Source organism: Moorella mulderi DSM 14980 (assembly GCF_001594015.1).
GTDB classification, from domain to species: Bacteria; Bacillota; DSM-521; order Neomoorellales; family Neomoorellaceae; genus Neomoorella; species Neomoorella mulderi.
In genome coordinates this window covers 57672-173014 of the sequence record NZ_LTBC01000004.1, presented here as the reverse complement: position 1 = coordinate 173014, position 115343 = coordinate 57672, and the positions used below count along the sequence as shown (strand labels likewise).

At 54.5% G+C, this 115343-nt stretch carries 108 protein-coding genes, 1 other RNA gene, 1 pseudogene, 1 CRISPR repeat array and 1 riboswitch (2 of these 112 cut by a window edge); of the genes and pseudogenes, 17 read left to right on the top strand and 93 right to left on the bottom strand.

Annotated features, from left to right (window positions below; genetic code table 11):
* The 27 genes from MOMUL_RS07895 to MOMUL_RS07775 all read right to left on the bottom strand — a co-directional run.
* Positions 1–444, bottom strand: partial view of a cobyrinic acid a,c-diamide synthase CobB gene (locus tag MOMUL_RS07895; protein ID WP_062283705.1) — the start only. 933 nt of this gene lie to the left of the window's left edge; only the first 444 of its 1377 coding nucleotides appear in the window; its start codon is at positions 442–444; its stop codon lies off the left edge, out of view.
* A 17-nt stretch (positions 445–461) separates the two neighbouring features.
* Positions 462–1535 (bottom strand): hypothetical protein, encoded by a 1074-nt coding sequence (locus MOMUL_RS07890; protein WP_062283701.1) that lies wholly within the window; start codon positions 1533–1535, stop codon positions 462–464.
* Between the two features lie 14 nt (positions 1536–1549).
* Positions 1550–2674, bottom strand: a complete 1125-nt coding sequence (locus MOMUL_RS07885) for a hypothetical protein (RefSeq protein ID WP_062283698.1) — start codon at positions 2672–2674, stop codon at positions 1550–1552.
* Positions 2675–2677: 3 nt separating this feature from the next.
* Positions 2678–2932, bottom strand: coding sequence for a TusE/DsrC/DsvC family sulfur relay protein (locus MOMUL_RS07880; RefSeq protein ID WP_054936478.1), 255 nt, complete (start codon positions 2930–2932; stop codon positions 2678–2680).
* Between the two features lie 72 nt (positions 2933–3004).
* The gene (locus tag MOMUL_RS07875) at positions 3005–3322 is read right to left on the bottom strand and encodes a TusE/DsrC/DsvC family sulfur relay protein (RefSeq protein WP_054936477.1); all 318 of its coding nucleotides are present in this window, start codon (positions 3320–3322) and stop codon (positions 3005–3007) included.
* Positions 3323–3441: 119 nt separating this feature from the next.
* Positions 3442–4818: a (Fe-S)-binding protein gene (locus tag MOMUL_RS07870; protein WP_062283695.1), complete on the bottom strand. Its 1377-nt coding sequence runs from the start codon at positions 4816–4818 to the stop codon at positions 3442–3444.
* Positions 4818–5480 (bottom strand): respiratory nitrate reductase subunit gamma, encoded by a 663-nt coding sequence (locus MOMUL_RS07865; RefSeq protein WP_062283693.1) that lies wholly within the window; start codon positions 5478–5480, stop codon positions 4818–4820. The genes MOMUL_RS07870 and MOMUL_RS07865 overlap by 1 nt, the downstream gene beginning before the upstream one ends.
* Before the next feature lie 225 nt (positions 5481–5705).
* Positions 5706–5843 carry a hypothetical protein gene (locus MOMUL_RS16915; RefSeq protein ID WP_169802183.1) on the bottom strand — a complete coding sequence of 46 codons (138 nt, stop codon included), beginning with the start codon at positions 5841–5843 and terminating at the stop codon, positions 5706–5708.
* A 17-nt stretch (positions 5844–5860) separates the two neighbouring features.
* Entirely contained in the window at positions 5861–7324 is a 1464-nt protein-coding gene (locus MOMUL_RS07860; RefSeq protein ID WP_062283690.1) for a YeiH family protein, read from the bottom strand.
* A gap of 421 nt (positions 7325–7745) precedes the next feature.
* Positions 7746–8396: a redox-sensing transcriptional repressor Rex gene (locus tag MOMUL_RS07855; RefSeq protein ID WP_054936473.1), complete on the bottom strand. Its 651-nt coding sequence runs from the start codon at positions 8394–8396 to the stop codon at positions 7746–7748.
* Positions 8397–8470: 74 nt separating this feature from the next.
* Positions 8471–9529 (bottom strand): endolytic transglycosylase MltG, encoded by a 1059-nt coding sequence (mltG, locus tag MOMUL_RS07850; RefSeq protein ID WP_062283689.1) that lies wholly within the window; start codon positions 9527–9529, stop codon positions 8471–8473.
* Between the two features lie 41 nt (positions 9530–9570).
* The gene (locus tag MOMUL_RS07845; protein WP_062283687.1) at positions 9571–10905 is read right to left on the bottom strand and encodes a VanW family protein; all 1335 of its coding nucleotides are present in this window, start codon (positions 10903–10905) and stop codon (positions 9571–9573) included.
* 112 nt (positions 10906–11017) lie between these two features.
* Complete coding sequence (locus tag MOMUL_RS07840) at positions 11018–11296, bottom strand: DUF1292 domain-containing protein (protein WP_062283685.1); 279 nt, start codon at positions 11294–11296, stop codon at positions 11018–11020.
* A gap of 30 nt (positions 11297–11326) precedes the next feature.
* The gene (gene ruvX, locus MOMUL_RS07835) at positions 11327–11749 is read right to left on the bottom strand and encodes a Holliday junction resolvase RuvX (RefSeq protein WP_062283683.1); all 423 of its coding nucleotides are present in this window, start codon (positions 11747–11749) and stop codon (positions 11327–11329) included.
* A gap of 1 nt (position 11750) precedes the next feature.
* Positions 11751–12698: an aldo/keto reductase gene (locus MOMUL_RS07830; RefSeq protein WP_062283682.1), complete on the bottom strand. Its 948-nt coding sequence runs from the start codon at positions 12696–12698 to the stop codon at positions 11751–11753.
* A gap of 20 nt (positions 12699–12718) precedes the next feature.
* Complete coding sequence (locus MOMUL_RS07825) at positions 12719–13015, bottom strand: hypothetical protein (protein WP_054936468.1); 297 nt, start codon at positions 13013–13015, stop codon at positions 12719–12721.
* Positions 13016–13032: 17 nt separating this feature from the next.
* Positions 13033–13284 carry an IreB family regulatory phosphoprotein gene (locus tag MOMUL_RS07820; protein WP_062283680.1) on the bottom strand — a complete coding sequence of 84 codons (252 nt, stop codon included), beginning with the start codon at positions 13282–13284 and terminating at the stop codon, positions 13033–13035.
* A gap of 35 nt (positions 13285–13319) precedes the next feature.
* The gene (alaS, locus tag MOMUL_RS07815) at positions 13320–15965 is read right to left on the bottom strand and encodes an alanine--tRNA ligase (RefSeq protein ID WP_062283678.1); all 2646 of its coding nucleotides are present in this window, start codon (positions 15963–15965) and stop codon (positions 13320–13322) included.
* Between the two features lie 107 nt (positions 15966–16072).
* Positions 16073–16951, bottom strand: coding sequence for a class I SAM-dependent methyltransferase (locus MOMUL_RS07810; protein ID WP_062283676.1), 879 nt, complete (start codon positions 16949–16951; stop codon positions 16073–16075).
* Between the two features lie 122 nt (positions 16952–17073).
* On the bottom strand, positions 17074–18279 hold the full coding sequence (locus MOMUL_RS07805) for a YgeY family selenium metabolism-linked hydrolase (RefSeq protein WP_062283674.1): 1206 nt from the start codon (positions 18277–18279) through the stop codon (positions 17074–17076).
* Positions 18280–18404: 125 nt separating this feature from the next.
* The gene (locus MOMUL_RS07800; protein ID WP_062283671.1) at positions 18405–19442 is read right to left on the bottom strand and encodes an AI-2E family transporter; all 1038 of its coding nucleotides are present in this window, start codon (positions 19440–19442) and stop codon (positions 18405–18407) included.
* A 210-nt stretch (positions 19443–19652) separates the two neighbouring features.
* Entirely contained in the window at positions 19653–19802 is a 150-nt protein-coding gene (locus MOMUL_RS16225) for a hypothetical protein (RefSeq protein ID WP_106007038.1), read from the bottom strand.
* 31 nt (positions 19803–19833) lie between these two features.
* On the bottom strand, positions 19834–20292 hold the full coding sequence (locus tag MOMUL_RS07795; protein ID WP_062283668.1) for a PRC-barrel domain-containing protein: 459 nt from the start codon (positions 20290–20292) through the stop codon (positions 19834–19836).
* 84 nt (positions 20293–20376) lie between these two features.
* Entirely contained in the window at positions 20377–21456 is a 1080-nt protein-coding gene (gene mnmA, locus MOMUL_RS07790) for a tRNA 2-thiouridine(34) synthase MnmA (RefSeq protein WP_062283831.1), read from the bottom strand.
* Between the two features lie 84 nt (positions 21457–21540).
* Positions 21541–21918 (bottom strand): Fe-S cluster assembly scaffold protein NifU, encoded by a 378-nt coding sequence (gene nifU / locus MOMUL_RS07785; protein ID WP_062283665.1) that lies wholly within the window; start codon positions 21916–21918, stop codon positions 21541–21543.
* Positions 21919–21950: 32 nt separating this feature from the next.
* Positions 21951–23117 (bottom strand): cysteine desulfurase NifS, encoded by a 1167-nt coding sequence (nifS, locus tag MOMUL_RS07780; protein WP_062283828.1) that lies wholly within the window; start codon positions 23115–23117, stop codon positions 21951–21953.
* Between the two features lie 21 nt (positions 23118–23138).
* Entirely contained in the window at positions 23139–23591 is a 453-nt protein-coding gene (locus tag MOMUL_RS07775) for an RrF2 family transcriptional regulator (protein WP_062283662.1), read from the bottom strand.
* Between the two features lie 300 nt (positions 23592–23891).
* Here MOMUL_RS07775 and MOMUL_RS07765 point away from each other — a divergent pair, with 300 nt between their 5' ends.
* Positions 23892–24416 carry a nitroreductase family protein gene (locus tag MOMUL_RS07765; protein WP_062283657.1) on the top strand — a complete coding sequence of 175 codons (525 nt, stop codon included), beginning with the start codon at positions 23892–23894 and terminating at the stop codon, positions 24414–24416.
* A gap of 121 nt (positions 24417–24537) precedes the next feature.
* Here the strand turns inward: MOMUL_RS07765 and MOMUL_RS07760 are convergent, their stop codons facing one another.
* Positions 24538–25371: an Mrp/NBP35 family ATP-binding protein gene (locus MOMUL_RS07760; RefSeq protein WP_062283654.1), complete on the bottom strand. Its 834-nt coding sequence runs from the start codon at positions 25369–25371 to the stop codon at positions 24538–24540.
* A 242-nt stretch (positions 25372–25613) separates the two neighbouring features.
* Between MOMUL_RS07760 and MOMUL_RS07755 the strand changes: the two genes are divergently transcribed.
* Positions 25614–26939 (top strand): AAA family ATPase, encoded by a 1326-nt coding sequence (locus tag MOMUL_RS07755; protein WP_062283651.1) that lies wholly within the window; start codon positions 25614–25616, stop codon positions 26937–26939.
* Between the two features lie 9 nt (positions 26940–26948).
* Here MOMUL_RS07755 and trxA read toward each other — a convergent pair whose 3' ends face one another.
* The 33 genes from trxA to MOMUL_RS07590 all read right to left on the bottom strand — a co-directional run bounded on the left by trxA (position 26949) and on the right by MOMUL_RS07590 (position 57794).
* Positions 26949–27278, bottom strand: a complete 330-nt coding sequence (trxA, locus tag MOMUL_RS07750) for a thioredoxin (RefSeq protein ID WP_062283647.1) — start codon at positions 27276–27278, stop codon at positions 26949–26951.
* A 28-nt stretch (positions 27279–27306) separates the two neighbouring features.
* Positions 27307–27600, bottom strand: coding sequence for a metal-sensitive transcriptional regulator (locus MOMUL_RS07745; protein WP_054936450.1), 294 nt, complete (start codon positions 27598–27600; stop codon positions 27307–27309).
* A 65-nt stretch (positions 27601–27665) separates the two neighbouring features.
* On the bottom strand, positions 27666–28397 hold the full coding sequence (locus tag MOMUL_RS07740; protein ID WP_236713043.1) for a tRNA threonylcarbamoyladenosine dehydratase: 732 nt from the start codon (positions 28395–28397) through the stop codon (positions 27666–27668).
* Between the two features lie 7 nt (positions 28398–28404).
* A non-coding RNA gene (ssrS, locus tag MOMUL_RS07735) (6S RNA) lies at positions 28405–28589 on the bottom strand.
* Positions 28590–28649: 60 nt separating this feature from the next.
* Complete coding sequence (gene aspS, locus MOMUL_RS07730; RefSeq protein ID WP_201786486.1) at positions 28650–30449, bottom strand: aspartate--tRNA ligase; 1800 nt, start codon at positions 30447–30449, stop codon at positions 28650–28652.
* Positions 30450–30751: 302 nt separating this feature from the next.
* Positions 30752–32026 carry a histidine--tRNA ligase gene (hisS, locus tag MOMUL_RS07725; protein ID WP_062283642.1) on the bottom strand — a complete coding sequence of 425 codons (1275 nt, stop codon included), beginning with the start codon at positions 32024–32026 and terminating at the stop codon, positions 30752–30754.
* Positions 32027–32038: 12 nt separating this feature from the next.
* On the bottom strand, positions 32039–32662 hold the full coding sequence (locus tag MOMUL_RS07720; RefSeq protein WP_062283640.1) for an MBL fold metallo-hydrolase: 624 nt from the start codon (positions 32660–32662) through the stop codon (positions 32039–32041).
* Positions 32663–32711: 49 nt separating this feature from the next.
* Positions 32712–33161 (bottom strand): D-aminoacyl-tRNA deacylase, encoded by a 450-nt coding sequence (gene dtd / locus MOMUL_RS07715; protein ID WP_062283824.1) that lies wholly within the window; start codon positions 33159–33161, stop codon positions 32712–32714.
* Positions 33162–33220: 59 nt separating this feature from the next.
* On the bottom strand, positions 33221–35377 hold the full coding sequence (locus tag MOMUL_RS07710) for a RelA/SpoT family protein (protein ID WP_062283638.1): 2157 nt from the start codon (positions 35375–35377) through the stop codon (positions 33221–33223).
* Positions 35378–35383: 6 nt separating this feature from the next.
* Entirely contained in the window at positions 35384–38140 is a 2757-nt protein-coding gene (gene recJ, locus MOMUL_RS07705; protein WP_062283636.1) for a single-stranded-DNA-specific exonuclease RecJ, read from the bottom strand.
* Positions 38137–38454 carry a LapA family protein gene (locus MOMUL_RS07700; RefSeq protein ID WP_054936444.1) on the bottom strand — a complete coding sequence of 106 codons (318 nt, stop codon included), beginning with the start codon at positions 38452–38454 and terminating at the stop codon, positions 38137–38139. The genes recJ and MOMUL_RS07700 overlap by 4 nt, the downstream gene beginning before the upstream one ends.
* A 40-nt stretch (positions 38455–38494) precedes the next feature.
* The gene (locus tag MOMUL_RS07695) at positions 38495–39421 is read right to left on the bottom strand and encodes a cation diffusion facilitator family transporter (protein WP_062283634.1); all 927 of its coding nucleotides are present in this window, start codon (positions 39419–39421) and stop codon (positions 38495–38497) included.
* A 123-nt stretch (positions 39422–39544) separates the two neighbouring features.
* Positions 39545–40033 (bottom strand): hypothetical protein, encoded by a 489-nt coding sequence (locus tag MOMUL_RS07690; protein WP_062283632.1) that lies wholly within the window; start codon positions 40031–40033, stop codon positions 39545–39547.
* Between the two features lie 276 nt (positions 40034–40309).
* Entirely contained in the window at positions 40310–41167 is an 858-nt protein-coding gene (locus MOMUL_RS07685; protein ID WP_062283630.1) for a glycine betaine ABC transporter substrate-binding protein, read from the bottom strand.
* A 79-nt stretch (positions 41168–41246) separates the two neighbouring features.
* Complete coding sequence (locus MOMUL_RS07680; protein WP_062283628.1) at positions 41247–41870, bottom strand: ABC transporter permease; 624 nt, start codon at positions 41868–41870, stop codon at positions 41247–41249.
* Positions 41871–41907: 37 nt separating this feature from the next.
* Entirely contained in the window at positions 41908–42558 is a 651-nt protein-coding gene (locus MOMUL_RS07675; RefSeq protein WP_062283627.1) for an ABC transporter permease, read from the bottom strand.
* The gene (locus MOMUL_RS07670; protein ID WP_062283624.1) at positions 42542–43672 is read right to left on the bottom strand and encodes a betaine/proline/choline family ABC transporter ATP-binding protein; all 1131 of its coding nucleotides are present in this window, start codon (positions 43670–43672) and stop codon (positions 42542–42544) included. The genes MOMUL_RS07675 and MOMUL_RS07670 overlap by 17 nt, the downstream gene beginning before the upstream one ends.
* Before the next feature lie 48 nt (positions 43673–43720).
* Complete coding sequence (locus MOMUL_RS07665) at positions 43721–44365, bottom strand: TrkA C-terminal domain-containing protein (protein ID WP_062283622.1); 645 nt, start codon at positions 44363–44365, stop codon at positions 43721–43723.
* Between the two features lie 311 nt (positions 44366–44676).
* Positions 44677–45612, bottom strand: coding sequence for a protein translocase subunit SecF (secF, locus tag MOMUL_RS07660; RefSeq protein WP_062283619.1), 936 nt, complete (start codon positions 45610–45612; stop codon positions 44677–44679).
* Complete coding sequence (gene secD, locus MOMUL_RS07655; RefSeq protein WP_064774359.1) at positions 45612–46898, bottom strand: protein translocase subunit SecD; 1287 nt, start codon at positions 46896–46898, stop codon at positions 45612–45614. Before secD ends, secF begins: the two co-directional genes overlap by 1 nt.
* A 109-nt stretch (positions 46899–47007) precedes the next feature.
* A complete protein-coding gene (locus MOMUL_RS07650) occupies positions 47008–47673 on the bottom strand; it encodes an HD domain-containing protein (RefSeq protein WP_084785541.1) in 666 nt (221 codons plus the stop codon).
* A gap of 6 nt (positions 47674–47679) precedes the next feature.
* Positions 47680–48057: a preprotein translocase subunit YajC gene (gene yajC, locus MOMUL_RS07645; protein ID WP_236713039.1), complete on the bottom strand. Its 378-nt coding sequence runs from the start codon at positions 48055–48057 to the stop codon at positions 47680–47682.
* Positions 48029–49150, bottom strand: coding sequence for a tRNA guanosine(34) transglycosylase Tgt (gene tgt, locus MOMUL_RS07640; protein ID WP_062283614.1), 1122 nt, complete (start codon positions 49148–49150; stop codon positions 48029–48031). The genes yajC and tgt overlap by 29 nt, the downstream gene beginning before the upstream one ends.
* A 313-nt stretch (positions 49151–49463) precedes the next feature.
* Positions 49464–50492, bottom strand: a complete 1029-nt coding sequence (queA, locus tag MOMUL_RS07635; RefSeq protein ID WP_062283611.1) for a tRNA preQ1(34) S-adenosylmethionine ribosyltransferase-isomerase QueA — start codon at positions 50490–50492, stop codon at positions 49464–49466.
* A gap of 24 nt (positions 50493–50516) precedes the next feature.
* Positions 50517–51968 carry a SpoIID/LytB domain-containing protein gene (locus tag MOMUL_RS07630; protein ID WP_062283608.1) on the bottom strand — a complete coding sequence of 484 codons (1452 nt, stop codon included), beginning with the start codon at positions 51966–51968 and terminating at the stop codon, positions 50517–50519.
* The gene (locus tag MOMUL_RS07625) at positions 51938–53095 is read right to left on the bottom strand and encodes an anti-sigma factor domain-containing protein (RefSeq protein ID WP_062283605.1); all 1158 of its coding nucleotides are present in this window, start codon (positions 53093–53095) and stop codon (positions 51938–51940) included. Before MOMUL_RS07625 ends, MOMUL_RS07630 begins: the two co-directional genes overlap by 31 nt.
* The gene (sigI, locus tag MOMUL_RS07620) at positions 53088–53810 is read right to left on the bottom strand and encodes an RNA polymerase sigma factor SigI (protein ID WP_106007168.1); all 723 of its coding nucleotides are present in this window, start codon (positions 53808–53810) and stop codon (positions 53088–53090) included. The genes MOMUL_RS07625 and sigI overlap by 8 nt, the downstream gene beginning before the upstream one ends.
* 58 nt (positions 53811–53868) lie before the next feature.
* Positions 53869–54093, bottom strand: a complete 225-nt coding sequence (locus MOMUL_RS07615) for a DUF2905 domain-containing protein (RefSeq protein ID WP_062283602.1) — start codon at positions 54091–54093, stop codon at positions 53869–53871.
* Positions 54094–54183: 90 nt separating this feature from the next.
* Positions 54184–55194, bottom strand: coding sequence for a Holliday junction branch migration DNA helicase RuvB (gene ruvB / locus MOMUL_RS07610; RefSeq protein WP_062283600.1), 1011 nt, complete (start codon positions 55192–55194; stop codon positions 54184–54186).
* The gene (gene ruvA, locus MOMUL_RS07605; protein ID WP_062283597.1) at positions 55191–55811 is read right to left on the bottom strand and encodes a Holliday junction branch migration protein RuvA; all 621 of its coding nucleotides are present in this window, start codon (positions 55809–55811) and stop codon (positions 55191–55193) included. Before ruvA ends, ruvB begins: the two co-directional genes overlap by 4 nt.
* Positions 55808–56314 (bottom strand): crossover junction endodeoxyribonuclease RuvC, encoded by a 507-nt coding sequence (gene ruvC / locus MOMUL_RS07600; RefSeq protein ID WP_062283596.1) that lies wholly within the window; start codon positions 56312–56314, stop codon positions 55808–55810. Before ruvC ends, ruvA begins: the two co-directional genes overlap by 4 nt.
* A 94-nt stretch (positions 56315–56408) precedes the next feature.
* Positions 56409–56966: a hypothetical protein gene (locus tag MOMUL_RS07595; RefSeq protein ID WP_062283593.1), complete on the bottom strand. Its 558-nt coding sequence runs from the start codon at positions 56964–56966 to the stop codon at positions 56409–56411.
* Positions 56967–57035: 69 nt separating this feature from the next.
* On the bottom strand, positions 57036–57794 hold the full coding sequence (locus MOMUL_RS07590; RefSeq protein WP_054935453.1) for a YebC/PmpR family DNA-binding transcriptional regulator: 759 nt from the start codon (positions 57792–57794) through the stop codon (positions 57036–57038).
* A 187-nt stretch (positions 57795–57981) separates the two neighbouring features.
* A riboswitch (cyclic di-AMP (ydaO/yuaA leader) is annotated at positions 57982–58112 on the top strand.
* A gap of 57 nt (positions 58113–58169) precedes the next feature.
* Between MOMUL_RS07590 and MOMUL_RS07585 the strand changes: the two genes are divergently transcribed.
* Positions 58170–58844, top strand: coding sequence for a CAP domain-containing protein (locus tag MOMUL_RS07585; RefSeq protein ID WP_062283592.1), 675 nt, complete (start codon positions 58170–58172; stop codon positions 58842–58844).
* A gap of 154 nt (positions 58845–58998) precedes the next feature.
* Here the strand turns inward: MOMUL_RS07585 and cysK are convergent, their stop codons facing one another.
* The 4 genes from cysK to yunB form a co-directional block, all read right to left on the bottom strand.
* The gene (cysK, locus tag MOMUL_RS07580) at positions 58999–59919 is read right to left on the bottom strand and encodes a cysteine synthase A (RefSeq protein WP_062283589.1); all 921 of its coding nucleotides are present in this window, start codon (positions 59917–59919) and stop codon (positions 58999–59001) included.
* Between the two features lie 134 nt (positions 59920–60053).
* Entirely contained in the window at positions 60054–60245 is a 192-nt protein-coding gene (locus MOMUL_RS07575; protein ID WP_062283587.1) for a CooT family nickel-binding protein, read from the bottom strand.
* 1 nt (position 60246) lies between these two features.
* Entirely contained in the window at positions 60247–60669 is a 423-nt protein-coding gene (locus tag MOMUL_RS07570) for a DUF3842 family protein (protein ID WP_062283820.1), read from the bottom strand.
* A gap of 170 nt (positions 60670–60839) precedes the next feature.
* A complete protein-coding gene (gene yunB / locus MOMUL_RS07565; RefSeq protein WP_062283584.1) occupies positions 60840–61505 on the bottom strand; it encodes a sporulation protein YunB in 666 nt (221 codons plus the stop codon).
* 271 nt (positions 61506–61776) lie between these two features.
* On the opposite strand from yunB, the gene MOMUL_RS07560 reads away from it, so the two are divergent.
* A complete protein-coding gene (locus tag MOMUL_RS07560; protein WP_084785539.1) occupies positions 61777–62823 on the top strand; it encodes a YeiH family protein in 1047 nt (348 codons plus the stop codon).
* A gap of 44 nt (positions 62824–62867) precedes the next feature.
* Positions 62868–63794, top strand: coding sequence for a selenium metabolism-associated LysR family transcriptional regulator (locus MOMUL_RS07555; RefSeq protein ID WP_236713037.1), 927 nt, complete (start codon positions 62868–62870; stop codon positions 63792–63794).
* A gap of 120 nt (positions 63795–63914) precedes the next feature.
* Here MOMUL_RS07555 and tyrS read toward each other — a convergent pair whose 3' ends face one another.
* Positions 63915–65144: a tyrosine--tRNA ligase gene (gene tyrS / locus MOMUL_RS07550; RefSeq protein ID WP_062283582.1), complete on the bottom strand. Its 1230-nt coding sequence runs from the start codon at positions 65142–65144 to the stop codon at positions 63915–63917.
* 180 nt (positions 65145–65324) lie between these two features.
* Between tyrS and MOMUL_RS07545 the strand changes: the two genes are divergently transcribed.
* A complete protein-coding gene (locus MOMUL_RS07545) occupies positions 65325–68051 on the top strand; it encodes a transglycosylase domain-containing protein (RefSeq protein ID WP_062283580.1) in 2727 nt (908 codons plus the stop codon).
* A 57-nt stretch (positions 68052–68108) separates the two neighbouring features.
* Here the strand turns inward: MOMUL_RS07545 and MOMUL_RS07540 are convergent, their stop codons facing one another.
* From MOMUL_RS07540 to MOMUL_RS07510, 7 genes are all read right to left on the bottom strand, one after another.
* Entirely contained in the window at positions 68109–70496 is a 2388-nt protein-coding gene (locus tag MOMUL_RS07540) for an endonuclease MutS2 (RefSeq protein WP_062283577.1), read from the bottom strand.
* Positions 70497–70554: 58 nt separating this feature from the next.
* Positions 70555–71025, bottom strand: coding sequence for a PIN domain-containing protein (locus MOMUL_RS07535; RefSeq protein ID WP_062283574.1), 471 nt, complete (start codon positions 71023–71025; stop codon positions 70555–70557).
* The gene (locus tag MOMUL_RS07530) at positions 71018–71266 is read right to left on the bottom strand and encodes a type II toxin-antitoxin system CcdA family antitoxin (protein ID WP_054935444.1); all 249 of its coding nucleotides are present in this window, start codon (positions 71264–71266) and stop codon (positions 71018–71020) included. Before MOMUL_RS07530 ends, MOMUL_RS07535 begins: the two co-directional genes overlap by 8 nt.
* 61 nt (positions 71267–71327) lie before the next feature.
* Positions 71328–73913 (bottom strand): U32 family peptidase, encoded by a 2586-nt coding sequence (locus MOMUL_RS07525; RefSeq protein WP_062283572.1) that lies wholly within the window; start codon positions 73911–73913, stop codon positions 71328–71330.
* A gap of 105 nt (positions 73914–74018) precedes the next feature.
* The gene (locus MOMUL_RS07520) at positions 74019–74204 is read right to left on the bottom strand and encodes a hypothetical protein (protein WP_062283569.1); all 186 of its coding nucleotides are present in this window, start codon (positions 74202–74204) and stop codon (positions 74019–74021) included.
* A 334-nt stretch (positions 74205–74538) separates the two neighbouring features.
* Positions 74539–76785 carry a sigma 54-interacting transcriptional regulator gene (locus MOMUL_RS07515; RefSeq protein WP_062283566.1) on the bottom strand — a complete coding sequence of 749 codons (2247 nt, stop codon included), beginning with the start codon at positions 76783–76785 and terminating at the stop codon, positions 74539–74541.
* Positions 76786–77002: 217 nt separating this feature from the next.
* Complete coding sequence (locus tag MOMUL_RS07510) at positions 77003–77209, bottom strand: helix-turn-helix transcriptional regulator (RefSeq protein ID WP_064774358.1); 207 nt, start codon at positions 77207–77209, stop codon at positions 77003–77005.
* Positions 77210–77427: 218 nt separating this feature from the next.
* Here MOMUL_RS07510 and MOMUL_RS07505 point away from each other — a divergent pair, with 218 nt between their 5' ends.
* On the top strand, positions 77428–77901 hold the full coding sequence (locus MOMUL_RS07505) for a helix-turn-helix domain-containing protein (protein WP_062283561.1): 474 nt from the start codon (positions 77428–77430) through the stop codon (positions 77899–77901).
* Positions 77902–77953: 52 nt separating this feature from the next.
* Here MOMUL_RS07505 and MOMUL_RS07500 read toward each other — a convergent pair whose 3' ends face one another.
* The 12 genes from MOMUL_RS07500 to MOMUL_RS17065 form a co-directional block, all read right to left on the bottom strand.
* Entirely contained in the window at positions 77954–78574 is a 621-nt protein-coding gene (locus MOMUL_RS07500; protein WP_062283558.1) for an SGNH/GDSL hydrolase family protein, read from the bottom strand.
* Complete coding sequence (locus MOMUL_RS07495) at positions 78555–78779, bottom strand: pepsin/retropepsin-like aspartic protease family protein (RefSeq protein ID WP_062283555.1); 225 nt, start codon at positions 78777–78779, stop codon at positions 78555–78557. Before MOMUL_RS07495 ends, MOMUL_RS07500 begins: the two co-directional genes overlap by 20 nt.
* A 99-nt stretch (positions 78780–78878) precedes the next feature.
* Positions 78879–80600 carry an NADH-dependent [FeFe] hydrogenase, group A6 gene (locus MOMUL_RS07490; RefSeq protein WP_062283553.1) on the bottom strand — a complete coding sequence of 574 codons (1722 nt, stop codon included), beginning with the start codon at positions 80598–80600 and terminating at the stop codon, positions 78879–78881.
* A gap of 23 nt (positions 80601–80623) precedes the next feature.
* Positions 80624–83659 carry an NADH-quinone oxidoreductase subunit NuoF gene (nuoF, locus tag MOMUL_RS07485; RefSeq protein ID WP_062283551.1) on the bottom strand — a complete coding sequence of 1012 codons (3036 nt, stop codon included), beginning with the start codon at positions 83657–83659 and terminating at the stop codon, positions 80624–80626.
* The gene (locus MOMUL_RS16220; RefSeq protein ID WP_062283810.1) at positions 83660–84028 is read right to left on the bottom strand and encodes a (2Fe-2S) ferredoxin domain-containing protein; all 369 of its coding nucleotides are present in this window, start codon (positions 84026–84028) and stop codon (positions 83660–83662) included.
* Positions 84028–84582 (bottom strand): ATP-binding protein, encoded by a 555-nt coding sequence (locus MOMUL_RS07475; RefSeq protein ID WP_062283548.1) that lies wholly within the window; start codon positions 84580–84582, stop codon positions 84028–84030. The genes MOMUL_RS16220 and MOMUL_RS07475 overlap by 1 nt, the downstream gene beginning before the upstream one ends.
* Before the next feature lie 6 nt (positions 84583–84588).
* Positions 84589–85062, bottom strand: a complete 474-nt coding sequence (locus MOMUL_RS07470) for an NADH-quinone oxidoreductase subunit NuoE family protein (protein ID WP_062283545.1) — start codon at positions 85060–85062, stop codon at positions 84589–84591.
* A gap of 80 nt (positions 85063–85142) precedes the next feature.
* Positions 85143–85895, bottom strand: coding sequence for a PHP domain-containing protein (locus MOMUL_RS07465; protein WP_062283544.1), 753 nt, complete (start codon positions 85893–85895; stop codon positions 85143–85145).
* 38 nt (positions 85896–85933) lie between these two features.
* Positions 85934–86284 (bottom strand): DRTGG domain-containing protein, encoded by a 351-nt coding sequence (locus MOMUL_RS07460; protein WP_062283541.1) that lies wholly within the window; start codon positions 86282–86284, stop codon positions 85934–85936.
* Positions 86208–87581: a [Fe-Fe] hydrogenase large subunit C-terminal domain-containing protein gene (locus tag MOMUL_RS07455; protein WP_064774357.1), complete on the bottom strand. Its 1374-nt coding sequence runs from the start codon at positions 87579–87581 to the stop codon at positions 86208–86210. The genes MOMUL_RS07460 and MOMUL_RS07455 overlap by 77 nt, the downstream gene beginning before the upstream one ends.
* Before the next feature lie 13 nt (positions 87582–87594).
* Positions 87595–88029 carry an ATP-binding protein gene (locus MOMUL_RS07450; protein WP_062283540.1) on the bottom strand — a complete coding sequence of 145 codons (435 nt, stop codon included), beginning with the start codon at positions 88027–88029 and terminating at the stop codon, positions 87595–87597.
* Positions 88026–88574, bottom strand: a complete 549-nt coding sequence (locus MOMUL_RS17065) for a hypothetical protein (RefSeq protein WP_064774356.1) — start codon at positions 88572–88574, stop codon at positions 88026–88028. Before MOMUL_RS17065 ends, MOMUL_RS07450 begins: the two co-directional genes overlap by 4 nt.
* Positions 88575–89045: 471 nt before the next feature.
* Here MOMUL_RS17065 and MOMUL_RS07440 point away from each other — a divergent pair, with 471 nt between their 5' ends.
* Both MOMUL_RS07440 and MOMUL_RS07435 read left to right on the top strand, forming a co-directional pair.
* The gene (locus tag MOMUL_RS07440; RefSeq protein WP_236713035.1) at positions 89046–89504 is read left to right on the top strand and encodes a MarR family winged helix-turn-helix transcriptional regulator; all 459 of its coding nucleotides are present in this window, start codon (positions 89046–89048) and stop codon (positions 89502–89504) included.
* Between the two features lie 84 nt (positions 89505–89588).
* Complete coding sequence (locus MOMUL_RS07435) at positions 89589–90842, top strand: MFS transporter (protein ID WP_062283538.1); 1254 nt, start codon at positions 89589–89591, stop codon at positions 90840–90842.
* Between the two features lie 504 nt (positions 90843–91346).
* Here MOMUL_RS07435 and MOMUL_RS07430 read toward each other — a convergent pair.
* Positions 91347–92603 (bottom strand): ISLre2 family transposase, encoded by a 1257-nt coding sequence (locus MOMUL_RS07430; RefSeq protein ID WP_428846033.1) that lies wholly within the window; start codon positions 92601–92603, stop codon positions 91347–91349.
* Positions 92604–92864: 261 nt separating this feature from the next.
* Positions 92865–93128 (bottom strand): DUF6431 domain-containing protein, encoded by a 264-nt coding sequence (locus MOMUL_RS07425; RefSeq protein WP_062283534.1) that lies wholly within the window; start codon positions 93126–93128, stop codon positions 92865–92867.
* 378 nt (positions 93129–93506) lie between these two features.
* Between MOMUL_RS07425 and MOMUL_RS07420 the strand changes: the two genes are divergently transcribed.
* The 8 genes and pseudogenes from MOMUL_RS07420 to tnpC all read left to right on the top strand — a co-directional run bounded on the left by MOMUL_RS07420 (position 93507) and on the right by tnpC (position 98987).
* Entirely contained in the window at positions 93507–94910 is a 1404-nt protein-coding gene (locus MOMUL_RS07420; protein ID WP_062283531.1) for an aspartate ammonia-lyase, read from the top strand.
* Positions 94911–95138: 228 nt separating this feature from the next.
* On the top strand, positions 95139–95543 hold the full coding sequence (locus MOMUL_RS15740) for a transposase (RefSeq protein WP_161484980.1): 405 nt from the start codon (positions 95139–95141) through the stop codon (positions 95541–95543).
* A 286-nt stretch (positions 95544–95829) separates the two neighbouring features.
* Positions 95830–95976 (top strand): annotated as a pseudogene (locus tag MOMUL_RS18000) (IS5 family transposase); the annotation flags it as partial.
* A gap of 128 nt (positions 95977–96104) precedes the next feature.
* On the top strand, positions 96105–96254 hold the full coding sequence (gene tnpA, locus MOMUL_RS17855; protein ID WP_407937685.1) for an IS66 family insertion sequence element accessory protein TnpA: 150 nt from the start codon (positions 96105–96107) through the stop codon (positions 96252–96254).
* A gap of 130 nt (positions 96255–96384) precedes the next feature.
* Positions 96385–96543: an IS66 family insertion sequence element accessory protein TnpB gene (gene tnpB / locus MOMUL_RS07405; RefSeq protein WP_084785536.1), complete on the top strand. Its 159-nt coding sequence runs from the start codon at positions 96385–96387 to the stop codon at positions 96541–96543.
* A gap of 85 nt (positions 96544–96628) precedes the next feature.
* A complete protein-coding gene (tnpA, locus tag MOMUL_RS07400) occupies positions 96629–96955 on the top strand; it encodes an IS66 family insertion sequence element accessory protein TnpA (RefSeq protein WP_062283525.1) in 327 nt (108 codons plus the stop codon).
* Positions 96949–97305: an IS66 family insertion sequence element accessory protein TnpB gene (tnpB, locus tag MOMUL_RS07395; RefSeq protein WP_062283522.1), complete on the top strand. Its 357-nt coding sequence runs from the start codon at positions 96949–96951 to the stop codon at positions 97303–97305. Before tnpA (MOMUL_RS07400) ends, tnpB (MOMUL_RS07395) begins: the two co-directional genes overlap by 7 nt.
* A gap of 110 nt (positions 97306–97415) precedes the next feature.
* Positions 97416–98987: an IS66 family transposase gene (gene tnpC / locus MOMUL_RS07390; protein ID WP_153018308.1), complete on the top strand. Its 1572-nt coding sequence runs from the start codon at positions 97416–97418 to the stop codon at positions 98985–98987.
* An 82-nt stretch (positions 98988–99069) separates the two neighbouring features.
* Positions 99070–109332: direct repeats of the CRISPR family, unit length 29 nt; unit sequence GTTCAAATTCCTCTATGGTAGATGGTCAC.
* A gap of 81 nt (positions 109333–109413) precedes the next feature.
* Here tnpC and cas2 read toward each other — a convergent pair.
* The 6 genes in view from cas2 to cas7i are tightly spaced (at most 16 nt apart) and all read right to left on the bottom strand, a layout consistent with a single transcriptional unit that may run on beyond the window.
* Positions 109414–109704 (bottom strand): CRISPR-associated endonuclease Cas2, encoded by a 291-nt coding sequence (cas2, locus tag MOMUL_RS07385; RefSeq protein WP_236713034.1) that lies wholly within the window; start codon positions 109702–109704, stop codon positions 109414–109416.
* On the bottom strand, positions 109698–110666 hold the full coding sequence (gene cas1b / locus MOMUL_RS07380) for a type I-B CRISPR-associated endonuclease Cas1b (RefSeq protein ID WP_062283802.1): 969 nt from the start codon (positions 110664–110666) through the stop codon (positions 109698–109700). Before cas1b ends, cas2 begins: the two co-directional genes overlap by 7 nt.
* A 16-nt stretch (positions 110667–110682) precedes the next feature.
* The gene (cas4, locus tag MOMUL_RS07375) at positions 110683–111216 is read right to left on the bottom strand and encodes a CRISPR-associated protein Cas4 (protein ID WP_062283517.1); all 534 of its coding nucleotides are present in this window, start codon (positions 111214–111216) and stop codon (positions 110683–110685) included.
* Positions 111206–113959 carry a CRISPR-associated helicase/endonuclease Cas3 gene (locus MOMUL_RS07370; RefSeq protein WP_062283514.1) on the bottom strand — a complete coding sequence of 918 codons (2754 nt, stop codon included), beginning with the start codon at positions 113957–113959 and terminating at the stop codon, positions 111206–111208. Before MOMUL_RS07370 ends, cas4 begins: the two co-directional genes overlap by 11 nt.
* Positions 113959–114843 carry a CRISPR-associated protein Cas5 gene (cas5, locus tag MOMUL_RS07365; RefSeq protein ID WP_062283512.1) on the bottom strand — a complete coding sequence of 295 codons (885 nt, stop codon included), beginning with the start codon at positions 114841–114843 and terminating at the stop codon, positions 113959–113961. Before cas5 ends, MOMUL_RS07370 begins: the two co-directional genes overlap by 1 nt.
* On the bottom strand, positions 114843–115343 hold the end of the coding sequence (cas7i, locus tag MOMUL_RS07360) for a type I-B CRISPR-associated protein Cas7/Cst2/DevR (RefSeq protein ID WP_062283509.1). It continues 636 nt past the right edge of the window; the window shows 501 of its 1137 coding nt (coding positions 637–1137); its start codon lies beyond the right edge, outside the window — the gene reads right to left on this strand; the stop codon is at positions 114843–114845. The genes cas5 and cas7i overlap by 1 nt, the downstream gene beginning before the upstream one ends.

Sequence of the window (115343 nt, the reverse complement as noted above, 5' to 3'; positions counted from 1 at the left end):
GTTTAAAATGACGCCGGCTATCCTTACCCGGGGATCAAAATTTTGAAAGCCCTGGACCATGGCTGCCGCGCTCCTGGTCATGCGAACGGCATCAATAACTAAAACCACCGGGCATTTAAGGGTACAGGCAATGGCCGCCGTGCTGTTGCTCCCCTCCAAATCCAGGCCGTCAAAGAGCCCCATGGCCCCTTCTATTAGCCCCAGGTCAGCACCCCGGCAGCCAGCGCTGAAATGTTGCTCCAATTTTTCCGGCGGGAGAAAATATAAATCCAGGTTGCGGCAGGGACGGCCAGCGGCCAGGGTCAACCAGCTGGGGTCGATGAAATCCGGCCCTTTCTTAAAGGGCTGGATTACCAGGCCCCTTTGCCGCAGGGCGACAATTAAGCCCAGGGTAATGGTTGTTTTACCAGAGCGCCCGTGGGGCGCGGCGATTACCAGGCGCAGCTTCCCTCCACCTCCCCCTAATAGCGAAAATGCAGGTCGCGGCGAATGCTTGTTTGGGGCAGCCGTTTATCCACCAGTTCCTCCACCGGGCTGGCACCGATTGTTTCTAAAAAATCGCTCCAGCCCGTACGTTCGATAAACCCGGCCAGCCTTTCACCGGGTTTTCCTGCCCTGCGCCAGTAGTTGATAATGACCTCGATGCGGTCAATGATGGCGCTATAGTCCAGGGGCCGGGCCGGTACCCGGGGAAAGACGATGGCCGCCATTTCGGGCCCCTTGCAGCTATTGCCGCCATGACCGCCTACGGCAATGGCCACGTAGCTCTTTTTCTTCAGGCTAATACCTTCAGGGGCCACCTGGACGCAGGAAGTGCAACGCACGCAACGATCGACATCAATGGTTACCATAGTTCCCTTCTCAGTTTGCCGGGGCCGGATGGCTCCCGTGGGACACCAGGATACCAGGAGGCCAATGTCGATATTGGCGGCCAGGAAGCTGGCCTCGTCCACCTCTGGTACGGAATCATATAGACCCAAAATACCAATATCGGCTTCCACACCGCCGCCGCACTGGTTGGGACAACCACCGATAGAAATCTTTAAAGGAGCCGGCAAATCCTGTTGTAAAAAGTCCCGGTAAAAGTAATCAGTTATCGCCTGGGCAATACTGGGTGCATCAACAGCGGCATTCTGGCAGTGGATAAAGGAGGTGCAGCATTTTATCTGGTGCAGGGACTTGCCTGTACCACCGGCCGGGAAACCGGCGGCTTGCAATTCGGCTAGAAATTTTTCCAGTTTTTCTGGCCTGACACCTACAAACTCGAAACCCTGGCGGCTCGTCCGGCGGCCGGTTAAAGCATACTCCCGGATCCAGCGAGCGAGATCCCGCAAGGTGCTGGCGCTCAAGAGCCCGTTGGGGGGCAACAGGATGCGTACCGTTAAAAGTTCGCTGCCATCCGCTGCCAGGTGGCGAAGGACGCCAGGTTGTACCACTTCATGCCATACCCAGCTGCCCTGGCGGGCCAGCAACTCAGCAGGTATTTCCCGGCGGTAGTCGGGCATAATGCCGGCCGGCAGGTCAGGTGCGCTCACCCCGGCCACCTCCTTTAAAATCCATTTCTTTTGGGACTTAAAAGGATCTGGGGCTCGACCTTCAGGCCCAGTTCCTTGAGCACCCAGAGGGGACCAACCCGGGCGATAAAGTCCCCCACCCGTTCTTTCTTCCTGGCATTATCAGCCCAGAGTTCCAGGAAGGCACCAAAGAGATCGCCGATGGCCGTATAATCATCATCCTTGACGGGGATAAAGGGCACTAGGACATAACCCACCATAGGACCCTGGGGGCCGCGGTGGCCATACTTACCCCCTGCCACCCAGGCCACGCCCCGCTCCCGTCCGGGACGGATGGCCGGGCAGAGGTTGATGCAGGCCATACAGTGCCAGCATTTGTTCGGCACTATGGCCAGGGTGGTACCTGTCCAGGTTAAAGCTCCGGCCGGGCAGGCCGCAATCAGCCCGGCCAGGTCACCGCCGGCCTCCTGCCAGGCAGCCAGGACTTCGTTATTTATTTGCGGCAAATCACGGTAAACGCCAATAAAGGAGTGGTCCTTTTGCATCATGGCCCGGATGCAATCATTGGGGCAACCGGCAACCCCACTTTTCACCTTCTGAGGGTAACCGGGATATTGCTGTTCATCTATAAAGCGCTGTCCCAGGTAGGTAGCCAGGGCCGGGGCATCGATCAGGGCCATATCACACCTGGCCGGGCCGCAGCAGGCTGTTAAGCAGCGCAGGTCATTGCCGGTAGAACCGATATCCAGGCCCGCGGCGTTTAATTCCCTGACCATGGGGACCATTTGCTCCCTTGTAGTATAGATTTCAATGGTACCACCACTGGTGAGGTGGATGAGGCCTTTACCATAGGTTTCGGCACAAGAAGCCAATTTTTCCAGGGTTACTGCCGATAGCCACCCCCCTGCCGGGGGCAGGATGCGCAAGTAGGCCGATTCCTCAATTATCTCTGGCCGGCAGCTGTTGCGTACCGCTACGCCGGAAGGTAATTCCGGTATACTAATATACCCCCCATGGCCGTAAGCAGTTTCCCCTGTCGCCAGGCCATGTTCATACATGGCCAGGGGATAACGACTATTGCTTAATTCCCGGACATGGCTGGGGGAACGTCCTTTCATAAGCTCGTGGCAGAGGGGGAACTCCTTGCTATCTCCGGGCAAAACTTAACACTCCTTTGGCATGGGCAGGCCAGTAATCTGGCTGATTTCGCCAATGGGATTACCCGGGAAAAGTTTATAAATCTGCTTTTTTTCCAGGCCACTCAGTTTAATCAGGTTACGCAAGGTACAGATGGTCCGGTGCTGGTCATAGTACTCATAGCTAATGGCTATTAATTTCCAGTGGTCTTCGTTTAAGATAATGCCCCTCTGCCTGGCCCTAGCAGTAATTTCTCTTTTTTTATCATCTGGTGGCAGCACCTTCTACCATCCTCCCCCGAATTGATATAAAGGCCAGCACTGGCGCGCTGGCCTCCCTTTTTATATTTTACTTTACACGCAACCGGTTGGCTTGGGCAAACCGGCGATCTTGCAGGCCCCTTTAGCCGGGCCGCTGGGAAAGAGATCGTAGATCTGCTTCAGGCTATAGCCTGTTTCCTTGCAGAGTTTGCGGATCATGGGGGCAATACCGAACTGCTGGTAATACTGGCGCAGGTAGTTAACTACCTTCCAGTGATCCTCGGTCAGTTCGGTTACCCCTTCGGTTTCGGCCAGGGCTTTGGCTACGGCCTCATTCCACTTGCTGGGGTCGGCGATGAAACCGTCCTCATCAACTTCAATTTCGATGCCACCAACATTAATTGCTGGCATGGCCAACACCTCCTGCTATATTTTATTATACCTGTACCTTTGTATTTAGGCTACAGGCTAATAACACCATGATTGTTAAACATTCCTTGTTCTTATTCTCTAATACGTGGCAGCAGCTTTTAACGCACCAGGGCGTTGGCTACCAGTTCGCTGACGCCGGCGAAGCGTACCGGTAGTTGATAGTAATTGATGATCTCACGAAACTGGCCCTTGCAGTTGGAACAGGCCAGGGCGATGATACTGGCCCCGGAGGCTTTCAGCTGCTCGGCTTTGAGCTTGCCGTAGGTCTCCATACGGAATTTACGGAAATCGCCCTTTTCCATGATAGCAAAACCGCTACCGCCACCACAGCAAATACTCATTTCCCGGTTGGGCGTCAGTTCGCGAAAATCAGTGCAGCAGGCCTTGAGGATGCGACGGGGCTCTTCATACATGCCACCCAGGCGGCCCAGTTTACAGGAATCGTGGTAGGTAACGGGTTCCGGGTTCTTTTCCGGGTCAACCTTAATCCGCCCTTCCCGGATCCATTCATCTTCCAGCTCCAGGATGCTCTTGACCTCAAAGGGTCTCTCCTCGGGGGGTATGAGCCTTAACATTAAATACTTCAGCGCTTCAAAGGCATGGCCGCACTCGCCAACCACCAGGGTCTTAATCCCCAGTTTCCTGGCTGTTTCAACATGGGCCTTTATAATAGTAGTAAATTCGACATCGCTATAGAATACGCCGTAATTAACGGCATCGTTGATGCCGGTCGCCGGGGAATTTAAGGTCCAGTCAACGCCGGCGGCATCCATGACCTCAGCCGCACCCATGACCGTCTCGGCAAAGGCCAGGTAGTCACCGGCATTATGCATGAGCAGGTATTCGGCGCCCTCTTTATCAACCGGTATTTTAACTTTATAACCCTTTGTATCCTCAATCTCTTCCTCGAGAAATTCAATCATATCAAAAAAGGCGTTGGCCGGCGTGCCGGTAGCGTTACCGAATTTTGCTTGTTTCTGGGTGCCGTTTTTCTTGAGTTCGTCAGGGGCAATATCAATAGCGTCGAAAATCTTCCTGGCCTCCCGGGCAATGACGCCGTTATCGATGGCTACCGGGCAGACGTAGGCGCAGCGCCGGCAGATGGTGCAGCGGTAAATGTTCTCGGCCATGGCGTTGAGTTTCTCTTCCGTCAGGTCCTCCGCCCCTACCAGGCCCGGAAAGATTCTCCCGGGCAGGGTGAAGTAGCGCTTGTAGACTTTACGCAACATATCGGAACGGTAAACCGGATGGTAGATATCTTTCTTCCCGCTGGCCAGGTAAACCGGGCAGACCTCAGCGCAGGTACCACACTTCATGCAGGTATCCAGGGATAAAGTATAGGGTAACCAAAAGGTCCAGTTATCTCTTTGCTGGAGGGATTTCTTCATGGCCTGCAGGAATTTCTCTACCCGCGGCTCGTCTGGTTTTAGAGTTTCATCGGAAAGTACCCGGTAGTCGTCAAAAACTTTACGCATTATTCTATTTCACCCCACTTAACCTTATGATAGGTAAAATACTTGACGGCGAAGTGTGCCATACGGGTAAAAGGGATGTAGATCATAAAAAGCCACAACAACAACAGAAAGATCAGGTAGCTTCCCGGCAGGGGTAAGTGGGGTTTCAAGGTTAACAAACTGATAAAATAACTCCTGAAAGCAAAATCACTTAGAGCCCCACTGGCGAGGGCAGCTAGGGCCACCAGGAAGATAAAGAGCAGGTTCAAATATTCCACCGGCGCCGAAATCTGGCGCAGCTCGGCAGCAAATAAGCGGAACAAAAGCAACAGGCAGGAACCTGTCAGGGCTAAAACACCACCGGCCACACCCAGATAAATGGCGAAGGGGGCCCCCAACAGCAAGAAAAACAGCCAGAAGACGACTAAGTAAATACCCCAGTGCATAACCAGGGACGGAAACCATAATTTACGGTTATGGTGAAAAAGGCTGCGGAGAGTGAAAACCTCTGTCACGAGTTCGCCCAGCTGGCCTCCCAGGGTACGCGGGTAGGGAAAAAGTTCCCAGTGCAGGTTTGCGGGCGCATTATACCAGTATGCTACTTTATAACCCAGCCCCAAAACCAGGATGGCGATAGATACATACGGCAAAACGCCACCGATGAATGATTGCCAGAAATTCATAAACTGCCCTCCTCAAAAGCTTGTCTTACCCTGCATGTTTACGTTCACGCAAGTGCGACTATGATATTTATAAAATCCCGTTAGTTAACATTCTTTTTATTTCGCTATCGAGGGCAGTTTTCCTGCTGCCGGCAAAAAATTTTTTTGGTATTTATAAAAAGAGCTCAAGGCCCCGGCAATCCAGGGCCTTGAGTTTATATAAGGAACGTAACCTCGCTGTTTTACTTAAATTGTATGAGTTACCAGCAGGAGCACTACCAGCAAGACAATCCCCAGCCCAAGGCTAATGCTGATTAGCTTCTTTTCGGCAGGCATTAAATCGAACCATTCTTCCTCTTGCGGCAGGTGTTCTTGTTCGGCCATTTTTAGTTACCTCCTTTTCAGGCTACCGTCGGTGGAGTTATACCGTGGAAGAAGAGCCAGGAAATAATCAGGCCGATCCAGATAATGAAGCCGAACAGGCAGACCACATAGACGACAGCCAATCTCCCCATCCCTTCTTCCCACAGCTTTTTAAAGTTGGACATTAAACCGATGGTGAAGAAGGTCAGGGCAAAGAAGATGCCCCGGAAAGTGCCCGCCTGGCCAATGCCGGCATTTAATAGTTTTAATGTATCCTTGCCTACGACTTTACCAATCAATATAACGAGGATAAACAGGGCGGCGTAACCGAGAACGAATTTGGGGAAACGCAGCCAGATTTCCCCGGCGTTTGCTTTTTCACCTTCCCGCCGGTCGATCTTCCAGGACCAGATGATGGCCAGGATAAAGGCCCAGATGGCAATAAAGATGTCGATGAAGACCTTGACGGTCGTGGTTGCCATGAGCATCCAGCCTTCCTGCCACTTTACACCCAGGGCGCTGATGGCCTTGCTCCTGATCAGGGCATCGACCATAGCACCACTCGCAGCCGCGGCGCCGTCGGTCTTGACGGCCAGTCCCATCCAGGCACCGGCCACCATGGGCTCCTTGTAGAGCCAGGCCTGGGCGGCAAAGGGCAGAATAATCAGTTCAACGACGGCAAAGATAACGACCAGGGATGAAACAATAATGGGGATTACCGGGCGGGCCTTGATGGCGCCACCGGTGGCAATGGCCGCGGAAACACCGCAGATGGAAATACCCGAGGCCAGGGGCGCGGCCCATTCGGGGGTGAATTTAAAGTACTTGCGGGCAATAAAGTAGACCAGGGGCCAGTAGATCAAATAGGCTTCGATAATGGCGCAGAGTCCCCGGAAAACTACCTGGGCAGTTAAACCGGTAGAATGGAGGGCATTAAGGCCAATCTGACCACCGAGGATAACTATAGCTGTCTTCACAAACCACTCGGGTTTTGTTGCTTCTTGAAGATAACGGGTAAGTCCTGGGAAAAAATTACCAATAATTAAACCTACGATCAAAGCAATAATAAAGCCCGATTCACCAGTCATACGTAACGACCAGGGAAGCTTTAATTTTGCCAGCTGGTCCGGTGTAGCTGCAATATAAGCATAGTTACCGATCATCCAGCAGATATACGTAATGAAGAAGATAATGGTAAACCCGCTGATGAAACGGCGGACATTACCACCCATGGAAGCCACGCCAATACTCAGGATCACCGTCAGGAAAATATACGTAAGAATTAGCGAAACAATACCGGGAAGGCCCTTGTAGACATCTGACACCGGGGAGAGGGCCTTGGAAAGATCCAGCCACATATTGGTTTTTACTACCCAGCCGATAAGGTCGGCACCGGTTATCTTCAGAAAACCTAGGAAAAAGATAAATAATCCGATCCATAACGCCCACCAGTCTTCACTCTTAAGCAGTGGAGAGCGGGCTCCTTTGGCTTCCTGGGCCATTTTGTTCCCCCCTAAAAAATTGTTTGCTTTAATTTGTTAGCAATAATCCTCCCCTTGCTTTCCCTCAGCTCCTTAACTGTATCACCTCCCTTTCTGGCGCTCATTCTCACGTTCACTTTATCCTCGCTTTCACCCCCTCTTCCCATGTTAGCAAAGCACCATTTAAAGAGAGAAAAGAATAACGTTATCGCGTTAATAAAAATATATTTATGGGCTCCCGGGTAATATACTTAACCTAACACTCACAACAGTTTTATTATGTGAATTATCCTTGCGCTAACATTCCCATAATATTAGCTATTATTAAATATACTTCGTCATCATTAAGCATTTTCCTGCTGCCAGGAAGAAATTTTTAGGTAAAAAATAAAAAACGGCACCCACGAAATCCGGGTGCCCCAACAATAGCGAACGGCCGCTGCTATTCCCCCCAGGAGATATTACCGTCGTTACTGAGGTAATAGGCCAGGCGCTGGAGGTCGAGGTTGTAATCGGCGTTATAGACCAGGACATCTTCCGGCACGCTTAAGGTAATGGGCGCGTAGCTCAAGATACCTTTAATGCCGCATTTAACCAGTTCATGGGCCACCTTCTGCGCTTCTTCTGCCGGCACGGCCAGCATGGCGATTTTAATATCTTTCTCTTTCACAAAAGCGGGCATTTCCTCCATGGGGCTTACTTGTTGCCCCCCAACCATGAGCCCGAATTTTTCCGGGTCCCGGTCAAAGACGCCCACCAGGTGAAAATGCCGGCCGTATTTCCGGTTGTGCTCAGCCAGGGCCATACCCAGTTTACCGGCCCCCACCAGGATAAAGGGCCACTCCTTGTCCAGGCCCAGGATACGGCCAATGGCCTCTTTAAGGTAAGTTACGTTATAACCCACACCGCGTTTACCCAGCTCACCGAACCAGGCCAGGTCTTTACGGATTACCGAAGGGTCGACCCCTACCCTGACCCCGAGGACTTGGGAGGAAATTTCTTCTATCCCGTGTTCTTCTATTAAATTGAGGCAACGGTAATAAAGAGGTAAGCGGTCAATAGTTGAACGGGGTATTTTAATCCGAAAAGGCATTAATGCTCTCCCTCGCTTTTAGTTATTCTGGTTTTAATTATAACAAAAACCAAAGGAAAAATCATTCGTTAAATTTAATTACCATTCCCGGCCTGGTAGCGGGTCAGCGCCTGGTTGTGTTCGGCCAGGGTACGGCTAAAATAATGGGAACCGTCGGGTTTAGCGACAAAATAGAGATAATCAGTTGTAGCCGGCTTTAAGGCCGCGAGGAGCGAGGCCCGGCCCGGGCTGGCAATGGGACCAGGTGGCAGGCCGTTGACCCGGTAAGTATTATATGGGGAATCAATCTGCAGGTCCTGGTAGGATAAGACGGGCTTGGGAGCGGGCAATAAATATTCCACCGTGGCGCAGGATTCCAGGCGCATACCCTTTTTCAGGCGGTTGACAAAGACGCCGGCAATCAGGGGCCGCTCTGCATCAATCTTTGCTTCCCGTTCGACTATGGAAGCCAGGGTAACGATTTGACGGGTATTTAACTCCAGGCCCGGGTCTTTCTCATGGCTGATTTCCTGGTAAACCTGGTCGAAGCGCTTGAGCATCATCAGGATAATCTCCTCCGCCGGCGTCCCCCTGGCCACCCGGTAGGTGTCGGGAAACAGATAACCCTGGACGTGTTCCGGACCGGAAGGCAGGCCCTGCAAAAAATCAAAGGGGTAATCCCGGGCTGCAGCCTGGAGGAAATCCTCCTCCTGGACGACGCCCTTCTGCTGGAGCAGGGCGGCTATCTGGCGCACAGTATAGCCTTCGGGAATGGTAAATTCAATCTCCTGGACCTTGCCCGCAGCCAGCAGGCGGATGATCTCCGGCAGGGAAAGGCTGGGGGAGATTAAATAGCGGCCAGGCTTTAGCTGCCTGTCCAGGCCTTTAGCCATGGTCACCAGCCGGAAGGCCAGAGGGCTCTTGATTATCCCCTGCCTGGTAAGATTACTGGCGATGACGGCCGAACTTGATCCCGGCGCAATGTTTACCTCTACGGCCGGGGCACCGGGCTTCGCCGGGGCCAGCAGGTTCAGGAAAAAATACCCGCTTCCACCCAGGGCTAAAATAATTATTGCTATCAATAATAATATTAAACGACGGTGCCAGGGCCGCCTGCAAGCTAGATTATAGCTTGTTTCCAGCTCTTCCCCCATAATCCCATGTTTTCTCTCCCAGATTATTTTTTTTCATTATATCAGGGTACGGGGGAAGGTACAACCTTTTCCGCAGGTTGACCCCGGCGGACGACCCGGGGTAGTGGTGGATATAAATCCTGGGAGACTACCTCTTGCCGTCCTTCTTTCCCCTGCCGGTGGATAATCCTGATGACCCTGGTCCGGAAACCCGGTTTTCCCTCCTGTTTAACTTCCTCCATTTCGGGAGGCCAGTGGGGTACCACTTCCACTTCTTCCGGCGGGGGGATCTTTTCAATTACCTGGCTCACCACCTCAGCGGCTGGGGCTTCCCCGGCGGCATAAAAGGTCATTGCCAGCTTATCACCATCCACCCAGGCCTTTAACCAGTACCAGAAGGGAGTATCATTGCGGATTTTAAGATCAATCAGACCATAGGCTACGGTGGCATCCCGGCCCGGCGGCACATAACCTATGGCCAGGCCATGGGGCTGGCGCTCGACAATAGTTAACCCGGCAGCCAGGGCGGCATTATAGAGGGTTGATGACACCTGGCAGACACCGCCGCCAATACCGGGTACAAAGTTACGATCTTCTATAACCTGGGCTTCCCGGTAGCCACGCTCTATGGTCCGCGGCCCTACCACCTGGTTAAAGGAGAACTCGCCCCCCGGCGGTAACCAGGTACCATCCAGGGTGCGGGTCGCCAGCCGGATGTTGTGGGTACGGTCGGTATCAGCCGGATTAAAAAAGGTGGTAAAGCTCCCGGCTGGTTTTTCAATTTTCCGGGCTGCCAGGGCGGCGGAAGTCAAACGGGGCTCAAGGCGGTTCAAGGGGATGTCGATTACCTGCCCCGGGGATAAATCTGCCAGGCGGGCCAGCAAGGTCTTAGTATCCACCTGCCAACCGTCCTGGGCCGGGATTAAGTGGGGTTGCCCGTTACTGTCTATTTCCAGGCGCGCATCTACTGGCTCTTTCAAGATATCACCGCCCAGGCGTTTTAATTCTGCCTGGAGGCGGTCTTGTTCCAACTGATAGACCAGTTCCACCCGGCGCCTTTGAGATGCGAAGACAGACAGGCGTTGCTGCAAATTCCCGGCCCGGCCCAGGGCCCAGGCCCGGGACAGGGTGGCCTCAATATCAATTTTCATACCCAGGGCCCGGGGAGAGGTTGTCATTAATCTATCATCCAGGCGCAATTTGATTTCCCGGTCCAGGATTGCCGTGGCCAGTTCCATTATTTTTGACCTGGCAGCAGCCGGCGGCAGCCCCCCGACCGGCCAGCCGGCAATGGTTACTCCCGGGAAAATGCGGCCGGAAAAATAAATTCCCATTACGGCCAGGCCGGCCACTCCCAGCATAAAAATTAGAAATGCTGCCAGTTTCCACCTGACCATGGGCCCACTTCCCGCCAAACTCTTTTAAAACATAATATGCCCCCTCCGAGCTGGAGATACAAAGTAAATTTAAGGCAAAGCCCGCCAGTTTAACTGGCGGGCTTTTTCCTCTTCACTCTTCCTCTTCCTCTTCTTCACCCAGGGCGTCTTCCCAGGCCTGGGCCACCCTTTGCCATTCGTCTTCATCCTCAATCTCATAGAGGATCTCGTTGCCATCGTCATCCAGGCCAATCTTTAAAACAATGGCTTCACCTGCGCCGGTATCGCCGCTTGCCACTGGTAACAGGATGGCATACTCATCATCTTCGACATTGAGGATATCTACGACTACAAACTCATGCTCCTGCCCTTCATCATCTGTCAGGACGACGGTGTTTTCCTGGTCGGCCATGTCCTCACTCCTTTTTCCAGGATAGGCCTATCATACCCCATTTTGCCCCCGCCGGTCAAGGTATCCCTGTAAAATTATACTGGCCGCTACCTGGTCGACAACGGCCCGCCGCCGGCGGCGGGAAAGATCGGCCTCCAGGAGGATTTTATCGGCCGCTACGGTAGTGAGGCGTTCGTCATAAAGGTGCACCGGCAGGCCCAGATCCGCCTCTAGCCTGGCGGCAAAGGCGCGGGCTTCTCCAGCCCGGGGCCCGAAGGTACCGTTCATATTGCGGGGGAGCCCGACCACCACCTCTTCGACGCCGTACCTGGCAACTAATTGCTTCAAGGTCTCCACATCGGCAGCCGTACTTTTCCGGCGAATGGTGGTCACGCCCTGGGCCGTCCAGCCTAAAGGATCGCTAACGGCTACGCCAATGGTTTTGCTGCCGACATCCAGTCCCATAATGCGCAATTCAAATCACCTTAAGGCAAAAATCGCGGCAGGCGCCGGCGCAATAACCGCAGAGGATGCACTTATCCGGATCAACTACCGCCCGCCCGCCTGCCAGTTCCAGGGCTCCCTGGGGACAGCGCTTGACGCAGGACCCGCAACCCCGGCACCAGTCTTCCACCAGGAGCCGGCGCTTCCGCCCCTGGACCTCCGCCAGCAATTCCGCCGCCGGTTCCCGGCCGCTAAACCAGGCGACATTTACCTCTACCTCGGCCATGGACTGCATGCCCACGGCTACGGCATCAATGGCCGGGGTGGCCAGGACAAATTCCAGGGCCTGCCGCGCGCTAGATACCAGGTGACCGCCACCCAGGGCCTTCATGGCATAGATCCCCTTGCCGTTAGTATGGGCCAGGGTAATGGCAGCCAGCATCTCCTCCCTGCTGCCGTCCAGTATCCCCAACCCCGCCTGGTTGTACAGGGGATGGATAATGTCGATCTCCGGCATCATGGCTGCCGCCCGTACCGCTGCTACAGCATGGGAAGAAATACCCACGGCCCGCACCAGGCCGCGTTCTTTGGCTTCCAGGAGGTACTCCAGGGCCGGCCGGTGGCCGGCCAGGGTCAGGGCCGTTTCTTGCTCGTGGAGTAAAAAGATATCAATAACATCCCGGTCCAGCTCCCGCCGGGCCTCTTCTAAGCTCCGGGCCATACCTGCTGCCGTGTAGTCGTAGGACTTGGTGGCCACGACCACCGCTTCCTGCCAGCCCTGCAGGGCGGCCTTGATGTAAGGATAATTGGCGTAACACTGAGCTGTGTCGATAAAGTTGACGCCCAGTTCCAGGGCGCGGCGAATGAGGCTGGCCCCGGTAGCAATACTCAGGCCCGCCTGGAGCGGGCCTATGGTCAAGGAGCCAAAGCACAGGCGGGATACCCTGATCCCGCTGGCTCCCAGGGTGGTATAGAACATGGCGCTAACTTCCTGATTATCTATTTCTTGATTTCGGCCAGCTTCTTCTCCCAGTAAGCCAGCTTTTCTTCGGTACGGTTCAAAATCCGTTGATCCTGGTCAGTAAAGAAACCTCCTTCGGCCTTCACCCTGGCTTCCTCCAGGTGGGCGCGCATAGTTTGGAGGCTGCGCTGGTAAAGCTCCAGGGCATAGGCCGCCCGTTCCCGTTCATGCCCCCAGCCCCCCTGCCAGTCACGTACTGCAGCTTTCAGGAGGTCAAAAAACTTATCGCCTTCTGTATAGAGGTTGACCGTCAACTCCACATCCGACAGGGCCATGGGTATCAGCCTCCTATTTAAGTTAAATAACTCTTCAGTAACTCAGCGATGATTTCATCGCGCTCCACCCGGCGAATCAAATTGCGGGCCCCCTTATGGCTGGTAATGTAAGCCGGGTCCCCTGAGAGGAGGTAGCCGATTAACTGGTTTATGGGATCGTACCCCTTTTCCTTTAAAGCTGCCTGCACTTCTACCAGCACATCCCGGACCTTAACCTTCTCCTCTTTCTCCACTTTAAACATCATTGTTTCCTGCATGTCCCCGGACATTACCTTCACCCTCCTTGCGGTTTCCCGGTTCTCTCTTAACGAACCTGTTGGGCCACTACCTTAAGGCTGTAGGCCAGCGCCTGGTCCAGTTTGCTGGGATCCTTGCCGCCGGCCTGGGCCATATCCGCCCGGCCTCCACCGCCGCCGGCAGCAATCCGGGCCACTTCGCGCAATAAATTCCCGGCATGGACGCCCCGCTTTACCAGGTCTTTGCTCACCATGGCGACAAAATTAACGCGACCGTCATGCTGGGAACCCAGTACCACCACGCCTGAACCCAGCTTATCCCGTACTTTATCGGCTAGCTCCCGTAAGGCTTCAGCATCGGCTATATCAACCCGGGCCTGCAACACCGGTACCCCGTCTACTTCCCGTACATGGCCCAGCAACTCTCTTACTGTATAACCAGCCAGCTGGTTACGTAACCGGGTGATTTCCCGCTCCATTTCCTTGCCTTTATCCAGGAGCTGCTGCACCCGCCCGGCTACCTGAAAGGGCGGTACTTTGAGCAAACCGGCCACGGTGGCCAGTTCCTGGGACTCCTGGCTTACCAGGTCCAGGGCGGCCGTTCCCGTTACCGCTTCTACCCGGCGCACGCCTGCACCAATGCTACTCTCGCCCGTCAGGCGGAAAAGACCAACCTCACTGGTGGAGCGCAGGTGGGTACCGCCGCACAGTTCCAGGCTATAGGCATCAATCTTTACTACCCGCACCCGTTCGCCATATTTCTCGCCAAAAAGGGCCGTAGCCCCCATGGCCCTGGCTTCCTGGAGGGAAGTCTCCAGGGTCGTTACCGGCAAGTTAGCTAAAACTTTTTGGTTGACCTCTTTTTCAATAGCCCTGAGTTCTTCTTCCGTTAGGGGGGCAAAGTGGGTAAAGTCAAAGCGCAGCCTTTCCGGCGTTACCAGGGAGCCGGCCTGGTTGGCGTGTTCACCCAGGACATTCTTTAAAGCCCGGTGCAACAGGTGGGTCGCCGTGTGATTCCTGGCCGTGGCCAGGCGGCGCTCCCTGTCCACCATAACCTTTACTTCCTGCCCGGCAGTCAAATTACCTGCCGTTACAGTCACCTGGTGGACAATCTTCCCGTCGGGCAGGCGCCGGGTATCCTGCACCCTGGCCGCACCGCCGGGCCAGGCCAAACTACCCTGGTCCCCCACCTGGCCGCCACCCTCCGGGTAGCAGGGTGTCCGGTCCAGGACGGCATAGCCGGTTTCCCCCCCGGCCAGGGAAGGAACTCGTTCGCCTTCCCGGACCAGGACCAGGACTTTACCTGTGTCTTCCAGCCGCCCGTAGCCGGTAAACTCCGTGCCGCCGATGTCGTCCAGGTTGCCGGCAAAGGCCAGGGCAAATTCATAGGCCTTAACATCTTCCCGGGCCGCCCGTGCCCGTTCCCGCTGGGCTGCCATGGCATCTTCAAAGCCGGCCCTGTCGACCTTAAAGCCCTGCTCGCCAGCAATTTCTTCCGTCAAATCAAGGGGAAAACCATAGGTGTCATATAAAGTAAAGGCTTCCTGGCCGGTGATGGTTTGCCGGCCTTCCCGCCCGGCGCGCTCCAGGATGCCGCTTAAGACCCGCATGCCATCATTTAAAGTCTCATGGAAACGCTCTTCTTCCTGGCGCATTACCCGCGCGATGTAGTCCTGCTGCTCTGCTACTTCCGGGTAGGCCTGCCCCATAATATTGACCACGGTAGCGACCAGGCGGTACAGGAAGGGCTCCTCCACCCCCAGGGCCTTGCCAAAACGGGCCGCCCGGCGTAAAATCCGGCGCAGGACATAGCTGCGGCCCTCATTCCCCGGTAAAACGCCGTCGGCAATGAGGAAGGTGCAGGCCCGGGCATGATCGGCAATGACCCGGAAGGGGAAACCGGCTTCCCCCCGGTCGTAGGCCCGCCCGCTGAGGCCTTCCATGGCCTTAATTAAAGGCTGCAAGAGGTCGGTATCAAAATTGCTGTCCACACCTTGTAAAACCGAGGCCACCCGTTCCAGCCCCATGCCGGTGTCAATACTGGGCCGGGGTAAAGGCGTTAAATTACCGCCGGCATCCCGTTCATACTGCATAAAAACCAGGTTCCAGATCTCCAGCCAGCGGTCACAGTCGCAGGCCCCCAGGGCGCAGGGGTTGGAGCGGCAGGCATGCTCCGGCCCGCGGTCGTAGATAATCTCGCTACAGGGACCGCAGGGGCCGGTATCGCCCATGGCCCAGAAGTTATCTTTCTCCCCCATGCGCACAATCCGTTCCGCCGGCACGCCGGCTACTTCCTGCCACAGCCGGTAGGCCTCATCGTCATCCTGGTAGACGGTAATCCAGAGGCGTTCCGGCGGCAATTCCAGGACCCTGGTTAAAAACTCCCACGCATAGGCAATGGCCTCGCCCTTGAAGTAATCGCCGAAAGAGAAATTACCCAGCATTTCAAAAAAGGTATGGTGACGGGCGGTACGCCCGACGGTATCCAGGTCATTATGTTTGCCCCCGGCGCGAACACACTTCTGGGCCGTCGTCGCCCGTTTGAAAGGGCGCCGGTCCAGGCCCAGGAAGACATCTTTAAATTGCACCATACCGGCGTTGGTAAAGAGTAGGGTCGGGTCGTTGGCCGGTACCAGGGAAGAACTGGGGACAATGGTATGACCCTTGCCGGCAAAAAAACTTAAAAACCTCTCCCGGAGCTCATTCCCCGTCAAAAAACGTCAACTCCTCGTCAAAACTAAACCTCGCCCCCGCCCCGGGGCGGTGAACGAGGTTCTACCGGCTAAATTTTTCTACATTATACCTGAAGCGGCGAAGGTTGTCAATGAAGGTTCACGCTCCAGAAAAGGTACCCGGCCGTCATTTCCCGGCGAGAAAGGTAGCGGCCGTTCACCAGGTGGCCCTGGACATAATCGACAATGGCCCGGCGAACTGCTGGCGTCAGTTCCAGGTGGGGATAAAAGAAAATCTCCATTTCCTCAATGGCCTGGTCAGGTTCCAGTTCCCTGGTGCTTACCCGTTCCTCCAGCTCCAGGGAAGGGTTATATCCCCAGGCATAGAGGAGATGGAAAATATAGAGGACATCCGCCGGTATCCCCGGCATTTCCCCACCAATGAGCTGCTGCCACAACTCCTTACGGCCGCTGATTTCCTGGCGCACGTGGCCGGCCAGGAAACAGGCCCCCCGGGAAGCGGCAATCATTTTTCTTAAAGTGGCCGCATCCTTAATCCCCGGGCTCATAAGGGCCAGGACCAGGTCAAAGCTTCCCCGCCAGCCCTGTTTATCCAGGTCCACCTCCTCCCAGATCATCTGGACAGGCTGAATATTGGTTATGCCCTCTTCTCCGGCCCGCTCCTTTAAAATGGCCAGCATCTCCTCTGCCGGGTCCAGGGCCACCACCCGCCGTGCCCGGCGAGCCAGGGGCAGGGCATAGTTGCCTGTACCGCAGCCGATATCCAGGACCTCCAGGTCCTTTTCCAAACCGCCGTGGTGGCCCAGCCAGTGGAGGACCTGGGCTACCCTCTGCTTCCCCTCTTCCCCACCGGTCTGGCGGGCAAAGTGACTGGCGCGCCGGTTCCAGTAGGAGCTGCCGTCCCGCTCCGGCCGGCGTTGGCCGTAGAGTGACTGGCGGCGCTCCTCCTGCCAGGCCTCTTCCCAGAAATCGGCCCGCTGAAATAGGGGTAACTCCGTAGTAACCATCAATAATCACCTCTGCCCCTATTTTATCCCTTTGTCGTTATTTTTCCAGATGGAAAATTAAAGCCCCTCTGCCTTGTCCGGAGTAACCGGGGACGGGGGCTTTTAAAACCACCATGTAAAGCTTATTTCGCCAGCATCTCGCTCAAGACTGTTGGGAAGAAGGCGTAAAACTCGGTGGAGCGGACGACATCCTCAATAGGTACCTGGTCTAGGACGGAGTGGGCATATACCTCATCGCCCGGTCCGAAGCCGATGGCAGGGATACCGGCTTTGCCCATCCAGTAGGTACCATTGGTGCTGAAGACCCACTTGCCTACGCCTGTCGGTTGACCAAAAAGCTGCTCATAGGTTTTGAGGCCGGCCTGCACCAGGAGGTGATCCTCCGGTAAGGCCCAGGCCGGGAAGTATTTATCTACTTTAAAGACAAAGCCGGTGTAGCTGGGGTCATCAAATTCCAGCACTTCCACCATACCGCCGTGGGGCTCGGCCACTTTGCGTACCTGCTCCACGGCCATTTCCTGAGTTTCCCCGAAGGTAAGGCGGCGGTCGATGTAGATAAAGCACTCATCAGGCAGGGCATTGATGGAAGGCGTCTTGCAGTGAATGTCAGTGACGGCAATGGAGCCCTTTCCCAGGAAGGGGTCATCAATAAACTCGTCCCCCATCTGGCTGATACCCTTGATAATTTCCGCCATCTTATAAACAGCATTGACCCCGCGCTCCGGGGCGCTGGCGTGACAGGTCCGGCCCTTGGTGGTAACCTTCATCTCCACCCGGCCACGGTGGCCACGGTAGATATTCATTTTCGTCGGCTCGCCGATGACAACAAAGTCGGGCTTGATCTTGTCCGTGACCACCAGGGAGTTGGGGGCCACGCCGTCGCAGATCTCTTCGATGTTGCCGAAGTAATAAAGGGTGAAATCCCGGCTGAGGCCCAGGTCCTTCATAATTTTGAGGCCGTAAACCATCCCCGGGGTGGAGTTCTTCTCATCCCCGGCTCCCAGGCCGTAGAAGATGCCGTTCTCTATCTTACCCTTATAAGGGTCCCACTGCCACTGGCCGGAATCGGCAATGTCGACTGTATCAATATGACTGTCATACAGGAGTACCCTGGGGCCGTTACCGATACGGCCGACGATATTGCCCATACTGTCCAGGAAGACATCGTCAAAACCCAGCTTTTTCATTTCCTGGCCAATGCGCTCGGCCACCGCTTTGATGTCCCCGTTGGGGCTGGGGATGGCCACTATGTCCCGCAAAAACTGGATTATGTCCTTACGGTGCCTCTCTACTTCAGCCTTAATCTTTTTAATAGTTTCCTCGTGCATCTGTTTTCCCCCTCTTAGCGCTGCTTAACTTGACTTTAATTGGGCTGCCATTTTTAATTTACAGTTAATTTATTTCCACGTTGAAAGCAAAATTCCTGCCGGTTAGTAAAAATTTAACTGTCAAATTAACTGCTAACCAGGCGCGCCCAGATAAATTTCACCACAATGCAGCCAATAGCCGTCAGGGGTACGGCCAGGAGCAGGCCGGTCACCCCCCAGAGTTCGCCGCCGGCCAGGAGGGCAAAGATAATTACCAGGGGGTGCAGGCCGACACTTTCACTTAAAATACGGGGAGCCAGTAAACTACTTTCTATCTGCTGGACAATGACCATGACTGCCAGGGCGTAGAGGGCCGTTTTTTTCGATTCCAGCAAGGTCAGGGCCAGGACGGGAACAGCGCCGATTACCGGTCCAAAATAGGGAATTAAATCGGCCAGGCCTACTACTACGCCTAAGATGACTGCATACCGGGAACCGACCAGGGCCAGGCCCATGCCGGTTAGGAAACCTACAATCAGGGAAACCAGCAGGTGGCCGCGGATGAAACTGGTCAAAACCCGGTCAATCTCCAGCCACAGGCCTAAGGCATCTTCTTTCACCTGGATGGGTAGCAGGTGGCTGGCCGCCCGGCCGATTTGTTCACTATCGCGTAAGAGGTAATAGGCTAAAATTGGCGCCAGGAGGAAACTGGCAGCCCCGGCCAGGAGATCGAGCAAAGCCTGGAGGGCCTGGCGGGCGCCCTGCTGGAAGGCGGCGCTGATATTGGTGATAGATTCATCTAAAAGCCGGCGCAAGCCGGTAGGTATGGCTACCTGATGGTAACGCTGGTAGAAACCCTGGACCAGACCCTCCACCTCGGACGTAAAGGCCGGTAACTGGGTAAGAAATTCATTTAATTCCCGGATTAGCTGGGGTAAAATAAAGAAAAATAACGGCAGGGAAAGGGCCAGGATAAGCAGGTAGAGGAGTAAAATGGCCAGGGGCCGCCTTAAACCCTTCTTCTCCAGCTTTACCATGGCCGGCTTTAAAAGGTAGGCCAGGAAGGCCGCCAGGAGGAAAGGTGTCAAAATCTCGCGCACAAGGTAAAGAAAAAACAAGGCCGCGGCCAGGAAAAGCCCGGCGCCGGCCAGGCGCCACATTTTTAAAGTCCGCTTGACCGTCATGTTTTTCCCAACCTAAGGTCTACCCTGGGGGCGACGGTGGACAACTCCCCTGGATCGCGCCGGGAACTGCTCCTCTGGCGGCGCAGGGGGTACTGGTTCCTGTTGGAATGGGGGTGTTTCCCGGCGCCAGTTTAAGGTACTGCCGATTATGGCCCCCATGATACTGCCTGCGATAAAACCACGCCAGAAGTTCAAGCCCACCTTGCTCCCCTACCCTTCCAGAGCTATTAAAGTCCCGTCCTCAGCGACATTAAAGATTTCCCGGTGATCGTTAAATTCTACAAAACAATCCCAGCAGTAATATTGATCGGTCCCGATTTTACCGATGGACTTACTCCCGCAATGGGGGCAGTTTAACATTTAACTCACTCCCTATAGGTAAAAAATAATCTTAACTCATGATTACTGCATCCGTACCCCACTTAACTTCCCCGGTGAGGGGAATTTCCTGGCGCCCCTCCAGGAGGTCGTTGACCAGGCCCGTAGATATCTCCAGGGCCTTCACCTGGCCGGAAGGAAGATCAACTACCAGGTCCTCTACCAGGCCCACTTCCTGGCCGTCCCGGCTTAAAAGGCGCAGGCCTTTAATTTCCTGCCAGCGCCTGAACCCTGCCGGCAGTTCATGGCCGACCGCCTCTGTACTCGCAACAGTAAAGGTTTTGGGTCCCCGGGCCTGCAATTCCTCAAAGGATACCACCCGGGGCTGCCGCAGCCAGTTGCCGCCGGCCAGGACCAGGGCCTTTAAAATGCCGGTTTTCTCGTCATAGAGGAGGTCCTGGACCCGGCCCAGTTCTTCCCCCCTGTCCTGGCTGATGACTGGTAAACCAACCAGTTCCCTCCCCTTGGGCATAGCCAAACCTCCGCCAAAAAGATAACCTTCCTCTAGTATAACCAGGGAAGGTTAACGGCATGCGCTTAGCGTTTCTCCTATTCATCAGAAATCAGGAACTTGGGTAGGTTCGATGGTCCCGCCGCCTACCACCAGGTCACCCTGGTAGTAAACGACCGCCTGGCCCGGGGTAATGGCCCGCTGGGGCTCGTCAAACTCCAGCCTGGCCCGGCCGTCTTTCAGGGGGTACCAGGTGGCCGCCGCCTCCGGGGCCCGGTAACGGATTTTAGCAGTTACCCGGGCCTGGGACGGCAGTTCTCCCCAGAGGATGTAGTTGTTGTCCCGGGCATAGAGGACCCGTTGCTCCAGGTCTTCCTTAGTACCAACGATAACAGCATTGCGTTCTGGATCCAGGGCTACCACAAAGTATGGCTTACCCAGGGCCAGGCCCAAACCTTTACGCTGCCCGATGGTATAATAAGGGAGTCCCCGGTGCCGGCCCAACACCCGGCCCTTGACATCCAGGATGGGACCGGGTTTTATAGCCTGCGCTACCTTCCTCCCGAGGTAAGCGCGGTAATCACTCTCGGTGATAAAACAAATATCCTGGGACTCGGCTTTTTCGGCTACCGGCAGGCCATACCGTTTAGCAATTTGGCGTACTTCAGTCTTGGTATACTCTCCCAGGGGTAATAAGATATGGGCCAGCTGTTCCTGGGTGAAGGAATAAAGGACATAGCTCTGGTCCTTGTCGGCATCAAGTCCTTTGGCCAAAAGATACCGGTCGCGCCCGGCATCGTAAAGGCGCCGGGCATAATGGCCGGTGGCAAGATAATCCATACCTAAGGCCATAGCCTTTTTTAAAAGGGCATCAAACCTTACCTTACGGTTGCAAGCTATGCAGGGATTGGGGGTTTCGCCTTTTAAGTAAGAGGCGATAAAGTAATCAATAACTTCACGTTCAAAAAGCTCGCGAAAATTTAAGACATAATAAGGTATATCCAGGATGCCGGCCACCCGGCGGGCATCGTCGACGGCAGCCAGACTGCAACAGCCGGTTTCCCCCGCTGGTGGCGGCGTACCCTCGGGCCACTGGTCCAGGGTGACGCCGATTACTTCATAGCCGGCTTCCTTCAATAAAGCGGCGGCCGTAGAACTGTCCACGCCGCCGCTCATGGCTACCATAACTTTTTCCTTGCGGGCCGCTTTGGCCACCCCCTGAATTTAGAAGTCAGAAGGTCTCATTAGCTCATCATCGTGAGGAGAATCTCAGGATGCTTTCTTACTCTTATTCTGGTAATCTTCGATGGCTTTATGCAGGGCGTCGGCAGCCAGGTTGGAACAGTGCATCTTTTGGGCCGGCAGGCCGTCCAGGGCCTCGGCCACCGCCTTATTGCTTATTTTCAGGGCTTCTTCTATGGTTTTACCTTTGACCATTTCCGTCACCATGCTGCTGGTGGCAATGGCGGCACCACAGCCAAAGGTTTTGAACTTGACATCCTTGATAATACCGTCTTCTACCTGGATGTACAGGCGCATGATATCGCCGCAAACGGGGTTACCCACTTCACCGACACCGCTGGGATTTTCAATCTCGCCCACATTACGGGGATTGGTAAAATGGTCCATGACCTTTTCCGAATACACCCTGCTCACTCCTTCGCAGATGAGATGTTTCTTCACCGTTGATTATATAAAGGCGACATGGAACGCAGCCGGGCCACTATCTCCGGCATAACTTCCAGGACGTAGTCAATATCTGCTTCCGTATTGTCACGGCCTAAGGTCATGCGTACCGAGCCATGGGCCACTTCGTGGGGAATCCCCATGGCCAGGAGGACATGGGACGGGTCCAAGGAACCGGAAGTACAGGCCGAACCGCTGGAAGCGCAGATACCTTTCATGTCCAGGCTTAGAAGCAGGGATTCGCCTTCCACATAGCGGAAGCTGAAGTTGGCATTGGTGGCCACCCGTTTTTCCCTGTCGCCGTTTAACTGCACATCCTCAATCCGGTTCATAATACCGTCAATCAGCTTATCCCGCAGGCCCTTCAGGCGCTCCATTTCGCTATCCAATTCCTGGCCGGCCAGTTCCGCGGCCCGGCCAAAGCCGACAATACCCGGCATGTTTTCCGTGCCCGGCCGGCGCTTACGTTCTTGGGCCCCGCCGTGGAGGATGGGGTTAATTCTGGTTCCTTTACGGATATAAAGACAACCAACGCCCTTGGGACCGTAAATCTTATGACTGGAAGCCGAGAGCAGGTCGACATTTAGTTCATCGACATTAACGGGGATTTTGCCCACGCTCTGGACGGCGTCGGTATGGAAGATAATTCCCCGCTCCCGGGCGAGGTGCCCTATCTCTTTAATGGGCTGGATGGTACCCACTTCATTGTTGACGTGCATGACGCTGATGAGGATGGTTTCATCGGTAATAGCCTCTTCGACATCCTCTACCCGCACCAGGCCTTCCGGTGTTACCGGCAGGAAGGTTATTTTAAAGCCATGGCGCATCAAATACTGAGCCGTATGCAGGACGGCATGGTGCTCGATACTGGAGGTTATAATATGGCGGCCCTTTTTCTCGTTGGCCGCAGCCGTGCCGATAAGGGCCAGGTTATCAGCCTCAGTACCACCGCTGGTAAAGAAAATCTCCTCCGGCCGGGCGCCGATAAGGCTGGCTACCTTTTCCCGGGCCTCGTCCAGGGCCTTTTTCGCCTCCCGGCCGTAACTGTAAATGGTGGAGGGGTTACCAAAGGCCTCGTCCTTGAGAAAGGGCAGCATGGCTTCCAGTACTTCCGGCCGGACTGGTGTGGTGGCACTGTGATCAAGATATACCCTGCGCATTAATTCCACCCTTTTCTTTCCTCAGATATAATACATATAGTATTTGTCGTTCTGCTGCATTTTACTGGCTTTGGCTACCATGTCGGCCAGGGTAAAGCTGTCCAGGACGTCGCTGATGCTGTCCCGCACCTTTTCCCAGATGTCCCTGGTGACACAGGTTTCCGCCCGCTCGCAGCCCTCACCTTCGCCGGTATTCAGGCATTCTACCGGGGCAATGGGGCCTTCCAGGACGCGGATAATATCTCCTACGGTAATTTCTTCCGGATCGCGGCTGAGGATATATCCTCCCTGGGCGCCACGGACGCTTTTTACCAGGCCGGCCTTGCGCAAAACGGCAATGAGCTGTTCCAGGTAGTGCTCGGATATATCCTGCCTTTCGGCCACACTTTTAATGGGGATGGGGCCTTCGCCGTAATGCTGGGCCAGGTCAAACATGGCTCGCAGGCCATATTCACCCCGCGTTGAAAGTTTCACCCCACCACCTCCAATCCCTAGTGGTTTGCTCGGTAATAATATCTTAGCAACTAACTCGGGTATTGTCAACGCTAAAGTTGACTTTTTTACTCTGCTTTTTAAATTATCCCGGGTGGAAAGAAAATATACTGATTGGATTTCTTCCCTGGCCCTTTTGTTGCCGGCAAGGCATAAAAGTAGAGCCGGGTATATGGAAAGCTTATAGCAGGAATTGCATCTTCCTGCCCAAGACTTGCATTTCCTGGCAAGGTATGCTACTTTTATTCTTGCTGGAAATACAGCCCTGAGGAGGCCTGGACCTTGACTAAAGACATAATTGCTGCCATTAAAGAACGGCGGAGCATCCGCCGTTTCAAGCCCGACCCCATTCCCGAAGCTACCATCGGTCGCCTGCTGGAAGCAGCCTGCGCCGCGCCTTCGGCCGGTAACGTACAGCCATGGTTTTTTTATTGCATCTATAAGGATGATCAAAAAGAAGCCCTGGCCCGGGCAGCCCTGGGCCAGAAGTTCGTTGCCCGGGCGCCGGTCGTCATTGTGGTATGCGCCGACCCGGAAAGAGCCGCCACCGCTTACGGTGAACGGGGCCGCGAGCTATATTGCCTGCAAGACACGGCTGCGGCCGTCACCAACCTCATGCTGGCCGCCACCGGCTACGGCCTGGGAACCTGCTGGGTAGGGGCTTTCAGTGAAGCTGAGGTAAGCCGCGTCCTTTCTTTACCACCCAACCTGCGGCCGGTAGCCATCATACCGGTGGGTTACCCCGACCAGACTCCGGCACCGCGGCCGCGCCGTTCCCTGGAAGAGGTGGTAAGGGTTATACGTTAAATAAAGTCAATCTGGCCCCGGGATTTTTCCCGGGGCCAGAAAAGCCCATTGATGTTTTTCAGGTACCTTGTAAAGGACGGCCCTGGCTTTAAAACCATTTACCGGGGCAGGAAAGTCAATCCTACCCGCCTATCTTCCTGACAAACTCCCTGGCCCGTTCCAGTAAGGGCCCGCGGTAATCTTCCACCTGACCGTGGTCGCACAGGGCCGTCAAATCCGGATCCAGGGGCAGGGTGCCCAGGAGGGGGATACCGGCTTCTGCTGCCGCTGCTCCGGCGCGGCTGGGACCAAAGAGATAAATTTCCTTGCCGCAGTCCGGGCAGACAGCATAGCTCATATTTTCCACCAGGCCCAGGATTTTAACGTTCATCATGGCCGCCATCTTTACAGCTTTGCGGACCACCATCTGGGCCAGTTCCTGGGGTGAACTGACAATGACCAGGCCGTCCAGGGGTAAAGACTGGAGCACCGTCAGGGGGGCGTCCCCGGTCCCCGGCGGCAGGTCTACCAGCAGGTAATCCAGGTCGCCCCAGATCACATCGGTCCAGAATTGCTTGACGGCCCCGCCGATCAGGGGACCGCGCCAGATGACCGGGTCATCTTCATGGGGCAGCAAAAGGTTAAGGGACATGATCCTGGTACCCCCAGGACTTTGGGGCGGGATCATGCCGTGACCGGTGCCCTCCGGCGGCCGGCGGACGCCGAACATCCTGGGGATGCTGGGACCGGTAATGTCGGCATCCAGGATGCCCACCTGGTAACCGGCCTGTTGCAGGGCCACCGCCAGCAAAGCCGTTACCGAAGACTTGCCGACGCCGCCCTTGCCGCTCATGATGCCGATAACGTGCTTGATGTTGCTCAGTTCATGGGGCGGGATGCGGCCCGGCTTTTTGGCCTCGCAGGTCGTAGAATTGCAGGTTAACGGGTTGCAGGTTTCGCAAGCTCCTGTAGCCAATGTTTTTCACCTCGTAATAATTATACCCCTATGTGGTCATATGTCAATATTTTGTTTTCCGCCAGGCTGCGACAGAGTTGCCTGGCTATCAAAGGATTGGCATGTCGTAGGTCGGCCAGGGTGTACATCATAAGTTGGGAGCTCAATACCAGCGAAGGCCAGATCTGGTGTTCTATTTTTCAATTACTTTTTGCGTGTTACAATGGAAGCAAAGAACCCTACCCCTGTTTGAGGTGTAATTGATGGACCTGTTCGAGCAAGCCAGCGAGGAAAGCCGGGAGGCGCGGGCACCCCTGGCCGTAAGGATGCGGCCGCGTACTTTAGATGAATTTGTCGGCCAGGAAAAGATCGTGGGGCCCGGTACCCTGCTGCGCCGGGCCATAGAGAACGATAGCCTGACCTCCATTATCCTCTGGGGGCCGCCGGGGAGCGGCAAAACGACCCTGGCCCGGATTATCGCCCGCATGACCAGGGCCCACTTTGAGGCTTTAAATGCCGTTTTGGACGGCATTAACGATATTCGCCGGGTAATTGCCGCCGCCCGGGAGCGGGAAAAATACTACCAGCAAAAGACGGTTATCTTTGTAGACGAGATTCACCGCTGGGCCAAGAATATCCAGGACGCCCTCCTCCCCTGCGTTGAGGAAGGGTTACTCACCCTCATCGGTGCCACGGTGGAAAACCCCATGTTCACCGTCAATGCCGCCATTCGTTCCCGTTCCCGGATCTTCCGCCTGGAGGCCCTGTCCAGTGAAGCCATCCTGGCCCTCCTCCGCCGCGCCCTGTCGGACCCCGAGCGGGGCCTGGGTAAGTTTAGCGTCGCAGTCGAGCCGGAGGCCCTGGAGCACCTGGCCCGGGTGGCCAACGGTGATGCCCGGGTGGCTTTAAACGCCCTGGAGTTTGCCGTCCTCACCACCCCACCGGACGAAAAGGGCCGGCGTATCCTCACCCTGAAAGTCGCCGAAGAGGCCATCCAGCAGCGGGCCGTCCTTTACGACCGGGATGGCGACCAGCATTACGACTGCGTTTCGGCCTGGATTAAAAGTATGCGCGGCTCCGATCCCGACGCCGCCCTTTACTGGCTGGCCCGGATGATTTACGCCGGGGAAGATCCGGCCTTCCTGGCCCGCCGGCTCCTTATCCATGCCGCCGAGGACGTGGGCCTGGCCGATCCCCAGGCCCTCGTGGTGGCCAGTGCCGCCGCCCAGGCTGTAGAACGGGTAGGCCTGCCGGAGGGCCGCATTATCCTGGCCGAAGCCACCCTCTATATTGCCCTGGCTCCCAAGAGCAATTCGGTCATCAAGGCTATCGACGCTGCGCTGGCAGCAGTGGAAAAAGAAACCGCCGGCCCGGTACCCATCCACCTGCGGGATGCTAATTACCGGGGTGCGGCCGCCTTTGGCCACGGGAAGGGGTATAAATACCCCCACGATTACCCCGGCGGCTGGGTGGAACAGCAGTACCTGCCGGACAACCTCCAGGGGAAAGTTTTTTACCACCCCAGCGACTACGGCCGGGAAGGGCAAATGAAAACCGCCTGGCAGCAGCGCACCAGGCGGCGGAAATAATGGGCTAGTTTATAAATTCTTCTCCAGCACCTGGACCAGTTTGTCTTTAGTCTGGTACCCTACCAGCCGGGAGACAACTTCGCCGTTTTTAAACAGTAAAAGGGTGGGAATACTCATAATGCCGTAATCAGACGCTATCGAGGGATACTCGTCCACGTTGAGCTTGGCCACCTTGATTTTACCTTCGTATTCCCCGGCCAGTTGCTCCACAACGGGAGCAATCATCCGGCAGGGGCCACACCAGGCGGCCCAGAAGTCAACCAGGACCGGGGGCTTCGCGGAGAGCACTTCTTCTTTAAAATTGGCATCCGTGAGGGTAACGATATTGTGCGCTGCCAAACCTATCCTCTCCCTTCGCTTTTTCCCTTTAGCTGGTGAAGCGGTTTAAAACATCAATAAGCTCATCAATTATTTCTCCATCTTCCTGATTGACTATGGCCGTCCGGACACAGCCACGGACATGGGCTTCAAAAATCATAGTGCCGACCTTTTTCAAGGCTGCCCGCGCGGCGGCAATTTGAATAAGAATATCGACACAATACTTGTCCTCTTCAATCATGCGGTGGATACCCTTGACCTGACCCTCGATCTTCCGCAGGCGGAGCAGTAAATCATCCCGCTGGGGTGCATAGGAACTCTCCTCGCCAGGCCTCCTGCTCAATTCCCTAAACCTCCTTCCCCGGGGATACCCCTATCCAGTATACAGCATAATTGCAGCAACGGCAACTAGCAATCGGTCCGGTTCAGGATGTTCCTTACCACCAGGCTGGCCAGGAGCAGGCCGGCCACGGCCGGGACAAAAACCATACTGCCGGGGGGTTGTCTCTCGCCTGGCGCCAGTTCCGGGTTAGGACGGGCCGGCAGGGGCGGTTCTTCCGAGTAGACCACTGTCAGGCCCGTAGTGATGCCCCGGGCTTTTAGACCCCGCCGGACGGCCCGGGCCAGGGGACACCCCCTTGTAGCGCTGATGTCGGCCACCCTTAAACGGGTGGGGTCCAGGCGATTGCCCGCTCCCATACTGCTGACCACAGGTACTCCCGCCTGCAGGGCCGTAGCCAGGAGGTCTATCTTCGCTCCCACACTGTCAATGGCATCCACCAGGTAGTCCAGGTCGCGCCGGACAAATTGCGGGCCTTTTCCCGGGCTGTAGACTTCCTGCCGGGTAACTATTACCGCCTCCGGGTTGATCTCCCGGCAGCGCCGGGCCAGGACTTCTACCTTGGGTTGGCCCAGGGTTGAATGCAGAGCCGGTACCTGGCGGTTGATGTTGCTGGGTCGTACTACATCCTGGTCCACCAGTTCCAGGTAGCCTATACCCGCGCGGGCCAGGGCCTCCACAGCAAAGGAGCCGACTCCGCCGGTACCAATTACCGCTACCCTGGCTGCCGCCAGGCGGGCCCGCCCTTCGGGCCCAATGAGCATTTCCGTGCGGGACCAGAAACTCTCCACCTTGCCCACCAAAAAATAAAACCCCACAAATGCCGTGCTCACCGTGTGTTTAATGAACCCGCTCTCCGCAGGTGGGTGCCTCCCTGGACGCTTTTTGCTTCCCCTCCATGGGGGCCTGCAAGCCACGCCCAGAGGTTGGGCTCCCTTTGTATAGGTGTTGGCTCAAAACTCCACGGTGCAACACGAACATCGCAGGGTAAAATTCTTTACTCCTCCTGTTGCAAGTATGATGTTAACACAAACTTAAAGGATTTGCAAGTACTATGCTTTGCCAGCACTGCTTAGCTTACCCGCCGGACGGGCGGTAGTTTTGAGATGCAGCTCCAGGAGCTGCTCCGGTGCGACTGTCGAAGGTGCCGCCGTCATCAGGCAGGTCCCGCTCTGGGTCTTGGGGAAGGCGATGCAGTCGCGGATGGTATCCCGCCGGGCCATGATCATGATCATCCGGTCCAGGCCAAAGGCAATGCCACCGTGGGGCGGAGTGCCGTATTCAAAGGCCTCCAGCAGGAAGCCAAATTTCTCCCGGGCCTCATCCGGGGAAAAGCCTAAGAGGCTAAACATTTTTTCCTGAATATCGCGGCGGTGAATGCGGATACTGCCCCCGCCCAACTCGACGCCGTTTAAAACCAGGTCGTAAGCCAGGGCGCGCACTTTTAAAGGTTCAGTATCCAGCAGGGGCCAGTCCTCTTCCATGGGCATGGTAAAGGGGTGGTGCACGGCCACATAACGCTTTTCTTCCGGGCTGTATTCCAGTAAGGGGAAATCCGTTACCCAGGTAAAGGCCAGTTGCTCCGGCTCATAGAGGTGTAACCGCCGGCCCAGTTCCAGGCGTAAGGATCCCAGGGCGGTAGCCGCAACCGCCTCGCTATCGGCAACAAACAGGAGAAGATCTCCTTCCTTGCCCCCCATGCGGGCCACCAGGTCCTGGAGTTCTTGACCCGTAAAGAACTTGGCAATTGGAGAACGGATACCCTCGGCAGTAACGGCCATCCAGGCCAGCCCTTTGGCACCAAAGACGGCCGCAGCTCGCGTCAATTCATCCAGTTCCCGGCGGGAGAAACTGGCGCCACCGGGAACGCACAGGCCCCGTACCACCCCGCCCCGGGCTGCCGCGTCGGCAAAAACTTTAAAGCCGCACCCTCTAACCAGGTCGGATACATCGGTAATCTCCAGGCCGAAGCGGAGATCAGGCTTGTCAGAGCCAAAGCGGGCCATGGCTTCTTGATAGGTCAGCCGCGGCAGGGGAAGGGTAAGTTCAATCCCCAGGGTTTCCCGGAAAACATGGGCCATTAATTCTTCCACCAGGTTTAAAATATCTTCCCGCTGGATAAAGGACATCTCCATATCCAGCTGGGTAAACTCCGGCTGGCGGTCGGCCCTTAAGTCTTCATCCCGGAAACAGCGGACAATCTGGAAATAACGCTCTATACCGGCCACCATGAGAATCTGTTTAAAGAGCTGGGGTGACTGGGGCAGGGCAAAGAATTCCCCCGGCCGCAGCCTGCTGGGCACCAGGAAATCCCGCGCCCCTTCCGGGGTGCTGCGGGTCAGCATGGGTGTTTCAATTTCCCAGAAGCCCCGGCTGTCCAGGAAATCGCGGATGGCCCTGGTCGTCCGGTAACGCAGGTACATTATGCTCTGCATTTCCGGGCGGCGCAGGTCCAGGTAGCGGTAACGCAGGCGTAAGGCTTCGTCGACATCAATGTTATCCTCAATGTAAAAGGGCGGCGTTTTGGCCCGGTTAAGGATGCGCAGTTTCCTGGCCTCGACTTCAATGGTGCCGGTAGCGAGTTTGGGATTGGCTGTGCCTTCCGGCCGCGGCCGCACCCTGCCGGTCACCGCCACCACATATTCATTGCGTACCTCTTCGGCTTTCTTAAAGGCCGGTCCTGCCTCCGGGTCGCAGACAACCTGTACCAGGCCGGAACGGTCGCGCAAGTCGATAAAGATGAGGCCGCCGTGGTCGCGGCGGCGGTGCACCCAGCCCATGAGGGTTACTTCTTTACCTGTATCTTCTGCCCTGAGCTCCCCGCAGCCATGGCTGCGGTGCAGCCCGGCCATAGACTCGATCACTAATATCCACGCTCCTCTAAAATGCCGGTATTTCACCTGGCTTTGTTTTCGCTCGCTCCCTGGCCCTCTCGGAGCGGCCTAAGGCTCAGCCGTGAGGCGGAAAGATCGGGGTCCCAGCCTATTCGGCATCCTTGCCTTGAGAATCCGGCCTAGGACCTCCCGTTCCCGGCCGCCCTCGCTCTTCGGCGCAACTTCGGCCGCTCAGCCGCCCGGGCCAGGTCGCTCTCGCCATACAAAAGCCAGGGGCCACTGTCCCCATACGGGACTCTTACCCTAACTTCCCACTCAATTTAGCCACCACAAGTTTCTTTCACCCGGTGGCAATACTCCACTGCTGCCTCTAAAGGTACTTCTTCCTGCGTCCCGGTATCCAGGCGGCGGACCAGGACCTGCCCCCGGGAGAGTTCTTCCTCTCCGAGGATTACGGCCAGTTTAGCCGGGTAGCGGTTGGCATGCTTCATCTGGGCCTTGAGGCTGCGGCCCAGGTAGTCTTTATCAGCCTTCAACCCACCCGCCCTTAAACTGGCCAGCAGGCGGACGGCCGCCCTTTCTACCCCGGCGCCGGCCGTGACTACCAGGACATCTATCCCTCCATCCGGCCTTAAATCCCGACCCTGGGCTTCCAGGGCGAGTAAGACCCGTTCCAGACCCAGGCCAAAGCCAATTCCCGGCACCGGTTTACCCCCCAGGGCCTCCACCAGGCCGTCATAACGACCGCCGCCGCCAATGGAACTCTGGGCGCCGATGCCTTTGACCATTATCTCAAAGGCCGTGTTGGTGTAGTAATCCAGGCCGCGTACCAGGTGCTCGTCCAGGATAAAGTCAATCCCTAGTTCTTGCAGGTACTCCTGGACGCGCTCGAAATGCTCACCGCAGTCCGGGCAAAGGGAAGCGGCTATCGTCGGCGCCCCGGCGACTATCTCCTGGCACACCGGGCTCTTGCAGTCAAAGATGCGTAAAGGGTTGCGTTCAAAACGGCCCTGGCAGGTGGGGCACAGTTCCTGTAAGCGCGGCCGCAGGTAATCCTGCAGTTTCTCCCGGTGCCGGGGCCGGCAGGCCGGGCAGCCGACGCTGTTTAAATGTAGTTCCAGGTCCTTCAGCGCCAGGCGGTTATAAAAATCCATGGCCAGGGCGATAACCTCGGCATCCAGGGCCGGGTCCCGGGAACCAAAGGCTTCCACCCCAAACTGGTGGAACTGGCGCAGCCGGCCGGCCTGGGGGCGGCCGTAACGGAACATGGGACCAAGGTAAAAAAGCTTTACCGGCAGTCCCCCGGCCTCCAGGTGGTGCTCCAGAAAGGCCCGCACCACCGGGGCCGTGCCTTCCGGCCGCAAGGTCACGCTGCGCCCGCCGCGATCGGTAAAGGTATACATTTCCTTCTCCACAATATCGGTGGTATCCCCGACGCCGCGGTTAAAAAGCTCGGTATGCTCAAAAACAGGCGTACGGATTTCCCGGTAGCCGTACAGCCGGCTGACCTCCCTGGCGGTGGCCTCCAGTAAGTACCAGCGGCCTACCTCCTCAGGGAGGATGTCTTCCGTACCCCGTGGTCGACTGGTTAGCATCTCAGGCCTCCATTAAGTAAAAAAGGGATTATCGGCCCGCTCGGCACCAATGGTAGAGGCCGGGCCGTGGCCGGGATAAATTTCCAGCTCGTCGTCCAGGACAAAGAGCTTTTCTTTAATGGAATTAAGCAACTGATTAAAAGAACCGCCGGGAAAATCGGTACGGCCAATGGAACCGGCGAAGAGGGTATCGCCGGTAAAGATTAAACCCTCGCCCTGCAAACAAATCCCGCCCGGGGTATGGCCGGGGGTATGGATCACCGTCAGGGTAATGGTCCGGCCAATGGTGATGGTGTCGCCCTCCTGCAAGAGGCGGTCGGCCCCGGGGCTGCTTACCCTGGTGCCCATTAGCACGGAAAGATTGCGCCCGGGCTCCGTAAGGAAGGGGGCATCGTCTCTGTGGATGAGGATGGCGGCGCCAGTGGCGTTCTTTATAGCCCCGTTGGCCCCTATATGGTCGATATGGCCGTGGGTATTGATGATATAGCGGATTTTTAAGCCCGCTTCCCGGGCTGCTGCTAGAATCCGCTCTCCTTCGGCACCGGGGTCAATGACGGCCCCTTCTTTAGTTTCCTGGCAACCCACCAGGTAGCAGTTGGTACCAATGGGACCCACAACCAGGGTTTTGAGAAACATTAGCCCACCTTCTCCCTAATAACCTTTGTGATACCTGTTCAAAGACAAACTAAAATAACCTCTCGCTATCAAGGAGCATGGTCACCGGGCCGTCGTTTTCCAGGGCTACCAGCATGTCGGCCTGGAACTGGCCCGTTGCCACCCTGATCCCATACGCTGCCAGGGCGGCAACAAATTGCCGGTACAGCTCCCTGGCTAATTCCGGTGGCGCCGCGGCAGTAAAACTGGGCCGCCGCCCTTTGCGGCAGTCGCCATAGAGGGTAAACTGGGAAACGGCCAGGATCTCGCCGCCTACGTCCCGGACCGATAAGTTCATTTTACCTTCGTTATCAGCGAAAATCCGCAAATTGGCCACCTTGTCGGCCAGGTAGGCGACGTCATCGCCATCATCCCCCTGGCCTACGCCGAGGAAAACCAGGAGTCCCGGGCCAATGGCGCCCACTTCCTGCCCTTCGACCGTCACCCGGGCCCTTTTGACCCGTTGCACAACCGCTCTTATACCTGTCACCTGCCTTCCAGTTTAACACAAAAAACCACGAAAACAAAGCCCGTGGTCATCTAACTGGGAACCACCCTTTTGACCTCCATCACATCGCGGATACGGCGGATTTTATCCATAATATAGTTCAAGTGCTCCAGGCTCCTGATTTCAATCTTTAAGTCCACCAGGGCCTGGTCATTCCTGGTGGCCCGGGCGTGGACAGAGTTAATAATGGTTTTGGTATCCGCCACTGCGGCCATAATATCCATGGCCAGATTGGGCCGGTCCAGGGCCAGGGCCTCAATATGCACCTGGTAGGTGGCGTCAGCGGTACCGTCCCAGGCCACCTCAATAATCCGCTCCCTTTCCGTTTCCCGGTGGTGGTTGATATTGGGGCAGTCGGCCCGGTGGACACTGACTCCCCTCCCCCGGGTTATATAACCCAGGATGGCGTCCCCGGGCAGGGGATTGCAGCAGTGGGCCAGGCGGATATCCAGGTTATCTATCCCCTTGACCCGGATGCCATGGGAAGGTTTGCCGTAGCCGCTCCAGGGCTTAACTGTTGTTTTAGCAGCCTCGGCAGGTGGCGGTACTTCTTCTTCTCCCTTCAGGCGGCCGAGTACTTGATAGGGGGTAAGGACGCCATCACCCACCATTACATACAGGTCTTCGCTAGTGGCTACATTGAATTTCCGGGCCGCTTCCTGGAGCAAAGGGGGTTTTAGAATCTCTTCCGGGTCAAAGCCCTGCTTCTGGCATTCCTTTTCCAGCAGTTCCCGGCCCCTGGCCAGGTTTTTCTCCCGCTCTTCCTTTCTAAACCACTGGCGGATGCGGTTTTTGGCCTGGGAAGTCTTGACGATGTGCAGCCAGTCCCGGCTGGGGCGGCTGCCCTTGGTGGTTAAAACTTCAACAATATCCCCTGTTTTTAACTTATAATCAAGGGGTACAATGCGGCCGTTAACCCGGGCCCCGGTACAGCGGTGACCCACATCGGTATGCACCCGGTAGGCGAAGTCTATGGGCACCGAACCGGCCGGCAGTTCCACTACATCCCCCTTGGGGGTAAAGACGTAGACGCGATCGGAAAAGAGATCGATCTTTAAGGATTCCATGAACTCCCGGGGATCGCGCATCTCGCGCTGCCAGTCCAGGAGCTGCCGCAGCCAGGTCAGTTTTTTCTCAAAGTCCGGGTCCGAGTTACCGCCGTCTTCTTTATAGCGCCAGTGGGCGGCAATGCCGTATTCGGCCGTGCGGTGCATTTCCCAGGTACGGATCTGGATCTCAAAGGGATCACCGTTAGGGCCGATAACGGTGGTATGCAGGGACTGGTACATATTGGGTTTGGGCATGGCGATGTAATCCTTAAAGCGCCCGGGAATAGGCTTCCACAGGGCGTGGACCAGCCCCAGAACGGCATAACAATCCTTTACACTATCAACAATCACCCGCACGGCAATGAGGTCGTATATCTCGCTTAACTCCTTGCCCTGCTTCACCATTTTGTTATAAATACTGTAAAAATGCTTGGGCCGCCCCTGGATGTCGGCTTTAATCCCACCTTCGGCTAATTTCTCCCCCAGGATCTTAACCACTTGCTGGATATATTCTTCCCGCTCCCGGCGCTTCATGTTGATGCTGTTGACCAGCTCATAATAGCGTTCAGGCTCGAGATAGCGCAGGGACTGGTCTTCCAGCTCCCACTTAAGGCGGAAAATACCAAGGCGGTGGGCCAGGGGCGCGAAGATTTCCAGGGTCTCCCGGGCAATCTCCTGCTGCTTTTCCGGCGGGTGGTGCTTCAAGGTGCGCATGTTATGCAGGCGGTCGGCCAGTTTGATCAGGATGACCCGGATATCCTGGGCCATGGCCAGGAACATCTTGCGTAAAGTTTCCGCCTGCTGTTCTTCCTTGGTCTTGTATTCCAGGCGGCTGAGCTTGGTGACGCCGTCGACCAGAAGGGCCACTTCATCGCCAAAAATTTCCCTGATAGTATCCAGGCTGATGGGCGTATCTTCCACCACATCATGGAGGAGGGCCGCTGCTATGGTCACCACGTCCAGCTGCAATTCCGCCAGGATAGCAGCCACATTTAAGGGGTGAGTAATATAATCTTCCCCCGAGCGCCGTTTCTGTCCCTCGTGGGCGGCAGCAGCAAACTGATAGGCGTCATCCAGGAGTTTCAGGTCCGCTCCCGGCTGGTAGCTTTTAACCTGTTGCTCCAGTTCCTTCAGGTCCACAGGACATCACCTCCCGCCTGCAATTTGCCGGTAAAATTGCCGGGCCATTTCCGTTTCCGCCAAAAGCTGGCGGTAACGCCGGGAAGCCATTAAATTGCACCTGGCAGCTACCTCCTGGAGATGAATGGCCAGCTCCCGCCCCCGGCTTTCGACCCGGATGAGACCAAGTTCTTCAAAAATCGCCAGGTACCATCGTTGATGATAACCTTTATTATTAATTATGTAAAGCCTGCTGCCGTTGTTAGTCCCTTTTTGCAGCTGGCGGTAAAATACTACCAGTTCCCGGCGCAGGTTTTCCGGCTGCCTGTCCCCTTCCCGGAGGTTGATATATACTTCCGGCACCTGTTCAGCCGCCGGCAGGGCCAGCTCTATTTCCTCCTGGCTGCCGGGAGGGTAATTAAAGATTACAGCATCGGCGGGGTAAAACCATGCCGGCATCTCCCGGCTGGCTACCAGCAGCGGCAGGCGGCCGCTCAAAGCCGTTTCCCGGGCCAGCCAGAGGTGCCGGGCATCAAGAAAAGTATCTACGGCCAGCCGCACCCCGGGCAGCTCCTGCTGCAACCGGGCTGCCAGTTGCAGCATCTGCGCAGCGTCCCTTTCATATAGGAGGACGTTTTGTCCCCTGGCCAGCAGCTCTGTTAAGAGGGGCAACAGTTCCGGGAATACCTGCCAGATTGCCGGGCTGCCGGCAGGACGTAACAGGTACCCTGCCGCCTGTTCCCCGGTGACCAGGGCAGATACCAGGAAGGAATCTTCCCCGGCCCCTGCTTCTGCCGGCCAGAAGGGGTGACAGGTGATGATCCCTCTTCCCTGGCTTAAAATACTGTTAAAACCCGCCTGTCCTAGCCAGGGGCCCAGGGGGCGTAAGGATACTGGATTCTTTAAACATCGCTTTAAACCGTAATAGCACTGGCGAATAGCCAGGCTGGTGGCGAATAAAAGCCCCGCGACAGGCCGGTTGCCGTTTAAGACTGCCTGCAATTGCCGGCACCAGGTGGGATTGGCCCCTGCCTGGCTGGTTGCCGCCACCAGTTCCTTGCTTACAACCGGCAGTGCCGGTATCCTGCCTGCCGGCCGGAGGGCTGCCAGCGCGAGCTGGAGCTCCTCCCGTCCCTGGTAGTTGTCCCGCTCCAGGTAAAAGGCCAGGTCCACCAGGTCACCGGGAGACAGGCCCGGCGGTAATTGCAGGTTAAAGCCGATAGCCTCCAGTTGCCTGCCTTCCCCGCCTACCATCAACTTTAAATGGGCACCATTGCTGCCCACCTGGCGGGCCGCCTTTAAACGGGCGTTGCTGTAGACCAGGAGGGGACGGGGATTGCCCTCGCCATAGGGAGCCAGGCCCTCCAGCTCCGCCAGTAGCTCCCAGTCCAGCTGGCTGAAAAGGACTTCCGCCTCAGGTGCTATTGCAGGAGCCAGTTGAACCTCAGTCATTAGTGACCTTACAGCTTCATTAAAAGCGGCCTGGAAGGCCGGGATTTCTTTAGCAGCGATCTCTAGTCCCGCTGCCTGGGCATGGCCGCCAAAGGCCAGGAGGTGAGAACGGCACCTGGTGAGGATTTCATGGAGATTGATACCCGGGAGGCTGCGCCCCGAACCCCGCCCTCTATCCCCCGCCAGGGCAATTAAAACAACCGGGTAGTTAAATTTTTCCACCAGGCGGGCAGCAACAATGCCAGTTACCCCCGGGTGCCAGCCCTCGGCCGCCAGGACCAGGCCTTTTGCTCCTGCAGCTAAAGCCTTCACGGCCATGGCTTCGGCCTCGGCGGCAATACTCTCCTCCAGGTGTCTCCGGGCCTGGTTTTCCTTCTGCAGGTGCTGGGCCAGTTCCAGGGCCCGCTGGGGGGAAGAAGTTATTAAAATTTCTAGGGCCGGCACGGCACTTCCCAGGCGGCCGCAGGCATTCAAGCGGGGAACAAGGCCAAAGGCCACTTCCCGGGCCGTCCACTCCCTGGCCGGCAGGCCTGCCACCTCTCCCAGGGCCTTCAGGCCGGGCCGCGCGCCTCCGGCGAGGGCTTTTAAACCCAGCTGGACCAGGAGGCGGTTTTCTCCCAGGAGGGGTACGGCGTCGGCGATAGTCGCCAGGGCTACCAGGTCCAGGGCCCAGCCGGCGGCCACTTCCCCTTGCGGCGCGAGTCCAAAGTAATTCGCGAGGGACTGGGCCAGTTTAAAGGCCACCCCGGCGCCGCAGAGGGGAGGCAGGTCCGGTGCCAGCAGGGGGTTAACTACGGCCCTGGCCTGCGGCAATTCCGCCCCGGGCCGGTGGTGGTCGGTAATAATCAGGTCCAGCCCCTGCTGCCGGGCAAAGATAGCCTCCTCCAGGGAAGTAATACCGCAGTCCACCGTTACCACCAGGCGGCAATCTAACTCTAACGCTTTAATGAGGGCCTTCTTTTTTAAACCGTAACCCTCCGCCAGGCGGTCGGGAATATAAACTTCAGCCTCAACCCCCAGGCGCGCCAGGGTTTCCAGCATAATGGCCGTGGCTGCCAGGCCGTCGACATCATAGTCCCCATGGACCATGATTTTTTCCCGTTTTTCTATGGCCTGGACCAGGCGTTCCCGGGCTGCCGGCAGGCCGGGAATTTTCTCTGGCGGGATAAGATTGGCCGGATCCGGCTGGAAAAAGGCCCTGGCCGCTGCCGCCGTAGTTATGCCCCGGTTGAGGAGAATTTGCGCCGTCACAGGTGAGATATGTAACTCCCGGGCCAGGGCCAGCCTCTCCGGCAGGTTAACTGGAGGTATGACCCACTGGGTTCCTGTCAAGCTTCCTGCTCCCTTTCCTGCCGGCCTGCCCCCGTTCCCGCTGCCACTTGCTCGAGGCGGGCTATGGTTTCCTGCAGTCTTTTATGCTGGCTTTTTAATTCTCTTATTTCCCGGGCCTGGCGTACCTGCCTGACGGCGCCCAGCAAAAATACCACCAGGGCACCGAAGGCTGCTGACCCCAGGATAACCAGGACCAGGGAAATATTACTAAATTGCCAGGCTAAAAAATTAATTTCTACCGGGCCTGCATTCTGGACGGCAAAGATAGCCACCAGCAGGGCAAAAAAAATGGCCAGGAGGGAAAAAATCTGCATCAGTCCACCCCCGAAAAATAGACGATGTTCACATCTATATTCAATTCGCCTTCGAGGAACGATTTTCCTTCTCCGGGCAGGTGGTACACACCCGGCAATCCACCACTGAAGAGCAGGGTTCGGCATGGATTAAAACATCGGTGTAAGGCAGAGCTGCTCTTATCTCATCGCCAATATGCTCACAGAGGTCATGGACATAATCGATATGTTTGTAACGCGGTACCACCAGGTGCAGGTCTACCTGGCGGTCCCGGCCAGCCTTGCGAGTGCGTAATTTATGGAATTCAACATACTCATGGGCATGCCGGGCGATAATTTCCTTAATTACCTCTTCTTCTTCAGCCGGCAGGCTGACATCCATCAGGGGCAGCATGGCCTCCCGGGTTAAATGGCAGGCTGCCCTGATGATCATGGCGGCTACCACCAGGGCTACCAGGGGGTCCAGCCAGTAGAATCCAGTAAAATAAAGGGCTACCAGGCCCAGCATGACGCCGGCGGAAGTATAAACATCGGTGCGCAGGTGCCAGGCGTCGGCCTCCAGGGCGATGGACTCCGTATCCTTTGCCACCTGGAAGAGATAGCGGGAAACCAGGTAGTTGACTACGACGGCCCCGCCCATTACGGCAACGCCGGTCAGGGGCTCGTTAACGGCATGACCGCCGCTAATGAGTCTTTTTATAGCTTCATAAATAATCCATATGGCTGCCAGGAAAATCAGCAGGGCTTCAATGGTACCTGCAATATTTTCAATTTTGCCATGACCGTAGCGGTGCTCGGCATCAGCCGGCTTGCTGGCTTCCCGGACGGAAAAATAGGCTATCGCCGCCGCCACCAGGTCCAGGCCGGAGTGGATGGCTTCCGACATGACACTGACCGAGTGCATCCAGTAACCGATCCCCAGTTTACCCAGCACCAGGATTATGTTGGAAAAGATAGATACCCTGGCAGCTCTGGTCCGCACATCCATTTTTAAGGCCTCCTGCATCCTTATAAGTAAAAAATTGGACTTCATCCGGGAGCGATGAAGTCCCTGGCACCAAGCCTTTTACTCATTTTACAACATTAGTTTGTCTTCCGCAAGCTGCCCGCCCTAAAAAAGTCCAAGCAGGCGCCCGCCCAGCAGCACGGCCGTTAAAAATAAAGCCCCCAGCCGTAAGCCGGGTAAAAACAATCCCGCGGCTAATTCGTGTAGTAAATGCCGGCGCGAGAAATAAGCCGCTCCCAGGCTGCCGGTGCTCCCTGCCAGGAACAATCCCCACAGGGGGCCGAGAAAAATCCCGGCCATGACCAGAGCCGCTAGACTCCCTGTTAGCAACTGTTTTCCTGCCAGGACTGATTCTTTATGCCTCCGGTACCAGCGCCGGGCAACTCCTTCGGCTGCCATGAGAGCAACGGTTCCCCCGACCGTAGCCAGGGCAACATAAGGGGCCGACAACCCCGGGACCAGGCCGGTGGCGCCCAAAATTACCCCTGCAGCCCAGAGGAGCAATAGCCCCCGCTCGGGCCGGACTACTCCTGCTGCCATGGCCAGGGTAAAGGTTAAACCGCCAAGGAAGGAAATGGCTAAATGGATATCCATTGTTAAGCTACCTGCAGGTTTGTTTTTTTACGTTTAGCATACCCCGGCTGAGGTTAGGTATACTGCCCGGCGTAAGGCCCAGCCGCTCCTTCTCTCGGATTGAGAGCAGTCATGGTCGCCAGTTCCCTGGTCGCACAGTTGTCAATACCGAGAGAAAATAATTTGCTCACCGGTAGGAAACCGGCGGACTCCGTGTACTGGCGGATTCATATTAGTTCGACAATAGTATCCCTTTATTGGTGCAGATAAACTCTTCGTAAGCTTTATACCCTCATGTTACTTGATCAGGCCTTTTTTCAGCAGGAAATCTCTTGCCACCTGGGCCACTTCCTTTTTTTCCTCGTCGACCTGATAATTCAGCTGACGCATCTCATCATCATTGAGCTGGCCCGCCAGCTTGTTCAGGACTTCTTCCAGCTGGGGATACTTCTCGAGGGTGTCCATACGTACCAACGGTGCAGCAAAGTAAGGCGGGAAGAAGTGTTTATCATCTTCCAGTATCTTTAGCTTATAGGTAATCAACTGGCCGTCGGTGGCGAAGGCGTCGATCACATCTACCATCTTGTTATGAATGGCTTCGTATTTTAAGCCGGTTTCCATCTGCTTGGTGCTTTTGAAATTTAGCCCGTAAGTGGCAATTAAGCCGTCATAGCCGTCCGGGCGGTTAAAAAATTCCTGCTCGGCCCCAAGTACCATCTCACCGGCTACGCTTTTCAGGTCGGATATTTTTTGTAAGTTACGCTGTCGAGCAACCTCCTCCGGTACCGCAAGGGTGTAAGTGTTATTAAAACCAAAGGGTTTCAGCCACTTCAGCTTGAACTGCTCGTTATATGCCTTTTGGACGGTATCGTACGCCTTCTGGGGGTCATTAATAACTTCCTTTTTCAAGATTGCCACCAGGCCGGTACCGGTGTAGTCAGCGTAGAGATCAAGGTCGCCTTTTTTAAGGGCGTTAAAGTTAACCAGGGTACCGCCAAGGTTTAATTTGCGTTCCACCTTCAGGTCCGTATGGGCTTCTATGAGCTGGGCCATTATCTCGCCAAGGAGAATGTTTTCGGTAAAGTCCTTGGACCCTACAACCACTGTGCCTTTAGCCCTGGTTCCACCGCAGCCGGTAGCTACAAATAGCAACATAGCGATGCCTGTAAATAGCGCGATCAGCTTCCCAACTCGTTTGGATTTCTCGCGCAAGATATCCCATCCTTTCTTTAATTTATAATGCTGAGACAGCCTTTTTTTTGAGCCCCCGCGGAACCAATACTTGTTCCAGCAGGGCCAGTCCGGCGTCGGTCAAAATAGCCAGCAGCGCCGCAGGTACGGCCCCCATCAGTACCATAGTGTTGTTCCTCGTTTGAATACCGCGCCAGATTAGCGTCCCCAAGCCTCCTGCCCCAATGAGCACGCCGATGGTCGCAATTCCAATGGCCGTGACAAGAGCCACACGCATACCGGCCAGGATTACCGGTAGCGCAATTGGTACTTGCACTCGCCATATTAGTTGGCTCCTGGTCATCCCCATGCCTTTACCTGCCTCCAGCAGGCCGGGGTCTACCCCTAATAGCCCGGTATAGGTATTGCGGACGATGGGCAGCAGGGAATAAAGGAACAACGATACAACAAGGGTAGTATCCCCCAGCCCGAACAGCATCATCAATAGAGCTAACATGGCCAGGCTGGGAATAGTTTGGATCACTTCAGTGGCTGCCATTACAAGCTTGGCCAACCACCGGTACCTGGTCAACAATATTCCCAACGGAATGCCGCCCGCAGCGGCCAACGCAACTCCCATTATCGACAAGCTGATATGTTGCCAACTCAGAGCCAGCACTCTATCCATCTTTCGCCTCCTATCTCATTGGTTTTGAACGGGCGGGTTATCGCTGCCGCAGCCCCCGCGGGGTTACCGCACGCTCTACAAAACCTAGTGACCAGCTGGCCAGTAGGGCCAGCAGGGCAGCGGGTAATGCACCGGCCATAATGAGCTTGGCGTCATAGGTGTGGATGCCGGCAAGAATTGGATCGCCCAATCCACCGGCGCCGATTAAGGCCGAAAGGGTGGCCCAGCTGATAATATAGACAGTTGAAACGCGGATGCCGGACATGATAACCGGGAAGGCTAAGGGGAACTGTATCCAGGTTAAAAGCTGTCTCCGGTTCATCCCCATACCTATACCGGCTTCCAGGTAGGCAGGATTTACTTCGCGAATGCCGGTATAGGTGTTGCGTAGAATTGGGAGTATCGAGTAGAGGAACAATACAGTCATGGCCGGTACTATACCAATGCCAAGAAAAGGCAGAATAAATCCAAAAAACGCCAGGCTGGGAATGGTTTGAATAGTACTGGAAATACCGAGCACCACCGACGCCGCTCGCTGATGGCGGGCGAGTAGAATACCCAACGGCACCGCGATAAGGGTTCCCATCAGCACCGCACCTAGCGAAAGCAGCAAATGTTCCCCGGTAGCAGATAGGATACTCGAGCCTTTGGCAGCCAAAAACTCCGTCCAGCTAAGCACTCGCCTCATCTCCCCACACCACGGATGCCAGGGCATTGACCATGCTGGTCCTGGTAACCAGTCCCTTCAAGCGGCCCTCCTTATCGATTACCGGCAGGTACTCCAGCCGCTCCCGGGTGATCAGGTCAAAGGCCTCCCGGGCCGGGGTTCCCTCGAACACTACAGGAACGTCACGAGCCATCAAATCCTGCACCTGGTGAGCCCGCTGGTAGTTGCGATTCAATTCCTCGATAGAAACGGAGCCTAACAGCCGGCCAGCTTCATCGGTAACCAGCAGCGTATCTACCTTTTTACGACGCATGGTGGCAACTCCTTCGGCAACACCCGTATGGGGCCGTACCGTCACCGGTTCACCAATCATAACCTGTTCTACGGTGCGCAATTCCAGTCCAGGAGCCAGCCGTTCTTTGCCGATGAACGAGGCCACGAACTCGTTGGCGGGGTGCCGCAACAGTTCTTCAGGCGCAGCGACTTGGACGATGTGGCCGTCTTTCATTACCACAATCCGGTCAGCAAGTTTCAGTGCCTCGTCCATATCGTGGGTAACAAAGAGAATGGTCTTATGCAGCTTGGCCTGCAAGGCCTTCAATTCCTCCTGCAGGTTTTCCCGCGTAATTGGGTCAAGGGCACCAAAGGGCTCATCCATAAGGATGAGCGGTGGTTCAGCCGCCAGGGCACGCAACACCCCGATACGCTGTTGCTGCCCCCCGCTTAGCTCTGAAGGGTAACGGTCAGCGTATTCATCAGGGTCCATACCCACCAGTTCCAATAATTCGCGAACGCGCTGGCGGCGGCGTTCTGCTGGCCATCCCAGCAGGCGAGGTACCACATCCACGTTTTGAGCAATAGTCATGTTGGGAAACAAAGCTATCTGCTGGATAACGTAGCCAATGTGTCGCCGTAACGCCACGGGATTTTGTTCCCGGATATCCTTGCCGTTAAGGTAGATGGCCCCGGAGGTGGGTTCGATAAGACGGTTAACCATTTTTAAGGTGGTGGTCTTGCCACAACCGCTGGGGCCAATTAACACAATAAATTCTCCGGCCTCGACTTCCAGGTTGAAATCGGCTACGGCTATTCGATTGCCGTCATATACTTTCGAGACGTGTTCGAAGGTAAGCATGGCGTCCTCCTTTCAACAGGGGTGTTTCAGGCTAAAGAACGCCTGGTATTAACCGTCAGTAAGGGCTGGTTTACCTTCAGCCAGCCGGCGCAACCGGTCCACCGCCTTCTGGTTTCCCACCACCAGGAGCAAGTCCCCCGCGCTTAATCGAAGCTCTGTGCCCGGAGAGGCGTACCAGCGGCCCCGGCGCCGTACAGCGGTAACGGTAACACCCGTAACTGTCCTCAATTGGGCCTCCTGCACGCTCTTTCCCACAAGGGGTGAACCCGGTGAAACCAAGATCTCTTCAGCATTCTGCATGTTTTTTAGCATGCCTGTTTTAAAGTGCACAATTTCTTTAACCAGTTTATCGATTTCCGCATTTAACTTGTTACGCTGTTTGATAAGGGTATCCAGCCGGCGCTCCAAGACCTCAAGGGAGTTGTGTTCGTGAAAATCCTCGATAAAGTCCCGGGCGGCCTGACGGGAAAGGATAATTACCCCACTCCCTGGAACTACTTCAACCACCTGTCGCGCCTGCAGAAGCGCCAGGGCCTTTCTTACTGTTTCGGGCGAAACTCCATACTGCCCGGCTAAAATAGTCCGCCCCGATACTCTTTCACCTTCGTTGTAAGTTCCCCGGAGAATCTCGCCGGCAATCATTAGGGCAATTTGTTCATAACGGGCCAGTTCTTCGCTGCTTATATAGTCCATTGTTAGTCTCTCCTTACCGACAACTCTATATTATAACTTAGATTGTCACTTGTCAACCTGTACCACACCGCCATTTTTAGTTACGAAAACAGTTCTGAAGCCGCTATCATAATGTGAGGACAAGAATATTATTTCTTCGCTTGGTTGGAAAACGCAAAAAAGCCGCCTAATTCTTCATGAAAGAATAAGGTGGCTTTTGAACAGGCCCATCGTAACATACGATTCAGTGCCCATGGCGGGCGCACATAATAAAAGATAGCCTGCAAACCTCCTGCAGGCTATCTCCTGGTATGCCCTCTTATAACCTAACTCTAATGGGAAGTAGCCTTGCGCGTCTTAGCTTTGGTGGCTGCCTTGGTCACCGCCGCCTGCCGGTGGCGTTCCCGGCTAAGTTTACGAAAATCGATCCATAAGGGGCTGGCGGTAAAGATTGATGAGTAGGCACCGCTGATGGTACCGATGAGCATGGCCAGGGCAAAGGTCCTGGTGGTCTCGCCGCCCAGGAGCATCAACGCCAGCAGGGCGATGATCACCGTCAGGACGGTATTAATAGACCGGGTCAGGGTCTGGTTAATACTGCGATTGACCAGTTCCTCCATAGATTCCTTTTTGCGCAGCCGTAAGTTTTCCCGGATGCGGTCAAAAATAACAATGGTATCATTTATAGAATAACCGATAATGGTAAGGATGGCCGCCAAAAAGGTGCTGTCCACTTCCCAGCGGAAAATGGCAAAAAAACCGAGGGTCACCAGCACATCGTGAATCAGGGCCAGGATTGCCGCGAGCCCGGATAAAAATTCAAAGCGGATTGTGATATAGATAATCATCAAGACCCAGGCAATGGCCATGGCTTCGATACCTTTAATGGTCAGTTCCCGGCCGATGGTAGCGCCGACCTTTTCGTTACGCTTTAAATCCAGTTGCCCCAGTTTATCGCGCAAGGCACCAATAACCTGGTCGGTTTGCTCTTCATTGAGTTCTGTTGTCCGGATCAGAAACTCATTATTGCCTGCTGCCTGGATGGAGCTGTTACCCAGGTTGAGACCGCCGAGAACCTCCCGGACCTGGCTGGCATTAACCGGTTGCTGGAACTGGACCTGGATAATATTCCCACCGGTGAAATCAATACCAAAATTTAGGGGGGATGGCCAGTTCAGGACCATGGCTATAAGACCCGGGATGATTATAAGCAGCGAAAGGGCATACCACCACTTGCGCCTGCCGACAAAGTTAAAATTGAAGTTCATTAGATCTCACCCCTCGCCGCTACCGGAATTTGCCCTTCTTTAACCCCATAGAGCCACAGTTTGTGGAAGGCCGGTACGCCAATGACCAGGTGTAAGAGGAAACGCGTCAGGGTTATGGCCGTGAACATGCTGGCGACAATACCTAAAGAGAGGGTGACGGCAAAACCGCGCACCGTGCCGCTGCCCAGGAAGTAAAGGACCAGTGCCGCCAGCACCGTTGTGGCGTTGGCGTCAAAGATGGTGTTAAAGGCCCGCTTAAAGCCGGCATCAATGGCTGCCCGCAAAGTCTTGCCGTTGCGCAATTCTTCTTTGAGGCGCTCGTAGATAATGATATTGGCGTCAACGGCCATACCCACCGACAGCAAGAGGCCGGCTATGCCCGGTAGCGTCAGGGTAGCCTTTAAAGCCCACAGGACCCCCAGAACTATAAGGCTGTAAACAATCAGGGACAAATTGGCCACCAATCCCGGCAGGCGGTAAACAACGAGCATAAACAAGGCGATTAAGGCCAGGCCAACGATGACGGCCGTCTTGCTCCTGGCCAGGGAATCCGCTCCCAGGGTCGGGCCTACTGCCCGGCGCTCAATAATCTGCACCGGTACCGGCAGGGCGCCGCCGCGTAAGAGGGCTGCCAGGTCGGCTGCCTCCTGGAAGGAAGCAAAGCCGCCCCTGATGACCGCCTCGCCGCTGGGAATGGCTTCATCTACGTGGGGGTTGGTGAGTAAATCCTCATCCAGATAAATGGCAATATGCCGCTTGGGGTCACCCGAGCTGTAGCTGCTGACCAGCTTCTGGGTTATTTCGGCAAACTTTTTGGTGCCCTCGGCATTAAATTTCAGGGTGATTTCCGGTTCCCGGCTCTGCTGGTCTATCACAGCTTTAGCGTCCTTCAAGTCTTTTCCGGTGACCACAACCTGGCCGTCACTGGTGCGGAACTCCAGTTGGGCCGTCTTGCCGATCATTTTAACGGCCTCTTCCGGGTTATCATACCCGGCCAGCTGGATAATCAGGCGGTCACTGCCTTCCCGCTGGATCACCGGTTCAGCTATCCCCAGCTGGTCGACCCGGTCACGCATAACCCGTTCCAGGGCGACCATGTCCTCATTGGTCACCGCGTGTTCCGCTGTGCTCTGGGCCTGGACGAGAATATAAACACCGCCGCACAAGTCCAGGCCCAGTTTCATGGCCCGTATTAAAGGCTGAAAGGCCCCTATGCCTAGCGCTAGGATGGCGATAAAAACAATGGCGAGCTTAAAGAAGCCGCCTGCTCCTTTCCCCCCTGCCAAAACTCTCCTGCCTCCCTTGACAGAATGCAACTGCAGACAACCTATTATAACTCCAGCCGGAGTTGCCCGTCAATTGCTGCAAATACCACCCGCACCAGTTTTTTCTACTTCACAGCAGCCGGGCCTCGTTCACCACCAGTCCAAAATGGCAGTCGAGGAAATCAGCGGCCCGGCGGCACATCATCATCCGCATGAGGAAGATCTCAAAATACTCCATGGGCGTGCTGATGGAGAGGTCAATGGTCAGTTCCAGGGTAATGGTACGCCTGGAAGCATCTACCCGTAAAAAAGAGTGCTGGACGGCGTAATTGACCCGGTCGTGGATATCAAAGGTGCTGATATCACTATTGCGCACCCGGGAGCGGTGGACATCGGATTTATCCGCTAGGATGAGGGCCGCACCTACGGTATTGACGGCCTGGCCATATTCTTCTTCATGGTTACCGATGGCGCCCATAATGGTAGCTACCTCAACGGTAGGCATACCCAGGCGGGTCAAAATGCGGTAAGCCAGCAGGGCCCCTGTCTGGCCGTGATCTTGCCGGCTAATGACGTTACCGATATCATGCAGGTACCCGGCAATGGCCGCCAGTTCGGCTACCCTCCGGTCATAACCCAGGTGTTCCAATACGTTATAGCTGATCTTGGCCACCAGGCTCAAATGGCGGTGGCTGTGTTCGGTAAAACCCATGGCTCCCAGGTGTTCATTGCCTTTAACAATCAGCGCTTCTACCTCGGGGTCCCTTTTAACATCTTCCAGGGTCACTGGCGCCAAGCCTGATTATTCCTCCTGTCCAGGTACATAGGCTACCCCGCCCTTGTCCACCTCGACCTCAACCCTATCGGCAATGCGGACCATCAAGGTTCTATCTTTGATTTTTGTTATCCGGCCATGCAACCCGCCAGCCAGGACCACCCGGTCATCCACCTTCAGGCTGTTTAACATCTCCTGGCGCCTTTTTTGTTGCTTTTGCTGGGGCCGGATTATCAGGAAATAGAGGATCCCAAAAAAGATCAGCATGTAAAAAATGGTTCCCGCCCATTGCTGCATGAACAACCACCATCCTTGCTTTAATTTGGTCTTTAACTCCTTAACATTCGACGCAGGTATGGATAATACCTGCCCCCATTTAGATTTTTCCCGAATTATATTTGGCATAAAAGTCGGCTTCAAAAGCTTCCAGGTCATTGTTAGCGATGGCCTGGCGAATACGGTGCATCAACTTCAGCAGGAAATATAAGTTGTGAATGGTTGTCAGCCTGAGACCCAGGATTTCATCGGCCTTGAGCAGGTGCCGGATGTAGGCCCGGCTGTAGTGGCGGCAGGTATAGCAGTCGCACTCCGGGTCCAGGGGGCGGAAATCCCGGGCATAGGCAGCGTTACGCACCACCAGCTTGCCGTAAGTGGTCATTACCGTGCCGTTGCGGGCAATGCGGGTGGGCAGGACGCAGTCGAACATATCTACCCCCCTTTTTACTCCTTCGATCAGGCAGTCCGGCGAACCCACCCCCATGAGATACCGGGGCTTGTTTTCAGGTAGATATCCCTGCAGGTCCTCCAGGATGCTGTACATCAATTCCTTGGGTTCGCCGACGCTCAGGCCCCCTATGCCGTAACCGGGAAAATCCAGGGCCGTAATCTCCCGGGCGCTGCGGCGGCGCAATTCGGGAATTACCCCGCCCTGGATAATGCCAAACACCGCCTGGTCCTCCCGGCGGTGGACCTCCAGGCAAATTTCCGCCCAGCGGCTGGTGCGCTCTACTCCTGCTTCTACTTCTTCCCGGCTGGCCGGGTAGGCGACACACTCATCAAAGGCCATGGCAATATCGGAACCCAGGGATTCCTGGACGGCCATGGATTCCACCGGTCCCATGAAATGGGTCGAGCCGTCCAGGTGGGAGCGAAAAGTCACGCCTGCATCGCTGATTTCCCGCAAATCGGCCAGGCTAAAGATCTGGAAGCCGCCGCTGTCGGTGAGAATGGGTTTTTCCCAGTGCATGAAGTTGTGCAGGCCCCCGGCTTCCCGGATGATGTCGGCACCAGGACGAAGGTAAAGGTGATAGGTATTGGCCAGGATAATTTGGGCTCCCACTCCGGCCACTTCTTCCGGCGTCATAGTTTTGACGGTGGCCTGGGTGCCGACGGGCATGAAGACCGGCGTCTCGATGGTGCCATGGGGAGTTTTAAGTCGCCCCAGGCGGGCGCCGGTGGCCCGGTCACGTTTGAGCACGGTAAAGGTTACAGCGGGCAAATGAGTATTTCCTCCTAACTAATAATTCGAAAATAACTTTTTCGTAGGGCTGGCTTTAGTTTGGAGCGAGCGACTTGGTCTGAGCGGCAAAGCGGCCTTGGCAAAGCCGAAGAGCGAGGGCGGGGCCGAGGACAGGAGGTCCGAGGCCGGCCTCTGAGGCAAGGATGCCGAATAGGCCGGGAACCCCGCCCGAGCCGGAGGCTGAGCCGTAGGCCGCTCCGCGAGGACCAGGGAGCGAGCGAAAACAAAGCCAGCACTCATCTACATAGTTTGCCCTTCGGGGGCGGTCACTCCCAAGCAATCGAAACTCTTTCTACAAGATCAGCATCGCATCCCCGAAGCTGAAGAAGCGGTAACCCTCCGCCACAGCAGTCCTGTAGGCGGCCAGGATTTTTTCCCGGCCGGCAAAGGCGCTCACCAGCATGATGAGGGTCGATTTGGGCAGGTGGAAGTTGGTGATAAGGCAGTCAATAGCCTTGAAGCGGTAGCCGGGATAAATAAAGATATCCGTCCAGCCGCTCCCTGGCTGGATAAGACCTGTTTCAGTAGCTACCGTCTCCAGGGTGCGGACTACCGTCGTGCCCACGCCCACTATCCGTCCTCCCCGGGCGCGGGCGGCATTAATGGCCGCCGCTGCCTCCGGGGTCACTTCATAGTACTCGGCATGCATCTGGTGTTCTTCGATGTTTTCCACCTTAACGGGGCGGAAAGTACCCAGGCCGACATGGAGAAGGAGGTAGACTATTTTCACCCCCTGCTCCCGCAGTTGCTCCAGGAGGCGGGGGGTAAAGTGCAGGCCGGCCGTCGGCGCTGCCGCCGAGCCTTCCACCCGGGCATAAACCGTCTGGTAACGCCCGGGGTCCTCCGGCTTCTCTTTAATATAAGGCGGCAGGGGCATCTCCCCCAGGCGGTCCAGGAGGGCTTCAAAGGGACCTTCCCGGTAAGAAAACTGCAGTACCCGCCCCCCGGCGCCAGTCGTTGCCATGGCCCGGGCCCTCAGTTCCCCCTGGCCAAAGATTATCTCCGTACCCACCGGCACCCGCCGCCCCGGCCGCACCAGGGCTTCCCAGGTATCCCGGTCGCGTCGTGTCAGCAAAAGCACTTCGATCCTGGCTCCCGTACCGGCCCGGCGTCCCCAGAGGCGGGCCGGTATCACCCTGGTCTCATTTAAGACCAGGACATCCCCGGGGCGGAGATAAGCCGGCAGGTCATAAAAATGGCGGTGTTCCAGGTAGTCCCTATCCCGGTGCAGGACAAGGAGCCGCGAGGCATCCCGCGGCTCCGCCGGTGTCTGGGCAATCAATTCCGGGGGGAGATCATAGTCGAATTCTTCAAGACGCAAATCAATCTCTCACCTACTCTATGTTTACAGCGGAGCAATCTTTAAGCGGCCGTCAAAGCGGTCCTGGTTATAATAGTGTTCAATAATTTGCTGGTAAGTATACCCTTTTTCCGCCATCCCCATGGCGCCCCACTGGCTTAAGCCTAAGCCATGGCCGTTGCCCCGGCCCTGGAAAACTACCTGGCGGAACATCTTCGGTACGCTGCGGCTACCATCCCGGCCAGCTACCATATACTCCCCGGCGGCGCCGTTGGGAGCGTTCATCACCCCGCCGGCTCCCAGGGCCACCAGTTCGGCACCGTAATTTACGGAACGCTGCCCGCCGGAGCCGTCGACGATGTGGACTGTAGAATCCATCTGCACGTTAAATAAAGTGCTTTTCAGAACATCCCGGCCGAAAACGGCCCGTATACCGTCCCGGAAGGCAGATGCCGTTCCGGTGGTCGTGCGGATGTCCATCCTCGTAACCCGGCCGGAAACCGTTTCCCCCTGTTCGTCCCTGCGCAGGCGGGAAAGAACCAGGTCAACAACATCCCCGGCTTCCCCCTGGCCCTGCCCGGCCAGCCAGGCATTAACTTTTTCCTGGACCTGTTGCCGTGTGAGGGTTACAGTCCAGGTGTAGCTGTTGGCCGGGTAGCCGCCTGGCGTCTGATTGGGGTACTTTAAAGCCCACTCATCCTCCGGCGAAGGTACCCCGCGCAGGTAGGGCAGGGGATTGCTCCACACATTCTCGCTGTCCTCGGTATAGCCGCCGGCATTGGCATGAAAGTAGGCCTCGATAACCTTGCCGTCATAGTAAATTACCAGCCCGCGGGTGGCATCAACGGCTTGAATGACTTTATCGCGGTAAGGGCCATAGTTGACCTCGGCTTCATAACCGCCATAGACCTGCGTCATGGTATCATCGGTGACATCATATAGGGCGGCTGGTTTCAACCTGGTGACGGCGTAGGAGCGGGCAATCACAGCCTGGGCCTTGAGGGCATCCAGGCCGGCACTGGCCGGCATTTCCCTGCCCACCACGCCGTAGAGGTATTGCTCCAGGTCCAGGGTATTGATGGCCATCAGGCCATTGTCCCCCTTGAGAATATTTAAGCTGCCCCGGTAACGCTGCCCCTGGTAGCGGAAGAGATTTAAAGTCCCGGCGTCCCTGGCCTTAAGCTGGATAGGACCGCCGAAGGTACCCGGCAGCGGCGTGCCCTCCCGGCTTAATTGCCAATCAGCGCCGTTTTTTTTCACCGTCCACTTTTCTCCCGCCTTTACCGGGCTGATTTCCTTACCGCTGTGGCCATCAATTAACTGGTAACTCCCCTGTTCAACCTGGAAGTCCACCTGCGCCAGTTCGCCATCGAGCAAGACCCGGATTACTGGTACGTCCCCTTTAGAGACGGCACCTGCCGGTATCGTTGCCAAAACCAGGAGCAAAGCAGCCAGGAGAGCAACCGCTAGTCCTCGCGGGAAGATTTTATTTCCCAATTTTTCTTCTCCCCTTTAACGCTATCTACCCGATCTATCTGGTTATTATGGCCGGGCCGTAAAGATTCCCCTGGAATTCCAGGGGTACCGCTCCTCCCCTTCTCAGTGAACACCTCAACTCTGGTCCCTTTATTACCCGGGGCAACCTCAAGTTCGTTACGGTTAGATGACTGCCCCGGCTGGTCTTGATTACCGGCAATATTTTCCGCCTTCTCACGCGGGCCCCGCTCGTTGCCACGCTGGTTGTCATAACTATTACCACCTGCAACCTGTTGCCCCAGGGCTCTCTTGAGGGTTGCGCCCAGCTGTTGCTCCTTCTGCAAAAGGTCTTTATCCTGCTGCAGCTTTTGCAATAACTGCTCCCAGTTGCTGTCAAACCTCGCCAGTACCCTGGCCAGGCTATCTTTTTGCAGGTCAGCCGCCGTAACCGGGAGTCCAGCATCCAGGGCTTCCAGGAGGATGCTGTATTTCCCCGCCGACAGGCCGGTGGCTTCAGCGTGCTGGCGGATTTCCGGCTGGACGGTAGCCGCCTCAACTACCGCCTGGACCCGGGCCTGTTGCAGGACATTCCGGGCCTCCCGGGTTAATTTCTGGCCCAGTTCATCGCCGGCCGCCAGTTTTTCCTGGCTGGCACCGGCAGCAGGGATCACTGTTACCACCATGGCTCCCTGGCGGTCGGGCAGGTAGTAACCCTGGCGCACGGCTTCCCTGGTCAGGACCTGGATAGCGATAGCTGCTTTTTCATCTTTAAGGGCAACGCCAGCCAGCAACTTTTCCCCATCGCTATTTAATCCCCGGGCACTGAGCACCCTTTCCCGGTCATCCACCGCCAGTTCAATGCTGGGATTGATGTCGATATTAATATAAAAGGCCAGTTGACCGGGGGTTGGCGGCGCCATGGCCCGGCGCGCCAGGGGGAGGGCCAGAAAAAGCAATAAGATTACTGCCGCTGCTGCCATCATAGCCTGCCAGGGGGGCCTCTTTTTAACCAGGGGCAACATAACCTCTTCCCCTACTTCTGGCAGCAGGCCGGTCAGGTGGAGGGTGCGCCACTCCCCCTCAGGGGTCAAAACAATAACCTCATTTCCCTGCCTGGCCACCACCAGCCCCCGCTCAGCGTCAAGCATCCTGACCACCCCTTTTGCTTTGACCTATGTAGTCTGCCAGGTATTCATAATCGCCCATCAGCATGAGTGCTGCGGCGATAATATATTTGCGGTGGCGCTCCAGGGTTTTGCGGCTGGTTTCCATGGATTTTACCAGGGCTTTCAGGGGTAAAGCTTTGCGTTCCCGGAGGTACTGGCTGAAGAGGGGGTTGGCTGCCACTACCCGGGCGGCTGCCAGGGCCCGGTCACGGGCGTCCCGGTGCTGGGGGCTGGCCTTGACCAGGTCCTTGAAGGTTATGCCAAACTCAGCCAGTTCTTCCCGGTAGCGCTCTATTTCCCGGCGCCGGTCGGCCAGTTCGTTGACCAGGTTTATCTCTTCCCCGCCCAGGGGATCGACGGTGGCTGCCGTTTCATTCTCCAGGGCTTGTAAGGACAGCACCCGCCGGTGCCGCCCTTCCCGGCGAAAATAGTCAACTAAACGGCGGCGGATAATGGTCTCGGCCAGGGTTAAAAAGTTTGAGCCACCGCCCGGGCGGAAACTATCGATGGCTTCGTTAAAGGCCATCAGGCCGACGCTGGCCTCGTCATCTTCCCCCAGGCGGATAAAATGACCTGTTGCCCTGGAAACGACGGCCAGGATAAAGGGTGTAAAGCGGCGGATTAATTCCTCCCTGGCCCCGGCATCCCCGTTCCTCGCCTGAAGCAGTAACTGGTTGGGGTCTGCTTCCGGTGGCACTTTTAGCCTCACCTCTCATAGTATTCGTAAGGCCTTGACGTTTTCCGACTACTGGAGGCTAACGGCGGAAGATTAAGTTTAACACGACGGTCAGGATGAGGCTTAAGAGGAGGGAACTCAGTAAGGGGAAATAGAAGGTGAAGTTGCCCTTCTGGATATAAATGTCCCCCGGCAGGCGCCCGAAGGAAAAGAGTTTACCCATCCCAAGGAGGATTAAACCCATCAGGGCAATTAGCAGCCCCATCCCCAGCAGCATTTTGCCGAAAAAACTCCAGTCGCCCATTGGTGTCCTCCTTCGAAAATAACTCTATCGTAGGCTGGCATTGTCTCGCTTGCTTCCAATAAATGCCAGCCAGGCATTTTCATTCATATTTCAAAACAGGCTATCCATTCTCGTTATCCCCAGGTGCTCGTAAGCCCTGGGTGTGGCCATGCGGCCCCGGGGGCTGCGCTGGATAAAGCCGTGCTGGAGCAAAAACGGCTCATAGACATCCTCTATGGTATCCGGCTCTTCGCTGATGGCCGCCGCCAGGGTTTCCAGCCCCACCGGGCCACCGTTAAATTTCTTGATGAGGGTTAACAACAGGCGGCGGTCGGAGCTGTCCAGGCCTAAGGAGTCGACTTGCAGGAGTTCTAAGGCTTCCCTGGCTACCTCCCTGGTAATTATCCCTCCGGCACGGACTTCGGCGTAATCCCGCACCCTTTTCAGCAGGCGGTTGGCCACCCGGGGCGTTCCCCGGGCGCGGCAGGCAATCTCCCTGGCCCCTTCAGGCTCAATACCTACCTGCAGGATGGCTGCCGCCCGGAGAATAATTTGCTCCAGCTCCTCTATCCGGTAAAACTCCAGCCGGGAATTAATGCCAAAGCGATCCCTTAAAGGCGAAGACAACAACCCGGCCCTGGTAGTAGCCCCCACCAGGGTAAAAGGGGGTAAATCCAGGCGGATGGAGCGGGCGCCGGGGCCTTTACCCAGAATAATATCCAGGGCAAAATCTTCCATGGCCGGGTACAGGATCTCCTCCACCTGGCGGGGCAGGCGGTGGACTTCATCAATAAAGAGGACGTCCCGGGGCTGTAAATTGGTAAGAATGGCGGCCAGGTCCCCGGCTCGTTCCAGGGCCGGCCCCGAGGTAACCCTTAAACTCACCCCCAGCTCGCTTGCGATGATGCCGGCCAGGGTGGTCTTCCCCAGGCCGGGCGGGCCGTAGAGCAGGACGTGATCCAGGGCTTCCCCCCGCTCCCGGGCCGCCTGGATAAAGATGCTCAATGTTTCCTTGACATGCTCCTGGCCGATATATTCGGCCAGGCGGCGCGGGCGCAAGCTCACTTCCAGTTCTTCGTCTTCCCGGTGCAGGTTCCCGGCCAGCAAACGCTCTGCCGTCAATCAGCCCCACCTCCCTGGCCTATAGTTTTCAACACTCCCTGGAGGACGGCCGTCGTATCAGCCCCCGGCCCCAGTTCCGCCTTAACCCTGGCCAGGACCGGGCTTATCTCATCCCGGCTGTAGCCCAGGGCCAGGAGGGCGGCCAGGGCTTCATCATTATCGCCGGCCCCGCCATCCCCTGCTACCCTGGCCGTTGCCCCGGCCTCACCGGCCAGCCCGGATTTTAGAATGGCGTCCTTTAATTCCAGGAGCAGGCGCCTGGCCTTCTTGGCCCCGATGCCGGGCAGGGCAGTCAGAAAGGCAGTATCTTCGGCAACAATAGCCCGCGCCAGCTGTTCCGGAGCCGCTGCCGCCAGGACCTGGAGGGCACCGCGGGGTCCAATGCCGGCCACCCCCAGTAAAAGGGTAAAAAACCTCAGCCCCTCAGGCCGGGTAAAGCCGTACAGCTCCACGGCGTCTTCCCTGACTACCAGGTGGGTATAGACGGCAACCTCTGTCCCCGGAGGCGGCCAGGATTGCGCCGGCGGTGTACGGACGAACCAGCCGATGCCCCCGGTTTCCACCAAAATACCTTCCGGCATTACCTGGCGTAACTGGCCTCGCAGGTAACCAATCACTGCTGCAACACCCCAGCTTCCCGCTGGCGCCAGGGAGCTATACTTGCATGGCAAATGGCCACGGCCAGGGCATCGGCCACATCATCGGGGTCCGGTGGACTTTTAAGCCCCAGCAGGGCCTGAACCATCCGCTGGACCTGTTCCTTGGGAGCCCGGCCGAAACCGGCCACCGCCTGTTTAACTTCCAGGGGCGTGTACTCGGCAACGGGAAGGCCCGCATGAGCCGCCGCGAGCAACGCCACCCCCCGGGCCTGGCCTACCGCCAGGGCCGTGCGGCTGTTTTTATTAAAAAAGAGTTCTTCAATGGCCATAATATCCGGCCGGTAGTTTTTTATTATCTCCTGCAGTTGGTCGTAAATCAGGGCCAGGCGCAGGCTTGCTTTTTCCCCTGCCGGCGTCCGGATGCAGCCATAGGCAAAAGCCTGCAGGTGCCCCGCAGTCGCCGCCTGTACCAGGCCATAGCCAACAATAGCTGTACCAGGATCGATTCCCAGGATCAACATCCTTTAACTCCTCCCTGGCAATTATTCGACGTTAAAGATAGTACTTCCTTTTTTTGAGCCAAAATAAAAATCAGCGCTTTTCCAGCGCTGACCTCTAGGGGCGAAATTCATCCAGGCTGTCCAGGGCTTCCAGGACTTCTTGTTCGGAGTTAAATTCTGCCTGGCCATTTTCTATTTTTTCCCGCCAGCTGGGCGGCAGGGAAGTAAATTTCAGGCTCGTCACCCGCATTAGTGGCCCCAGGCTGCCGGCCGGGCCCTGGTAAATGGCCACCAGGCCATCCTTGATGGCCAGGTGGCGTTTGGGAGCATCGGCAGGGCAAAGACCATCTACCTCCTGGGTTATGACCAGGCGTTCCCCCTCCCGGGTTATGCGCCAGCCCTCGGGCGGCGGGAAAAGGATGCTCAATTCTTCTTTACCGGCCCAGTTCCACTTGACCCCTGCCGGCAAAGGAATGGGTTCCCTGTGACCGCAGTCGCGGTAATATCTCTCCAGGCGCGGTTCCTCCAGCACCCGCGGCTCCAGAAGGCCCGGCACCCTTAAGATAACCGGTCTTTGCCCGGTACTGACCCTGGCTTGCTGGTAAGCCACCAGCCCCCCCAGAAGAAAAATCATAAGGCCAATAACAATAAAGCGCCGGCTAGCGTCGCTCAAGGCGGTACCTCCTTCCAACAGGAATTACCACCTTCTAGCTTTGCCGGCGCAACAGGGTTTTATACCAGGTTATAACTCCACTTGCTCCATAATGGCAGCAGGAATGTCGGCGTTGGTATAAACTGCCTGGACGTCATCGTGATCCTCCAGGCGGTCTACCAGGCGCATGACTTTCGCGGCCATTTCCGGGTCGTCAATGGTTACTGTAGTCTGGGGTACCATTTCTATTGCGGCGCTGGTAATAGCCGCCCCGGCTTCCTGCAGGGCTTTCTTTACCCTCTCCAGGTCCTCGGGAGCCGTCTTTATTTCCAGGGCTTCGGCATCACTATCATCAACATCTTCAGCTCCGGCCTCTATGGCCTGGAGGATTAATTCTTCCCGCTTTTCTCCCGCCGGGACTTCTACGCTAATGACGCCCTTGGGGTTAAACATCCAGGCTACACAGCCGCTTTCCCCCAAACTTCCGCCGTTGCGCGAAAAGATATACCGGATTTCGGAAGCCGTGCGGTTGCGGTTGTCAGTGGCAATATTAAGCAGCATGGCTACTCCGCCGGGGCCATAGCCTTCATAAACCATTTCTTCATAGGCTGCGCCTTCAATCTCGCCGGTACCGCGCATAATGGCCCGCTGGATATTCTCATTGGGCATATTGACTTCCTTGGCCCGGGCGATGGCTGCCTTCAAACGCGGGTTGCCTTCCGGGTCACCGCCTCCCTGCCGGGCGGCAATGATAATCTCCCGCCCTATTTTGGTAAAGAGGCGGCCCCGCTTTTCATCGGCTTTGGCCTTACGATGTTTTATATTGGCCCACTTGGAATGTCCGGACATTTTTTGACCCCCCTCTCACCTCTAACTGCCGTTAAAATTCTAGCATACAAAACGGTAATTAAGCAATAAGCCTTATTATCCATTGCCGGAAATCACTGTAATATTTTACCTCGAAGATTGGAAAAATTTTATGTTAACTTTTTTGGCTCCTATATGGTAAAATACCATCAGTACTTTAACGTCATGGCCACCAGAAACCCCGAATTTCTTTTACGAAAGCGGGGGAACCAGTTTTTCCGGGGTTAATCCACTCGGTGGTAGGGCTAACCTTCGGCCCGCACCCGCCAGCTAACCTCGCAGGCGTTGGAGGGGGGTGGATTTTTTATTGGTCCGCCGGGCGTTAAAGTAATTAGGTTTGTAAAGGAGGGGTTAGTTTTGCGGTCTAAATTCAAAACCCTCGCCGCATCCCTGGCTGTATTATTAATTGTCACCACCCTGGCTATCGTACCGGTCACACCTGTTCAAGCTGCAACTTACTATGGTAACTATTATGCTTTCCATTTCTCACCGCAAAATTATTTATACATCAGGTATTACCGCCCGCAACCGGCATCTCAACCCCAGCCGGCACCTGCTCCAGTTCCCGAGCCGCAGCCGGCACCCCAACCGGCACCAGCGCCCGCACCTCAACCTGCACCCCAGCCTGCAACCGGCAGCTATCAGCTGAGCCAGTTTGAGCAGAAGGTCGTTGACCTGGTCAACGCCGAGCGGGCTAAGGCCGGGCTGAAACCGTTAGCCGTAGATCTGCAGCTGGCAAAAGTAGCCCGCCTCAAGGCAGAGGACATGCGGGATAATAATTACTTCGGCCACGAATCGCCTGCCTACGGTTCTTTCTTTACCATGTTACAGAAATTCGGTATTACTTACCGTACAGCCGGGGAAAACATTGCCGCCGGCTATCGCACTCCCGAAGCCGTGGTTGCGGCCTGGATGGGTAGCCCCGGCCACCGCAGTAATATCTTAAACCCCAGTTTTACGGCCATTGGCGTTGGTTATGCCCGCGGCGGTAGCTACGGTAACTACTGGGTGCAGGAATTCATCGGGAAGTAGAGAAAAAGCAAGGCAAGGGATTAACTCCTTGCCTTTTTTTATGTAAAGAGGAACGCTTTCTCTCCGCTTTTGTGCCTGATTTCACAATTAAGTATGACTGGCCCCTTTTAACCTGGCCGGTGGGTTAAAAGGGGCTATTTAACTGGCGATTAATCTACCCGACTTTAAAAAGTTCGGTACTGAGATAGCGCTCGCCGGTATCCGGGGCAATGGCCAGGACTTTTTTGCCGCTGCCCAGGCGCCGGGCCACCTGCAGGGCGGCATAAACGGCTGCGCCGGCAGAGATGCCCACCAGCAGGCCTTCCTCCCGGGCCAGGTGCCGGGCGGTGATGAGGGCGTCTTCGTTGGAGACGGTAATAATCTCATCGATTACCTCGCGGCGGAAGACCTGCGGGACAAATCCGGCCCCGATCCCCTGGATCTTATGAGGTCCCGGCTGGCCCCCGGAAAGGACGGGGGAAGCCGCCGGTTCCACGGCAATTATTTTTACCCCCGGAATTTCCTGCTTTAAGACCTCGCCGACGCCGGTAATGGTGCCGCCGGTACCTACGCCGGCCACAAAGGCATCCAGATCTTTGTCCATTTGCTCTAAAATTTCCCGGGCCGTGGTACGGCGGTGCACATCGGGGTTGGCCGGGTTTTCAAACTGCTGGGGCATGAAATAATCAGGGTTTTCCCGGATTAATTCCAGGGCCTTGTCTACGGCCCCCTTCATACCCAGGTGGCCCGGTGTCAGGAGAAATTCGGCGCCATAAGCCGCCAGGAGCTTGCGGCGTTCAATGCTCATGGTTTCCGGCATGACCAGTATTAAGCGGTAACCGCGGACCGCTGCTACCATGGCCAGGCCAATACCGGTATTGCCGCTGGTTGGTTCCACGATGGTGGCACCCGGTTTAAGTTTGCCCTCTGCTTCCGCAGCTTCAATCATGCTGAGGGCGATCCGGTCTTTTACGCTCGCCCCGGGATTAAAGTATTCCAGCTTGACATATACTGCCGCCCCATTCTCCGTCAGGCGGTTTAAGCGTACCACTGGAGTCCGGCCGATTAGCTGGGTTATGTCGGTGGCTACCTGCATGGTTACTCCCCCCTTAATGTATAGTATGTTTATCGGAATTAATTACATTTTAGCTTCCCGTCCGGGCTGTGTCAAGTGAAAAGCCACTGCACCTCAGTATTATGCAGTGGCTTGGCCAGCATAAATGCCCGGATTTATATGGCCTCGAGGAAAATTTTATGATCGACCAGGGCCATTTCTTTGATGCGGGCGCGCAGGATTTTCTTTTTACCAAAGATGTCTTCCATGAGGATACCATCTTCCCGGGGCAGGACCCGGTCCACATTTTCAAAGACCAGCTCCTCCACCCCGTCCTCTTTCAATAGATAAGCATTGGCTTCACACATCTTATTGCGTTCCTCCTTCGTAAAAGGTTTTGAGACGCCGCGCCAGGGCATCAATCAGGTGGGGTAAGGGTTCGGCTACAACACCGATTATTTCCACACCGGCTTTATTTAGAGGCAGGAGAAATTTACGGGCCGGGCTGGCGGCAATGGCCGCAGCCATGGCCGGCGTCAGTTCCCCCAGCATGGCGTCGGCTATAAGGATGGCCACGGAACCGGTAATGGCATCTACCCGGGGAGCGTTATAGATAATGGCCCTTTCCCCGGTGGCCCCTTCATTGGCCCCGGCCTTGAGCATGGCTACGGTGGCGGCAGCGTTAGTCCCCAAGGCCAGAATTTCTACCTCTGGCGGCAATTCTTCCCTGAGCCTGGCGGTAATATGCCTGCCGATACCGCCCCCCTGCCCGTCTACTACTGCTATCCGCAGGTATAACCCACTCCTTGTTATGAAATGCAAAAAGGGCCACAGGGAACCTTGTCGACTCCAGTGTCGACTCCGACCTCCTCGTGGCCTTCCATCCAGCGCGGTCTCCACACCGCTTTATGATGATATATTCGCCCTCAAAAGCCTGATTCCTGCCTGGTGGACAAGAAAAATTAAAATTCTGGTGCCCGCAAAATACCTTTTATAAAGTCAGACCCCAGAGAAATATAGGTCTGGGGAACTGGCCCGACAATAATGGCCTCGGCCACCGGGATGGTTGAGGCAACCTTTACCTGTTCCCTGCTGAAGGGGGCAACTACCTGGACTTCGCTCTCTACCTGGAGGTAAATGCGGTGGCGTGTCTGGTTGATACCGGCGGCTTCAAAGGTGTCCCCGACGTTGACGTTAACGGTGCCCAGGGGAATAAAACGTAGAGGCACCGGGGGTCCGTAGGCTGCCAGGAGTTTTAGCCCCAGCACTTGCCCCAGGGGTAAGTAATAGGTTTTGCCTTTCAGCTTGGCCAGGCGCTCCTGGATGGCCAGCTGGGCCTGGGCCTGGAGGCGGCTGATGCTCAAAGCGTCGGCCTGCATGAAAACTATCCGGCCATCGCTGCTGCCCGGTTGAATCAGGTTATTATAATTTACCTGGCCGGTTACTTTATCCAGCACTGCCTGCTGCATGGCCTCGGTAGCTGCCCAGCGGGCCTGGGCCGCAGCTACCGTCTCCAGGGCCAGGTGCAGGCGCCATTCTAACAGGAAGAGCACCAGCAGGCCGGCTACTATTACCAGCGCCAGGGCTCCCCATGGCCGCCGTCCCGGTCGCCGCCACCGCCGCCGCAAGGCAAACCACCCCCTATAGAAGTATACTCCGGGGATGGGCAAAAAGTGAAATAACTTTTGGCCTCTCGCTTGAATGTTTCGCCAGGTCCAAATTGGCCTGAAATCCCGTCCCGGGTATCCGGTTAAAAAATAAATTGAAAAGCATCGGTATAATTAGCACTTGAACAATAATTTAAAGCTATAGCCACCATAAAATAGCTGTATTTTACCCTTTTGTGTTGCCGTGCTATATTGGGCTCAACGAAATTTAATTTAAGGAGGAATAGCTATAATGTCCAAACAAAATGTTAGCATCGAATTCCACTACAGGGAAAAACTGGTAGCTGTTAAACCCAGGCCGAACATCTTACCAGGCGTATTACTATCCCTTGCCCTGGCCGCGGTAGCCTCGTTAATGGGCGGCTATATACCGTTAATTGGCGGCCCGGTATTTGGAGTTATTATTGGCATAATCGCTAATAACCTGTGGACCATACCTGACGCTTTTCGCCCGGGCATCATTTTCACCAGTAAAAAAATCCTGCAAGCAGCCATTGTCGTCCTGGGCGCCGGCATGAGCCTCGGGCAGGTATGGCAAACCGGCATCGATTCCCTCCATGTCATGCTGTTTACTATTTCTTCTGCTTTTATTGCTACATACCTTTTCGGCAGCCTGATGGGCGTGCCCTTCAACCTTAAAACCCTCGTGGGCACGGGAACCGCTATCTGCGGCGCCTCGGCCATAGCCGCCATTACCCCGGTCGTTAAAGCCGATGACAATGAAGTGGCCTATGCCATTTCCACGGTATTCTTGTTCAACATTATTGCCGTCTTGCTCTTTCCCCTGTTAGGCCACCTGCTGGGCTTTTCCGACACAGCTTTCGGCCTGCTGGCCGGGACTGCTATTAACGATACTTCCTCTGTCGTCGCCGCCGGCTATGCCTTCAGCCCGGCTGCCGGTGCCTATGCTACTATCGTCAAGTTAACCCGGACAACAATGATCATTCCCATTGCCCTTATCCTTAGCCTCGTGCTAAGAAACCGCCATGTCGGCAAGGGAACCACATTCAACGTGGTTAACATCATCCCCTGGTTTGTAATCTGGTTTTTAGTCGCGGCGCTGTTAAATACAGCCGGCTTATTTACCGCCCCGATGATTTCCTGGTTTAATTCCACGGGCCATTTTTTGATAGTGGTGGCGCTGGTGGCCGTGGGGCTGGGGGCTGACCTGAAAAAAATGCTGGCCACCGGCCTGAAGCCCTTGCTCCTGGGCCTTATCGTCTGGGTAGTAGTAATCGTGACCAGTATTGTTGTCCAGGTGCTTACTGGCAAAATTTAATTCTCTTTATTTAAACGTGCCGACATCTGTTATAATCAATACAGGTGATTGTTGTGCTGGATATACAACTACTGGCCTTCAAGGCCGTAGCTCAAAAGAAAAGCTTCTCCAAAGCTGCCAATGAGTTGCATATCAGCCAGCCGGCCATCAGCGCCCACATTCAGGCCCTGGAGGATCGCTTTAACACCCGCCTGTTAGATAGAACCAACAGAAAAGTTACCCTGACCGAAGCCGGCAAATTGCTCTATAAATACGCCCTAGAGTTGAGCGAACTCTATGACCGGGCCGAAAAAGCCATGGCTGAAATCAGCGGCACGGTTAAAGGCCACCTCCTCCTCGGTGGCACCCTGACCATCGGCGAGTACGTTTTACCGCCGATGATCGGTTATTTTAAATCCCTTTACCCTGATGTCGATCTTACCCTGGAAATAGCCAATACTGAACGCATTGTCCGGCGCGTGGTACAGCATACTTTAGACCTGGGCCTCATCGAAGGCCCTGCCTCCCACCCGGACTTGATCTTTGAAGACTTCTTTCACGATGAGCTGGTGGTCGTCGTGCCGCCCAATCATCCCTGGGCCGGGCGCCGGAGCGTGTCTGTCAAGGAACTTCCCGGCCACCCCTTTATCTTGCGCGAGCCCGGCTCCGGGACGCGGGTAGTGATGGAAGAAAACTTGAAAATGTTGGGCGTCGACCCGGCTGAACTGAAAATAATTATGGAACTCGGCAGCACCCAGGCCATCAAAGAGGCCGTTAAAGCGGGCATGGGCATTTCCATTATCTCCAACCTGACCGTAAAAATAGAAAGCCGCTATAATCTGCTCCGGGAGATCCACATCAAGGAAAAACCCTTCCGGCGCAACTTCCAGGTAGCGTATAACCGCCACAAATTCCGCACCCGGGCTACTGAAGCTTTCCTTAGCATCCTGAGGCAACCCGCACCCTTCAAACTGCAGTCGCTGGTTAAATAACGCTTTTAGTAAATAAAGGCCGCTAAAAATTTATAAACCCTGCCGGCAAGTTGAAATGCCCGGCAGGGTTTATAGTTTCAAGCTATATGCCAGGGGCGGCATAGTTGCCCTTCTAACCCGTCAGCCTTGTTCCTTAAATAACAGCCGCGCAAATCTGCGTTTGCCGGCCTGGAGGACCGCCCCGTCTGGCACATCAATCTCGGCATCGGGATCATCCAGGCGCGCGCCGTCGAGTTTTACTGCTCCCTGGCGGATGAGGCGCCGGGCTTCACTGGTACTGGGGGCCAGGCCTGCCTGGACCATCAGGCGCGGCAGCCACACCCTGGCTTCGCTAACAATTACCTCCGGCATTTCCTCCGGCAGGTCGCCCAGCTGGAAGACCTGGCGGAATTCCTTTTCCGCCTCCCGGGCAGCAGCCTCCCCGTGATAGAGGCCGGCAATCTCCCGGGCCAGGCGCATCTTTACGTCCCGGGGGTGCAGGCTACCATCGGCGAGGCCTTGTCTTATGGCCTCCAGTTCCTCCAGGGGCACGGCCGTCACCAGCTCGAAGTAAGTCAACATAAGTTCATCAGGCAAGGACATGGTCTTGCCGTACATCTCCCTGGCCGGTTCGTTGATGCCGATATAATTGCCCAGGCTTTTACTCATCTTCTGTACGCCGTCCAGCCCGGGCAGGATGGGCATCATCATGGCTACCTGGGGCTCCTGGCCGTACTCCCGCTGTAAATGGCGACCCATAAGGAGGTTGAACTTTTGGTCCGTTCCCCCAAGTTCGACATCCGCAGCCAGGGCTACGGAATCGTAGCCCTGCATCAGGGGGTAAAAGAATTCGTGGACGCTAATGGGCCGGTTCTCCTGGTAACGGCGGGCAAAATCTTCCCGTTCCAGCATCCGGGCCACGGTAATCTTGGCAGCCAGCTGGATAACATCGGCAAAGGTGAGCCTGGCCAGCCACCGGCTGTTGAAGGTAACCTCGGTCCGGGCCGGGTCCAGGATTTTAAAGATTTGCTCCTTGTAGGTTTCGGCATTGGCCAGGACTTCAGCTTCCGAGAGCTGCCGCCTGGTTTCGGATTTACCGGTGGGGTCACCGATTCTCCCGGTAAAGTCGCCGATAATGATAATCACCTGGTGGCCCAGTTCCTGGAACTGGCGCAATTTCTGGAGCACTACCGTATGGCCCAGGTGGATGTCCGGGGCCGTTGGGTCCAGGCCCAGTTTAACCCGCAGGGGTTTCCCGGTGCTAAGGGACTTTTTTAGCTTGGCCTTTAAGTCTTCCTCCGGTATAATTTCGGCCACACCGCGGCGTAGGACTTTAAGCTGCCGCTCGACTTCCCGTTCCAACAAAATCATCCTCCGTAAATCGCTCTTTCCTGAGCCGGCTCAAGGCGGGATTGTAAAACAGGCGTCTATGCAATTAGCGAACCTGTTTAAGTTTACCATAAGCAGTGACTAAGCTTCAAGCTCTTATCATTCCCCTGGGGGTAAAGCTATGTTATAATAAAAAAGCCGTAAAGGAGGTCATCCGGAAAAATGGCACCCCCTAAAAAACGTAAACGCAGATTAAATGTTTTCCGTGCCCTGTTACTGGCCCTGCTGGTCGTGGCCGTGGTGCTGGTGGGCGCCGGTGCCGGTTTTGCCATCGGCGTCATCCGTACTATGCCTGACTGGCAGCCCGACAAGCTCCAGCTGGCCATGACTACATTTATATATGATAAAGACGGCCAGCTGGTGGAAGAACTGCATGGCGAACAAAACCGCATTGTTGTACCCCTGGAAAAGATACCTGAAGACCTGCAGAATGCCGTCATTGCTACCGAGGACGCCCGTTTTTATCAACACCATGGCGTTGATCTAAAAGCCATCCTGCGGGCCTTGTGGATCAATTTGCGGAGCGGCGGCATCCGCGAGGGCGGCAGCACCCTGACCCAACAGCTGGCTAGAAATGCCTTCATTGAGAATCCTGAACGTACCTTGAAACGTAAAATTCAGGAAGCCTTAATGGCCATTGAACTGGAACGCACCTACACCAAAGAAGAAATCCTGGAAAATTACCTCAACATTGTTTACCTTGGACCCGGTACCTACGGGGTAGAAGCGGCGGCGCGGTTATACTTCGGTAAATCTGTGTCTGACCTGGATCTTGCCGAGTGTGCCATGCTGGCCGGCTTGATCCAGAGCCCGGCCAACTATGACCCCCGTTCTAAAAGTAATGAGGAAGCTGCTAAAAACCGCCAGGCGCAAGTGCTGAACAACATGGTCAAATACGGCTATATTACCCCTGAAGAGGCGGAAAAGGCCAAGGCGGAAAAACTGGAATACCGCGAAGCCCCCAAAACAAAGGCCGAAAAATTTCCTTATTTTATCGACGCCGTTGTTGATGAAGCCGGGCGCCTGCTGGAAAGCCAGGGTATTGAATCCGCCGAGCTTTACCGGGGTGGCCTGAAAATCTATACTACCCTCGACCCCAAAATCCAGACCGAAATGGAAAAGGTTTACCAGGATAAATCCAATTTTCCCCCCAGCAGTCCCGACCGCCTGATTGAAAGCGCCATGGTGGTCCTGGACCCCCGCACCGGTGAAGTACGGGGCCTGGTAGGCGGCCGGGATTATACCACCAGGCGGGGCTTCAACCGGGCCATCCAGGCCGAACGCCAGCCCGGTTCTACCATCAAGCCCCTGGTTGTCTATGCCCCCGCCCTGGAGAAGGGTTACCCTCCCGCTTTTGTCATCGATGATGTACCGGTTACCTTCCCCGGCACGCCCAAGCCCTTTACCCCGGCCAATTACGACGGCCGCTACCGGGGGCTCATCAGCATGCGGGAGGCCGTGCGCTGGTCTGTTAATATTCCCGCCGTTAAAATGCTCAATACCATCGGCATCGATACGGGCTATGAATTCGGCCGCCGGCTGGGCCTGCCCTTAAAGCCGGAGGACCGCAACCTGGCCCTGGCCCTGGGGGGCCTGACTACCGGCGTCTCCCCCCTGCAAATGGCTGCCGCCTACGGCGCCTTTGCCAACCAGGGGGTATACATTACCCCCCACCTCGTGACCAAGATTACCGATCGTAATGGCCGGGACTTAATCGTCAACAAACCCCAGCGCCGGGATGTCATGAGCGAGCAGGTTGCCTACCTCATGACTGATATGCTGGAAACCGTCGTTATGGCGGGTACCGGGAAAAATGCCCAGATAGGCCGGCCGGCAGCAGGTAAAACTGGTACCACCTCCCTGCCAGATACCCCGGAATACAGGGGCCTTAAAGGGGAAAAGGACGCCTGGTTTGTCGGCTATACGCCCGAGCTGGTAGGAGCCGTCTGGATGGGCTATGACCAGACCGATCCCAAACACTACTTGAAGAGTGTTGCCGGTGGCGGTTACCCGGCTCTAATCTGGAAAAAGGTAATCGGCGCCGCTTTAAAGGATCAACCCGTCCAGGATTTCCCCCGCCCCAGCGGCATAATCTATGCCGATGTCGATGCCAAGTCGGGCCTCTTGCCTAGCGACCTGACACCCAAGGAGTTTATCGTCAAGGAAATCTTTACCCAAAGCATGTTGCCCAAGAAAATCTCGGATGTCTGGGTCCAGGTCCAGGTCTGCACCACCACCGGCCAGCTGGCTTCGCCCAATTGCCCGGATGTAACGACGGGGGTCTTTTTAAAGCGACCCGACGGCTATAACGGCCCGGTGAAGCCGGAAGACGCCTACCTGGAAGCGCCGGCGGAAGTCTGTACCCTCCACGGCGGCGGGAGCGTTGACAGGCCGGGGCTGGTAAGCATCTGTACCGACCCCCGCCACGGCGCCGAACTATTTCTGGCCAATATTCCGAAACCCGGAGAAGGTGGTGGCTGCCCGCCCCAGTACGTTAAGAAGGTCCAGTTACCCCCGGAAAAAGTGCCCACCCGGTACTGTGACCTGCCCGACCACCAGCTCACCAAAGATACCTCGGGACGGGGTAACCAGGGGGCAGGACCGCCGGCACCAAACCTTAAAGGGCGGCTGGAAGTCGGCCCCAATGTCAGCCAGCCCCGGGTGATCCTGGAATGGAACGTTCCCGGCGAGGGCGAATTCCTCTTTTCCATTGAACGTGTCGGACCCGGCTCGAGCAGCAGGAGCCTGGCCATAGTGAAGGAAACGGCGTATACTGATGCCAGCGTGAAGCCCGGCGTTACCTACTACTACCGGGTCATCGCCCTGGATGAGAAAAATAAAGCGAGCACGCCATCCAACGAGGTCACCATTGCCGTACCTAAAAAATAAGGGCAACCCCGGGAAATTTTTAGCCCGGGGCTTTTTATTGGCTTCCTGCCTCATGCCTCATCTTCCAATATCCACTACCGTAACGCCGCTGCCGCCTTCGCCGGCCCCACCCAGGCGAAAGCCCTTGACCAGGGGGTGCTGCCGCAGGTATTCCTGCAAGGCTGCCCTTAAGGCACCGGTGCCCTTACCGTGGATTAAGCTCACCTGGTTTAATCCCGCCAGGACGGCATCATCCAGGTAGGCATCAACCCGGTGGCAGGCTTCTTCTACCGTCAGCCCCCGCAGGTCGATCTCCGGCCTGATATCGTCATTACCAGCCGCTTTTACCAGCCAGCCAGGTTTAGTGTCTTCTTTTTTAGGACCATTTTTAGACCCGGCCCGGGCTACGTCTTCTAACAGCCGCAGTTCCTTTAAAGGAACGGTAACCTTCAAGGCGCCGACCTGGACCAGGACTTCCCCCTGGTCATTGGGGGGGCTCAAGACTTCCCCTGCCTGTCCCCAGGCTAGAAGGTAAACCCTGTCCCCGGCCTGGAGATTTTCCGGCGGCCGGTTTGGGGCTGCCGGCCGGTATTGAGCAAGCCCTGCATCCACGGCATCTTCCAGTTCCTTTAATTGCCGGCGCGCCCGGGTTACTGCCTGCTGCTGGCCGCGTAAACTTTCTTCAGCCATGGCCTTTTCCAGGCGGGCCATGATTTCCCTGATCTCGGCCCGGGCCCGGCGTAAGAGCCCCCGGGCTTCCTCGCGTACCTTCTCCATTTCCCTGGCGGCCTGCTGCTGCCATGCCTCTTTAGCCCTCTCCAGCTCGGCCCTGGCCGCCTCCGCCTCCCGGCGCAAAATCTCGGCTGCCTCCCGTTCCCGGGCACTCACCCGCTTGTCTTCAGCCAGGCCGGCTATCAGGCGGCTGACCCGCTGGTTTTCTTCCCCGAGGAGGCTCCGTGCCCGTTCAATAATAGCGGGTGAAAGCCCTAAACGGGAGGCAATGACAAAGGCATTGCTCTCCCCCGGGGTACCGATGATGAGATTGTAGGTGGGCTGGAGGGTGCGGCTGTCAAATTCCACGGCGGCGTTTTCCACCCGCGGGGTAGCATAGGCATAGGCCTTCAGTTCGCTGTAGTGGGTGGTGGCCACCGTCCTGGCCCCGGCGCCGGTGAGGTAATCCAGGATGGCCATGGCCAGGGCCGCCCCTTCCGTAGGGTCAGTACCGGCCCCCAGTTCATCGAGGAGGACCAGGCTGCCCGGTGTTACCTCTTTTAAAATAGCGACAATCTGAGCCATGTGGGCCGAAAAAGTACTTAATGATTGCTCAATGCTCTGCTCGTCGCCGATATCGGCATAGACGGCGGCCGTAGGATCAACCTCCGTGCCTGCGGCTGCCGGCAGGTGCAGGCCACACTGGGCCATGAGGGTAAATAAGCCCACGGTCTTTAACGTTACCGTCTTGCCGCCGGTATTGGGACCGGTAATGACCAGGGTATCAAAATCTTCGCCCAGGGTGAGGCTGACGGGCACCACCTTTCCTTTAAGCAAAGGATGCCGGCCACGGTAGATGTGCCAGCGTCCCTCATTATTCAACCGCGGTTCTACGGCCGCCATCTCCTGGCTTAAGTATCCCTTGGCCAGGGTAAAATCCAGTTCACCCAGGGCAGCCAGGGTAATTTCCAGCGTCTCCTTCTCCCGGCCGATAAGATTGCTTAAATGTCGCAGGATGGCCTCTATTTCCCTGGCTTCAGCAGCTTGAAGGCGGCGAAGTTCATTATTTAGCTCTACCAGGGCCATAGGCTCGATAAATAGAGTCGCCCCGCTGGCCGACTGGTCGTGGATCAACCCCGGTACCTGGTGGCGGTACTCCTGCTTGACCGGGAGGACATAACGATCATTGCGGATGGTATACAGGTTATCCTGGAGGTATTTCTGCATTTCCGGCGAACGGAGGTAGCCATCCAGGCGTTCTTTTATCCTCTCCTGGGTCTTGCGTACCTGCTGCCGTAAAGCTAAAAGCCGTGGCGTCGCCTGGTCTACAACCTCGCCGTCGGGACCAATGGCCTGGCCGATGGCCTTTTCCAGGTGGCGGAAATCGCCGATCCTGGTGGCCATCTCCCGCAACACCGGCCAGTTGCCTTCCAGGCCCAGGAGGAACTGCCGCAATCTCCTACCCCCGGCCAGGGTGGCAGCCACCCGCAGTAACTCCTGCCCCTCCAGGAGCCCGCCCACGGCCGCCCGGGCCACCTCCACCCGGATATCATGGATATTGCTCAAAGGGATATCGGGGTAACGCCGCAGCACCTGCTCCGCTTCGCTGGTAGCCTGGAGGCGCCGGCGGGCCACCTCCAGGTCCCGGGCCGGCTGCAGGGAGCGGGCCAGTTCCGCTCCCAGGGGTGAGAGGCATTTCTCCTCCAGCCGCTGCAGGATTATATCCAGTTCTAATTTGCTATAAATCTTGTTCAATGTATTGCCTCCATTTTACTCCGGCCCATCCCCTGGAAAAACAAAGTCCCTGATCTGGTTAACTGCCAGACCGGGAACTTGTTTTATCGCCAATGCCCCTTTCTAACTCCGCTAGTTTATCTTGCAGGTCCCAAACTTCCAGGCCGGTGATAATTGTAAAATGTTTGGGGTTGGTTGTTAAAAGCGGTACCTGGAGTTGCAAGGCCGTGACGGCAATTACCGCATCAGCCAGGCTGGCAGTAAATCCCTGAGCCCGCAGTCCCCGCGCCAGCAATCCGGCCCTGGTGGCCAGTTGCTCGTCAAGAGGAATTACCTTGACGCCTGTAAAAAACTGGCGTGTTGGCTCTATTTCCCGTTCCTTCGCTCCCTGCCAGATCTCGGTAACACTCACCGCCGCAACAGCCATCTGGCCTTCATCAACTAAAGAATTAAAAAGTTCCATCATGCCTGTTATATTACGAAGATGGGCAATGATTGGCCCTGTATCCAGCAAGCAGACGAATTTGCCCTTGGATACATCTTCAATCAATATTCTTCCACCCACCCCTGGTCTCTTCCACATATTTCGTAATATCGGTGATAGTTTGTAGTTCCGGGTGGTCTTCTTGCCGCCAGGACCCGACACTTTTCTTAAAGCCCCTACGGGCGCGATCCCGCGCTACATACTCTTGCATCCCGGCAGTAATATAAGCACTGAGGTTTGAAGTCAAATGTTTCAATTCTTTTACTAGATCCTCCGGCATGGTAATGGATATTTTAACGGTTTTCATGCCCCCCACCTCCCCATCCTATAATACTACATAATAATCATACTTGCAAGTAATACCAGATCTAAACCACTCCCCGGAAATAATGACCGCGGGTAATGCCGGCAGGAGCCAGGGCTTCCGCTTCCCCGGCCAGTGCCGCCAGGATCTCCCCTGCGTCCCCGTTCTCCAGGGCGGCCAGGGCCTCGCGATACAGGCCCGTCACCCGCCGGATATAGCCGGGAGGCTTTTCCCGGGCTTCAATCCGTATCCAGTCAAGGCTCAGGGCGGCAATTTCCTCCAGGTGGTCGATGAGGCTCATTTCCCTGGCATTATATAAATAAAAACGGCACTGCCGGTCGGTAGTGACAGGGAATACCAGGCCCAGGCGGTCTTTTAAACCGTAACGTCCCCGCCGGCAGGGAGCAGTGCAGGCCCGGCCCGGCCTTTTGCCCCCCAGGCGCGCCCCCAGGACGCAGTGGGCCGAAACCATAAGGGGTAAGGCCCCGTGGACAATGGCTTCTACCGGCAAAGGAGGGTCCAGTTCCCGCAGTTGTTCCAGGTTCATTTCCGGGGAAAGGGTTACCCCCGTAAGCCCTGCTCCGGCTAGGGCTTTGAGAGACCAGGTATTGAAGGCATTGAGGGGATAGTCGCCCCACCCGGCCAGGCCGTACTCCTTTAAAATTTGCAGGCCGCCAAGGCCGGCAATGAGGAAAAGGCTTGCTCCGGCAGCCGCCAGCCTTTCAAGTTGCCGGGCCACGGCTGCAGCTTCGGTCTCATGCCAGATCCGCGGCAGGGCCGGGATGACTGCCGCCCCCTTTTCTCCCGCTGCGGCCATTAGCTCCTCCAGGGCAGCAGGGTCCGGGGGTTCCCGGTCCTGCCAGGTTTCACCGGCGAGATAAACCCGCCCGGCCCCGGCCGCCAGGGCGGCCCGGGCTCCTTCCAGGTCGCCCACGGCCACCGCCAGGCGCGGCACCCCTCGTAAGTCCTGCCTGCCGGGACCGGCTGTACCTTCGTTCCAGGGGCCGCGCCCCTTGCCTGTCTCTAACCCGGCCCCTGGCCTCCCCCGCCCCTGCCGGGGTAGGAGCTGTTCCAGGCCTTCCTCAAATTCTGCTGCCGGCGGCACCCGCTGCGGAAAGATTGCCAGGCGTACTTGACGTAACTTTTCTATAGCTTCCCGGCGGGCGCGGTTTAACTCGCTTAAGGGCACCATCACCGGCCCTGCCAGGCTGGTAATGAGTTCTGCCAGCCGGTAGGGGGTATTGCCCAGGCGGCCTAGCTGCTCTGCCAGTACAGCTTCATCCAGGGGGTGCCGTTCCGCCACCGCGGCGGCTACAGAAGTCCGGGCCTGGACCCGGTGCCCCTGGGGATCAATAACCTCCAGCTTTAAAGGTTCTCCCGGCCGGGCCTCAACCTTCATGGCCAGGGGCAGGCGTCTCTCTTCCCGGGGTGAGGTATAGGTGCGCCGGACTTCCTTCAGGAGTTCTACATCGCTGGTCTTAAAAATGCGGTCCCCGGGCCTGGTTGACGGGGGCAGTTCCAGGGCCACCGTAGTCCCTGCCGGGGCGAAGGTTACCTCCCTGCCTCCCTGCCAGATATGGTGCACCACCAGTCCTTGATGGCCGCCCCGGCTGACCCAGACTTCCAGACCGTCCCCCTGGCGGAGGGGGGCTTCCAGGTGGACCAGAAAGCGCTCCCCCTGGCGCCGGCCGGCCCGGCCCAGGTAAAGGCCGCGATTGCTGGGCCGGCCATAGCTCATCAGCTCAGCCCCCGGGTCCCCTTCCAGGTAGCCCGGGGTAAAGTCGCGGTTGAAGATCTGGGCTACCGCCCGCTCCTCTTCCGGCAATACCTGGAAACCTTCCGGGTCAGCCAGGTAACGGTCAATAATCTTGCGGTAAGCCCTGGTAACTACGGCCACATACTCGGGACGCCGCATCCGCCCTTCAATCTTAAAAGCTTTAACACCCGCAGCTATTAACTGCGGTACCCGGTCCAGGGTATAGAGGTCACGGGTGCTTAACAGGTGTTCCGGTTTCAACTCCAGCGGCCTTCCCCTCTCATCGACCAGGGTATAGGCCAGGCGGCAGGGCTGGGCACAGCGGCCGCGGTTGCCGCTGCGGCCTCCTACCATGCTGCTAAGCAAACACTGGCCGGAATAAGAAAAGCAGAGGGCGCCGTGGACAAAGGCCTCCAGTTCTATTTCAACCTGGCGGCTGATGGCCCTGATATCGGCCAGGGATAACTCCCGGCCAAGGACGACGCGCTGGAAACCCTGCTCCTGCAAAAACTTGGCCCCGGCGGCGCTGGTTACCGTCATCTGGGTGCTGCCAATGAGGGGCAGTTCAGGCAGGAGCCTCCTGGCGAGGGCCGCCAGTCCCAGGTCCTGGACAATGATGCCGTCCACCCGGGCTTTACCCAGGAAATAGAGGTAATCTAAGGCTGGCGCCAGTTCCCTGTCGGCCAGGAGAATATTGACGGTCACGTAAACGCGGGTGCCGCGCTCATGGGCGTAGTCAATGGCCGCCAGGATTTCTTCCTGGGAAAAATTTTCCGCTCCCTCCCGGGCATTGAACTGCTTCCCGCCCAGGTAAACAGCGTCAGCGCCATTGCCTACTGCTGCCTTTAAGGCCTCCGGGCTACCGGCCGGGGCCATGAGTTCCACCTTTACCATTGTGCCACCTCAAGGGATATTATACCGCCAGGAAAGGCAATAAAAAACGCCGGCAGCAAATATTTTACCGCTCCCGGCGTAAAAATGTCGTCTGTAGTTAACATCTTAGTTTTGATCCACCCGGCACAGGGCTTTTTCATGGGGCGAATAATCAGCCCCCACAAACCAGTCCCAGTTGGACCGCAGGCAGTTATAACGTTCATCCAGGCGGGCATAAGCTGCATTTAACTCGTTAGCTGTTAGGGTGGGCAGTCCACGCGTGTATTCTACCTGGGCTAAAACCTGGGCCATTTTTAACGCCTCCCTTGGAAAATTCCTTTTGCTAGAGTTATTTTACCATACTTTTTTAACAGTTGCGTCATTCTTCGCCTACAAGGTCGTTTCCCCCTCCCCAGTGGTTGAAAATCCCTCCTGAACGGTTTTTTGTACTTCCCTTCACTATTTTATAAAGATGCAAATCCCGTGCCAGGCCATAAAAAAACGGCCTTCGCGCCTTGAGAGGCCTTGCGAAAGTCGTCTTTTTTACAAACCTGGAATCCGGTGCAATAATACAGTTATTTGGATTCACCGCTCTTGATAGCCCCAAAAATACGGCTTTATATTTATCCATATTTTTGTATCATGTTCATTTGTTTGTATTGGCTTTTTTATTCGCGGGCCGCAGGTTATAGCGTTTGATCATTTCATTGAGGGTGCTGCGCTTCAGGCCCAGGATTTCTGCAGCCCGGGCCTGGACCCACTGGCTTTCTTCCAGGGCTTGCACGATCAGGCTGGTTTCATAGGCCGTCACCGCTTCTTTGAAACTCATCCCCCTGGTATAGGCCCAGCCCGAAGTACCTGTTGACAGATTGCGGAACTGCCGCGGCAGGTCGCCGAGTTCGATTTTTTTCCCCTCGGTTAAAATTACCGCCCGTTCGATGACATTCTCCAGTTCCCGCACGTTGCCCGGCCATTCGGCCCGGACCAGGGCGTCCATGGCCTCGCTGGTAAAGCCGGTAACCTCTTTGCCCAGGCGCCGGCTGATCTTTTCCAAGAAATGACGGGCAAGCAAGGGAATATCGTCACGCCGTTCGCGCAGGGGCGGCAGCCAGATGCTGATGACATTGAGGCGGTAAAAGAGTTCGGGCCGGAAGGAACCTTCCCTGACGGCCTTCTCCAGGTCGCGGTTGGTAGCCGCGAGCACCCGGACATTGACCCGGGTGGGCCTCGTTTCTCCTACCCGCAAAAATTCTCCTTCCTGGAGGACCCGTAAAAGTTTACTCTGCAGCCCCAGGCTGATATCGCCGATTTCATCCAGGAAAATGGTTCCCTCATGGGCTTCTTCAAAGAGCCCCTTTTTGGCCGTCACCGCCCCGGTAAAGGCGCCCCGGGCATGGCCGAAAAGCTCGCTTTCCAGCAAAGTTTCCGGCAGGGCGGCACAATTGATGCTGATGAAGGGCGCCTCACTGCGGCGGCTGTGGTAGTGGATGGCCCGGGCCACCAGCTCCTTGCCGGTACCGCTTTCCCCGCGGATGAGGACGGTAGCGTCAGTTTTGGCCACCTTTTCAATCAGGCGATAGACTTCCTGCATGGCGGCGCTATTACCCACCAGCTGGCCAAACTGGCCCTGGAAGACCTTGAGTTCCTGGCGCAGGTGCAGGTTGCTTTTTTCCAGCTGGGCAATGAGATAGGGCAGGCACATGCGGTTTTCGGCCAGGCCGTGGTAGACGGCAACAGCCTTCTCCCGGCAGGAAGGATAGCCACAGGCACCGCAGTTAAGCTCGTCTTCCGGCGTCAGTTTGCCCAGTTCGGCTAGAATACCCCGGATGTCAGCCTCGCTGGGGCGGGGGAAGAAGATAGTTTTATCATGGAATTCCCGGCGTAAGTTTATACCTTCCAGGTTTATGGGTTTGGGTTTAGCCTGTTCCAATCCCTGGCGGGTAAATTCGGCTACAATTTTGCGCCGGCGGAAGGAGGAAAATTTATTTTCCTGCATAGGGCCGTTGATACAGCCCTTGCAGAAAAGCATATCGACCATCTGGGGGACCATTTTACCCTCGTTAACGGCCTTCAAAAATTCCAGGCAGTCCTCCCGGCCTTCCACCACCAGGACCTGGTTGGCCAGGATATCGGCATCAATCCCGGCACTCCTGAGCAGGCCACCGCCTATAGGGTACAACCGGCCCAGGTAGGCCGGTTCACTGTCAAAGTCGAGGTTGCCGCACGCACTGACGTCGATTTGCCGCGCAGCCAGCATTTCCTTGAGTTCAGGAAAGGTAAGGACGGCGTCGATGGCCCCGGCCACTTCTTCTTCGCGGGCCTCGCCTTTTTTGGCCACGCAGGGGCCGATGAAGACCAGGCGGTTGTCGGGTCCCAGTTTTGTCTTAAGATAACGGCCCAGGGCGATCATGGGTGATACTACCGGCACCAGCTGGGGTAAAAGGCGGGGATAATACTTGCTTACCAGGTTTACTACTGCCGGGCAGGGGGTGCTGATCAGGCCCTGGCGTTCCCCGGCTTCCTGGAGGTAGCGGCGGTATTCCAGGGTGACCAGGTGGGCGCCAAAGGCCACTTCATGGACTTCGGCAAAACCCATCTGCTTCAAGGCTGCCACCACCTGGCCCGGCCAGGCGGGGTGAAATTCGGCCACAAAGGAAGGAGCCAGGCAGGCAATGGTCCGGCTGGAGGCCAGAAATTGCTCCACTTTTTTTATTTCCTGTTCTACCACCTTGGCCTGCTGGGCACAGACCTGGACACAGTGTCCGCAGGCTATACACAGCTCCGGTACCACCCGGGCCTGGCCATCAACTACTTTTATCGCTTTGACCGGGCAGTTACGGATGCAGGCGTAACACATCCGGCATTTACCTGTGATGGTTTTCACTATTTCCATGACATACCACCCTCAACCGTACCATTTTTCCTTATCTATTATACAATACATCTCGCTGGATGGCGAGACGGATTTTTGAATTAACACCCGGTGATATTTAACCGCTGACGGTTTTCCCTTAATATACCATGGCAAAAGAAAAGCTACCTTATAAAGGTAGCCTTAAAAAAGGAAGTACACTAGGTGTACGCCATTGACTAAACAGGTAGGGCTATCACTATTCGTGATTATTATTGCTAAAAAACAACTCATCTACCGTCAGGCCGAAAAAATCGGCCAGTTTCTTCATGGTGTCCTTTCTGGGATAACGCTGGCCCCTTTCAATCATGGCATAGGCGCTCTGGGTTATCCCTACAGCTATCGCCACCTTCTTCTGGGTGAGGCCGCGTTCCCGGCGTAACTGGTACATTTTTTCATTTCGCATAGAGATCACCATATATGGTTAGGAAAAACTCCTGTTAGTAATAATTTAATCACGTTTTGCAATTTATGTCAAGGGATCGCGGGTTAAGTTATTACAATTAGTGATATAATATTGCCTGCTATCACAAAGAGTGTTAAATTGGCAGTAGTTGGCTGACTTCCGGCAACGATGTTATCGCTGTCAAATCTTATAGCTTATAAGTCAACTGGGGGTCTATCATGAAATCCCTTGGCGAAAGATTAGCAGCTTTACGTAAAGAAAAAGCCTTAACCCAGGCTGAAATGGCCCGCCGGCTCAATATGGGCCAGAGTACCATTGCCATGTATGAAAGGAATAAGCGTTCCCCCGATGCCGAAACCCTGCAGAAGCTGGCGGATTTTTTTAAGGTATCCGTTGATTTTCTCCTGGGACGGACCGATACTCCCCATCCAGTAGTCTATGAACCCCAGGATGAAAAGCAACGGAAAACAACCTTGCTTCTCCAGGAACCGGGGGTCAGGACTTTTTTTGCCGATCCCCTGTTTGAAGATTTGTTTAAACGCCTCTCTGAACTAACACCCCGGGAAAAAGCCAAACTGGCCCGGTACTGGAACCAGGCCTTGAAGGATATAGAAAAAGAAAGGCTAAAGCTGCGGCAGTGCGGTGTCCCGGACCTACCGGCAGGTAGAAATAATGATAAAGAGCATACTTAACGTTACACCCCCGCTGGTGCGCCCTCCAGAAACCTGCCTCTGGAGGGTATAACTATTTTCGGTGGAGCACCGGTCTGTTCGCTTGCTGCGTTAACTTCCGGAACAAATCAATGGCTACCCCGGCCATGACCTGGTAACCCCGGCGACTGGGATGGGCGTCATCAACAAAGTATTCCCTTTTACCCCACCCCGTTGCCGGGTCCAGGAGGGGGGTATAAAAATCCAGCAGCTTTATTCCCCGAGACAGGGCCAGGTCCCGGCAGGCTTCGCGGTAAGCCTCAAGAAGACCGGCCATCTTCTCCAGGAAGGGGACAGGGATATCTGAACCCGTTTGACAGAGGGGCGGCGGCAGGGCCATTACCGGCTGGATGCCGGCCCGGAGGGCCTTATCCACCATAGCCCGGACATTGTCGATTACTTCCGTAACGGTAAATCCCGCCCAGGCGTCGTTGGTTCCTCCCATAATAGTTACTGCCCGGGGCTTGAGCCGGATAACATCCTCGTCGAAACGGGCCAGCATTTCGCCCGTCGTTTCGCCGCTTATGCCCCGGTTTACCACCACCAGGCCGGTTTCCCTGGCCGCCAGCTCCAGCCAGGAAGCCTCCGGGCCAAAGGGGTATCCCCAGGTCAGGCTGTCGCCCATGCCTACGAGATCAACAGGCAGGTTGCACATTGGAGCTGCGTACCTCCAAGGTATCTAAATCTACTATTGCTTTAATGCTTGTTAAAAAGTCCATTCCAAGGATGCCGTCAATACTAAAACCATAATCCATTGCTTCACTTTCTATCGAAAAATCGCAGGCAATAAGGGAACCTAAAGCAATTTTCTGAATCCGTTTTGAATAAACGAATTCTGATCCACCTACATATTTTATCATTACCTCTCCTGACCAGCAAGGCGATTGTAAGTATCTTACATAAAAAACCTTCCCGGCTCCTTAATAAGAACCGGGAAGGTTTTGTTAGTCAAGCTTACCTTAGTATTTCCCCCTTGACGTGTAGTGGGTATGGAGGAGGTGATGGGATTTTTCGCTTAAAGGTTTGCCCAGGAACTCGCGGTAGAGGGCCTGTATAGACGGGTTCTCGTGGGACTTGCGGATAGGCATCTCGGCGTCGGCCTGGTAGATGCCCTTGATACGCTGCTCCCTGATCTCGGTGTTGGTGGGTATGGGCTGGCCGCCGCCGCCGATGCAGCCGCCGGGGCAGCACATGATTTCAATGAAGTGGTACTGCTCCCCGGCCTTGACCCGCTCCAGGAGCTGCCGCGCATGGCCCAGGCTGTGGGCCACCGCCACCCGGACTTTGGTGCCCTCAATATCCACGGTGGCTTCCTTGATGCCCTTAAGGCCCCGGACATCATAGAAATCCAGGGAGGGCAGCGTTTTCCCCGTAATCAACTCATAAGCGGTGCGCAAGGCCGCCTCCATAACCCCACCGGTGGCGCCGAAGATGACCGCTGCGCCGGTGGATTCGCCCAGAGGATCGTCGTACTGCTCTTCCGGAAGGTTCCGGAAGTCAATCCCGGCTTCCCTGATCATCCGCGCCAGCTCGCGGGTAGTGAGGACATAGTCCACGTCCTGGTAACCGCTGTCCCGCATCTCCGGCCGCTGGCACTCGAACTTCTTGGCCGTGCAGGGCATGATGGAGACTACGACCATTTTGGCCGGGTCAATACCCGCCTTCTGGGCATAGAAGGTCTTGGCCACGGCGCCGAACATCTGTTGGGGCGATTTACAGGTAGACACGTTGGGAATGAATTCAGGATAGAAATGTTCCATGAACTTGATCCAGCCCGGGCTGCAGGAGGTAATTAACGGCAGGGGGCCGCCCTTGGTAAAGCGCTCGATAAATTCGGACCCCTCTTCCATAATGGTCAGGTCGGCGGTAAAGTCGGTGTCAAAGACCCGGTCAAAGCCCAGGCGCCTTAAAGCCGCCACCATCTGGCCGGTGTTGATGCTCCCCGGCGGCAGGCCGAACTCCTGGCCGATGGAAACCCGCGTGGCCGGGGCCGTCTGGACGACGACGAATTTTTCCGGGTCGGCCAGGGCCGCCCAGACCTCACTGGTATAATCCTTTTCGTATAATGCCCCTACCGGGCAAACCAGGGTACACTGGCCGCACTCCACGCAGGCGATGTCCAGGAGTTTATCCTGGAAGGCCGGGGCGATGACGGTATCAAAGCCGCGACCCATGGGGGCGATGGCCTTTACCCCCTGGACCTTTTCGCACACGGCCACGCAACGGCGGCAGAGGATGCACTTATCGGGCTCGCGGATGATAGCCGGTGTGGAATCGTCTATAGGATACTCGCTCTTTTTACCCTCAAAGCGGACCTGCCGGATCCCCAGTTCCTGGGCCAGGGATTGCAGTTCGCAGTTGAGGTTGCGGATGCAGGTGGGGCACTCCATCTTGTGGTTGGAAAGGAGCAGTTCCACATTCAGGCGCCGGGCCATCCTGACCCGCGGGCTGTTGGTCTTTACCACCATACCCTCGGCTACCGGGGCCACACAGGAGGCCATCAGGTTCCTGGCCCCTTCCACTTCCACCACGCAGACGCGGCAGGCGCCGATTTCGTTGATGCCCTCCAGGTAACAGAGGGTGGGAATGTGGATGCCCGCCTTTTCAGCGGCTTTTAAAATTGTAGTACCGGCCTCAACTTCAACCGGGATGTTGTCAATGGTCAGCTTCACGGTACTCAACTTCTTCGCCTCCTATCTTCCGCCTATTCCCGCACGTCGCAGCGCAGGCAGCGGGACGCCTCGGCTACCGCGGCCTCAAGGTCATAACCCAGCTCTACCTCGGCAAAGCCCGCCAGCCGTTCTGCCAGGTCGAGGCTGGGCGCGACTTCCCGGGCCGTCTTCTCTTCAATCACCGGCGCCGTCCGCTGGCGCTTGATTTCCATCTCAGGTACAATCACGCCGTCACCGCCCAGATAACGGTCAATGGCCGCCGCCGCCCGCTTGCCGGCAGCAATGGCGCCGATGACGGTATCGGGCCCGGCCACGCAGTCACCGCCGGCAAAGACGCCGGGCAACCTGGTGGCACCGGTCTTTTCGTCAGCAACCACCGTACCGGCGCGGCTTACTTCTAACCCGGCCGGGATACTCTCCGGATCTACCGCCTGGCCGATGGCCGCAATGACGACGTCCACCGGCAAGGTGAAGTCGGCTCCTTCGATGGGTACCGGCCGCCGCCGGCCGCTGCGGTCAAATTCACCCATGCGCATGCGGCTGCACTTAATGGCCGTAACCCTGCCGTTTTCGCCCAGGATGGCCACCGGATTGGCCTGGCAGGTGATTTTGACGCCTTCTTTTTCCGCCTCGTGGATCTCCTCGCGCAGGGCCGGCATATCGTCCTTCTGGCGCCGGTAGATGATGTGCACCTCTTTTGCCCCCAGGCGCAGGGCCGAACGGGCGGCGTCCATGGCCACATTACCGCCACCGATGACGGCCACCACTTTATCTTTTACTTCCGGCGCCTGGCCCAAGTTAAGCTGCCGTAAAAAGGTAGCGCCGGCGTATACGCCTTCCAGTTCCTCGCCCGGTACGCCGAGCTTCTGGTCCTTATGGGCACCGATAGCCACAAAGACGGCTTCATACCCCTGCGCCTGCAGGTCCTCCAGGCTAAAGTCGCGCCCCAGGGCCTTGCCCAGCCGCAGGTCTACTCCCAGTTCCAGAATAGTATCAATCTCCGCCTGGAGGGTCTTCTTCGGCAGGCGGTACTCGGGAATGCCTACCGCCATCATGCCGCCGGCCACCGGCAGGGCTTCAAAGACGGTCACGCTGTAACCCTTCAGGGCCAGGTAGTAGGCTGCCGTCAGGCCCGCCGGGCCGGAGCCGATCACAGCGACCTTTTTCCCGTTAGGCGGCTTAATTTCCGGTCGTGGCCGCTGGCCGTTGAGCTTCATAGCATAATCGGCGGCAAAGCGCTTGAGCTCGCGAATGGCCAGGGGCTGGTCGATCTTGGCCCGGTTGCACTTGCCCTCGCAGGGATGATTGCAGACCCGGCCGCAAACTACCGGGAAGGGATTCTCCCGCCGGATAACTTCGTAGGCCTCGGCAAAGCGCCGCTGGCGGATGAGGTCGATGTAAACGGGCACATCCACGTTGGCCGGGCAGGTATTCTGGCACGGCGAGTTAAAAAGGGCCGCGCAGACGCTGGCCGGGCAGCGGTGCTCGCGGATGTGGGCCAGGTATTCATCCCGGAAGTATTTAATGGTACTCAGGACCGGGTTGGGCGCTGTCTGGCCCAGGCCGCAGAGGGCCGTGTCCTTAATCTGCTGGCCCAGCTCCACCAGCAGGTCGAGGTCTTCTTCTTTACCCTGGCCTTTGGAAATGCGGTCCAGGATCTCCAGCATGCGAGTAGTGCCGATACGGCAGGGGGTACACTTGCCGCAGGACTCGTCTTTGACAAAGTCCAGGAAGAACTTGGCCAGGTCCACCATGCAGGTGTCTTCGTCCATGATAATCAGCCCGCCGGAACCCATAATGGTGCCCAGGGCCGTCAGGGATTCATAGTCAATGGGGGTGTTCAAGTATTCCGCCGGGATGCAGCCGCCCGAAGGACCACCCGTCTGGGCTGCCTTGAACTTCTTGCCATCGGGAATACCGCCGCCGATGTCGTAGATAACCTCGCCCAGGGAGGTACCCATGGGGATCTCCACGAGGCCGTTGTTGTTGATCTTACCGGCCAGGGCGAAGACCTTGGTCCCCTTGCTCTTTTCAGTGCCGATGCTGGCAAACCATTCCCAGCCCTCGCGGATAATGGTCGGTATATTGGCCAGGGTTTCTACGTTGTTGATGACCGTTGGCTTGCCCCACAGTCCGGATACAGCCGGGAAGGGCGGCCGCGGCCGCGGTTCACCCCGGCGTCCTTCGATGGAGGCGAGTAATGCTGTCTCTTCACCGCAGACAAAGGCACCGGCGCCCAGGCGGATATCAATGTCAAAATCAAAGCCGGAGTTAAAGAGGTTCTTGCCCAGGAGACCTTTCTCCCTGGCCTGCTGGATGGCTATCTTCAACCGGTTCACGGCAATCGGGTATTCTGCGCGCACGTAGATATAACCCTGGCTGGCGCCGATGGCGTAACCGCCGATGGCCAGTCCCTCCAGGACGGCATGGGGATCGCCTTCCAGGATACTGCGGTCCATAAAGGCCCCCGGGTCGCCCTCGTCGGCATTGCAGACGATATATTTAACCGGTCCCGGCGAGCGGTGGGCAAACTCCCATTTGAGGCCGGTGGGGAACCCGCCGCCGCCCCGGCCGCGCAGGCCGGATTTTTTGATCACATCGATTACTTCGCCGGGAGTCATGGTAGTCAAGACTTTACCCAGGGCCTGGTAACCGTCGCGAGCAATATATTCATCAATGGATTCGGGATTAATGAGACCGCAGTTGCGCAGGGCGATACGCACCTGGTGTTTGAAGAAAGGAATTTCTTCAAAGGCCTTGACGGCAGCTTCCGTCTCCGGCTGCTTGTAGAGCTTGCGTTCCAGCACCCGGCCCTTGATAAAGTGTTCTTCCACCAGCTCCGGGACATCCTCCGGGTGGACCTGGGTGTAGAAAACCCCTTCCGGGTAAACCATCATATTGGGGCCGAACCGGCAGAAACCGAAACAACCAGTGTCGACGACCTGGATTTCCTTATCAAGGCCCCGGGCCTTGAGCTCCCGGATAAGGGCCTCTTTAGTTGCCGGGCTTTCCGAGGCCGTACAGCCGGTACCGGCGCAGACCAGGACGTGGGCACGATAAAATTCCATTTACTCTTCCCCCCTGTTAACAACCCATTCACTAATCACAATCCCGTTAACTATATGCTGGGCGACAATCTGCCGTGCCTTGTTGGCATCCACCTTGCCGTAGGTTACCCGCGGCTTCCCCGGCAGGATGACGTCCACCAGGGGTTCCTGGGCGCAGAGACCGATGCATCCTGTCTGGGTGACGGCCACATTGGTGAGGCGGCGCTTGCCCAGCTCATCAAGGATAGCGCTCATAACCTCCCGCGCGCCCGCGGCAATGCCGCAGGTGCCCATACCGACGACAATCTTTGCCTTTTGATCCGCCTCCCGCAGGCGGATGGCTTCCAGCTGGGTTTCTTTGATTTTTTGCAGTTCTTCCAGGGACTTGATCACTTACCTTCACCTCCGTACAATTCTGCCACTCCTTTATTGATATAACGCTGGACCCAGTCCAGGACCGGCCCGCAGTTTAAAGGTATCTCCCCCAGGTGGAGCTGCAGCCAGGTAGAAGAAAATTTGAATTCCTTTTGACCCCGGCGGTGGTAATAAACAAGCTCTACCGGTTCTTCCCGGCTCAAAGCAGCGGCTATGGTCGCTCCCATGTCGCCCAAAGGCGGCAGATCCGGATGGCTCAGCTGCATGGTAGCCACCACCCGGGTCCCCTGGCCCGGCCTGGATTCTAAAAAAACGTCACCCCCGCACTGGGCCGCCGTGGCCTGCAAGAGGGGCAACCCCAGGCCTACCTTTCTGGTGGCCCGGGTGGTGTAAAAGGGGTCCACGGCCTTCTGTAAGGCTTCGGCTCCCATACCACGGCCGTCATCCCGGACCTCGATGGTCACCAGGTCCCGCCCTTCATCCTCTTCAATGGTAATGAGGATATGGCGCGCCCCGGCGGCCAGGGCATTTTCCAGGAGATCAAGAATATGCAGGGCCAGTTCTTCCATGGCTTTTTACTGGTACTGCTTTAATACGGCTACCGCCGTATCCGGCTTCAAAAGCCCGTGGGCGCGCTTGTTGACAGTCATAACCGGACCCAGGCCGCAGGCCCCGAGACACCGGACAACCTCCAGGGAAAACTTGCCGTCGTCGGTGCTGTCCCCGGCTTTGATGCCCAGCTCCTTCTCCAGGCGCTCCAGGATCTCCGGGGAGCCCTTGACGTAGCAGGCCGTCCCCTTGCAGACGGATACCTGGTATTTACCCTTGGGCTTGACGGTAAAATGGTGGTAGAAGGAAATGACGCTGTAGACTTCCGTCAGGGACACTCCCAGGCCTTCGGCTATGGCCACCTGGACCTGGCGGGGCAGGTAGCCGATGAGGTCCTGGGCCTGGTGGAGAACTTCGATCAAATCGGAAGGCCGGCCGCGGTGGGCGGCAATGATCTTATCGAGTTCCTCCCATTTGGCTTCACATTGACAGGCTTCCATGGTAAAACCTCCTTAAAATCATAAATCTGGGCTCAGTCTGCAACAAACTTCCTATCAAAATGTCGAACCTGATGCGCTATTTATCTGACATCATTCTTCTCATCCACCACCACCTTGAATTGCTGCCGCTCCATGGCCCGGACCAGGGCGGCGACATTGACCGCCTCTAGATCATACCCGGTGACCCGGCGGCCGATGTCATGCAAGTAATGGGCATCGGAAGCGGCTACCAGGGGCCAATTGGCCACGGTTGGGAACTTCTTGCGAGCGGCCGCCGGGCTCAGCAGGCCCAGTTCCATGGCTACCACCGGCATCCCCGGCGGAACAATACCTAAATTCGCCAGCAGGCTGTAGGATGGCCTGTCCACATGGGCCGGCAGGCACAAACCGCCGCGCCTAGCTACCTCCCCGGCCACTTCCTCTACCCCCAGGCCGGTGCTGGCCAGGAGGAGCCTTTTCTCCCGGCCTGTTTCTTGGCCCGCGGCATCCAGGAGAAGCTGGGGGCCGAAATAATCCTCCCGGTTTTCCCCATCTGGAAGGTGGCGGTAAACCTCCTCCTGCCACGCCAGGGCTTCTCGCGACGTATCGAAGAGACATACCAGGTGGACGTCTTCCCTGGTCTGGACTTCCATACCGGCCAGGACAATGAGCCCGGTACCCCGGGCAGCCTCTTGCACGGCGGCCACATTACCGGCGCTGTTGTGATCGGTCACGGCGATGACCTGCAGGCCGGCGGCAAGGGCCGCAGCCACAATCGCCGGTGGTGTCATCTCCTCCCCAGCGCAGGGCGACAGGGCGGTATGGATATGCAGGTCAGCATAGTAGATAGTCATGGCCTTTTCCTGCTGGAGTCCCCTGTGACACTTGATTATTAGCCTGAGTGAAAAGGCGAAAAAAGAAGCTGGTATAAACGACCGGCTACCTCAAAGGTCCGGCATGGTGTAGAAAGCAATGGCAGGCCTTCGGCCTCTGCCTTGCGGCAGACTTCCGGTGGTATCCCCCTACCCCCGGTAAGCACCACGCCTGCTGCCCCGGTCAGGAGGGCCACGGCCACCACATTCATGTGGGCCTGCAGGGTCAGCCACAGGCATCCCGGTGTCCCATTAGCCATAAAATCGCTGATGAGGTCGGTACAATAGCCGCTGTCAACTTCTCTGTCCAGGCCCCTCTCTCCGGCCAGGACCTGCAAATTCAAGCGCTCCACTATTTCCCGCAGTTTCATTACCACCCCTCCTTTCCGGTTGGGCCATGGACGGCGGTAATTTCCGCGCCAGTTCGACCACCTCTTCCGCCAGGACCCGCACCCTGTCCCGCAGGACGAAAACGCAGTCGGTATCCTGGGCCTCTCCCCGGACAATATCCTCGGCCAGGGCGCGGCAGCTGGGTGAGCCGCAGGAACCGCAGTCCAGGCCCGGGAGCAGGGCCTGCGTGGCTTCCAGGCGGCGCATTTTTTCCAGGGCTGTGACCAGGTCGGCGTCAAGCTGCAGAACCGGTCGCGGCCTGAACGGTGCCGCAACCAGGCTGTCGCCAGCGTCCGGCAGTGCCCTGGGCCCTGCGGGCAGGCCGCAGGCTAGTTGCCTCAGCTCCAGGCGGGCCAGGTAGGGGTTACGGACCATCAGGGCGCCGCCGACACAGCCGGCGGGGCAGGCCTGGGCTTCAATATAATCGATATCCTGGAAATCGCCCGCCTCGATCCGGGTTAAAACTTCAATAACATGGTGGATACCATCCACCTCCAGCAAGCGCCGGCCGCCAATGCTGGCATTCTCGCCGCCGCTGTGGCCCCAGCCATAACCGCCAGCACCGGCCCGGGAAGGGTAAACCGGGGCGGTGGCCAAACATTTAAGGATATCACCGTAAATGGCCGCCAGGGGGATGACCCCATCGGGACCCGCCAGCCCTCCCGGGGGCTGGCGGGCAGCCGTAATCTTGGCCGGGCAGGGAGAAATAAAGAAGGTACCGATGGCTTCCCTAGGTAAACCGGTCGCTTTTGCCCCCTCCTCCCTGGCCAGGCGGGCAGCCACATCCATGGGGGTGGCCAGGGGCAGCAGTTGCTCTACCAGGGACGGGAAACGTACCTGGATGAGTCCCACCACCGCCGGGCAGGCCGGGGAGATCAGCGGCCTTTTGCCATGGTAATTATCCAGGTAGCGCCGGGTCGCCCGGGCCACCATCTCCGCCGCCAGGGCCACTTCAAAAACAGCATCAAATCCCAGGGCTATGAGGGAACCAAGGATACGCTCCAAATCAGCCTGGCCGGCAAACTGGGAAACAAAGGCCGGCGCCGGAAGGGCGATACGGTAGCGGTAAAGACTCAGGGTTTCCAGGCTATCACCCACGGCAATCTTGGCGTGGTTGGGACAGATACGGATGCACTCGCCGCAGTCGATGCAGCGTTCCTGGATGATACGGGCCTTGCCCTCCCGCACCCGGATGGCTTCCGTGGGGCAGCGTTTTATGCAATTGGTGCAGCCTTTACATTTATCCTCGTCCAGGCGTACGGAATGGAAGTACTCCATCACGCCACCGCCTTCAGCGATTATAGATTACTATCTTTACCCTCGTTCCCTCGCCCATAGTAGAGGTAATTTCCAGTTCATCGGCACATCGGCGGATATTGGGTAGCCCCATGCCGGCGCCGAAACCCATTTCCTGGATTTCCCGGGAAGCGGTGGAATAACCTTCCTGCATGGCCAGGTCAATATCGGGTATCCCCGGACCGGTATCAAGGGCTGTAATGGTAATTGCTTCGGGAGTAATACAGGCCTTGAGTTCGCCGCCAAAAGAGTGGATAACTATATTCATCTCCGCCTCGTAGGCGGCAATGGCCACCCGCCGGATAATGGCCGGCTGGAAACCCACCTGCTGCAGGACCTGGCGGATGCGGGCTGCCCCGTCCCCACCGGCCAGGAAATCGCGGGCACGGACGGGAAAGGCCAGTTCCAGGGCTGGTGTATTATCCTTCAAGGCAACCACTCCGGCCGCTCCAGGCAGGTTTTCCTGTATCTCCAGTAACTCCTACCTGGTGAAACCCTTCCTCGCAGCACCCCTACTGACCTCTCCCTTCCCGCCGGCATGGCGCCATGCGGTAGCGTACCAGCTTCTTTTCCCTCCTGCTTTTGCTTGCTTTCCCAGCTAGAGGTGGCGGCCTGGTCGTCACCCGCCTCCCTGGAACAGCCTTTCAGCCCTGCCTGGAAGAGGCGGCCGCAGCTGTCATACATCAACAACCTGGTGCCCAGGAGAGGCAACCCCAGATTAGCGGCGGCGTTGATAAGGTTTTTGTCCGGCCTCTTGCCCCGGACAAAGACGATGGCTGCCGCGTCAATCATGGTTGCCGTATGGATGACATGGGCATTGGTCAGACCGGTCAGCAGGAGTACCCGGCTACAGGCAAAGGCCAGAACGTCGCTCATCAGGTCGGAACCAAAGCCGGCCTCTACTTCCAGGTCTAGTTTATCGGCCCCGGTAAAGACCTCAGCCTCGAGGATAGCCTGAACTTCCCTGAGTTTCACCGGGCCTGAACCTCCTGATGGTGAATTGCTTCACAATACCTGGCAAAATAAATGGGCTTCAATGAATTCTATGCCCGCTCCTCTTTTTCATGTCCCCGTGATAGCACGGTTATTCACTTTGTTGCTAATATCCATTTGTGATAGTTCATATGTAGTTTTATTCGCCACGAATTTTAATTTTCCTGCCAGGTCTTATAAAATTCTTATTAACCATTCATTTTATTATACATTATTGTCCATTTTTTTGGCATCTGGCTTTTTGGATACCGCCAGCAAAAACCCCCGCCTTTAACCGGCGTGGGTGCAATTGTAACACCCCCATGTTAAGAGAAAATAAAGGTGACCGCAGGTATGCACCCTTGCTACTCCGGGGTAGTTTTTTATGAGCGCAGGATAAATAGAAGTTGACAACGGTGCTAATCGATAGTATGATTATTTTTCGTATCCCAAAATATACGGGAGGCGAAGGTATTGGCTGGATTGGCGGAAGAAACCCGGGAACTGGAATTACTGTTGCGCCAGATCAATTACCTGATGAACCATTATACCCGCACATATTTGAGCGGCCGGGGTTTGACCATACCCCGCTTCTGGGTTTTAAGCAGCCTGGCGGCGGATAAACCCATAACTATGGGGGAACTCCAGCGGCGGCTCTTCCTGGCCCCGGCAACCCTCACGGGCCTTGTTGATGGCCTGGTGGAGGAAAAACTGGTCCGGCGCTGGCGGGACAATAATGACCGGCGCCTGGTATACCTGGCCCTGACCCCGGCAGGCGAAGAATTCCTGGCCGGAATATTAAAATACCGTTCCTCAGTTTTAGAAAAAGCCCTGGCAAACCAGGATGGTATAAACTTAGGACAATTAAACGCTTTTCTGCGTTTGCTCCTTACTAACCTCAGGTACCTGTGCCCTCATCTGCGGTCCTCATGAAGCCTGTTAACCGGTAAATATTTCTAGCGCGCATAAAATCAGGCAGGAGATATTTGGATTTAAAAGGTGGGAACAATACGGAACATGGAAATAGAAGTAGCAACAGAGAAGAAAGCCGGTTGCTTTCAGGCCCTGGCGGCCTTAAGGCATCGTAATTTCCGGCTTTTCTGGTGCGGGCAGTTGATCTCCCTTATGGGCACCTGGATGCAAAATATGGCCCAGGGCTGGCTGGTACTGCAGTTAACGAATTCACCCTTTCTGCTGGGACTGGTTAGCGCCATCCAGTTTACACCTTTGCTGGTCCTCGCCCTGGTAGCCGGCGTGGTGGCCGACAGGGTGCCTAAAAGACGTCTTTTAATCATAACCCAGAGCAGCCTGATGCTCCTGGCCTTCATCCTGGGTATTTTAACTTTAACAGGGGTGGTGCGTTACTGGCAGGTATTGATCCTGGCAGGATTGCTAGGTATAGTTAACACCTTTGACATGCCTGCCCGCCAGTCCTTCGTTGTAGAAATGGTGGGCAAGAAAGATTTGATGAATGCCATTGCCCTTAATTCTTCCATCTTTAACGCCGCCCGGATTATCGGCCCGGCCCTGGCCGGCCTGGTCATTGGCCGGCTGGGGATGGCAGCAAGCTTCCTGCTCAATGCAGCCAGCTTTGTGGCTGTTATTGGAGGCCTGCTGCTGATCCGGGTACCTGAGGAAAGCTGGCCCCAGCAGGCTGAAACACGTATCTTGGAAAAGATTAGCGAGGGGTTAAACTACATCCGCCAGACACCCGTTATCCTGCAGGCTATCACCCTCATGGCCTCCCTCAGCATTTTGACTATGAACTTTAATGTCCTGATCCCGGTCCTGGCCCGGAATACTTTGCGACAGCAGGCTGAAGGCTACGGCCTGCTCATGTCTGCTTCAGGCATCGGCGCCTTTGGTGGAGCCGTAATGCTGGCATTCTTAAGTAAAGTTGGACCGCGGCGCCAGTTGCTGCTAGGTGGGGCTGCCGGTCTTTGTTTCTTCCAGCTCCTCCTGGCTGCCACGCGCTCTTATCTCCTGGCGCTTTTGCTCCTGGCCTTCACCGGCTGGTCAATGATTACTTTTACCGCTTCTGTGAACACGACCTTACAGCTTAATGTACCGGATAATTTACGCGGCCGGGTGATGAGCGTATACTCCCTGGTCTTCGGCGGCGTGACACCCATTGGTAGCCTGTTTAGCGGCAGCATCGCCCACCTCTGGGGCGCGCCGGCAGCTCTTGCCACCGGGGCGATGATGGGGATGTCAAGTTTAATTATCATTATGCTTTGGTTACCCTACCAGAAATACGGCCGGCTTCAATGATTGTGCTATGTCCTGTCCGGTATTCCCACTTTCCCCAGGTCGTGGACCTGAGCCAGCAGGGATAGGTTGGCAAGCTATTGCGCTGAAAGTCCAACCTTTTCTCCCAATTCCTGGCACAACTTCTGCATGCGCCTGGCATGCCCTTCAGTTATATAATCCCGTTCTGAAAGTGCGGTTAACAGTGCATTAATAATCACTAGCGTTGCATAAAGAAAATATTAACTTGTCAAGGGCAATAGCGCCCTAAAAACGGCCAAATTCCTAAAATAACCTGTCATTGCAAGAAAAAACTCCTTATACTAGAGATTAAGGGTAGTCCTTGCCCCAACCTCTAATATAAGGAGGCCACAATGCAAGGCAAGGATACCACATTATCCACATTTCATCAACTGTTCGCGATCACTCGATAGTGTCAAGCCACTGTAGGATTTTTACCGAAATAAGTTCCACCGTTTGGTTCGAGACCTCGCCTTAGTAGTAATTCAAAAATCGCAATTAGGTATCTTAGGCGGCATCTATTAAGGCTCGCAGTGCTCTGGTCAGTGGGCTTTGTGGTCCGTTTAATATGGGCATATTATGGAGCATCTCCGCTACATTGTGGCTCATTTTTTTCCTGGCTTGCTGCAATTTATCTGTGTCTAGCTCCAGGGCCTTTACCACTTGCGGTTGCTGGGCTAGATACATTTCCTGAATGTTTACTCCATTGGCTTTGGCCGCCCGTAGCCCCGCCATCTGTTCGGCTCCCGCTTTGCTCCATGCCCCGGGTCGGCTACTCAGCCGGGCCGATAGTATATGGCTGATATGCCCCTCGGCGCTACATCCCAATAATTCTTCCTTGTAGCGTTTTTGGGCTTCTATCCCGTCCCACTGGTTTTCTATATATCGCTTGGCCCTGCTTATCGCTTTCCGGCGTTCGGGATGGGCCTTCTCTGCTTCCCTGAGAACACCTAGCACGCCTTCCAGCTGCCCCTCTCCTATATGTTTCCAGATGGCTGCCTGCATTTTGGCGTAGGGGCCTACCGCCGCCATTATGTATTTGCTTAGATGAAATTGGTCAAGGATAAATACGGATTTGGGTATTATTTCTATGCCACTGCGGATCCAGCTCGCTCCGTCCCCGTTTATATAGATCCGCTCTACATATTCCAGGTCGTAGCGGTTTTCTATATAATCCAGCGTGTCAAACCACATGTCTTCTATAGTTTTATATGGCCCACTGAAGTAACGGGCCTCCTTAAGCTGTCTTCTGCCTTTACAGACTTCTTTTGCTCCTTCGTGGACATAAATCAGGGGTATCGCCATTCGCCCTTTTTTATCCTGCCGGGCAACATGGTCTTCGTCGGCTTCAATATATAAATACCTTACTCTTCTTTTGTCTTCGCTGCTTCCTACTTCCCCCCATTTCGGGATTTTAAGCTTGTCTACTGCATTCTTTACTGTTTGGCCGCTAACCTTTTCTCCCCAGCCATATTCCTGTGCTCCTTTGCCGCTACATTGATAGGATTGTTCGGCCGCTATTTCTGTTAATATGGCTTTGGCCGGTTCTTCTATTCGCATATGGGGTCTATAGCCCGCATAGGTATCGGCCAGGTGGGCATAGCTTTGGCTTCCTTTGTTATAAAAGTAGGTGCGCTCGTAGCTCATTTCTCCAAATACCGTTATTACTCGTTTTTCTTCTTTGCGCCTTTCTATAACCCACCCCGGACGCGCTTCCCGGTGTTCTACCAAATATTCATCCTGGCTTTCTATTACCATTTTCATGATGTCGTTTCCTAATGAATTTAATGCGTTTTTTACTTGCTTCTCCAGTTCTGGATACGTAATCTTACCTTCTAATGCGCCCAATACCCTTTCCCCAACCAGCAGGAATTTCTCCCATAAATGTTGAATTAATTCTTCCATAAGACCTCACCTCTTGGAGTCGTTTTGCCTTATTGGCTTAAGGCTCCGTCTTTCGCCAGACGGTGAGGTCTTATTTCGTTTTCCACCCCTTTTATTCCTGCTGATTATCCTACAGTAATTTTACTCTAACCAATACTGGAAATGGGGCAGGCAAAAGGAAGGCAGGTAGGAGAAGGTAGTGTGGCAGTATTGGCAGTAGTAACGCCGGATTAAGATGCGGCCGCTGAAATCAGCGGTAATAGCATTACGGTCAAAAAAACCGTGTTTTTGTGGTGGCACCTTTATCCGGCAATTAGGGCAGTAATCGAGCTTTGGGAAAGGAAAATTTTTACCCTGGCGGCAGTACTCTTCGGGCGACACGGTGGTGTAGAATATCAGCTGCATGGCAATCCCTCCCAGCCAATATTCTACTCGATTCGCCTTTGAGCAGCACTATTTACCTCATGCGAACACATGGACTAAAAATTGTGGCTTCTCGCTACATCAAGTGGGTAGCCTAAAATCGAAATAGCAAGGAGCCCTAAGCTTTTTAGACTTCTTTAGATATTACGACAGATATATGACGACAAAAACGCTATGGGGAATATAAAGATCATACATTACAAAAGTGGCGAAGGGGGAAACTCCCTTTGCTACTAAAAAAAATTAACAAGTATATTGTATACAGGACACAATATACTTATAATAAAGCTAAAGAGATTTTTCTTGGTTTTCCTGGATTGGAGCATTTTATAAATTTATTCCCAAGGGAGGAGGGCGCTTATGCTGGCAGAAAAGATCAGCTTTTCCCGGGTTGAAGAGGATTCTCTGGGGCAAAAGACCATTATGAACAATGCCTATTATGGCATTCACAGCCTGCGGGCTAAAGAGAATTTTACCGTTAGCGGTTACAAGCTGCATCCCGAACTAATTAAAGCCCTGGCAATAGTCAAAAAGGCTGCTGCTCTGGCCAATATGAAGGCGGGGACCCTCGAGCACAGCAAGGCCCTGGCCATCGCCCGGGCGGCCGATGAAATTATCAATGGTAAATGGCATGAGTATTTTATTGGCGAAGCTATTCAAGGTGGCGCCGGTACGGCTATCAACATGAATGCCAACGAAGTGATTGCTAACCGAGCTCTTGAAATTCTTGGATATAAGCCTGGAACATATGACAAGATAAATCCTGTTGATGATGTTAACTATGGCCAGTCCACCAATGATGTAATACCTACGGCTATCAGGATTGCTGCCATCAGGCTCCTGCAGCGTTATGTTGAGGCCAATTTGCTGCTGGCCCGAACCTTGAGGGAAAAAGCTGAAGAGTATAAGGACGCTATCAAATTAGGACGAACTCACCTGCAGGATGCCGTTCCTTTAAAAATCGGAGATGAGTTGAAGGCCTGGGCTGAGGCTATCCAGCGCGATGCCCGGCGTGGTGAAATGGCTATTAATTTACTGGCCGAAGTTAACCTGGGTGGTACTGCTATTGGGACCGGGTTAAACGCTCACCCGCACTATCGTGAAATAGTTATTGAAGAATTACGGGCCGCCAGCGGCATTCCCCAGTTGAGGCGTGCTGCCAACCTGATTGATGCCACCCAGAATTTGGATGTCATGGTGGAGGTTGCCGGTCTTTTGCGGGCCGGGGCAATCACTTTAACAAAAATAGCTAATGACCTGCGACTGCTTGCTTCTGGCCCCATGGCCGGACTGGCCGAAATAGAATTGCCACCTCTGGCTGCCGGTTCAAGCATTATGGCAGGAAAAGTTAATCCCATCATCCCCGAAGTTGTCAACCAGGTCTGTTTCAAGGTTTTCGGTAATGACCTGACTATAAACCTGGCAGCGGCAGCCGGACAGCTGGAGCTTAACGTTATGCAGCCGGTTCTGGCCTTTGCCCTTTTTGAAAGCCTGGGTATGCTTAGCGAAGCTATTAATTCCCTGGCTTTGAAAGCTGTTAAAGGGATGAAGTTTAGGCTAGAGCGCTGCGAAAACTATGTTAATAGTGCTTTGAGCCTGGTGACGCCATTAGTACCTTATATAGGTTACCAGGCGGCAACCAGGGTAGCCAAGCAAGCCTTGGCCAGTGGCAAAAGCATTATTGATATTGTCAGGGAGTTAAAATTACTGCCCGAAGAGCAGGCCCGTGAGCTCCTTGACTCGCGCCATATGCTTACCAACTAACTCAGCCAGGAAGGATCATAAATATTTTTAGCCACTAGCGTGGTTTTGGCAAGTGAAAAATGCATAGTTTGGCATTCAAAAAGTGCAGAAGGTATTACCACCACGCCAGGGTTACCTTCCCCTTCCCCCTAGAAGCGTTGTGAAAAACTCGATCTAAATGGCAGGTATTAGGCAACCAACAACGAATCCTTAACAGTAATGACATCTAATTTCCAGGAGAGGATTTCGTTGTTAGGAAGCAAGGAAAACCTGCGGCGGCAAATAGCTATCCAGGTTATCGATATTGAAAGCCTGATCCCAGATGATTACTACCTCCGCCGTATTGATGCAGCAGTTGATTTTTCGCTCATCCGTGCCAGGGTAGCCCATTTGTACTCCCATACCGGGCGGCCATCGATAGACCCGGAAATGGCTTTTCGCCTCATTACCCTGTCATACCTGCTGGGTATTTCCGAGAACCGCCTGTTCACAAAATTACCTCTGCATGCCGGCTATCTATGGTTCTGCGGCCTGGACTTCAACAGTCCTCTACCTGATGAACCACCCTGGTCAAGGCCAGAAAGCTCTGGCGTAAACACGGTTTATTCGTTGAGATCATGCGCGAAATTGTGCAGCAATGTATTGGCTTGGTGAAAGGCGACGTGTTGGCCGCCGATGGCACTATTGTTAAAGCTCGGGCAGCGATAAAAAACCTGGAAGCGTTCACCCCCAACCGATAGACAAATACCTTGAAGATCTCAAAAAACAAGATGAGAAAGAGCTGGAAACTATCACAAAATCAGAGGACAAAAGCGAACCCCCAAGTGGCGGTGAACCCCCGGTAAGGGGCCAGGGGCAAAGTGATAACAAGCCAGAAGGCCAGGCTTTACAAGACGTTAAACCTTCCCGGGATCTTTCCGGGAGGAAAGCAGGCGACCCTGATTTTCATGGGGAGAAGTTCAGCAACGCCACCCATCGTTCCACCACCGACCCGGAGGCCCGGCTCTTCCGCAAAGGTCCTGGTAAGGAAGCGAAACTCAGCTATCTGGCCCACGACCTGCTCGATGTTCGCTCTGGTATTATTGTCGTAAGCGTCAAATACAGCCCACCTTGGCACCAATCGCAAGTATAGGGGATAATCCTCTTCAGAACACAAGCTGAGGAGGATTTTTTGTTATGACCAAAGCCGAACGGTAAGCACTATGGCAAACCCGGATAGCCGAATACAAGAAGAGCGGGCAAAGCGTCAGAGAATGGTGCGCTACCCATGAAGACGTTAACCCCAAACAATTATGGTACTGGCTACGGAAGTATAAGAACCAGGACGTAGTTTCCCCGGGAAACCAAACCGGTGGCTGCCGGTAGAAATAAGGGAGCCATCTTCTGGTGTTCACGGCAACTCCTTGTTGGTCAGGATAGGCAAGACCTGCATCGAAGTAAAACCCGGCTTTGATCCCACCCTGCTTTCTCAGGTGGTTAAGGTGCTGGTAGCTTTATGCTAAACGAAGTTAGCATCGACCGGGTTTATCTCGCCTGCGGCGCCACTGACCTGCGCAAGTCCATTGACGGCCTGGCGGTGCTGGTCAAGGAAGGGTTTGAATTAGACCCTTTCACTTCCTGTCTTTTTGTTTTCTGCAACCGTAAGCGTAAGTAAGCGTCAAATACAACCCACCTTGGCATCATACCCAGGTTTAGGGGATAATCCTTCTCAGAAAACATGCTGAGGAGGGTTTTTTCTTATGACCAAAGCTGAACGGCAAGCACTATGGGAAACCCGGATAGCCGAATACAAGAAGAGTGGGCAAAGCGTTAAAGAATGGTGCTCCTCCCATGAGGACGTTAACCCCAAACAATTATGGTACTGGCTACGGAAGTATAAAAACCAGGATGTGGTTTCCCCGGGAAACTCAAACCGGTGGTTACCGGTAGAAATAAGCAACCAGTCATTTATAGAAGAGGACCATACTTTACTGGTGAAAATAGGACTGGTCAGCATCGAAGTAAAGCCCGGCTTTGATCCCGCCCTGCTTTCTCAGGTGGTTAAGGCGCTGGTGGCTTTATGCTAAACGAAACAGGCATCGACCGGGTTTATCTCGCCTGCGGCGCCACTGACCTACGCAAGTCCATTGACGGCCTGGCGGTGCTGGTCAAGGAAGGGTTCGAGCTGGACCCCTTCTCTTCTTACCTTTTCGTTTTCTGTAACCGCAAGCACGATAAACTAAAGATCCTCCACTGGGAGCATAACGGTTTCTGGCTTTATTACCGCCGCCTGGAGAAGGGCAAATTCCTATGGCCGGAAAGAAGCACTTCGGCAACCATCACCATAAGCCGCCGGGAGCTGCGCTGGCTACTCGACGGCCTCCCCTTAAAACAACCTCAGGCCCATCCCGAGGTAAAAGCGCGCACCATCGTGTAATAGGAATCGCCAGAAAGAAATATTTTCACTTTGTGGTTGATTCTAGAGGGATTCGACGGGTTTCGTCGAATCTTTTATTCATGAACACTACTTCGCAATCTATCGCTGCCATGAATATAGAAGAGCTGCAAAGCCGCTGTCTACAGCTGGAAGAGCAGTGTAGATGGCTGGAACAACAGAATGCCGAGCTGACTGCTAAACTGAATTGGTTTATGGAGCAGTTTCGTTTAAGCAAGAAACGGCAATTCGGTGTTTCCAGCGAACGGACCAGGCCTTTAGAAGAAGAGCAGCTCTTGCTTTTTAATGAGGCGGAAGTGGAAGCCCGGCCGGAGGCGCCTGAACCCGATTTGGAAACCATCACCTACCAGCGCCGCAAAGGGCGTACCCGCCGGGAGATGAACCTGGAAGACCTGCCGGTAGAAGTAGTAGAGCACCGCCTGCCGGAAGAAGAACGGGTCTGCCCGTGCTGCGGCGGTCCTTTACATGAAATGAGCACTGAAATACGGCAGGAACTCAAAGTAATCCCTGCCCAGGTGAAAGTGGTTAAGCATGTGCGCTACGTCTATTCCTGCCGCCGCTGCGAGAGGGAAGAGATAAGTACTCCCGTTGTCACGGCACCTATGCCGGCGCCTGTACTTCCCGGCAGCCCCCTATCTCCCTCCCTCCTGGCCTATATCATGACCCAGAAATACGGGGCAGGGTTACCCCTCTACCGCCAGGAGCAGCAGTTTAAAGGTTTGGGGATAGACCTTTCCCGGCAGACCATGGCCAACTGGGTGCTCCATGGAGCTAACACCTACTTAACCCTTATTTACGACCGTCTCCATGAACACCTCCTTAAAAGAGACATTCTCCATGCCGATGAGACTACGTTGCAGGTACTTCATGAACCGGGAAGGGAGCCTACCACCAAATCATTTCTCTGGCTTTACCGTACCGGGCGGGACGGTCCTCCGATTATCCTCTACGACTACCAGACCACCCGGGCCGGCAAACACCCCCGCCGGTTCCTGGAAGGTTTTAAGGGCTATTTGCATGTTGACGGCTATGACGGCTACAATGGACTTTCAGAGGTCACCCTGGTGGGCTGCTGGGCTCACGCCCGGCGCAAGTTTGACGAAGCTTTAAAAGCCCTGCCGCAAGATAAAAGAAACAAAGCAGTGGCTGCCCGGGAGGGGCTGGAGTTCTGCAACAGGCTTTTTGCCATAGAGCGCGAGCTTAAAGACAAAACCCCGGAAGAACGATATCAAATCCGCCAGGAGCGCAGCCGGCCCGTGCTGGACGCCTTTTTGGCGTGGCTAAAAACCCAGAAATCCCGGGTACTGCCCAAAAGCACTTTTGGGCAGGCGGTTTACTATTGCCTGGGCCAGTGGGATAAGCTCGTAGCCTTCTTGCAAGACGGGCGTCTGGAACTCGACAACAACCGCAGCGAGCGCTCCATCAAGCCCTTCGTCATTGGCCGCAAGAACTGGTTGTTTGCCAACACCCCGCGGGGTGCTAAAGCCAGCGCCATTACCTACAGCATCATAGAAACGGCCAAGGAAAACGGGTTAAATCCCTTTCACTATCTCATTTACCTCTTTGAAAAACTTCCCAACTTGGACCTCAAGGATAAAAACGCCCTGGATCAACTCCTGCCGTGGTCGGAAACTCTGCCTCCTGTCTGCCGGATGAATAATTAAGCTTGTTTTAGCCCCCACCTCGGTGATAGGTGGGGGCTATTTTACGCTTACCAATAAAGAGGTCCTCACTACGGGTTCTCTCGTTCAAATTCCTCTATGGTAGATGGTCACGGCTTTCCAAATCAATTCTACTGCTACGCCTAATTGTTCAAATTCCTCTATGGTAGATGGTCACCCGTTTGCGGCAAACTGGGCACGGATACTAAGATGAGTTCAAATTCCTCTATGGTAGATGGTCACTGATACCTTCCAACTCTATATTGCCAATGCGGATTTGTTCAAATTCCTCTATGGTAGATGGTCACACATAAGTTGCAAGGCCACCCGGTTGCGGAGGCCCGGTTCAAATTCCTCTATGGTAGATGGTCACTCAGATTTTATCTGCTCTCAAGGACCCCGCTGCTTTGTTCAAATTCCTCTATGGTAGATGGTCACCCTCAAGCCTATACCGTTAAGCCTGGGGATAATCTGGTTCAAATTCCTCTATGGTAGATGGTCACTTATTTTAGGGAGGGGATTTGTCTTGCCGGTTGTCAGTTCAAATTCCTCTATGGTAGATGGTCACGGGGATGCAAGCATTGTGGGGAAATCTTTAATCGAGTTCAAATTCCTCTATGGTAGATGGTCACAAGGCCCGCACCGTCGGCCGCAGTTCTTCGCGCACTGTTCAAATTCCTCTATGGTAGATGGTCACCCCCGGGGGCCAGGGCGTCCGCGCCCCCGGTGGCGGTTCAAATTCCTCTATGGTAAATGGTCACTTATTACTGCCAAATAAACGGTGTAAGCTATTATAGTTCAAATTCCTCTATGGTAGATGGTCACCCTCGGCGGCTCCCATTCGTACTGGTCGCATCCGCAGTTCAAATTCCTCTATGGTAGATGGTCACCTATCGCCAGCTGCACCCGGAGAACCGTATTTACCGTTCAAATTCCTCTATGGTAGATGGTCACTAACGTATCCAACATGGCTGGGTCAACTCAAGGTTAGTTCAAATTCCTCTATGGTAGATGGTCACTAAACAGTAACCCGCTTTACCACATTCCTTAACGCCGTTCAAATTCCTCTATGGTAGATGGTCACTGGCCTGGGTGCGGTTGGGGATGTCTTTCGTCTTTGTTCAAATTCCTCTATGGTAGATGGTCACGTTCGTTTTCGCTGGCGAACCAGAGGGAACCCGCGGGTTCAAATTCCTCTATGGTAGATGGTCACACGGCTATAACACCGAAACCGACACCGAATTAGGCAGTTCAAATTCCTCTATGGTAGATGGTCACTAGACCCGCGAGTTATTCCCCTGGGTTCGGTGGTCGTTCAAATTCCTCTATGGTAGATGGTCACTGGGTCCCCGGCCTGAAAATCCAGCCGCTGCAAGTGTTCAAATTCCTCTATGGTAGATGGTCACTAATTTAGCATTTGCATCTAACCGCAAAATCTTATGTTCAAATTCCTCTATGGTAGATGGTCACCTATCAAGCATCCGCTGCCGAATTGCTTCTTCGGTTGTTCAAATTCCTCTATGGTAGATGGTCACATCACGGCGGGGTACATAGAATTTACGTCCAACTTAGTTCAAATTCCTCTATGGTAGATGGTCACTTACACCTCCGGCACTAAATTAAGACGCTTAAGCTGTTCAAATTCCTCTATGGTAGATGGTCACTCTATAGCTTCCAGGGAGCCGACCCCCGGTGGCTCAGTTCAAATTCCTCTATGGTAGATGGTCACTGTTCTTCGGGTGACAGACTATCATCTACAAAAATAGTTCAAATTCCTCTATGGTAGATGGTCACCCAAGAAAAGAGCATAAAGTCTTTAGCTTCGAAGTGTTCAAATTCCTCTATGGTAGATGGTCACGTGAACGGGATTATTACTGTAGGCGAATATGTTGCAGTTCAAATTCCTCTATGGTAGATGGTCACCCTCAACGGCCTGGAGCCCAGCCAGGAGCTTAACCCGTTCAAATTCCTCTATGGTAGATGGTCACCCCAGCTTCGGTTCACCAGGATGCTCTACTTGCAACTGTTCAAATTCCTCTATGGTAGATGGTCACTGAAAGCCTATCAAGTAAAAATGTCATATTTTGAGTTCAAATTCCTCTATGGTAGATGGTCACCCCATCATTTTGCAGTAGTTTTCTATTGCTTCTTTTGTTCAAATTCCTCTATGGTAGATGGTCACCATCCGTCCTGGTGTTCCCCGCCGGCATCCTGGCGGGTTCAAATTCCTCTATGGTAGATGGTCACCTTAGTTCGGTAGCTTGTACCACATTTGCACCACACGGTTCAAATTCCTCTATGGTAGATGGTCACGCAAGGAAATTGCCCGGTATATGCCCGATGAAACCCCCGTTCAAATTCCTCTATGGTAGATGGTCACGATTGAGGATATCCTTACCCATTGCTTTAAACTGTGTTCAAATTCCTCTATGGTAGATGGTCACTTATGTGCGCCGAGCTGAGGTGAGGAATATGGCCCGTTCAAATTCCTCTATGGTAGATGGTCACTTCAGGACGCTATGGAAGCCCTGGCCGACGCTCAAAGTTCAAATTCCTCTATGGTAGATGGTCACCTGCTACATTGAAACCTTTGAGCATACCTGGGGCGGGTTCAAATTCCTCTATGGTAGATGGTCACTTGTCTATGAATTAGAAGATAAAGAAAACCAAATGGGTTCAAATTCCTCTATGGTAGATGGTCACTTTTTTGCTGTTGTGCGATTATCTTCTTTAGAATCTGTTCAAATTCCTCTATGGTAGATGGTCACAAGTAGGACAGGTTTCAGGTAAGTTAAGCAATTTCGTTCAAATTCCTCTATGGTAGATGGTCACTTGCGAAGGTTGCCGACCTGACCAAAGAAGAAACGAGTTCAAATTCCTCTATGGTAGATGGTCACTGGACGGCAGGGGCATCATGTTTACCGGGTTACCGGGTTCAAATTCCTCTATGGTAGATGGTCACCAAGCGACCGAAGCAAACGAGCCATTTGCCTCCTTCGTTCAAATTCCTCTATGGTAGATGGTCACTGTTATGCAGTAAAGGCGGTGCATTGCTACACCTCCGTTCAAATTCCTCTATGGTAGATGGTCACCCTCACCGGGCTCAAAGATTGCGTCAACGATTTCTAAGTTCAAATTCCTCTATGGTAGATGGTCACTGACGAAGAAAAATTAATCCGCTTCTGTAGAGCGCAGTTCAAATTCCTCTATGGTAGATGGTCACCATAGGATAAGTACCGCTACCAACTGCAATAGTTGAGTTCAAATTCCTCTATGGTAGATGGTCACGTCTTAATACCGGCAATGCTGTTTTGCGCTATCGTCGTTCAAATTCCTCTATGGTAGATGGTCACGCAGGCCGTGGCCTGGGTCGAAGCATAGTTTAATCAGTTCAAATTCCTCTATGGTAGATGGTCACCCAAATATACCAGCATGTATCATTTTTATTGCAGTAGTTCAAATTCCTCTATGGTAGATGGTCACTCCCCCAGGGCCGCCGGGACTTCTGCTAGGGAAATGTTCAAATTCCTCTATGGTAGATGGTCACCTTGCCATTTCCTCCCGTGTCAGGGCCGCGTCCGGAGTTCAAATTCCTCTATGGTAGATGGTCACAAAGCCTGGATATAGTTAAATCCAACCCCTACGTCTGTTCAAATTCCTCTATGGTAGATGGTCACGATTATTGAAGGCCCAGAAAGAGGGCGGAGACAAGGTTCAAATTCCTCTATGGTAGATGGTCACAACATCTTTTACTGCTTAACCGCAAGCTAGTTGACGGTTCAAATTCCTCTATGGTAGATGGTCACATAGTTAAAAAACTCAAGACAAACTTGCCACTCCTGGTTCAAATTCCTCTATGGTAGATGGTCACCCCGCCACTTCGCCCGCACCGTCTCCCGCCAGCACCGTTCAAATTCCTCTATGGTAGATGGTCACTTTTTATCTTTTTCGCTTACCTCAAGAGCAATAACTGTTCAAATTCCTCTATGGTAGATGGTCACCTCTAAGCACTATCCTGTTGGCTGTGTTAGCACTAGGTTCAAATTCCTCTATGGTAGATGGTCACCTGCCGCCGTACCTATAACAATAACTTTTGTTAACCCGTTCAAATTCCTCTATGGTAGATGGTCACTCTTAAAGTGGATTACGACCACTTAGATCCTACTAGTTCAAATTCCTCTATGGTAGATGGTCACCCAGCATACCGCCTGCCGCAGAGAGGTATAGGTGTGTTCAAATTCCTCTATGGTAGATGGTCACCTTTTACGAGTGGGCTATTTCAGCCGGATATTATGAGTTCAAATTCCTCTATGGTAGATGGTCACCCGCCGCGCTTGTTGATTTTTACCTCCCAGGCCTCGGTTCAAATTCCTCTATGGTAGATGGTCACCCGAGAAACAGTCGTAGATGCATCCAGTTTGATAATGTTCAAATTCCTCTATGGTAGATGGTCACACTGCTTCAGCATATCGTCTATGCTGGTATATATTGTTCAAATTCCTCTATGGTAGATGGTCACATTCAACAAAATAAGCCATATTCTCCCCTCCTTAAAGTTCAAATTCCTCTATGGTAGATGGTCACCCCGTCATAAAACTTTATAGTGCCGATATTATTACGTTCAAATTCCTCTATGGTAGATGGTCACCTGCAGGATGTTCCGCGCTTCACCAGGATCCAGGTGTTCAAATTCCTCTATGGTAGATGGTCACCCGCCCTTATTTAGTTTGCCGCCAACAACCATCTTGTTCAAATTCCTCTATGGTAGATGGTCACTGTTAATGGCCGCTACTATAACCTTCGGAACCCCTTGTTCAAATTCCTCTATGGTAGATGGTCACAATCCGGGGCCACTATTTATGCCGACCTAAAACGCGTTCAAATTCCTCTATGGTAGATGGTCACTTTCCTTACTTTTTTCTGTTCTTTCCTCTTTTCCGCCGTTCAAATTCCTCTATGGTAGATGGTCACTACTCCCAGGCTTTATAGGTATTATCGCGATTGAAGTTCAAATTCCTCTATGGTAGATGGTCACTGTTCCCCTGGGATAGATTATTTGAGGATTTAAGGAGTTCAAATTCCTCTATGGTAGATGGTCACGAAATCTGCCAACCTGCACCTTTCCAGTCCCGGGCCGTTCAAATTCCTCTATGGTAGATGGTCACCCGATTGCTTCGTAAAAGGGACCTGCGCCCTCGAAGTTCAAATTCCTCTATGGTAGATGGTCACCGGCCATTCTTCATTTAAATATTGAACTTTATATTCGTTCAAATTCCTCTATGGTAGATGGTCACCCCCGCCTGCTTCAGTATTCTTTGCCACGCTTCTGGGTTCAAATTCCTCTATGGTAGATGGTCACAGGCCCATCGCGAAATTAACGTATCGCTGTTCCTTGTTCAAATTCCTCTATGGTAGATGGTCACCACTCTCGTTGTTCGGCAATAAGTCGCAATGTACGGTTCAAATTCCTCTATGGTAGATGGTCACGCGCCGTCGGCGCCCCGCATCGGAGGGATAGGGTAGTTCAAATTCCTCTATGGTAGATGGTCACGAGGATACAGATTTAGCGAATGTTCCTTGCACCCAAGTTCAAATTCCTCTATGGTAGATGGTCACGTAGAACCTTTCTCTGCCCAGGTTGTGGGCCTGCATAGTTCAAATTCCTCTATGGTAGATGGTCACTCCTCGGGAAACGTTTTTGCGACTTTCATCATGATTGTTCAAATTCCTCTATGGTAGATGGTCACACGTTCATAGTTCAGATATGCCTCCACTAAGTCTATGTTCAAATTCCTCTATGGTAGATGGTCACAGTTTTAGCGCAGTGTAGGTTTTGCCGCTACCGCTGTTCAAATTCCTCTATGGTAGATGGTCACTATATTCATCGGAATTAGGCCATGGGGCAAGGTTAAGTTCAAATTCCTCTATGGTAGATGGTCACATCACATCCTCAAGGCTTGCCCCGTTGTCAATTGCCGTTCAAATTCCTCTATGGTAGATGGTCACCTTCTGAAATACTTGACTATCGCGGCGGCTATTTCGTTCAAATTCCTCTATGGTAGATGGTCACCATTTTCGATGGTTATTCTTTTTAATAATTTGATTGGTTCAAATTCCTCTATGGTAGATGGTCACAAGCGGGGTCAGCCAATAATCGCTCCTCTTGAGGGTGTTCAAATTCCTCTATGGTAGATGGTCACGGGCCGCCCAAATAGCTGTGAAGCTGGTGGAGTAGAGTTCAAATTCCTCTATGGTAGATGGTCACAAGTTATGGCAGGGATAGATGATTCGTTGATATGTGTTCAAATTCCTCTATGGTAGATGGTCACCGGCAGGGTGCATTTATTCGCTATTTAGTATAGTAATGTTCAAATTCCTCTATGGTAGATGGTCACTAATATTATCGGGGCAATGTCAAACTCTTTAACAAGGTTCAAATTCCTCTATGGTAGATGGTCACTAATACGCCTGAAGGCAATTATGAACAACTCCACTGTTCAAATTCCTCTATGGTAGATGGTCACTTTTACCATAAAAAGGCAAAATAAAAAGGCCCCCTAGTTCAAATTCCTCTATGGTAGATGGTCACGTATTGCAACACATGCTAATCAATAAGGTGATTAAAGTTCAAATTCCTCTATGGTAGATGGTCACTTTGATTATCTCCCTCACCCCCTCCCCTATAGCTCAAGTTCAAATTCCTCTATGGTAGATGGTCACTCGCGACTGAGTATTTCTAGATCAGTCGTATCTTGGTTCAAATTCCTCTATGGTAGATGGTCACCAGGAGCAAGAGTATTCCACCTAGCAGCAATATCCGTTCAAATTCCTCTATGGTAGATGGTCACTGAGAAAACTCTCTCGCGTACCTTGTAAAAGCTGGGGTTCAAATTCCTCTATGGTAGATGGTCACTGTAAATCGCCACCTTGTTTTTGGGTGACAAAATACGTTCAAATTCCTCTATGGTAGATGGTCACTGTTGTGATATAGAAAGACCGCTTCTTCTTGACCAGTTCAAATTCCTCTATGGTAGATGGTCACTTTTCTCGGCCTTAGCCTTGATGTCAGTCACATCTTGTTCAAATTCCTCTATGGTAGATGGTCACGTTCAAGAACGGCGAACGAAGAATAAATCCGTTCAAGTTCAAATTCCTCTATGGTAGATGGTCACCTATCAAGCATCCGTTGCCGTATTGCTTCTTCAGTTGTTCAAATTCCTCTATGGTAGATGGTCACCATTTGATACTAACCAAGCTGTTCCCCCCTTTATAGTTCAAATTCCTCTATGGTAGATGGTCACTGGTCGGGAAGATAAATAGCTATTTTGTTGTGCTGGTTCAAATTCCTCTATGGTAGATGGTCACTGGTGGCTACGGCCCTTGGCGAGAATTAATTCTACGTTCAAATTCCTCTATGGTAGATGGTCACTTATCCCTCCGGATACTACCTGGGGACGGGATGCGGGTTCAAATTCCTCTATGGTAGATGGTCACCAGCGCCTTTTCCATAAATCCAAGGAAAAAGCACTTGTTCAAATTCCTCTATGGTAGATGGTCACGATGCCCCCGCTTGCAACGGTTACAGCATTATCACCGTTCAAATTCCTCTATGGTAGATGGTCACTCCACAACGTAATCGACCACTTTATAACCCGGACGGTTCAAATTCCTCTATGGTAGATGGTCACTAATCGTGTTATTAGTGATCTGCGGCGATAACGATGTTCAAATTCCTCTATGGTAGATGGTCACCACCTCATGGCTGTTTGAACAGCATGAGAAGGAGGAGTTCAAATTCCTCTATGGTAGATGGTCACTTGTCGGGGAATAAAGTACTCTCCCGGTGTTACATCGTTCAAATTCCTCTATGGTAGATGGTCACCGTCATACCCCATTGTGCCATAATAGCGATAAGCCCTGTTCAAATTCCTCTATGGTAGATGGTCACCTTTCGGTGAAAACGACTTGAACATCGCTTCCGTCAAGTTCAAATTCCTCTATGGTAGATGGTCACAGCCGACCATTTCGTTGAGGTCACCGATATGATCGAGTTCAAATTCCTCTATGGTAGATGGTCACGACAGCGGAACGATATCCGGGAGTTTAAACAGTTCCGTTCAAATTCCTCTATGGTAGATGGTCACCCTTGCCAAGACGTCCTTGACATACGCTAAAGCGCGTTCAAATTCCTCTATGGTAGATGGTCACGAGTCGGAATGCGGGCGGAAAGGAGAAAGGAAGAAAGTTCAAATTCCTCTATGGTAGATGGTCACCTTTTCAGAAATTCGATTTAGGCTGTCTGTTCGGGGTTCAAATTCCTCTATGGTAGATGGTCACCAAAATACTTTGGAGTGGCTATAGAAGATATATTTTTGTTCAAATTCCTCTATGGTAGATGGTCACTGCCGTACCGAGAAGTGAATTCCTGCGGCTTGTCCGGTTCAAATTCCTCTATGGTAGATGGTCACCCCCGGACCTCCCGATAATCAAAGCGGCCAGAACAGTTCAAATTCCTCTATGGTAGATGGTCACTTGTGGATACGCTTTAATAATTCTTCCGGTGCTACATGTTCAAATTCCTCTATGGTAGATGGTCACTAGCATACGGTACAGGGAAGGGGCTTTCGAAGCCTAGTTCAAATTCCTCTATGGTAGATGGTCACCAGGCGGTGGGGGATTATAGAACTTATCCGGGTGCGTTCAAATTCCTCTATGGTAGATGGTCACTACTTCGGAGGTACTTGGAAGGTACTCTGAAGGTAGTTCAAATTCCTCTATGGTAGATGGTCACATGACCCCTATAATGCTACCCAGTTTGCTAACGAGAGTTCAAATTCCTCTATGGTAGATGGTCACTTACTGCCCGAATTGAGAAGGCCAGGGAACTGCCAAGTTCAAATTCCTCTATGGTAGATGGTCACCCCAGGTCCCGGCCATGCTGGCCCGTGATGGTTATATGTTCAAATTCCTCTATGGTAGATGGTCACACCCATCTTTTAAGCCGTAATTAAATTCATCAATTGGTTCAAATTCCTCTATGGTAGATGGTCACTGTCCCTACCTTCATAAATGCGTATAGGAAAGCTAGTTCAAATTCCTCTATGGTAGATGGTCACCCAGCTGCATGGTGTGGATGCCTTTCTCCACCGTGGTTCAAATTCCTCTATGGTAGATGGTCACCCTGCACCGGTATTAAGTCCGGGAATTCTACATCGCGTTCAAATTCCTCTATGGTAGATGGTCACGTCCATCCGGCCCTGTTGTTTACCATTAGCAAAGTAGTTCAAATTCCTCTATGGTAGATGGTCACTTTTTACACCTTCTGGCAATTCATCTTCTGTAATCAGTTCAAATTCCTCTATGGTAGATGGTCACCCCTCAGCTGTGCTCGCACCACCATGCTCGCGATTGGTTCAAATTCCTCTATGGTAGATGGTCACGCAAATTTCAAAGGCCTCCCGGTTTTCCTCTGTCACCGTTCAAATTCCTCTATGGTAGATGGTCACTCATTTTGAGCTTCGGCTATATACTGCCGCAAGTTCGTTCAAATTCCTCTATGGTAGATGGTCACGCCCGAAACCGTGCTCATTACACCTTTGAAAGATTGTTCAAATTCCTCTATGGTAGATGGTCACTAGTGTTGGCCAGTTTGGCCCTGATCAATAACCCTGTTCAAATTCCTCTATGGTAGATGGTCACTTACTCCGCATGCAGTTAAGCGGTTTCAGGAACGGGGTTCAAATTCCTCTATGGTAGATGGTCACCTGCGGCCCAGGCCCTTGTTGAACAGTACTTGCAATGTTCAAATTCCTCTATGGTAGATGGTCACGTCAATTTCATCCTTATTGCTCCTTCACGGTTTCTTGTTCAAATTCCTCTATGGTAGATGGTCACCGCCATCTTCATGCCATTCCATCAACTCTTCTATGCGTTCAAATTCCTCTATGGTAGATGGTCACCCTTTGGTGAATACCTTAGAGAATGGCTGCTTGATTAGTTCAAATTCCTCTATGGTAGATGGTCACTCGGCAGGGTAGAGGATCATCCTTTATCCTACCTAGTTCAAATTCCTCTATGGTAGATGGTCACCGGGACGCAAAGCGTTTTAAAGTAACGCCGGAAATGGTTCAAATTCCTCTATGGTAGATGGTCACTGGGCTCACCACGATAAAACTGATGCGGCTAATAAGGTTCAAATTCCTCTATGGTAGATGGTCACCAGAAGCGTTCTGCTGCGTCTATGAGGGCCATAGCCGTTCAAATTCCTCTATGGTAGATGGTCACTTGACACCCTGCAAGCTACCTACGGCTGGGAGAAAGTTCAAATTCCTCTATGGTAGATGGTCACCGCAGATGAAATACTTGTCCTGCCAGGGCTTTTAGCAGTTTTTTAAAAGCCTTTGCGTCAAACCGCCAGTTTGTACTTACACTAAAGGAAATTATCTGTAGGGTCGGGGGTGTCAGTCAAGATATCACGGTTTAGCTTTACCCCATCCCTGAGGCTATAAATGATGACAAAATCTTTTTTCATGTTAACTATGGCCATTATTTCCCTCTTAAGCAGGGATATTTGCCCTTCGGTAATATCTCCTTCAAAAACTGATTTTTGCACATGAGATAAATATTTACGGCTGGTCTTCATGATCTTTACCAGGCGCCGTTTGCCGTCGTTGTCTTCAGTATTAATATCATAGATCAGGATTACCCTTATATTTACCACCACACCTTCATGGGGGAATATTTTTCTTCACCAAGGAGGTGCTTTATAAGCTTATATAAGTCCAACCGTACAAGACTTTTGTAGCGAATATTCCTTTTTAGCTTCCGGTGCAAAATCGTCTTTTCCAGAGTTTCTTCAAATTCTTTAACAAATACCTTCCTCCCCCCTTCGGTAAGGTAGACGAAATTGACATTGGTATCGAAGTGGGTTTCCTTTAGAATGTTGAGGTTGATCAAACGGAATATTAGTCTGTCGACGAAAACCGGCTTAAATATCTCCGCAACATCAAGGGCCAGGGAATATCTTCGCTCTGATGGCTCATGTAGGTAGCTAATGGTCGGATTTAAGGCGGTGCGGTAGATCTCCTTTAAAACTACCGTATACATCATCGCGTTGCCAAAGGAAATCAGGGCATTTAAAGCATTAGCAGGAGGTCGTTTGCTGCGGCTGCCAAACTCCCAGCCCGTGATTTCTTCCCAGGTGTCATAGTAGGCTTTACGAGCATGGGCCTCCAGGCTCATGAGTTCTTCAATGGAAGCAGTCTTACCTATCCCCTCCCTGATCTCATCCAGTTTGCGGCAAATATCATCATACTCCCTTTTTTCCAGGTTGCGGCGTATGTTGTGCAGCGCCCCCTCGACAAAGATCCGGGCCAGTTCCAGTCTCTTAGCCTGGTCCAGGTAATGCTCCACCTGCCTTACCAATAGAAAACCGGAGAGCTGGGATTCCCGGGGAATAAAACTGCCGGAATAGTGCCCGTAGTAGTTGAAGAAATGGAGGCAAATCTGTTTTTGTGCCAGGAAGTCTAAAAGCCTGGTGTTCAGATCCAACTCGGAAAAACAGTAAATATGATCAATATCTTCCACCGGGACTACGCGTCGTTCTGTTTCTAACTCCAAAGCCAGGGTATTATCCATTCGCCGGAAGCGTCCGGAAGAAAAAATGTAGTAGGTCCTGCTCATGAAAATCGCCTCGAAATCAAATATAGCAAAAATCAAAGTAAGCGCACCGGCTGCACATCTTCCTACCAGCCTTTTTCTCCGGCAAGGGCTTACTGAGGACGGCTTGAATCTCCGCCAGGGCTTTCATGAGGAGTTCCCGGTCCCAGGGGGAAAAATTTACTTCTTCCCTGCGCATGCTTGAAGGATAGTGGATTACCCCCGCGGAGCAGTTAACTCCTTTCTCTTGGAGCATGTAGATATAGTACTTCAACTGCCAGGTATGGGCTTCTTCGAACTTTTTACTTTTCTTCACCTCATGGACGTAAACCTGACCATTGTAGTGTAAAAAGTCGATTTTCACAGTATCAAAGGCCACTTCTTTATTGTTTTCGCGGTTAAACCTGGTCTCATGTAATATCCTGCCTTTGATGACGTCGGCGTTACCGGATATGTTCTCAAGGTTAAGCCCCTTAGCAAAAAGCCATAACTTGCGATGGCAAATAAAATAGTAAGCCACCATGGTGCCGGTGATATGGGCCTTTCTTAGTTCGGTAACCTGGTCACTGTTCATTTTGCACCTCTAACCCTTTAACGTGATCATAGGGCAAATCGAGGATGTATATACCCTTAAGCCATCTTTCCAGCCTGGATCTGATTTTAGTAACGTTTTTGATGTCAAGCCCCGGGGGGAGCATGGCTTCAAAGTCCAGGTCCCGCATCTTTTCCCCATTGGATGTCGCGAGATAAGGGCAGTTAACGGTAAACCGCGGGAGGATGACCAGGGCCAGTTCCAAAAAGTTTAAGCTTTCCATACTTTTACCGCTTAGCCAGACCCGGATGCTGTCATAGAATTCACCGGCCTTTTCTATGGGAACACCGGTTATGGCACTTATATCTCGAAAAAGCCTTTCCGCATCCCTTTTGCGATCCGAGCAGTAGCCGTGATCGAGGGTTGCCAGGGTTTCTTCATACTTCTGAATGTAGTCTTGCAGTTGGAGGGGATAGTTGTCTATCCGCCGTAGTTCATCAAGGGTACCATATGTGAGCTCCACCCAATCCATTTTTTCCTTTTCAGTTAAAAGCAATGTTTGTCCTGTTATTGATTTAATAACTTCCACCAGGCGCCTGTTCATGTCCCCGGAGCTCCCCTTACCCTTGCTTTTCTTAAAACAATCAACCCAGGGTTTCCGTTTTAGTTCTTCCGCAAGGCTGTTGCCCGGGCTGAGGCCGGCTTCGCCCTTTAAGGCCATGAGCAGGATTACCAGGGAGAGGGCCGTCAGGTCCCGGTTATAGACTGTTTTTAAGCCGGATGCCAGTTGGACGTCACCGGCAGTTTTTTCTTCCTGGTCTGAACGCCGGCGGCTATTGAGGGGTTGATCCCCTCCATTGATTATAATTATGACGTTGGCCTCCGGGGGAGCATTGTTACCCGTCAGGCGGGCAAACCGACGAAAAACGCGGCCCATCCGCTGGATCAGGCTGTCGGCCGGGGAAGGCTCGGTAAAAAGTACGTCCGCGTCAATATCCAGGGAAGCTTCAACAATCTGGGTGGCTACAACTATACAGGGACCGGCATCCCTGTCCGGCCGGTTGGGCATATATTGCTCGACCACCGCTTTTTCCAGCTCGTCTTTCTGTTTAAGGATAAAGCGCGAATGAAGAAGGACTGTTTCAATAGCCAGTTTCTTTTGCTGGAGTAACGCCATAATTTTATCGTAGATCTCACAGGCGGCCCTGACGGTATTCATTACTACCAGGACCTTTTTACCCTGTTGAGCTTCCCCGATAATAGCCGTTACAGCACTGGCATAATCACCTGCATGGACGTTAAATCCCAGCCGATGCCGGCAAGAAGCAGCCACCCCTTCGAACTCCGGCTCATCAATCAGGCGTATAACCTGATGGCCGACCAGCCCCAGGCGTTTGACCAGCTCCCGGCTCATGAAAGGCGGCAGGGTTGCGGTCATAATCAAATTGCTGCCGCCGAGATAGGCATTTTGTTGTACCAGGTGGGTGATGATTGCCGCTGCGCGGGGATCATAGGCCTGGACTTCATCAATAACCAGGGCCCCGTTCATAAGGGCAGCAAAGATCCGTTCATAGCCAGGATACCTCAAAGCCGCCGGGGCGATCTGATCGGCAGTGGCTATAATATAAGTCCGGGCCAGGTGGCGGGCCAGTTCCATGGCTTTGCGGGTATTGCTCTCGCTTTCAAGGTCGCCCTGCTGCTGGTAGCGGCTAAAAGTCTCCAGGGCGGCATCGCTGTGCAACAGGGCCACCTGATCGTCACCTTTTTCTCCCAGGCTCTCAACCATCTCCCTGGTGCGTTCCCATATCTTATTGACGGCCGCTCGCATGGGCAGGAGGATAAAGTTTTTCTTTCCCGCCCCCCAGAGGAAGGCAAACTCGGTCTTGCCGAATCCCGTCGGTGCCACCAGCACCAGGTTGTCACCTTTTGCCTCCTTATGGTTTTGAAAGAACTGCTTTTGCCAGTAATCCGGTGTATTGAATTTTTCCTTTAAGGCCCTTTCAATTTCACCGGTAGTGAAAACCCGGCCGCTTTCGATGGCGTCAATCTGTAAGCCGGTGTTGCTTTCTTCTACCATTGAGGCAAAGTGGTCGGCACGCATGAGATTGCCGGCAATAAAAACCCTGGCTCTATCTTTTTCATCTCCCCGGGCGGCTTGGGCCCTGATGTGGTCAGGAAGATAAACCAGGGTATAAGGCGGGATAAGGAGCCCGGCTGAACCGAGGGTATTGTAACGTAGATACTCCGTCAAGGTGGTGTTAAGGCCCATCACGGCCGGGTCTAGCCCGTATTTTTCGGCCAGGCGGGTGAACTCAGCAACTAAATCCTGGCTCAGCCGGTTCCATAAAGCTGCCCTTTCCTCCAGTTCCCCGGCCTTTTTCCTGATAAGATATTCCTGGCTGCCCAGGAAGTAGTCAGGGAAGCTCTCGCGCCAGTGATGAAAAACAATAGCCGATATAACCACATGGGAGAGGTATGGTTGGGAAAAAGTAAAGTTCTCCGGCCTAACGAAAAACAGAGAAAGGATGCTGTGGGGGATATCTTTATATTTTGGTACGTCTGCCGGGACGTCCTCCACCTTTTGGACCTGCTTTTTTATGCGCCCTTGAAAAGCGGGATCAACTTTACCAGAGTCATGGAGCAGGGCGGCATACTTTAAACCCAACCACCAGTCACCGGGGATCTTATTGCCAATCTTCTTTTTAAGGACCTCGGTCGCCGCCAGCACGTCCCCGGTGTGCTGGCTTAAAGAAACGCCATTACTTTTAGCCCAGAAATCAGCCATTACCGCCCCTCCTTTCCCGGTTCCTGGTTTATCGCGGCCATATAAACCGGCGTTTTCAGCTCCCTGTCTACTAGAAGGGACGGCAAACGGAAATTATCCAGAAAAGGGACTTGACAGCAGCAAATGCGGGCAGGGACATGGGCGAAATTCCGGATCAAGCCTTTTTTGCCGAACTGGTAGGGCACCTCCACCCGCCGGTAAAGGGAGGTCACCAGGACGGCGTTGCCCTGCATTTTATTATAAAGGCTGGTGTACTCGGCAGCATCCATCAGCTCGTTTAAACCGAAAGCAGCCGCCGGTGCAGGCATCCACTGGTAAAAGCCAGGGGCATTTTGCAAAATGCTTCCCTCATTTGAGGGGCAAATTTCCATTATTGTCGCCTCGGTTATCATAGCCCAATCCTCAGCCCGGCCAAGATGCAGGTGGCTCAGCCACCTTTCCGGCAGGCAGGCGTTTTCCAGCAGGAAACCCGTCACCTGATCATCTGGATGATAGAGATAAACATACACTTTAACATCGTTTAAAACTTCAACGACAACAGGGCTCTGACCGCCGGGGTGTTCCGGGGTTTCCTGCCACCGGCGGTTATCGTAGGAGTAAAACCTGCCTTTATGGGCGGAGGGACTCATATTACGCAACCAGGTATACTCTTTTGTAAAGTAACTGTGCTGCGCTAAAACGCCCAGGGCCAGCCCACCCGCCAGCATGGCCTCGATTTTAGCCCTGTCGCCCAGGATGTTGGCCAGCAGGCCAATCACCGTAGAGTAAGGAGGCAGGGGGTAAGTCTTGCGAGGATTGTTGCTGTCAGTGACCCGGAAATGAGCCGAAGCCGCAGTGAGCCCCAACTTTAAAACGCGTAAAGCCCTAACTGCCGTAGCACCCATCAGTTAATTGCCTCCAGCACCCGGTCGACGCCTGCCCAAGGCTTAAAACTACGAGCCCCTTCGCCGCACACCAAATTGCCATCGAAGGGCAGGCTGCTCTCATACCAGGCTTCCAGCAAGTAATCGTTACCAAGGGCCCTGTTCAGGGGGCCGGCTTCGACTTTGCCGTTTTTAAGCCGGACATCGCTGTTGAAAACGGGTACCGGTACCTTCAAGGTCCCCAGCACGATAAATACCGGTACCATACCGTAGTCTTCTGTGCTGGAATGGATGACCAGGCCGTTTTTAACTACGGTCAGGAATTGCCGCAGGCGTTCGCGGAATTCCCCCTTGCTGACCACGAAAATAATCCTGCTGTTATTCCCGTTGTCGCTGATACCTACAAACCCCCTGGGTTTATTATCAGTATTGGGGATATAATGCCACTTTATGTTCTCCGGGAAACTGCGTAAGCTCCGCAGCTCGACCAATTCCCCGGCCGAGGCTTCGGGATATTTTTT

Coding starts and splice junctions, on each gene's coding strand:
- MOMUL_RS07875 (WP_054936477.1), bottom strand. CDS start 3,322: ATGCCAGCAATTAATGTTGGTGGCATCGAAATTGAAGTTGATGAGGAC.
- MOMUL_RS07870 (WP_062283695.1), bottom strand. CDS start 4,818: ATGCGTAAAGTTTTTGACGACTACCGGGTACTTTCCGATGAAACTCTA.
- MOMUL_RS07865 (WP_062283693.1), bottom strand. CDS start 5,480: ATGAATTTCTGGCAATCATTCATCGGTGGCGTTTTGCCGTATGTATCT.
- MOMUL_RS16915 (WP_169802183.1), bottom strand. CDS start 5,843: ATGGCCGAACAAGAACACCTGCCGCAAGAGGAAGAATGGTTCGATTTA.
- MOMUL_RS07860 (WP_062283690.1), bottom strand. CDS start 7,324: ATGGCCCAGGAAGCCAAAGGAGCCCGCTCTCCACTGCTTAAGAGTGAA.
- MOMUL_RS07855 (WP_054936473.1), bottom strand. CDS start 8,396: ATGCCTTTTCGGATTAAAATACCCCGTTCAACTATTGACCGCTTACCT.
- mltG (WP_062283689.1), bottom strand. CDS start 9,529: ATGGGGGAAGAGCTGGAAACAAGCTATAATCTAGCTTGCAGGCGGCCC.
- MOMUL_RS07845 (WP_062283687.1), bottom strand. CDS start 10,905: ATGGTCAGGTGGAAACTGGCAGCATTTCTAATTTTTATGCTGGGAGTG.
- MOMUL_RS07840 (WP_062283685.1), bottom strand. CDS start 11,296: ATGGCCGACCAGGAAAACACCGTCGTCCTGACAGATGATGAAGGGCAG.
- MOMUL_RS07830 (WP_062283682.1), bottom strand. CDS start 12,698: ATGTTCTATACCACCCTGGGAGCCAGCGGGATCAGGGTATCCCGCCTG.
- MOMUL_RS07825 (WP_054936468.1), bottom strand. CDS start 13,015: ATGGCCCTGTCGGATGTGGAGTTGACGGTCAACCTCTATACAGAAGGC.
- MOMUL_RS07820 (WP_062283680.1), bottom strand. CDS start 13,284: ATGTCCGGGGACATGCAGGAAACAATGATGTTTAAAGTGGAGAAAGAG.
- MOMUL_RS07810 (WP_062283676.1), bottom strand. CDS start 16,951: ATGGTTACTACGGAGTTACCCCTATTTCAGCGGGCCGATTTCTGGGAA.
- MOMUL_RS07805 (WP_062283674.1), bottom strand. CDS start 18,279: ATGCACGAGGAAACTATTAAAAAGATTAAGGCTGAAGTAGAGAGGCAC.
- MOMUL_RS07800 (WP_062283671.1), bottom strand. CDS start 19,442: ATGACGGTCAAGCGGACTTTAAAAATGTGGCGCCTGGCCGGCGCCGGG.
- MOMUL_RS16225 (WP_106007038.1), bottom strand. CDS start 19,802: ATGTTAAACTGCCCCCATTGCGGGAGTAAGTCCATCGGTAAAATCGGG.
- MOMUL_RS07795 (WP_062283668.1), bottom strand. CDS start 20,292: ATGCCCAAGGGGAGGGAACTGGTTGGTTTACCAGTCATCAGCCAGGAC.
- mnmA (WP_062283831.1), bottom strand. CDS start 21,456: ATGGTAGCCATGAGCGGCGGCGTGGACAGTTCTACGGCCGCCGCTTTA.
- nifS (WP_062283828.1), bottom strand. CDS start 23,117: ATGCGCAGGGTATATCTTGATCACAGTGCCACCACACCAGTCCGGCCG.
- MOMUL_RS07755 (WP_062283651.1), top strand. CDS start 25,614: ATGGACCTGTTCGAGCAAGCCAGCGAGGAAAGCCGGGAGGCGCGGGCA.
- aspS (WP_201786486.1), bottom strand. CDS start 30,449: ATGGCCGGGCTGCACCGCAGCCATGGCTGCGGGGAGCTCAGGGCAGAA.
- hisS (WP_062283642.1), bottom strand. CDS start 32,026: ATGCTAACCAGTCGACCACGGGGTACGGAAGACATCCTCCCTGAGGAG.
- MOMUL_RS07720 (WP_062283640.1), bottom strand. CDS start 32,662: ATGTTTCTCAAAACCCTGGTTGTGGGTCCCATTGGTACCAACTGCTAC.
- MOMUL_RS07700 (WP_054936444.1), bottom strand. CDS start 38,454: ATGCAGATTTTTTCCCTCCTGGCCATTTTTTTTGCCCTGCTGGTGGCT.
- MOMUL_RS07695 (WP_062283634.1), bottom strand. CDS start 39,421: ATGGATGTGCGGACCAGAGCTGCCAGGGTATCTATCTTTTCCAACATA.
- MOMUL_RS07690 (WP_062283632.1), bottom strand. CDS start 40,033: ATGGATATCCATTTAGCCATTTCCTTCCTTGGCGGTTTAACCTTTACC.
- MOMUL_RS07685 (WP_062283630.1), bottom strand. CDS start 41,167: ATGTTGCTATTTGTAGCTACCGGCTGCGGTGGAACCAGGGCTAAAGGC.
- MOMUL_RS07680 (WP_062283628.1), bottom strand. CDS start 41,870: ATGGATAGAGTGCTGGCTCTGAGTTGGCAACATATCAGCTTGTCGATA.
- MOMUL_RS07675 (WP_062283627.1), bottom strand. CDS start 42,558: ATGAGGCGAGTGCTTAGCTGGACGGAGTTTTTGGCTGCCAAAGGCTCG.
- MOMUL_RS07670 (WP_062283624.1), bottom strand. CDS start 43,672: ATGCTTACCTTCGAACACGTCTCGAAAGTATATGACGGCAATCGAATA.
- MOMUL_RS07665 (WP_062283622.1), bottom strand. CDS start 44,365: ATGGACTATATAAGCAGCGAAGAACTGGCCCGTTATGAACAAATTGCC.
- secF (WP_062283619.1), bottom strand. CDS start 45,612: ATGAACTTCAATTTTAACTTTGTCGGCAGGCGCAAGTGGTGGTATGCC.
- yajC (WP_236713039.1), bottom strand. CDS start 48,057: ATGCCAAATATAATTCGGGAAAAATCTAAATGGGGGCAGGTATTATCC.
- MOMUL_RS07625 (WP_062283605.1), bottom strand. CDS start 53,095: ATGCTTGACGCTGAGCGGGGGCTGGTGGTGGCCAGGCAGGGAAATGAG.
- MOMUL_RS07615 (WP_062283602.1), bottom strand. CDS start 54,093: ATGGGCGACTGGAGTTTTTTCGGCAAAATGCTGCTGGGGATGGGGCTG.
- ruvC (WP_062283596.1), bottom strand. CDS start 56,314: ATGTTGATCCTGGGAATCGATCCTGGTACAGCTATTGTTGGCTATGGC.
- MOMUL_RS07590 (WP_054935453.1), bottom strand. CDS start 57,794: ATGTCCGGACATTCCAAGTGGGCCAATATAAAACATCGTAAGGCCAAA.
- cysK (WP_062283589.1), bottom strand. CDS start 59,919: ATGCAGGTAGCCACCGACATAACCCAGCTAATCGGCCGGACTCCAGTG.
- MOMUL_RS07575 (WP_062283587.1), bottom strand. CDS start 60,245: ATGTGTGAAGCCAATGCTTATCTATTGAAAGAGGACGGGGTGGAGGAG.
- MOMUL_RS07560 (WP_084785539.1), top strand. CDS start 61,777: ATGTCCAAACAAAATGTTAGCATCGAATTCCACTACAGGGAAAAACTG.
- tyrS (WP_062283582.1), bottom strand. CDS start 65,144: ATGATTTTGTTGGAACGGGAAGTCGAGCGGCAGCTTAAAGTCCTACGC.
- MOMUL_RS07545 (WP_062283580.1), top strand. CDS start 65,325: ATGGCACCCCCTAAAAAACGTAAACGCAGATTAAATGTTTTCCGTGCC.
- MOMUL_RS07530 (WP_054935444.1), bottom strand. CDS start 71,266: ATGAAAACCGTTAAAATATCCATTACCATGCCGGAGGATCTAGTAAAA.
- MOMUL_RS07525 (WP_062283572.1), bottom strand. CDS start 73,913: ATGGTAAAGGTGGAACTCATGGCCCCGGCCGGTAGCCCGGAGGCCTTA.
- MOMUL_RS07520 (WP_062283569.1), bottom strand. CDS start 74,204: ATGGCCCAGGTTTTAGCCCAGGTAGAATACACGCGTGGACTGCCCACC.
- MOMUL_RS07515 (WP_062283566.1), bottom strand. CDS start 76,785: ATGGAAATAGTGAAAACCATCACAGGTAAATGCCGGATGTGTTACGCC.
- MOMUL_RS07510 (WP_064774358.1), bottom strand. CDS start 77,209: ATGCGAAATGAAAAAATGTACCAGTTACGCCGGGAACGCGGCCTCACC.
- MOMUL_RS07505 (WP_062283561.1), top strand. CDS start 77,428: ATGAAATCCCTTGGCGAAAGATTAGCAGCTTTACGTAAAGAAAAAGCC.
- MOMUL_RS07500 (WP_062283558.1), bottom strand. CDS start 78,574: ATGTGCAACCTGCCTGTTGATCTCGTAGGCATGGGCGACAGCCTGACC.
- MOMUL_RS07495 (WP_062283555.1), bottom strand. CDS start 78,779: ATGATAAAATATGTAGGTGGATCAGAATTCGTTTATTCAAAACGGATT.
- nuoF (WP_062283551.1), bottom strand. CDS start 83,659: ATGGAATTTTATCGTGCCCACGTCCTGGTCTGCGCCGGTACCGGCTGT.
- MOMUL_RS07475 (WP_062283548.1), bottom strand. CDS start 84,582: ATGGAAGAACTGGCCCTGCATATTCTTGATCTCCTGGAAAATGCCCTG.
- MOMUL_RS07470 (WP_062283545.1), bottom strand. CDS start 85,062: ATGGAAGCCTGTCAATGTGAAGCCAAATGGGAGGAACTCGATAAGATC.
- MOMUL_RS07465 (WP_062283544.1), bottom strand. CDS start 85,895: ATGACTATCTACTATGCTGACCTGCATATCCATACCGCCCTGTCGCCC.
- MOMUL_RS07460 (WP_062283541.1), bottom strand. CDS start 86,284: ATGAAACTGCGGGAAATAGTGGAGCGCTTGAATTTGCAGGTCCTGGCC.
- MOMUL_RS07455 (WP_064774357.1), bottom strand. CDS start 87,581: ATGGAGTACTTCCATTCCGTACGCCTGGACGAGGATAAATGTAAAGGC.
- MOMUL_RS07435 (WP_062283538.1), top strand. CDS start 89,589: ATGGAAATAGAAGTAGCAACAGAGAAGAAAGCCGGTTGCTTTCAGGCC.
- MOMUL_RS07430 (WP_428846033.1), bottom strand. CDS start 92,603: ATGAAAATGGTAATAGAAAGCCAGGATGAATATTTGGTAGAACACCGG.
- MOMUL_RS07425 (WP_062283534.1), bottom strand. CDS start 93,128: ATGCAGCTGATATTCTACACCACCGTGTCGCCCGAAGAGTACTGCCGC.
- MOMUL_RS07420 (WP_062283531.1), top strand. CDS start 93,507: ATGCTGGCAGAAAAGATCAGCTTTTCCCGGGTTGAAGAGGATTCTCTG.
- tnpB (WP_084785536.1), top strand. CDS start 96,385: ATGCTAAACGAAGTTAGCATCGACCGGGTTTATCTCGCCTGCGGCGCC.
- tnpA (WP_062283525.1), top strand. CDS start 96,629: ATGACCAAAGCTGAACGGCAAGCACTATGGGAAACCCGGATAGCCGAA.
- tnpB (WP_062283522.1), top strand. CDS start 96,949: ATGCTAAACGAAACAGGCATCGACCGGGTTTATCTCGCCTGCGGCGCC.
- tnpC (WP_153018308.1), top strand. CDS start 97,416: ATGAATATAGAAGAGCTGCAAAGCCGCTGTCTACAGCTGGAAGAGCAG.
- cas1b (WP_062283802.1), bottom strand. CDS start 110,666: ATGAGCAGGACCTACTACATTTTTTCTTCCGGACGCTTCCGGCGAATG.
- cas4 (WP_062283517.1), bottom strand. CDS start 111,216: ATGAACAGTGACCAGGTTACCGAACTAAGAAAGGCCCATATCACCGGC.
- MOMUL_RS07370 (WP_062283514.1), bottom strand. CDS start 113,959: ATGGCTGATTTCTGGGCTAAAAGTAATGGCGTTTCTTTAAGCCAGCAC.
- cas5 (WP_062283512.1), bottom strand. CDS start 114,843: ATGGGTGCTACGGCAGTTAGGGCTTTACGCGTTTTAAAGTTGGGGCTC.